115 protein-coding genes and 1 other RNA gene (1 of these 116 running past the window's edge) are annotated in these 110,985 nt (G+C 67.0%); 38 read left to right on the plus strand and 78 right to left on the minus strand.

The window, feature by feature from the left end; all coding sequences use genetic code 11:
- Nucleotides 1-334 precede the first annotated feature (334 nt).
- Entirely contained in the window at nt 335-1,024 is a 690-nt protein-coding gene (locus ITJ61_RS02780; RefSeq protein ID WP_104306812.1) for a hypothetical protein, read from the minus strand.
- An 87-nt stretch (nt 1,025-1,111) separates the two neighbouring features.
- Between ITJ61_RS02780 and ITJ61_RS02785 the strand changes: the two genes are divergently transcribed.
- Complete coding sequence (locus ITJ61_RS02785) at nt 1,112-1,318, plus strand: hypothetical protein (RefSeq protein ID WP_104241325.1); 207 nt, start codon at nt 1,112-1,114, stop codon at nt 1,316-1,318.
- Nucleotides 1,319-1,337: 19 nt separating this feature from the next.
- Here ITJ61_RS02785 and ITJ61_RS02790 read toward each other — a convergent pair whose 3' ends face one another.
- On the minus strand, nt 1,338-1,664 hold the full coding sequence (locus ITJ61_RS02790) for a hypothetical protein (RefSeq protein ID WP_104341010.1): 327 nt from the start codon (nt 1,662-1,664) through the stop codon (nt 1,338-1,340).
- Between the two features lie 68 nt (nt 1,665-1,732).
- The gene (locus ITJ61_RS02795) at nt 1,733-1,975 is read right to left on the minus strand and encodes a hypothetical protein (protein WP_104241327.1); all 243 of its coding nucleotides are present in this window, start codon (nt 1,973-1,975) and stop codon (nt 1,733-1,735) included.
- Here ITJ61_RS02795 and ITJ61_RS19675 point away from each other — a divergent pair.
- Nucleotides 1,927-2,340 carry a DUF5996 family protein gene (locus ITJ61_RS19675; RefSeq protein ID WP_219819627.1) on the plus strand — a complete coding sequence of 138 codons (414 nt, stop codon included), beginning with the start codon at nt 1,927-1,929 and terminating at the stop codon, nt 2,338-2,340. The genes ITJ61_RS02795 and ITJ61_RS19675 overlap by 49 nt on opposite strands.
- A gap of 42 nt (nt 2,341-2,382) precedes the next feature.
- On the opposite strand, the gene ITJ61_RS02805 is transcribed toward ITJ61_RS19675, so the two are convergent.
- A complete protein-coding gene (locus ITJ61_RS02805) occupies nt 2,383-2,601 on the minus strand; it encodes a DUF3263 domain-containing protein (protein WP_104241328.1) in 219 nt (72 codons plus the stop codon).
- Between the two features lie 87 nt (nt 2,602-2,688).
- Nucleotides 2,689-3,252 (minus strand): hypothetical protein, encoded by a 564-nt coding sequence (locus ITJ61_RS02810; protein ID WP_104241329.1) that lies wholly within the window; start codon nt 3,250-3,252, stop codon nt 2,689-2,691.
- 143 nt (nt 3,253-3,395) lie between these two features.
- Between ITJ61_RS02810 and ITJ61_RS02815 the strand changes: the two genes are divergently transcribed.
- Entirely contained in the window at nt 3,396-3,599 is a 204-nt protein-coding gene (locus ITJ61_RS02815) for a hypothetical protein (RefSeq protein ID WP_146080211.1), read from the plus strand.
- Nucleotides 3,600-3,689: 90 nt separating this feature from the next.
- Here ITJ61_RS02815 and ITJ61_RS02820 read toward each other — a convergent pair whose 3' ends face one another.
- Nucleotides 3,690-6,092, minus strand: a complete 2,403-nt coding sequence (locus ITJ61_RS02820; protein WP_104306817.1) for an ATP-dependent DNA ligase — start codon at nt 6,090-6,092, stop codon at nt 3,690-3,692.
- Between the two features lie 93 nt (nt 6,093-6,185).
- Here ITJ61_RS02820 and ITJ61_RS02825 point away from each other — a divergent pair, with 93 nt between their 5' ends.
- Nucleotides 6,186-7,193 carry a Ku protein gene (locus tag ITJ61_RS02825; protein WP_104241332.1) on the plus strand — a complete coding sequence of 336 codons (1,008 nt, stop codon included), beginning with the start codon at nt 6,186-6,188 and terminating at the stop codon, nt 7,191-7,193.
- Between the two features lie 106 nt (nt 7,194-7,299).
- Nucleotides 7,300-10,152 carry an ExeM/NucH family extracellular endonuclease gene (locus ITJ61_RS02830; RefSeq protein WP_194685372.1) on the plus strand — a complete coding sequence of 951 codons (2,853 nt, stop codon included), beginning with the start codon at nt 7,300-7,302 and terminating at the stop codon, nt 10,150-10,152.
- Between the two features lie 105 nt (nt 10,153-10,257).
- Here the strand turns inward: ITJ61_RS02830 and ITJ61_RS02835 are convergent, their stop codons facing one another.
- The 4 genes from ITJ61_RS02835 to zapE form a co-directional block, all read right to left on the minus strand.
- On the minus strand, nt 10,258-11,136 hold the full coding sequence (locus ITJ61_RS02835) for a hypothetical protein (protein ID WP_104306819.1): 879 nt from the start codon (nt 11,134-11,136) through the stop codon (nt 10,258-10,260).
- 112 nt (nt 11,137-11,248) lie between these two features.
- The gene (locus ITJ61_RS02840; RefSeq protein WP_104306820.1) at nt 11,249-11,749 is read right to left on the minus strand and encodes a DUF456 domain-containing protein; all 501 of its coding nucleotides are present in this window, start codon (nt 11,747-11,749) and stop codon (nt 11,249-11,251) included.
- A gap of 122 nt (nt 11,750-11,871) precedes the next feature.
- A complete protein-coding gene (locus ITJ61_RS02845) occupies nt 11,872-13,104 on the minus strand; it encodes an ammonium transporter (protein ID WP_104241336.1) in 1,233 nt (410 codons plus the stop codon).
- A gap of 205 nt (nt 13,105-13,309) precedes the next feature.
- Nucleotides 13,310-14,296, minus strand: coding sequence for a cell division protein ZapE (gene zapE, locus ITJ61_RS02850; protein ID WP_104242065.1), 987 nt, complete (start codon nt 14,294-14,296; stop codon nt 13,310-13,312).
- Between the two features lie 169 nt (nt 14,297-14,465).
- Here zapE and ITJ61_RS02855 point away from each other — a divergent pair, with 169 nt between their 5' ends.
- Nucleotides 14,466-14,909: a SufE family protein gene (locus ITJ61_RS02855; protein ID WP_104241337.1), complete on the plus strand. Its 444-nt coding sequence runs from the start codon at nt 14,466-14,468 to the stop codon at nt 14,907-14,909.
- Here ITJ61_RS02855 and ITJ61_RS02860 read toward each other — a convergent pair.
- Complete coding sequence (locus tag ITJ61_RS02860) at nt 14,906-16,087, minus strand: alpha/beta hydrolase (RefSeq protein WP_104241338.1); 1,182 nt, start codon at nt 16,085-16,087, stop codon at nt 14,906-14,908. The genes ITJ61_RS02855 and ITJ61_RS02860 overlap by 4 nt on opposite strands.
- A 104-nt stretch (nt 16,088-16,191) precedes the next feature.
- On the opposite strand from ITJ61_RS02860, the gene ITJ61_RS02865 reads away from it, so the two are divergent.
- The 4 genes from ITJ61_RS02865 to ITJ61_RS02880 all read left to right on the plus strand — a co-directional run bounded on the left by ITJ61_RS02865 (nt 16,192) and on the right by ITJ61_RS02880 (nt 21,462).
- Entirely contained in the window at nt 16,192-16,797 is a 606-nt protein-coding gene (locus ITJ61_RS02865) for a DUF3000 domain-containing protein (RefSeq protein ID WP_104241339.1), read from the plus strand.
- Nucleotides 16,787-18,013: a ribonuclease D gene (locus tag ITJ61_RS02870; protein WP_194685373.1), complete on the plus strand. Its 1,227-nt coding sequence runs from the start codon at nt 16,787-16,789 to the stop codon at nt 18,011-18,013. Before ITJ61_RS02865 ends, ITJ61_RS02870 begins: the two co-directional genes overlap by 11 nt.
- Before the next feature lie 75 nt (nt 18,014-18,088).
- Nucleotides 18,089-19,315, plus strand: a complete 1,227-nt coding sequence (locus ITJ61_RS02875) for a thiolase family protein (protein WP_258063782.1) — start codon at nt 18,089-18,091, stop codon at nt 19,313-19,315.
- Nucleotides 19,316-19,320: 5 nt separating this feature from the next.
- Complete coding sequence (locus tag ITJ61_RS02880; RefSeq protein ID WP_104241342.1) at nt 19,321-21,462, plus strand: 3-hydroxyacyl-CoA dehydrogenase NAD-binding domain-containing protein; 2,142 nt, start codon at nt 19,321-19,323, stop codon at nt 21,460-21,462.
- A gap of 77 nt (nt 21,463-21,539) precedes the next feature.
- Here ITJ61_RS02880 and ITJ61_RS02885 read toward each other — a convergent pair whose 3' ends face one another.
- From ITJ61_RS02885 to dut, 5 genes are all read right to left on the minus strand, one after another.
- Nucleotides 21,540-22,691 carry a glycerol dehydrogenase gene (locus ITJ61_RS02885; RefSeq protein ID WP_194685374.1) on the minus strand — a complete coding sequence of 384 codons (1,152 nt, stop codon included), beginning with the start codon at nt 22,689-22,691 and terminating at the stop codon, nt 21,540-21,542.
- Between the two features lie 153 nt (nt 22,692-22,844).
- Entirely contained in the window at nt 22,845-25,661 is a 2,817-nt protein-coding gene (acnA, locus tag ITJ61_RS02890) for an aconitate hydratase AcnA (RefSeq protein WP_104241344.1), read from the minus strand.
- A gap of 119 nt (nt 25,662-25,780) precedes the next feature.
- Nucleotides 25,781-26,530: a DUF3159 domain-containing protein gene (locus tag ITJ61_RS02895; protein WP_104241345.1), complete on the minus strand. Its 750-nt coding sequence runs from the start codon at nt 26,528-26,530 to the stop codon at nt 25,781-25,783.
- Nucleotides 26,527-27,282 carry a DUF3710 domain-containing protein gene (locus tag ITJ61_RS02900; protein WP_104298730.1) on the minus strand — a complete coding sequence of 252 codons (756 nt, stop codon included), beginning with the start codon at nt 27,280-27,282 and terminating at the stop codon, nt 26,527-26,529. Before ITJ61_RS02900 ends, ITJ61_RS02895 begins: the two co-directional genes overlap by 4 nt.
- Entirely contained in the window at nt 27,269-27,730 is a 462-nt protein-coding gene (gene dut, locus ITJ61_RS02905; RefSeq protein WP_201297641.1) for a dUTP diphosphatase, read from the minus strand. The genes ITJ61_RS02900 and dut overlap by 14 nt, the downstream gene beginning before the upstream one ends.
- 75 nt (nt 27,731-27,805) lie before the next feature.
- On the opposite strand from dut, the gene ITJ61_RS02910 reads away from it, so the two are divergent.
- Nucleotides 27,806-28,270: a DUF3093 domain-containing protein gene (locus ITJ61_RS02910; protein WP_104241347.1), complete on the plus strand. Its 465-nt coding sequence runs from the start codon at nt 27,806-27,808 to the stop codon at nt 28,268-28,270.
- Between the two features lie 113 nt (nt 28,271-28,383).
- Here the strand turns inward: ITJ61_RS02910 and ITJ61_RS02915 are convergent, their stop codons facing one another.
- Nucleotides 28,384-28,680 carry a DUF4193 domain-containing protein gene (locus ITJ61_RS02915; protein ID WP_104241348.1) on the minus strand — a complete coding sequence of 99 codons (297 nt, stop codon included), beginning with the start codon at nt 28,678-28,680 and terminating at the stop codon, nt 28,384-28,386.
- 214 nt (nt 28,681-28,894) lie between these two features.
- Between ITJ61_RS02915 and sepH the strand changes: the two genes are divergently transcribed.
- A complete protein-coding gene (sepH, locus tag ITJ61_RS02920; protein ID WP_194685375.1) occupies nt 28,895-29,995 on the plus strand; it encodes a septation protein SepH in 1,101 nt (366 codons plus the stop codon).
- A gap of 9 nt (nt 29,996-30,004) precedes the next feature.
- Here the strand turns inward: sepH and ITJ61_RS02925 are convergent, their stop codons facing one another.
- Nucleotides 30,005-31,153, minus strand: coding sequence for an alkaline phosphatase family protein (locus ITJ61_RS02925; protein WP_104241350.1), 1,149 nt, complete (start codon nt 31,151-31,153; stop codon nt 30,005-30,007).
- Between the two features lie 51 nt (nt 31,154-31,204).
- Here ITJ61_RS02925 and ITJ61_RS02930 point away from each other — a divergent pair, with 51 nt between their 5' ends.
- Nucleotides 31,205-33,751: a DNA gyrase/topoisomerase IV subunit A gene (locus tag ITJ61_RS02930; protein WP_228496584.1), complete on the plus strand. Its 2,547-nt coding sequence runs from the start codon at nt 31,205-31,207 to the stop codon at nt 33,749-33,751.
- An 85-nt stretch (nt 33,752-33,836) separates the two neighbouring features.
- Here ITJ61_RS02930 and ITJ61_RS02935 read toward each other — a convergent pair whose 3' ends face one another.
- Entirely contained in the window at nt 33,837-35,936 is a 2,100-nt protein-coding gene (locus tag ITJ61_RS02935) for a DNA gyrase/topoisomerase IV subunit B (protein WP_104241351.1), read from the minus strand.
- Nucleotides 35,937-36,154: 218 nt separating this feature from the next.
- On the opposite strand from ITJ61_RS02935, the gene ITJ61_RS20195 reads away from it, so the two are divergent.
- Together ITJ61_RS20195 and ITJ61_RS02945 are read left to right on the plus strand one after the other, a co-directional pair.
- The gene (locus ITJ61_RS20195; protein ID WP_219819482.1) at nt 36,155-36,835 is read left to right on the plus strand and encodes an alanine racemase C-terminal domain-containing protein; all 681 of its coding nucleotides are present in this window, start codon (nt 36,155-36,157) and stop codon (nt 36,833-36,835) included.
- Nucleotides 36,832-37,884, plus strand: coding sequence for an alanine racemase (locus ITJ61_RS02945; protein WP_194685376.1), 1,053 nt, complete (start codon nt 36,832-36,834; stop codon nt 37,882-37,884). Before ITJ61_RS20195 ends, ITJ61_RS02945 begins: the two co-directional genes overlap by 4 nt.
- Nucleotides 37,885-37,953: 69 nt before the next feature.
- On the opposite strand, the gene ITJ61_RS02950 is transcribed toward ITJ61_RS02945, so the two are convergent.
- Complete coding sequence (locus ITJ61_RS02950; RefSeq protein WP_104241353.1) at nt 37,954-38,712, minus strand: type 1 glutamine amidotransferase; 759 nt, start codon at nt 38,710-38,712, stop codon at nt 37,954-37,956.
- Nucleotides 38,709-39,992, minus strand: a complete 1,284-nt coding sequence (locus ITJ61_RS02955; RefSeq protein WP_228496586.1) for a Mur ligase family protein — start codon at nt 39,990-39,992, stop codon at nt 38,709-38,711. The genes ITJ61_RS02950 and ITJ61_RS02955 overlap by 4 nt, the downstream gene beginning before the upstream one ends.
- Before the next feature lie 228 nt (nt 39,993-40,220).
- Here ITJ61_RS02955 and ITJ61_RS02960 point away from each other — a divergent pair, with 228 nt between their 5' ends.
- Complete coding sequence (locus ITJ61_RS02960) at nt 40,221-40,460, plus strand: hypothetical protein (RefSeq protein ID WP_104241354.1); 240 nt, start codon at nt 40,221-40,223, stop codon at nt 40,458-40,460.
- An 87-nt stretch (nt 40,461-40,547) separates the two neighbouring features.
- Here the strand turns inward: ITJ61_RS02960 and ITJ61_RS02965 are convergent, their stop codons facing one another.
- The 3 genes from ITJ61_RS02965 to ITJ61_RS02975 form a co-directional block, all read right to left on the minus strand.
- On the minus strand, nt 40,548-41,954 hold the full coding sequence (locus tag ITJ61_RS02965; protein ID WP_104241355.1) for an RNA polymerase sigma factor: 1,407 nt from the start codon (nt 41,952-41,954) through the stop codon (nt 40,548-40,550).
- A gap of 131 nt (nt 41,955-42,085) precedes the next feature.
- Nucleotides 42,086-43,402 carry an MFS transporter gene (locus ITJ61_RS02970; protein WP_104241356.1) on the minus strand — a complete coding sequence of 439 codons (1,317 nt, stop codon included), beginning with the start codon at nt 43,400-43,402 and terminating at the stop codon, nt 42,086-42,088.
- A gap of 101 nt (nt 43,403-43,503) precedes the next feature.
- Nucleotides 43,504-44,418, minus strand: a complete 915-nt coding sequence (locus ITJ61_RS02975; RefSeq protein WP_104298722.1) for a proteasome assembly chaperone family protein — start codon at nt 44,416-44,418, stop codon at nt 43,504-43,506.
- Nucleotides 44,419-44,520: 102 nt separating this feature from the next.
- Here ITJ61_RS02975 and ITJ61_RS02980 point away from each other — a divergent pair, with 102 nt between their 5' ends.
- The 3 genes from ITJ61_RS02980 to sucB all read left to right on the plus strand — a co-directional run bounded on the left by ITJ61_RS02980 (nt 44,521) and on the right by sucB (nt 48,993).
- Nucleotides 44,521-45,987: a leucyl aminopeptidase gene (locus tag ITJ61_RS02980; protein WP_194685377.1), complete on the plus strand. Its 1,467-nt coding sequence runs from the start codon at nt 44,521-44,523 to the stop codon at nt 45,985-45,987.
- Nucleotides 45,988-46,078: 91 nt separating this feature from the next.
- A complete protein-coding gene (gene lpdA, locus ITJ61_RS02985; protein ID WP_228496588.1) occupies nt 46,079-47,479 on the plus strand; it encodes a dihydrolipoyl dehydrogenase in 1,401 nt (466 codons plus the stop codon).
- A gap of 32 nt (nt 47,480-47,511) precedes the next feature.
- The gene (gene sucB, locus ITJ61_RS02990; protein ID WP_194685378.1) at nt 47,512-48,993 is read left to right on the plus strand and encodes a 2-oxoglutarate dehydrogenase, E2 component, dihydrolipoamide succinyltransferase; all 1,482 of its coding nucleotides are present in this window, start codon (nt 47,512-47,514) and stop codon (nt 48,991-48,993) included.
- A gap of 5 nt (nt 48,994-48,998) precedes the next feature.
- Here the strand turns inward: sucB and ITJ61_RS02995 are convergent, their stop codons facing one another.
- A complete protein-coding gene (locus ITJ61_RS02995; protein ID WP_194685379.1) occupies nt 48,999-50,723 on the minus strand; it encodes a hypothetical protein in 1,725 nt (574 codons plus the stop codon).
- A gap of 116 nt (nt 50,724-50,839) precedes the next feature.
- Here ITJ61_RS02995 and ITJ61_RS03000 point away from each other — a divergent pair, with 116 nt between their 5' ends.
- Nucleotides 50,840-51,559 (plus strand): DUF4191 domain-containing protein, encoded by a 720-nt coding sequence (locus ITJ61_RS03000; protein WP_104298719.1) that lies wholly within the window; start codon nt 50,840-50,842, stop codon nt 51,557-51,559.
- 36 nt (nt 51,560-51,595) lie between these two features.
- Here the strand turns inward: ITJ61_RS03000 and ITJ61_RS03005 are convergent, their stop codons facing one another.
- Nucleotides 51,596-52,021 carry an RDD family protein gene (locus ITJ61_RS03005; protein ID WP_194685380.1) on the minus strand — a complete coding sequence of 142 codons (426 nt, stop codon included), beginning with the start codon at nt 52,019-52,021 and terminating at the stop codon, nt 51,596-51,598.
- A 169-nt stretch (nt 52,022-52,190) separates the two neighbouring features.
- On the opposite strand from ITJ61_RS03005, the gene glnA (ITJ61_RS03010) reads away from it, so the two are divergent.
- A complete protein-coding gene (gene glnA / locus ITJ61_RS03010; protein ID WP_068492563.1) occupies nt 52,191-53,615 on the plus strand; it encodes a type I glutamate--ammonia ligase in 1,425 nt (474 codons plus the stop codon).
- Here the strand turns inward: glnA (ITJ61_RS03010) and ITJ61_RS03015 are convergent.
- Together ITJ61_RS03015 and ITJ61_RS03020 are read right to left on the minus strand one after the other, a co-directional pair.
- On the minus strand, nt 53,603-54,799 hold the full coding sequence (locus tag ITJ61_RS03015; protein WP_323744292.1) for a site-specific integrase: 1,197 nt from the start codon (nt 54,797-54,799) through the stop codon (nt 53,603-53,605). The genes glnA (ITJ61_RS03010) and ITJ61_RS03015 overlap by 13 nt on opposite strands.
- Nucleotides 54,777-55,325, minus strand: a complete 549-nt coding sequence (locus tag ITJ61_RS03020; RefSeq protein WP_194685381.1) for a helix-turn-helix domain-containing protein — start codon at nt 55,323-55,325, stop codon at nt 54,777-54,779. The genes ITJ61_RS03015 and ITJ61_RS03020 overlap by 23 nt, the downstream gene beginning before the upstream one ends.
- Before the next feature lie 93 nt (nt 55,326-55,418).
- On the opposite strand from ITJ61_RS03020, the gene ITJ61_RS03025 reads away from it, so the two are divergent.
- The 4 genes from ITJ61_RS03025 to ITJ61_RS03040 all read left to right on the plus strand — a co-directional run bounded on the left by ITJ61_RS03025 (nt 55,419) and on the right by ITJ61_RS03040 (nt 57,711).
- Entirely contained in the window at nt 55,419-55,646 is a 228-nt protein-coding gene (locus tag ITJ61_RS03025; RefSeq protein ID WP_194685382.1) for a helix-turn-helix transcriptional regulator, read from the plus strand.
- An 82-nt stretch (nt 55,647-55,728) separates the two neighbouring features.
- Nucleotides 55,729-56,364: a hypothetical protein gene (locus tag ITJ61_RS03030; protein ID WP_194685383.1), complete on the plus strand. Its 636-nt coding sequence runs from the start codon at nt 55,729-55,731 to the stop codon at nt 56,362-56,364.
- Between the two features lie 92 nt (nt 56,365-56,456).
- The gene (locus ITJ61_RS03035; protein WP_194685384.1) at nt 56,457-56,843 is read left to right on the plus strand and encodes a helix-turn-helix domain-containing protein; all 387 of its coding nucleotides are present in this window, start codon (nt 56,457-56,459) and stop codon (nt 56,841-56,843) included.
- A 199-nt stretch (nt 56,844-57,042) separates the two neighbouring features.
- On the plus strand, nt 57,043-57,711 hold the full coding sequence (locus ITJ61_RS03040) for a hypothetical protein (RefSeq protein WP_194685385.1): 669 nt from the start codon (nt 57,043-57,045) through the stop codon (nt 57,709-57,711).
- A 522-nt stretch (nt 57,712-58,233) separates the two neighbouring features.
- Here ITJ61_RS03040 and ITJ61_RS03045 read toward each other — a convergent pair.
- Nucleotides 58,234-58,437 (minus strand): helix-turn-helix transcriptional regulator, encoded by a 204-nt coding sequence (locus ITJ61_RS03045; RefSeq protein ID WP_194685386.1) that lies wholly within the window; start codon nt 58,435-58,437, stop codon nt 58,234-58,236.
- Between the two features lie 54 nt (nt 58,438-58,491).
- On the opposite strand from ITJ61_RS03045, the gene ITJ61_RS03050 reads away from it, so the two are divergent.
- The gene (locus ITJ61_RS03050) at nt 58,492-59,004 is read left to right on the plus strand and encodes a hypothetical protein (RefSeq protein WP_194685387.1); all 513 of its coding nucleotides are present in this window, start codon (nt 58,492-58,494) and stop codon (nt 59,002-59,004) included.
- An 84-nt stretch (nt 59,005-59,088) separates the two neighbouring features.
- The gene (locus ITJ61_RS03055; protein WP_194685388.1) at nt 59,089-60,822 is read left to right on the plus strand and encodes a hypothetical protein; all 1,734 of its coding nucleotides are present in this window, start codon (nt 59,089-59,091) and stop codon (nt 60,820-60,822) included.
- A gap of 992 nt (nt 60,823-61,814) precedes the next feature.
- On the opposite strand, the gene ITJ61_RS03060 is transcribed toward ITJ61_RS03055, so the two are convergent.
- The 10 genes from ITJ61_RS03060 to ITJ61_RS03105 all read right to left on the minus strand — a co-directional run bounded on the left by ITJ61_RS03060 (nt 61,815) and on the right by ITJ61_RS03105 (nt 67,401).
- Nucleotides 61,815-62,138 carry a hypothetical protein gene (locus ITJ61_RS03060; RefSeq protein ID WP_194685389.1) on the minus strand — a complete coding sequence of 108 codons (324 nt, stop codon included), beginning with the start codon at nt 62,136-62,138 and terminating at the stop codon, nt 61,815-61,817.
- 119 nt (nt 62,139-62,257) lie between these two features.
- A complete protein-coding gene (locus tag ITJ61_RS03065; protein WP_194685390.1) occupies nt 62,258-62,758 on the minus strand; it encodes a hypothetical protein in 501 nt (166 codons plus the stop codon).
- Between the two features lie 241 nt (nt 62,759-62,999).
- The gene (locus ITJ61_RS03070) at nt 63,000-63,305 is read right to left on the minus strand and encodes a holin (RefSeq protein WP_194685391.1); all 306 of its coding nucleotides are present in this window, start codon (nt 63,303-63,305) and stop codon (nt 63,000-63,002) included.
- A 4-nt stretch (nt 63,306-63,309) separates the two neighbouring features.
- Nucleotides 63,310-63,738 (minus strand): hypothetical protein, encoded by a 429-nt coding sequence (locus tag ITJ61_RS03075; RefSeq protein ID WP_194685392.1) that lies wholly within the window; start codon nt 63,736-63,738, stop codon nt 63,310-63,312.
- The gene (locus tag ITJ61_RS03080) at nt 63,735-64,193 is read right to left on the minus strand and encodes a hypothetical protein (protein ID WP_104341266.1); all 459 of its coding nucleotides are present in this window, start codon (nt 64,191-64,193) and stop codon (nt 63,735-63,737) included. Before ITJ61_RS03080 ends, ITJ61_RS03075 begins: the two co-directional genes overlap by 4 nt.
- 5 nt (nt 64,194-64,198) lie before the next feature.
- Nucleotides 64,199-65,095 carry a glycoside hydrolase family 25 protein gene (locus ITJ61_RS03085; protein ID WP_194685393.1) on the minus strand — a complete coding sequence of 299 codons (897 nt, stop codon included), beginning with the start codon at nt 65,093-65,095 and terminating at the stop codon, nt 64,199-64,201.
- Entirely contained in the window at nt 65,095-65,829 is a 735-nt protein-coding gene (locus ITJ61_RS03090) for a M15 family metallopeptidase (RefSeq protein WP_194685394.1), read from the minus strand. Before ITJ61_RS03090 ends, ITJ61_RS03085 begins: the two co-directional genes overlap by 1 nt.
- A gap of 67 nt (nt 65,830-65,896) precedes the next feature.
- Complete coding sequence (locus tag ITJ61_RS03095) at nt 65,897-66,067, minus strand: hypothetical protein (protein WP_194685395.1); 171 nt, start codon at nt 66,065-66,067, stop codon at nt 65,897-65,899.
- Between the two features lie 9 nt (nt 66,068-66,076).
- Entirely contained in the window at nt 66,077-67,039 is a 963-nt protein-coding gene (locus ITJ61_RS03100) for a hypothetical protein (protein ID WP_194686780.1), read from the minus strand.
- Nucleotides 67,036-67,401, minus strand: a complete 366-nt coding sequence (locus tag ITJ61_RS03105; RefSeq protein WP_194685396.1) for a hypothetical protein — start codon at nt 67,399-67,401, stop codon at nt 67,036-67,038. The genes ITJ61_RS03100 and ITJ61_RS03105 overlap by 4 nt, the downstream gene beginning before the upstream one ends.
- 50 nt (nt 67,402-67,451) lie before the next feature.
- Here ITJ61_RS03105 and ITJ61_RS03110 point away from each other — a divergent pair, with 50 nt between their 5' ends.
- Nucleotides 67,452-68,369, plus strand: coding sequence for a hypothetical protein (locus ITJ61_RS03110; protein ID WP_194685397.1), 918 nt, complete (start codon nt 67,452-67,454; stop codon nt 68,367-68,369).
- Nucleotides 68,370-68,399: 30 nt separating this feature from the next.
- Here the strand turns inward: ITJ61_RS03110 and ITJ61_RS03115 are convergent, their stop codons facing one another.
- The 29 genes from ITJ61_RS03115 to ITJ61_RS19685 all read right to left on the minus strand — a co-directional run bounded on the left by ITJ61_RS03115 (nt 68,400) and on the right by ITJ61_RS19685 (nt 91,236).
- Nucleotides 68,400-69,284, minus strand: a complete 885-nt coding sequence (locus ITJ61_RS03115) for a hypothetical protein (RefSeq protein ID WP_194685398.1) — start codon at nt 69,282-69,284, stop codon at nt 68,400-68,402.
- A gap of 5 nt (nt 69,285-69,289) precedes the next feature.
- A complete protein-coding gene (locus ITJ61_RS03120) occupies nt 69,290-69,772 on the minus strand; it encodes a hypothetical protein (protein ID WP_194685399.1) in 483 nt (160 codons plus the stop codon).
- A gap of 10 nt (nt 69,773-69,782) precedes the next feature.
- Nucleotides 69,783-70,598, minus strand: a complete 816-nt coding sequence (locus ITJ61_RS03125; protein ID WP_194685400.1) for a hypothetical protein — start codon at nt 70,596-70,598, stop codon at nt 69,783-69,785.
- Nucleotides 70,595-71,227, minus strand: coding sequence for a hypothetical protein (locus ITJ61_RS03130; RefSeq protein WP_194685401.1), 633 nt, complete (start codon nt 71,225-71,227; stop codon nt 70,595-70,597). Before ITJ61_RS03130 ends, ITJ61_RS03125 begins: the two co-directional genes overlap by 4 nt.
- Entirely contained in the window at nt 71,224-71,682 is a 459-nt protein-coding gene (locus ITJ61_RS03135; protein ID WP_194685402.1) for a hypothetical protein, read from the minus strand. Before ITJ61_RS03135 ends, ITJ61_RS03130 begins: the two co-directional genes overlap by 4 nt.
- An 8-nt stretch (nt 71,683-71,690) precedes the next feature.
- Entirely contained in the window at nt 71,691-72,287 is a 597-nt protein-coding gene (locus tag ITJ61_RS03140; protein WP_194685403.1) for a hypothetical protein, read from the minus strand.
- Nucleotides 72,287-73,393 (minus strand): hypothetical protein, encoded by a 1,107-nt coding sequence (locus tag ITJ61_RS03145; protein ID WP_194685404.1) that lies wholly within the window; start codon nt 73,391-73,393, stop codon nt 72,287-72,289. The genes ITJ61_RS03140 and ITJ61_RS03145 overlap by 1 nt, the downstream gene beginning before the upstream one ends.
- A 12-nt stretch (nt 73,394-73,405) precedes the next feature.
- Nucleotides 73,406-74,227 carry a hypothetical protein gene (locus ITJ61_RS03150; protein ID WP_194685405.1) on the minus strand — a complete coding sequence of 274 codons (822 nt, stop codon included), beginning with the start codon at nt 74,225-74,227 and terminating at the stop codon, nt 73,406-73,408.
- Nucleotides 74,215-77,172, minus strand: a complete 2,958-nt coding sequence (locus ITJ61_RS03155) for a phage tail tape measure protein (protein ID WP_194685406.1) — start codon at nt 77,170-77,172, stop codon at nt 74,215-74,217. Before ITJ61_RS03155 ends, ITJ61_RS03150 begins: the two co-directional genes overlap by 13 nt.
- A gap of 18 nt (nt 77,173-77,190) precedes the next feature.
- Nucleotides 77,191-77,463, minus strand: a complete 273-nt coding sequence (locus tag ITJ61_RS03160; protein WP_194685407.1) for a hypothetical protein — start codon at nt 77,461-77,463, stop codon at nt 77,191-77,193.
- Nucleotides 77,405-78,148: a hypothetical protein gene (locus ITJ61_RS03165; protein ID WP_194685408.1), complete on the minus strand. Its 744-nt coding sequence runs from the start codon at nt 78,146-78,148 to the stop codon at nt 77,405-77,407. Before ITJ61_RS03165 ends, ITJ61_RS03160 begins: the two co-directional genes overlap by 59 nt.
- An 85-nt stretch (nt 78,149-78,233) precedes the next feature.
- Nucleotides 78,234-78,749 carry a hypothetical protein gene (locus tag ITJ61_RS03170; protein WP_194685409.1) on the minus strand — a complete coding sequence of 172 codons (516 nt, stop codon included), beginning with the start codon at nt 78,747-78,749 and terminating at the stop codon, nt 78,234-78,236.
- A 6-nt stretch (nt 78,750-78,755) separates the two neighbouring features.
- Entirely contained in the window at nt 78,756-79,043 is a 288-nt protein-coding gene (locus ITJ61_RS03175) for a hypothetical protein (RefSeq protein WP_104341280.1), read from the minus strand.
- A gap of 10 nt (nt 79,044-79,053) precedes the next feature.
- Nucleotides 79,054-79,455 carry a hypothetical protein gene (locus ITJ61_RS03180; protein WP_194685410.1) on the minus strand — a complete coding sequence of 134 codons (402 nt, stop codon included), beginning with the start codon at nt 79,453-79,455 and terminating at the stop codon, nt 79,054-79,056.
- Complete coding sequence (locus tag ITJ61_RS03185) at nt 79,452-79,856, minus strand: hypothetical protein (RefSeq protein ID WP_104341282.1); 405 nt, start codon at nt 79,854-79,856, stop codon at nt 79,452-79,454. Before ITJ61_RS03185 ends, ITJ61_RS03180 begins: the two co-directional genes overlap by 4 nt.
- Nucleotides 79,853-80,260: a DUF6093 family protein gene (locus ITJ61_RS03190; protein WP_194685411.1), complete on the minus strand. Its 408-nt coding sequence runs from the start codon at nt 80,258-80,260 to the stop codon at nt 79,853-79,855. The genes ITJ61_RS03185 and ITJ61_RS03190 overlap by 4 nt, the downstream gene beginning before the upstream one ends.
- On the minus strand, nt 80,260-80,655 hold the full coding sequence (locus tag ITJ61_RS03195) for a hypothetical protein (RefSeq protein ID WP_194685412.1): 396 nt from the start codon (nt 80,653-80,655) through the stop codon (nt 80,260-80,262). The genes ITJ61_RS03190 and ITJ61_RS03195 overlap by 1 nt, the downstream gene beginning before the upstream one ends.
- A 15-nt stretch (nt 80,656-80,670) precedes the next feature.
- Nucleotides 80,671-81,024: a hypothetical protein gene (locus ITJ61_RS03200; RefSeq protein ID WP_194685413.1), complete on the minus strand. Its 354-nt coding sequence runs from the start codon at nt 81,022-81,024 to the stop codon at nt 80,671-80,673.
- Between the two features lie 17 nt (nt 81,025-81,041).
- Nucleotides 81,042-81,995 carry a major capsid protein gene (locus ITJ61_RS03205; RefSeq protein ID WP_194685414.1) on the minus strand — a complete coding sequence of 318 codons (954 nt, stop codon included), beginning with the start codon at nt 81,993-81,995 and terminating at the stop codon, nt 81,042-81,044.
- Nucleotides 81,996-82,049: 54 nt separating this feature from the next.
- Nucleotides 82,050-82,712 (minus strand): hypothetical protein, encoded by a 663-nt coding sequence (locus tag ITJ61_RS03210; RefSeq protein WP_194685415.1) that lies wholly within the window; start codon nt 82,710-82,712, stop codon nt 82,050-82,052.
- A gap of 67 nt (nt 82,713-82,779) precedes the next feature.
- Nucleotides 82,780-84,024: a hypothetical protein gene (locus ITJ61_RS03215; RefSeq protein WP_194685416.1), complete on the minus strand. Its 1,245-nt coding sequence runs from the start codon at nt 84,022-84,024 to the stop codon at nt 82,780-82,782.
- Between the two features lie 12 nt (nt 84,025-84,036).
- Nucleotides 84,037-85,581: a phage portal protein gene (locus tag ITJ61_RS03220; RefSeq protein WP_194685417.1), complete on the minus strand. Its 1,545-nt coding sequence runs from the start codon at nt 85,579-85,581 to the stop codon at nt 84,037-84,039.
- 11 nt (nt 85,582-85,592) lie between these two features.
- Complete coding sequence (locus ITJ61_RS03225; RefSeq protein ID WP_194685418.1) at nt 85,593-87,254, minus strand: hypothetical protein; 1,662 nt, start codon at nt 87,252-87,254, stop codon at nt 85,593-85,595.
- On the minus strand, nt 87,251-87,709 hold the full coding sequence (locus ITJ61_RS03230; RefSeq protein ID WP_104341290.1) for a hypothetical protein: 459 nt from the start codon (nt 87,707-87,709) through the stop codon (nt 87,251-87,253). The genes ITJ61_RS03225 and ITJ61_RS03230 overlap by 4 nt, the downstream gene beginning before the upstream one ends.
- Before the next feature lie 744 nt (nt 87,710-88,453).
- Nucleotides 88,454-88,660, minus strand: coding sequence for a hypothetical protein (locus tag ITJ61_RS03235; RefSeq protein ID WP_194685419.1), 207 nt, complete (start codon nt 88,658-88,660; stop codon nt 88,454-88,456).
- 614 nt (nt 88,661-89,274) lie between these two features.
- Nucleotides 89,275-89,922: a hypothetical protein gene (locus ITJ61_RS03240; protein ID WP_194685420.1), complete on the minus strand. Its 648-nt coding sequence runs from the start codon at nt 89,920-89,922 to the stop codon at nt 89,275-89,277.
- Nucleotides 89,923-89,969: 47 nt separating this feature from the next.
- Nucleotides 89,970-90,461, minus strand: a complete 492-nt coding sequence (locus ITJ61_RS03245) for a hypothetical protein (RefSeq protein ID WP_194685421.1) — start codon at nt 90,459-90,461, stop codon at nt 89,970-89,972.
- Nucleotides 90,462-90,687: 226 nt separating this feature from the next.
- Nucleotides 90,688-90,852, minus strand: coding sequence for a DNA cytosine methyltransferase (locus ITJ61_RS19680; RefSeq protein WP_228496590.1), 165 nt, complete (start codon nt 90,850-90,852; stop codon nt 90,688-90,690).
- A gap of 36 nt (nt 90,853-90,888) precedes the next feature.
- Nucleotides 90,889-91,236, minus strand: coding sequence for a hypothetical protein (locus ITJ61_RS19685; RefSeq protein ID WP_228496592.1), 348 nt, complete (start codon nt 91,234-91,236; stop codon nt 90,889-90,891).
- Between the two features lie 105 nt (nt 91,237-91,341).
- On the opposite strand from ITJ61_RS19685, the gene ITJ61_RS03255 reads away from it, so the two are divergent.
- The 3 genes from ITJ61_RS03255 (at nt 91,342) to ITJ61_RS03265 (ending at nt 92,368) form a co-directional block, all read left to right on the plus strand.
- Entirely contained in the window at nt 91,342-91,545 is a 204-nt protein-coding gene (locus ITJ61_RS03255; RefSeq protein ID WP_194685422.1) for a helix-turn-helix transcriptional regulator, read from the plus strand.
- Nucleotides 91,542-91,751 (plus strand): hypothetical protein, encoded by a 210-nt coding sequence (locus tag ITJ61_RS03260; protein WP_194685423.1) that lies wholly within the window; start codon nt 91,542-91,544, stop codon nt 91,749-91,751. The genes ITJ61_RS03255 and ITJ61_RS03260 overlap by 4 nt, the downstream gene beginning before the upstream one ends.
- A gap of 290 nt (nt 91,752-92,041) precedes the next feature.
- Nucleotides 92,042-92,368, plus strand: coding sequence for a hypothetical protein (locus ITJ61_RS03265; RefSeq protein WP_104241363.1), 327 nt, complete (start codon nt 92,042-92,044; stop codon nt 92,366-92,368).
- Nucleotides 92,369-92,426: 58 nt separating this feature from the next.
- Here ITJ61_RS03265 and ITJ61_RS03270 read toward each other — a convergent pair whose 3' ends face one another.
- Nucleotides 92,427-95,444 (minus strand): bifunctional [glutamine synthetase] adenylyltransferase/[glutamine synthetase]-adenylyl-L-tyrosine phosphorylase, encoded by a 3,018-nt coding sequence (locus ITJ61_RS03270; protein ID WP_104298717.1) that lies wholly within the window; start codon nt 95,442-95,444, stop codon nt 92,427-92,429.
- 3 nt (nt 95,445-95,447) lie between these two features.
- Entirely contained in the window at nt 95,448-96,785 is a 1,338-nt protein-coding gene (gene glnA / locus ITJ61_RS03275; protein WP_104241365.1) for a type I glutamate--ammonia ligase, read from the minus strand.
- Between the two features lie 75 nt (nt 96,786-96,860).
- Here glnA (ITJ61_RS03275) and panB point away from each other — a divergent pair, with 75 nt between their 5' ends.
- On the plus strand, nt 96,861-97,688 hold the full coding sequence (panB, locus tag ITJ61_RS03280) for a 3-methyl-2-oxobutanoate hydroxymethyltransferase (RefSeq protein ID WP_228496594.1): 828 nt from the start codon (nt 96,861-96,863) through the stop codon (nt 97,686-97,688).
- A gap of 33 nt (nt 97,689-97,721) precedes the next feature.
- Here panB and ITJ61_RS03285 read toward each other — a convergent pair whose 3' ends face one another.
- Nucleotides 97,722-97,910, minus strand: coding sequence for a hypothetical protein (locus tag ITJ61_RS03285; RefSeq protein ID WP_104241367.1), 189 nt, complete (start codon nt 97,908-97,910; stop codon nt 97,722-97,724).
- 12 nt (nt 97,911-97,922) lie between these two features.
- Between ITJ61_RS03285 and map the strand changes: the two genes are divergently transcribed.
- Together map and ppgK are read left to right on the plus strand one after the other, a co-directional pair.
- Nucleotides 97,923-98,795, plus strand: a complete 873-nt coding sequence (gene map / locus ITJ61_RS03290; protein WP_194685424.1) for a type I methionyl aminopeptidase — start codon at nt 97,923-97,925, stop codon at nt 98,793-98,795.
- 40 nt (nt 98,796-98,835) lie between these two features.
- Nucleotides 98,836-99,618 (plus strand): polyphosphate--glucose phosphotransferase, encoded by a 783-nt coding sequence (ppgK, locus tag ITJ61_RS03295; protein WP_104242077.1) that lies wholly within the window; start codon nt 98,836-98,838, stop codon nt 99,616-99,618.
- A 93-nt stretch (nt 99,619-99,711) separates the two neighbouring features.
- On the opposite strand, the gene rnpB is transcribed toward ppgK, so the two are convergent.
- An RNA gene (gene rnpB / locus ITJ61_RS03300) (RNase P RNA component class A) lies at nt 99,712-100,078 on the minus strand.
- A gap of 322 nt (nt 100,079-100,400) precedes the next feature.
- Here rnpB and ITJ61_RS03305 point away from each other — a divergent pair.
- The 3 genes from ITJ61_RS03305 (at nt 100,401) to ITJ61_RS03315 (ending at nt 103,918) form a co-directional block, all read left to right on the plus strand.
- On the plus strand, nt 100,401-101,717 hold the full coding sequence (locus ITJ61_RS03305; protein ID WP_194685425.1) for an ABC transporter substrate-binding protein: 1,317 nt from the start codon (nt 100,401-100,403) through the stop codon (nt 101,715-101,717).
- Nucleotides 101,718-101,828: 111 nt separating this feature from the next.
- On the plus strand, nt 101,829-102,959 hold the full coding sequence (locus ITJ61_RS03310; protein WP_104241370.1) for a carbohydrate ABC transporter permease: 1,131 nt from the start codon (nt 101,829-101,831) through the stop codon (nt 102,957-102,959).
- Nucleotides 102,956-103,918, plus strand: coding sequence for a carbohydrate ABC transporter permease (locus ITJ61_RS03315; RefSeq protein WP_104241371.1), 963 nt, complete (start codon nt 102,956-102,958; stop codon nt 103,916-103,918). Before ITJ61_RS03310 ends, ITJ61_RS03315 begins: the two co-directional genes overlap by 4 nt.
- A 204-nt stretch (nt 103,919-104,122) precedes the next feature.
- Here the strand turns inward: ITJ61_RS03315 and ITJ61_RS03320 are convergent, their stop codons facing one another.
- The 3 genes from ITJ61_RS03320 to ITJ61_RS03330 all read right to left on the minus strand — a co-directional run bounded on the left by ITJ61_RS03320 (nt 104,123) and on the right by ITJ61_RS03330 (nt 107,081).
- Entirely contained in the window at nt 104,123-105,271 is a 1,149-nt protein-coding gene (locus tag ITJ61_RS03320) for an ABC transporter ATP-binding protein (RefSeq protein ID WP_104241372.1), read from the minus strand.
- 149 nt (nt 105,272-105,420) lie between these two features.
- Complete coding sequence (locus ITJ61_RS03325) at nt 105,421-106,155, minus strand: zinc ribbon domain-containing protein (protein ID WP_104241373.1); 735 nt, start codon at nt 106,153-106,155, stop codon at nt 105,421-105,423.
- A 101-nt stretch (nt 106,156-106,256) separates the two neighbouring features.
- Nucleotides 106,257-107,081 carry a Nif3-like dinuclear metal center hexameric protein gene (locus tag ITJ61_RS03330; protein ID WP_104298714.1) on the minus strand — a complete coding sequence of 275 codons (825 nt, stop codon included), beginning with the start codon at nt 107,079-107,081 and terminating at the stop codon, nt 106,257-106,259.
- A 174-nt stretch (nt 107,082-107,255) separates the two neighbouring features.
- Between ITJ61_RS03330 and ITJ61_RS03335 the strand changes: the two genes are divergently transcribed.
- Entirely contained in the window at nt 107,256-108,242 is a 987-nt protein-coding gene (locus ITJ61_RS03335) for a LacI family DNA-binding transcriptional regulator (protein WP_181064971.1), read from the plus strand.
- Nucleotides 108,243-108,244: 2 nt separating this feature from the next.
- On the opposite strand, the gene ITJ61_RS03340 is transcribed toward ITJ61_RS03335, so the two are convergent.
- The 3 genes in view from ITJ61_RS03340 to ITJ61_RS03350 are tightly spaced (at most 30 nt apart) and all read right to left on the minus strand, a layout consistent with a single transcriptional unit that may run on beyond the window.
- On the minus strand, nt 108,245-109,183 hold the full coding sequence (locus ITJ61_RS03340) for an aldose 1-epimerase family protein (RefSeq protein WP_194685426.1): 939 nt from the start codon (nt 109,181-109,183) through the stop codon (nt 108,245-108,247).
- Between the two features lie 30 nt (nt 109,184-109,213).
- The gene (locus ITJ61_RS03345; RefSeq protein ID WP_194685427.1) at nt 109,214-110,641 is read right to left on the minus strand and encodes a phytoene desaturase family protein; all 1,428 of its coding nucleotides are present in this window, start codon (nt 110,639-110,641) and stop codon (nt 109,214-109,216) included.
- Nucleotides 110,638-110,985 carry the 3' portion of a hypothetical protein gene (locus ITJ61_RS03350; protein WP_104241378.1) on the minus strand. Its footprint extends 180 nt past the window's final position, so only the last 348 of its 528 coding nucleotides appear in the window; its start codon lies beyond the right edge, outside the window; it ends in the stop codon at nt 110,638-110,640. The genes ITJ61_RS03345 and ITJ61_RS03350 overlap by 4 nt, the downstream gene beginning before the upstream one ends.

A 110,985-nucleotide genomic window follows, 5' to 3' on the forward strand; every position in this document is an offset into this window, starting at 1 on the left:
CCCCCCCCCCCCCCCCCGGGCAATCCTTGCACCCAGGTCAAAACGTGGCACTTGGTATGAAGTGCCGCTCAGAGAGTAAGAAATTAACCGGATTTGCGAGCAATTTAGTGGCACGTTTTCGTTTTTTGGCACATAGCTGTCGCGAAACGGTAGGCCGGAGTGTGCGCAGGGTGATGACTCGGATGTGACGACGGGATCCGCGCCCCAGCGCTGCCCGGGCCTTGTATCGCGGCAGCTCATCGGAGGCTGCGAGAGGAGGACGCGAGGATCGAGCTGTTCCTCCGCGCGCTCAACCACGCACTGCGGCAGCCTCGCCCGTGCCACCCGACGAGCGTCAGGTGAGCGCCTGGAGGATCCTCACGAGCAGCAAGACGAGCGTCACGATCGTCCCGAGCACGGACACGCTCGCTGCGGCGATACCCAGGCGGCGCCCACGACCGCGCGGCACGATCGCGAACACCGCCATGATCGACGCGGCGAGCTGGAACGGCCAGCCGAGAATGAACACCGGCGGAATGCAGCTGAAGTAGAGGCCTGTCAAGGCGAGGAAGAGCGCGGCCAGCGCGAGGCGGGTACGGTCCGGGCCGGTGTCTCGCCTGGCCGTCGCGGGTTCGCCTCTCGCTGCATCCGAGACCGGGAGGTGAGTCGGGTAGGGATTGCCGGGCCGAAGGGCTTGCAGGGTGCGGATTCGATCGGCGTCGAGGGTGCCATCACGTGCCCGCGCAGCATCGCTCATCGCGAGTGCGTCGTTCCCGTGTCCCGCTGCCTCGTGCTGCATGATCGCCCAGGCGAAGAGAGCTCGCTCCAGCGGGGTCGACCGTGTCGCCGTGTCGACGGTCCACGCGAAGGTAGTGAGGAGCGCGATGCCGATGAGCGCGATGAGGACCGCGCCGCCCGGCTCATCCGGTTTGACGACGAGGAGGACGTAGCTGGCTGCAACGCTCCCGGCCCCGAGCAGCGCGGTCACGACGATCTGCGTGCCCCAGTACCCGTTGCCCGATCGGGGGCCCGCGACTTTGGTCATGGCGCGATCCTAGGCGGCTGACGCGGAGGGGCAGCTTTGCGGCCGCGCTCACAGGCACCAGGATTCTCGTCGAGCCAAGATACGTGGATGACCTTCCCGTTGTTCGGCCTCGTGCTCGGTGCCGTGGTGCTCGCGAGCGGTGTCCTGCTCCTCACCCCGCTCGGACGACGGCGTCGAACCGTCGTGACGGTCGCGATCGTCCTGTTGGCCGCGGGAGCCCTCGCCGGCCTGGAGATCACGACGATGCTCCTCGATATCGTCTTCACCTCGGATTGGCTTCCCGATCAGAGTTAGCGCGCGACAGCGGCGAGACCTAGAACACTGGGCGGTCTGCCGTGGACACGACAACGGCTGCGACCACGGCGAGAGCGGAGACTGCGCCAGACGCAGCCCAGGTCCACCGCGGCACGGTGCGCCGTGCGGCGACCAGGACCTGCGCGAGAAGCGCGAGCGCGGCGAGGGCGGTCACCACGGTCCCGACGATCGCTGGTTCGAACACCGCGGTCTGCTCCGTGGCGACTCCGCTGGCGCCAGGCGCGGAGTACCACGTCATGCCGATCTGGCTCGCCACGACCACCAGCGCAAGCGCAGCGGTCAGCAGCAAGCCGGACGCGAGAATGATGCGCTGAACGCGGGGCATGGCCTCAGTATGCAGATCTCTGTGGTCAGCGTGCAACGGCGCGCAGGGATCGACGTGAGCGCGTTCGCTCAGGCGCCGGCGTCTGCACGAGCGTCTCCTTCACCGTCCGGGCTAGCTCTGCCTCGGACCGCGAGGAACCAGACGATTCCGATGAGGATGCCGACCAGAACCCCGATGCCCAGTCCGATGGCCCAGCTGTCCAGGATCAGTGCGAGGGTGACGCCGATGAGGAGCCCGAGGGACATGCCGACGCTCATCTGCGTTGATCCGTTCGCGCCACTCCTGTTGCTTCCGCGTTCTGCGTTGTCCATGTCGTATCCCTTCGTCGCTCTCCAAGCTATGCGCTCCTCGCCAGCGTGCCTTCGCCTGCGAGGGGGAGATTGCTCAGCCCTCTGCCGGAGACGCTGCTCACCCACGAGACGGAGGTCAGTCGCACGCATCTGGCCGCGGCGAGGGCGCGTACTACTCTTATGCGTACCCCTCACCAGCAGGCTTCGCCGAGGTGCAGGTTCCGGACGGCGCCTACTGGGACGGCGCACTCGGCGAGTTCCTCCTGCCCTACGAAGCGGTGCGTGCATCCACTGACCCGGATGCGCTTCTTCATAGCTTCTTGACCGCAACGTACAACGCTGCGGCCACGCTCGCCGACTGGGAGAGCGTCAACCAGAACGCGTAACGTCGGGCGCCAGAGCGCCGTAGCACGGGCCAGCTGAGGAGCTCAGCGGCGGGATGCCTGCCCGCGCCGCTGGTTCCAGTAGCGATAGACGAGCTCGGGATACTCGGCCATGACGTCGACGTCGGCGACCAGCAGTTCAAGCCGGGCCTCGTAGCCATCAGGGGTCAGGCCGAGCCCTCGGATCTTCTCCAGCTTCGAGACGCTGCGCTCAGGATTCGCGGTCTCGAAGTCGAGGAGCGCCCTTGCTCGTGCGGTGATCATCTCCGCAGGATAGGTGACAACATAATCAAGGCTCAAGCTCTTGATTTCCGCCACCGTTTCGTGCATGCCGGGAACCGGCATTCAGCCCTAGCCGGATACGGGACGGACGCCGACGAACTGCATCCGGTCTTCGCCGTAGAAGCATGACTGCAGCGCGAAATCGCCCTGCAACCCGATGAGCGCCTCGGTCGTCTCCCAGTGCTTCGCCGTGTGCCGCACGTCGACGACCTCGAACGTGCCTGGTTGCCCTTCGACCTCGAACTGCGTGCCGACCTCCCAGTTCAAGACGATGTCGCCCCCGCAGTTGTTGTGCGCGGCGTAGACGGCTGGTACGCCGACGGTGTTCCGGTACGAGGTCATCTCAATGAAGGCCCCGTCGCACACGTCGAGTTCCGCCTGTCCGCCTTCGACACCGAGGCGCACCGCGGGAAGCTGCACCTCAGCCGCGACGTCGTTCACAGCAGCTTTGACCTGACCGTATCCGCGTTCAACCGTCGTCGGCGCGAAGAGCGACGCCGCCAGGACCGCCGCTCCAGCGAAGATGAGGGCCGTGCCGAGCACGCCGAGAACGACATTGCCGAGTGAGCGTCGCCGGCGTCGCTGCGGCGTCGCTCGTGCGTGGGCAGGCGGCACGGGCCGGGTGCTCGTCATGGACAGCGGTCTCCTCAAGGTCGGGCGATGCCGATTCTCCACCAGCACCTTATGGTCTCCGTGTGAACGGATGCGCGACCAGCCCGGGAGGGGCCCGTCACGCACTCATCTTCGTCTCGGCTGACATGCGTACGGTCGTTGTCATGTCAGATCAGCACGCGAACCCAGAGTCCGAGAACGACGCCGCCCTCGACGAGACCAACGAGCGGCTCGAAGCCGAGTCGATCCAGGGCCTCGGCACCGGCGAACCGAACCAGGAACGACCCGACCAGCCGCCGACGCAGGTCCGCGACGACGCAGCCCAGCACCGCGACGACACGATTCCGCCCGCCGGCGTCAACGGCTGAACGGTCTCACGCAAGGCCGGGTCCGCGATGGCGGGCCCGGCCTTCGTCGTCCTCAGACCAGGTGTCGCCGGCCGGCTTCACGCTCGGAGCTCAGTCCCCCGGAGGCTCCACGTCTGCGGGTGATTTGTCCGGCCTCCATCCTCGCCAGCTCGGTTGCCGGAGCCTTCCGCCAGCGGTCCACTCCGCGAATTCGACCTCCCCGACGAACACCGGACCCACCCAGACGGCACCCTTCGCGTCTGACGCCGGTATGTCCTCGAACGGCGAGGTCCCCCTCGTCTCCAACTCGAGCTTGCCGAGCGCGCGCTCCAGCTCTCGGTCGCTGAAGCCGGTGCCGACCCGGCCGACGTAGCGAAGCCCCTCTGCCCCTGGCACCCCCAGGAGCAGCGAACCGATGGCACCCGCCCGGCGTCCACGGCCCGGCCTCCACCCGCCGACGATCACCTCCTGGGACCTGTGGTGCTTGACCTTGACCCAGCTGTCTGAGCGCCGTCCCGGCCGGTAGACGCTCTCGAGACGCTTCGCCATGATGCCCTCGAGACCGAGCTCCGCACTGCTGGATAGGGCAAGTCGGGCGTCGCCCGTGATCGCCGGTGGCACCCGCAGGCCATGCGCTTCCCGCACGACCTCATCGAGCAGGGCACGGCGCTCGACGTACGGCCGACCAAGCAGGCTCTGGGAGTCGACCTCGAGCAGGTCGAACGCGAAGTACTCGACTGGCACGGCCTTCACGCCCTGTGCCACGTCCCTCGGCGATCGCAGGCCCATCCTCGCCTGCAGCCGACCGAAGTCCGGCTGTGCCCTGCGGTCGAGCGCCACGACCTCGCCATCCACGACCACCGACCGGCCCGACGTGCTCGCCCGAAGCGCTTCGACGACCTCCGGGTAGACCGCCGTCACGTCGTTGCCGTTCCTCGTGCGCAGACGGATGTCGTCCGGCTGCACGGTGGCGACGATACGGAGTCCGTCCCACTTCATCTCGAACGCCCACTCCTCCTCGTCCTCGAAGATGCCCTTCTCGCGAGGCGTTGCGAGCATGGGCGCTATCGAGCTCCCGGCACCACCTTCCTGCCCGGGGCCGTGGAACTTCGACTTCGGCGTCTTCGTCGAAGGGCTTCCTCGCTCCATCCGGTGCAGCAGCCAGGTGTCCTTCGCGTCGCTGCTCCCCCGTGTGCGGATGAGGGCCACCCGTGTCGGCTGGCCGAGTCCGCCCGAGGCCGCACCGTGGAGCGTGACGATGACCTCCTCGCCGTCCCGCCACTTCTCGAGCTCGTAGGTGCCGGAGTCCCAGAGGTGCACCTCGCCCGCCCCGTACTCGCCGCTCGGGATCGTCCCCTCGAACGTCGCGTATTCGAGCGGGTGGTCCTCGGTCTGCACCGCGAGGTGGTTCCGCGTGGTCTCGGGGGGTATGCCCTTCGGGACTGCCCAGGACACCAGCACGCCGTCGCGCTCGAGGCGGACGTCGTAGTGGAGCCGCCGCGCGTGGTGCTCCTGGATGACGAAGCTCCGCCCGTCCGAGGGGCGTGGGGCGGCCTCGGGCACGGGCTCGGTCGTCTTCGTGGCATCGCGCATCGATCGGTAGCGCAGCAGCCTGTCCTCCTGGCCCGCCTCGGCAACGGGTGCGAGTGGATCCGCGTGTGTGCGCATCCGCTCCAGCACCTCGGCGAACTCGAGCTGCCGAAGCCTGTTGGAGGCGAGCTCTCGCCACGTGCGCGGAGCGGCGACGGTCGGACGCGCGCGCCCGCGAAGCGAGTAGGGAGCGATCGTGGTCTTCGCGGCGCTGTTCTGGCTCCAGTCCACGAGCACCTTGCCTGTTCTCAGGGCCGTTCTCATCTCGCTCACGACGAGCTCGGGGTGGTCGGCCTCCAGGGCTCTCGCGAGCTCGTGCGCGACCTGCGATACCTGCTCGGAGGTGTGGGTTCCGTCGAGGGCCGTGTACAGGTGGATGCCCTTGCTGCCGCTGGTCACCGGGACCGGGTCGAGCCCCATGTCCCTCAGGATGCGGCGCGCGAGCCGCGCAACCTCGGCGCACTCCAGGAGCCCGGCGCCCTCCCCCGGATCCAGGTCGAGCACCATCCGGTCTGGGTTCAGAGCCGCGCCGTGAGCCGAGAAGCGCCACTGCGGCACGTGGAGCTCCAGCGCCGCGACCTGGGCGAGCCACGTCAGCGTCGCGACATCACGGACGATCGGATACTCGTTCCTGTGGTCCCGGTGATCGATCCCCTCCCGCGGCACCCAGTCCGGCGCGCTCGCCTCGAGATCCTTCTGGAAGAAGACCTTCCCGGGGTGCTCTGCCGTGCCGACGCCGTCCACCCACCGCTTCCGGGTCACCGGCCGCTGCCGGATGTGCGGAAGCATGAAGGGCGCGATCTCCGCGTAGTACGAGAGCACCTCCGCTTTTGTCGTGCCCGACTCGGGGTACAGCACCTTGTCGAGGTTCGTCAGGGTCACCCGGTGCCCCTCGACCACCACCGTCTGCTGGGACGTCGCCATCGGCCCAGGATGCACCCGACTCCTGAGTCGTGGAACGGCGAATACACAGCCTCGGCCCGGTTTGCGACGTGACTGGTCGGCTGTACTGGGCGCATGAGATCCATCTGGAAAGGCTCGATCGCCTTCGGCCTCGTCAATGTGCCCGTGAAGCTGTACAGCGCCACCGAGGACCACGACGTGCACCTGCACCAGGTCCATGACAAGGATGGCGGGCGCATCCGCTACCAGCGACGTTGCGAGGTCTGCGGGAAGGTCGTCGACTTCGAGCACATCGACAAGGCCTACGCCGAGGAGGACAGGACCGTCGTGCTCACGGAGGAGGACCTGAGCTCGCTGCCGGAAGAGCGCAGTCGTGAGATCGACGTCGTCGAGTTCGTGCCGAGCAGGCAGCTCGACCCGATCATGTTCGACCGCAGCTACTTCCTCGAACCCGATTCGAAGTCGGCGAAGGCGTACGTGCTGCTGCGCAAGACACTGGAGAAGACCGACAGGACCGCCATCGTGCACTTCTCGCTGCGGCAGAAGTCGCGGCTGGGCGCGCTTCGGACCCGAGGCGACGTGCTCATGCTGCAGTCCCTGCTCTGGGACGACGAGGTGCGCGAGGCGAAGTTCCCGGCCCTCGACGAACGCGTGAGGATCTCGGCGAAAGAGCTGAAGATGTCGGCGTCGCTGGTCGACTCGTTCGCGGCCGACTTCGCGCCGGATCGCTTCACCGACGACTACCAGGAGCAGCTGCAGCAGCTCATCGACGCGAAGCTCGCGGAGGGGGACGCCCTCGACACGGCGGCGACCTTCGGCGAGTCCGAGGATTCTGAACCAGGCGGCGAGGTGATCGACCTCATGGAGGCGCTTCGCAGGAGCATCGACAAGGGGAAGACGACACCTGCGAAGAAGGGCGTCGCGAACAAGACGAGGTCGAGCGCCGGAGCTCAGGGCAGGAGCGGCAAGAAGAAGGCGGGCGCGAAGAAGAACGCTGCCAGCAAGACGACTCCGAAGAAGTCCGCTCCCGCGAAGCAGGGAAAGACCAAGGCTGCGCCGAAGGCCGATGCTTCAGCTAAGCGCACGAAGGCCGGCTCAGCGACGCGCTCGAAGGCCGGGTAGACGGGCTGCCCCGTTCACCGGGTGTTCACGTGCGCGAAGTCGCTGGGCGAGACCGTGGCGATACGGTGACCGCGACCCGTCACAGACGCACGCCCAGGAGGACACCGTGACTCGAACTTGGCAGAAGCTCCTTGCGGTGGGAACCGCGTCGACCCTTGCTGGAGGCGGCCTGCTCGTTGCCGCCGCGCCCCCGACTTTCGCGGCTCCCAGCGGCACCGAGCTCGTCATCAACGAGGCGTACGGCGGCGGTGGCAACACGGGGTCGAGCTTCTCGAACGACTTCGTCGAGCTCTACAACCCGAGCGCTTCGGCGGTGAGCATCGAAGGCTGGTCCGTCCAGTACTTCTCCGCGAGCGGCAATCTCGGCGGAGTCGCCGAACTCTCGGGCGATGTGGCGCCTGGGAGTCACTATCTCCTCGCGCTGGCAGCCGGCAGCGCCAGCACCGGCGAGCTGCCGACCCCTGATTCGAGCGGCGACATCGCCATGGGCGCGCGTGGTGGCATCGTGGTTCTCGCGAGCACGACCGACGTGATCAGCCTTCCCGGAGCGGACGGCACAGGCGCGGCTGCAGTCGTTGATCTTGTCGGCTACGGCACCGCGAGCGTCTTCGAGGGCGCAGCTCCCGCGCCGGAACTCGACAATGCCCTGAGCACGCAGCGCGCGACGGCGGGGGTCGACACCGACCAGAACTCCGCCGATTTCGTCGCCGCGGCGCCGACACCAGAGAGCTCCGCGAACGGCTCGACCACCACCCCCGAGCCCACGGCGAGCTCGACCCCGACGGTGCCGCCAAGCACGGAGCTCGCGTCGATCGCGGAGATCCAGGGCACGGGCTCGGCGTCGCCGATGGTCGACCAGACGGTGACGACCGAGGGCATCGTCACCGCGGTCTACGCGGAAGGCGGACTCGGCGGCTTCAACATCCAGACCCGAGGCGCGACCGACCCGACCGCGCACACCGCCTCGACCGGCATCTTCGTCTACGGCCCGGCAGCCGCCGCCAACGTCAGGATCGGCGATCGAGTCGCGGTCATCGGACGGGTCGCTGAGCGGTTCGAGTCGACGCAGATCAGCGCAAGCGCTGTCGAGCAGCTCGAGCGCGGGCCTGCGGACGTCGTAGAGCCCCTCTCGATCGAGTGGCCGGAGACGGACGAGGAGCGGGAGCGCTTTGAGGGAATGCTCCTCGCCCCAGCTGGCACCTACCGAGTGGCAGACAACTACGCGCTCAACCAGTACGGAGAGATCGGGCTCTCCGTCGGCGAACGTCTGCTTGTGACGCCGACGGAGGCTGGGGCACCGGGCAGCCCAGAGGCGGTCGCGCAGGCGGAGTACAACGCCGCCAACAGCGTCATCCTCGATGACGGCGCATCGACTGACTTCCTCCGTCGAGAAGGTGGCGGCCTCATCAACGCCGACATCCCGCTCCCCTACCTGAGCATCGAGTCGCCCGTCACGATCGGTGCGACAGCGAACTTCACGCAGCCAGTCGTCGTGCACTACTCCTTCGACAGCTACCGCTTCCAGCCCACATCGACGCTCACGGGCAGCAACGGCGCACCAGCCACCTTCTCCGATGCCCGCGAGCCCGCTCCCGAGCTGGTCGGCGGCAGCCTCCAGCTGGGCACGTTCAACGTGCTCAACTACTTCACGAGCCTCGGCGTGGACTTCTGCGACCCGAGTGAGAGCTACACCGATCGGGATGGCAAGCCGGTGAGCGCCAACGGATGCCTCCCGCGCGGCGCTTGGGACGAGGCGAACCTCGCGAGGCAGGAAGCGAAGATCGTGGCCGCGATCAATCAGCTCGACGCCGACATCGTCGCGCTCGAGGAGATCGAGGACTCGTCGGATTTTGGCAAGGACCGCGACGCGGCGCTCATCGATCTCGTCACGGCGCTCAACACGGCGGCAGGCTCGGAGCGATGGGCCCACGTTCCACCCCCCGCCGAGGTGCCGTCCACGGGTGACGACGTCATCCGCACGGCGTTCATCTATCAGCCGGCCTCCGTCGAGGTGAGCCACCCCTCGAGCATCCTCGACGACCCGGCCTTCGCGAACGGTCGTGCGCCCCTCGCCCAGGCGTTCTCTGACCCAGCGACGGACACGGAGTTCGTCGTCGTCGCGAATCACTTCAAGTCGAAGGGCGGTTCAGGCGACGGCGACAATGCCAACAACGACGACGCCGTCGGACCCGCAGCAGCCGTCGGCGGTTGGAACGGTGACCGAACACGGCAGGCGCAGGCCCTCGTCCGCTTCACGGAGGCACAGCGCGCGGAGCACGGCACCGATCTGGTCTTCCTGACCGGCGACTTCAACAGCTACTCCCACGAGGCCCCCATGCGCGTGCTCGCAGATGCGGGCTTCACGAACCTGGGGGATGCGCGCAACCGCGCCGCTGGAGTGCCCGGCTCACCGGGTACCGAGTATTCGTACAGCTTCGGCGGCGCTGTCGGGTCGCTCGATCACATCCTGGCGAGCAACGCAGCGGAGGACGCGGTCACGGGCGCCGACGTCTGGACGATCAACGCCTACGAGCAGGTCGGCACGGAGTACAGCCGAAACAACTACAACCGCACACAGCTCTACTCGGGCGATGTGTACCGCTCCTCCGATCACAACCCGTTCCTCATCGGACTGGACTTCGCCGAAGAGCCGTCGCCGCAGCCGACGGCGGGTCCGACGAGCACGCCGGTCCCCTCCGAGCCGCAGTCGACCCCGACTCCGACTCCGACTCCGACTCCGAGCGATGCTGGTGGGCCCGGTGCGTTCGCGACGCCCGGCGCAGGTCCCACGGCCCCAGGCGCACACGGGGACAGCTCGGACGATGGCCCAGGCGCGGAAGCCCAGCAGCTCGCGAGCACCGGGGCCGATCTCGGCGCACTCCTGGCTGTCGGCGGTGGGGCGAGCCTGCTCGCGGGAGCATTCGCGCTGCTCCTGAGGCGGCGCAGGGCACGAGCCTGATCTGACAGACGGGCGCCCGCACGGTCGGGGCTCAGCACAAGAGCCGGCCGCAGTGCAGGGATGCACTGCGGCCGGCTCTCTGATGTCCGGGCCAGCGCCCGAGCGTCAGGTGCTCGGTGTACTGCCCGATTCGGCGGTGGGCGTCGGCTCACCGGTCGGTTGCGGCTCGTTGGGACCCTCGGTCGGCTCCGGAACGGGGGGATCCGTCGGCGCCGGTGTCTCTTCGGGCTCCGTCGGGGGCGTGCTGGCACCAGGACCGTCCGGGACAGGCTGGGCCGTCAGCGCCGGCGGTACCGGCTCCGACGGGCTGGGGGCCTGGGTGGGCTCGTCGTCTCCGGAATCATCCAGTGGAGGCTCCGGCGCGTTGGGGTCCTCGCCCTGCTGGGAGTTGACGGCGGCGCTGTGGGAGCTCTGAGCGGCGGTGCCCTGGCGCACGACGGACGCGATGCCGCTCGTGCGCGCACGGTCATCGGCGGCGTCATCCAGTTCGATGAGCGCAGCATCGTAGGCCGTGAGGATGTCCGCCGATGCGAGCGTCACCTGCAGGCGATGCTCACGCCCCAGCGCGAGCGTGCTCGTGGCCATACCGCCAACTGCGTTCTGGAGCGCCGTATACGCCGTCTGCAGCGAATCTGCCTCCGACGCCGTCGCGCTGAGTGCGTCCTTGACCTGCTTGAGGGCATCCTCCAGCGCAGTCTTCTGCGCAGATCCCACCCGCTCAGCAGGCAGGCTGGCGAGCGGCTGCGCGAGCATGTGCAGGTTCACGACGTCACTCGAGTTCGCCGTCGATGCGGCTACGCTCGTCGTCTCCGGGGCAGCAACCGTGTCGATCGGCTCGGCGACCTTGGCGCCCTGACCGCTCGAGACCGTCAGCGCAGCGACCACGGCACCCACGGCGATGACGCTCATGGTCGCCGCAGCGAGCTCACCAGGGCGCTTCTTCACGAACGCCAGTACGGCGTTCGAGGTCTCCCCGTTCGACATACGGCTCCTCCGAACACGATCTGCTCTCGCGCACAGAACGCGGACAGCTCCACCCAGGGTATGGGGATCTGCGCAAAAGTCGAAGTCAGACCTGCCCGCGAGTTCAGGAAACTCAGAGCCAGACGAAATGGACGAAGATCGAGATCGCGAGAATCGTCGTAGCGACGAGCGCGCACATGAGCTCGATGACCATGCCGAGGCCCAGCGCCTTCACTGCGGTCCAACTCGAGTCGAGGGCTGCGCGGAACTCCCGAACCCTCACGTACTCCGAGGCCACGAGACCGACGGCGAAGCCGATCGGAAGCCCGAACGCCGGCAGCACGAACAGCCCGACGATGCCGACGCCGAGCCCGATGAGCACGGAGCGATTCGGGACCTGCTTCTTGCGCAGGCCACGCCCCGTGAGCACCCAGCCGATGATCATGCCCGTGATGAGCAGAACGGCGCCGATCGCGAACGCAACCCAGACGGGCCAGGAGCCGGCGAAGATCGCCCAGACGAGGAAGCCGATGACGATCGTGATGCTGCCTGGCAGCACGGGAACGATGATGCCGACGATGCCGATGATGGCGAGGACCACGGCGACGATTGCTGCGATCACAGGTGCGCTCATGCCCTCAACCGTACCGGGTTGCCGAGTCCCATCCCTTGGGGGTGCGCTCGGGGTGATGAACGAGAACGGGGGCCGTGCATCCACAGGTGTGGATGCACGGCCCCCGAAGGCCGTCCGCGTGATCAGCGGGACAGCGCGTAGCCGGTCTCGCCGTGCACGACCACGTCGACGCCGGCCACTTCGTCCTCGTGGCGCACCCGGAAGCCGATGGTCTTCTGGATGACCCAGGCCACGAGGAAGCTCACTCCGAACGAGTAGAGGAGGACACCGAGGGAAGCGATGAGCTGGACGATGAGCTGCTCGAACCCGCCACCGGTGAAGAGACCGGTGTCGAAGGCGAACAGGCCGGGCCAGATGGAGCCGACGAGGCCGCCGACGAGGTGCAGGCCCACGACGTCGAGCGAGTCGTCGAAGCCGAGCTTGAACTTCAGCTCGATCGCGAAGGCGCACAGGACACCGGACACGAGGCCGAGCAGCAGCGCCCAGCCGGGCGTCAGCACGGCGCAGGCCGGTGTGATCGCGACCAGGCCGGCGATCGCGCCCGACGCGGCACCGATCGAGGTCGCCTTGCCGTTGCGCAGCTTCTCGACGATGATCCAGCCGAGGATACCCGCGGCGGGAGCTGCGATCGTGTTGATGAAGAGCAGTCCGGGTCCCGGGAACTCGGTGCCCTCGAGGTCGCCCCACGCCGCGCCGACGTTGAAGCCGAACCAGCCGAACCAGAGGATCGCGGTTCCGAGGAGGACAAGAGGAACGTTGTGGGGCTGCGTGATGCCCTTGCCGAAGCCGACGCGCTTGCCGAGGACAAGAGCGAGGGCCAGCGCGGCCGCTCCGGCGTTGATGTGCACCGCCGTGCCACCCGCGTAGTCGATGACCTCGACACCCTCGAAGCCGAGCTGCGCGCCGAGCTGCATGATCCAGCCACCGCCCCAGACCCAGGCAGCGACGGGGAAGTACACGAACGTCGCGAAGATGCCGGCGAAGAGCATCCAGGCACCGAACTTGGCTCGGTCTGCGATGGCTCCCGAGATGAGAGCAGTGGTGATGATGGCGAAGGTGCCGCCGTACGCCGCACCGGCGGTCGCGTTGCTGTCCTGGATCAGGTTGGTGAGCGCGAAGTCGGAGAGGGGGTCTCCCGCGAACTGGAAGAAGGAATCTCCCGAGACAGCCGACATGTTGTAGCCGTAGAGGATCCAGAGCACTGCGACTAGGCCGAGGGCCCCGAACGAGAGCATCATCATGCTCACGACGCTCTTTTCCTTCACCATGCCGCCGTAGAAGAGGGCGAGTCCTGGTGTCATGAAGAGCACAAGCGCTGCGCTGATCATCAGCCAGGCGGTTCCACCGGTATCCATTGCATCCTCGCTTTCGCCACCCGTGCTGCGACCTGGAGGCCGCGTCGTCGTGACACGGAGTGGGGAGATGCAATGAGTCTGCGCAAGGCGCGTGTCAGCGATGGGGCGGGACCGTTTCCATCATGTTTCGGAGCGGCCCGGTGTGTTACGAGTCTGTGTCGCGAGCGTCATCGCGCCACCGGAGGCGTGGCACGGGACGCGCCCGTCACACGGAGGCTGTCTGCTCCTGCGCGGTCGAGGCGATGAGCCTGGAGACGCAGCGCAGGTACTTCTTGCGGTAGCCGCCGTCGATCATCCCGCCGCCGAAGATCCGGTCGAGGGCGAGCCCAGATGCCGCGATGGGGATCTGCGCGTCATAGACGCGGTCGATGAAGGCGACGAACCGGAGGGCCTCGGCCTGGTCGGTCAGCTCGTGCACATCGCTGAGGGCGAGGAGGTCGATGTCCTCGACGAGCCGGACGTACTTGGATGGATGCACGGTGGCGAGGTGCTGCACGAGGTCGTCGAAGCCGTCGTACGCGACCGACTTGCCGTCTGCGACCGCGTCTTCCACCAGCGAGCCGAGGCGCTCCGGCGGCGTGACGGCGGCGTGGCCGGACATGTCGCGGCGCCGGTAGTCGGTTCCGTCGATGCGCAGGGTGTCGAAGACGTCGGCCAGCTTCGTGATCTCGCGAAGGAAGTCCGAGGCCGCGAAGCGACCCTCGCCCAGTGCGTTCGGCGGGGTGTTGCTCGTCGCGGCGATGCTCGTACCCGAGTCGACGAGCTCACCGAGGAGTCTGGACATGACCATCGTGTCGCCCGGGTCGTCGAGCTCGAACTCGTCGATGGCGATGAGGCTGGTGCCCCGCAGCGAGCGGACCGCCTCGGCATAGCCGAGAGCGCCCACGAGCGCGGTGTACTCGATGAAGGTGCCGAAGTACTTGCGTCCTGGGTGCGCGTGCCAGATCGAGGCGAGCAGGTGCGTCTTGCCGACGCCGAAGCCGCCGTCGAGATAGATGCCGGGCTTGACGGGCGGTGCCTTCTTGAGGAAGCCGAAGAGGCCCTTGCTCCCGGACGCGGGAGCTGCCTTCACTCCGGCGAAGCGCTCCCCCGCCTCAACGGCAGCGGCCTGGGACGGGTACTCGGGATCGGGTCGGTACGTGGCGAACTTGGCGGCGTCGAACTGCCTGGGAGGCACGAGGTCCTTCACCATCTCTGCCGCCGTGACGGTCGGTGAGAGTTCGGTCAGGTGCAGCAAGCGGCCTACGCCCACGGAGTCCTCGTACTTTCCAGTGAGTAATGCCCGGTGCGGGCTCCTGCAGATCCTACCGCCAGCCGCTCAGCTGCGCGTCGTCGGGGCACCTGCCCGGTACCGTGGTGGCATGCACGACGTCACGCTTCCGGAATCCCTCGATCTGCTCCGCGAGGAGCTGCTCGAGGTATCGCCCCGCGACCGCCTCGAGCTCCTCGCCGAGATCGGTGCAGAGCTCCCCGGCGTCGACCCGGGCGACACCGCGTCGTTCGAGCGCGTCATCGAGTGTCAGTCGCCCGTCTTCTTCGACGTCTCGTTGACCCCGGAGCGGCGTGTGCGCCTGCGCATCTCCGTTCCACCCGGCGCGCCGATGACACGGGGCTTCGCGGCTGCGCTTGTCCAGGGCGTGGATGGGCAGCAACCGGAGGCTCTCCTGGGGCTTCCCGAGGATCTCCCGGGCGCCCTCGGGCTCACGGATCTGGTCTCACCGCTGCGACGAAGCGGCATGGTGGCCCTGCAGGCGCGGGCGAAGCGCCAGCTGCTCGAGCTCCTCTCGGCGGACGGACGCTCCTAGAAGGTCGCCAGCCACTCGTCCAGCGACTGCTCCCATCTCCCGCTGTCGACGTTCCAGAGCCGCGTGTGCAGGGCCCGTTCGAACTCCCGATAGGTGACGAGGTCCGGGCGCCGCCTGGCGAGCTCCCGGCTCGCATCGACCGGCACAACCGTGTCGCCACTCGAGTGGAAGAGCAGGATGGGCACCGTCAGCTCGGCGAGCCGATCGAGGATCTCCAGCTTCGAGAGCGGAATCGGCGCTTCCAGGCCGAGGAGGGGCCGGGCGAGCGGGCTGCCGATGAGCCAGATGCCGAGTGCGGTCACGAATCGAGGGAGCCGCATGGCCGATCCCTGATAACGAAGGATCGATCGCCAGCTCAACGCCGGAGACTCGAGGAAGATGCCCGCGATGAGCTCCCGGTGTCGCGCGTTGAGGGCCGCCTGCATGACCGTGCCCCCGCCCATCGACCACCCAACGAGGATGATGCGCCGAGCACCCCTGGACACGGCCCAGTCCATCGCCGACTCGACGTCGCGCCACTCCGTGGCTCCCAGACCGAACTTGCCGTCTGGCGAGGGCGGCGCCAGAGCGTCGTTGCGGTAGCTCACGACGAGCGAGTTCCAGCCTCGACCGCGGAAGAGCGGAACGGCCCGGAGGGGCTCCGTCATGACCGCACCGCGACCGTGGACGTGGATCGCCCACGAGTCGCTGGCCTGAGCCGCGGGGATGAGCCAGGCTGGCATCGCACCGAGTGGCGTCTGCACATCGACCCAGCGCCAGGGCAGGTTGAGGTCCCGAACCCACAGCTGCGGCGCGGATGCCAGGCGCACGGACCGCACCCGCTCGAGCTGCGCGCCCTGCTCCCCCCAGAAGCGCCTCGTGACGGTGCGCTCTGACTCGTCGACCACTGCACCCACGTTGGCGCGACCCGTCTCTGCCGCGAAGACGAGGCTGTAGTGCCCGGGAGCGGCCGTCTCCGGCGTGCGCGCGAGCGTGACGGTGCCCGCCTGCTTGTCGACGCCGAGCAGGCGGACCGGATCCTTGCGGCGGCGCGGCGGGGTGACGACTGCGCGCGCGACCATGGTCGAGGCGGTCGCGACGACGGCCCCGAGTCCCACGACGAGAGCGCCGAGCGAGGCTGCGGCGAATTTCGTCGCCGACGACGACGACTCGGTTGAGGCACGTTTTGCGGCACACATCACGTCGATGATGACGCAACCCGGCCGTGAACACGCCGGACGGGCGACGTTCCGACACGGCGCGCCTGATCTGCGGAGCCCAGGGCCAGGCCTATTCTCGTCGCGTGGTTGTCCCGTTGCATCGATCCGCCCCGGAGTTCGAGGCCGCCGTAGAGGCGGTCCGTGCGGCCGAGTTCCGCTCTGCCCTCACGGTGAGTGAGATCCGCCCCCCGGCGAACCTGGCCCCCGAGTCGCTCGCCCTCTCCGGAGACGTGCGGCCTACTGCTCACGCGAGCGATTCCGAGCTCGGAACCGGCAGGTTCATCCTGCTGCACGACGAGAGCGAGCCAGAAGCCTGGCGCGGCGCCTTCCGCGTCGTGTGCTTCGCCCAGGCTCCCCTCGAACCCGAGATCGGCGTCGACCCCTTCCTCGCGCCCGTTGCCTGGTCGTGGCTCATGGATGCCCTCGAGTCCAGAGGCGCGGCCTTCGAGCACCCGTCCGGCACGGCGACGACCATCAACGGTCGAGGCTTCGGCGAGCTCGAAGACCAGGGCGAGGGCGCCCAGATCGAACTCCGAGCATCCTGGACCCCACGGGAGACGGACCTCGCGGCTCACGCGGAAGCCTGGGGCGAGCTGCTCTGCCTGCTGGCGGGCATGCCCCCGGAGACCGAGGCCGACGACGGAGTCCAGGTTCTCCAGCACTTGAGGAAGGCGAAAGATGGGGCTTGATGCCGACCGTCTGAAAGCTGGCGGACTGGAGGTGATCGAGACCGAAGCGCAGTTGCAGGCGGCACTTGATCGTCTCGCCGCCGGCACGGGACCCGTAGCCGTGGATGCGGAGCGCGCATCCGGATACCGATACTCGGAGCGCGCCTACCTGGTGCAGCTCTACCGGCGAGGGAGCGGCACGCTCCTCATCGATCCCATCGCGACGGGATCGCTCGCGCGGCTGCAGGAGATCATCGGCGACGAGGAGTGGATCTTCCACGCGGCGACACAGGATCTTCCGTGCCTCCGCGAGCTCGATCTCGACCCGAGCCTCATCTTCGACACCGAGCTCGCGGCGAGGCTCCTCGGGTACGAGCGAGTCGGGCTCGGCGCCGTCATCGAGCGCCTGCTCGGCATCTCGCTCGAGAAGGCGCACTCAGCCGCCGACTGGTCGACTCGCCCACTGCCGGAAACCTGGCTCGCGTACGCTGCGCTCGACGTGGAGCTGCTCATCGACGTCAGGGACCAGCTCCACCAGGAGCTCATCGACGCCGAGAAGCTCGATGCCGCCCGCGAGGAGTTCGCGGACATCCTCACTCGCGAGCTGGGGGTCAAGAAGCCGGACCCGTGGCGTCGGATCGGCGGCATCAGCCGGCTCCGCAGCCCGAGGGCCCTCGCTGTTGCGAGGGAGCTCTGGCTCTCTCGCGACGAGGCGGCGCGCGGTACCGACACCGCCCCTGGGCGACTCTTCCCGGACCGAGCGCTCGCAGCGGTCGCGACAGCCATGCCCCGCACTCGAGGCGAGCTGGCACGCTTGAAGGAATTCACCGGACGCGCATCCCGAACCCAGCTCGACCGCTGGTGGGGTGCCGTCGAGCGCGGCCTCACGACCGAGGAGCTGCCTCCGCAGGCGCCACGGGACCCGGACCGCATGCCGCACCACCGCCAGTGGGAGCAGCGCTCCCCCGAGGCGGACCGTCGGCTCAAGCTCGCGCGCGAGTTCCTCGTCGCCCACGCTGAGACCCTCCACATGCCGGTCGAGAACCTGCTCACGCCGGAGCTGCTGCGGCGAGCCGCCTGGGTCCCTCGCCAGCCTGTCTCCGCCGACGCCGTCGCCGAGCACCTGCGCGAGCTCGGCGCACGGGCCTGGCAGACCAGCGAGGTTGCACAGGGAATCGCCTCGGCTTTTGTAGAAGCTGACCAATTGACTTCCGTGCAGAACGACGAGGATTCGTAGCTTCACACGACGCATTGGCTTCCGATCAGGCGAGCATCCATAGGATGACCGAGTCAATAGATGCTTGGAGGCAGTGTGGCCAATCGAGAAGTGTTGTTCATCGACGGCGTTCGAACCCCATTCGGACGTGCGGGCGAGAAGGGCATGTACTGGAAGACCCGTGCGGATGACCTCGCAGTCAAGGCGATCAAGGGTCTCCTCGACCGGAACCCGCAGATCCCGCACGAACGCTACGACGACGTCGCCATCGCCGCGACGACCCAGCAGGGCGACCAGGGACTGACGCTCGGCCGATCCACGGCGATCCTCGCTGGACTTCCGAACACCGTTCCCGGCCTCGCCATCGACCGCATGTGCGCTGGCGCCATGACGGCCGTCACCACCATGGGGTCCGGCATCGGCTTCGGGGCCTACGACGTCACCATCGCCGGCGGCGTCGAGCACATGGGCAGGCACCCGCTCGGCATCGGCGCAGACCCCAACCCGCGCTTCGTCGCCGAGCAGCTCGTCAGCGGTGACGCCCTGAACATGGGCAAGACCGCCGAGCGACTCCACGATCGATTCCCGCAGCTCACACGCGAACGCAGCGACCGCTACGCGATGCGCAGCCAGCAGAAGGCCGCTGCCGCCTACGAGAACGGCCAGCTGCAGCCGGACCTCATCCCCGTCGCCATCGAATCCGAAGCGGGCTGGGGCCTCGCGACCCGCGACGAGACGCTCCGACCAGAGACGAACATGGCGACGCTCTCGACGCTGAAGACCCCGTTCCGCCCGCACGGCCGAGTGACGGCCGGAAATGCCAGCGGGCTCAACGACGGGGCCACGGCCGCCATCCTGGCCTCGAGCGCCGCCGCGAAGGAGTTCGGCCTCGCCCCGAAGATGCGCATGGTGACGTTCGCGTTCGCCGGAGTGCAGCCCGAGGTCATGGGTCTCGGGCCCGTGCCCTCGACCGAGAAGGCCCTCGACCGCGCCGGCATGACGATCGACGACATCGGACTCTTCGAGCTCAACGAGGCCTTCGCCGTCCAGGTGCTGTCGTTCCTCGACCACTACGGCATCGACGACGACGACCCCTCGGTCAACCCGTACGGTGGAGCCATTGCCATCGGGCATCCCCTTGCATCCTCAGGTGTCCGCCTCATGACGCAGCTCGCGAAGCAGTTCGAGGAGCACCCGGAAGTTCGCTTCGGCCTGACCGCGATGTGCGTCGGACTCGGACAGGGCGGCACGGTCATCTGGGAGAACCCGAACTGGAACGGCAAGTCGCACGCACGCCGAGGCTTCGGCAAGAAGGGACGCTGAGCACCATGGCAACCGATCTTCGAGCACGCTACGCTCCCCTGCTCGCCATGAGCACCGACGAGGTCGTGACGCACTCGCTCGTCCGTGACGTCACGCTGCCGAGCGGCCGCACGCTGGCCCTCATCACCCTCGACAACGGCCACGACTACACGCGCCCGAACACGCTCGGACCGGAGACGCTCGCCCAACTCGGCGAGGTCCTCTCCGGCCTGCGCGCCCGCGCCTCCTCCCATGACATCCATGCGGTTGCGATCACGGGCAAGCGCTTCAACTTCGCAGCCGGAGCTGATCTCTCCAACGTGGGATCGATCCCGAGCCGAGAGGTCGCGCTCCTCCTCGCGAGGCTCGGCCATGAGGTGCTCGGCTCCCTCGGCAAGCTCGGAGTACCCAGCTTCACGTTCTACAACGGACTCGCGCTCGGAGGCGGCGTCGAGATCGGGCTCAACTCCGACTACCGCACGGTCGACGCGACCGTTCCGGCATTCGCCCTGCCCGAGACCTTCCTCGGCCTCGTTCCGGGCTGGGGAGGCGCGAGCATCCTCCCGAATCTCATCGGCATCGAGAACGCCCTCAAGGTCATCATCGAGAATCCGCTCAAGCAGAACCGGATGCTCAAGGGACCCCAGGTGGCGGAGCTCGGCATCGCCGACGCGATCTTCCCGAGCTTGAACTTCCTGGAGGACTCGCTGGCCTGGGCCGACAAGGTCATCGGCGGAGACATCGAGGTCAAGCGGCCGAACGCTCCCGGACGCCTCGAGCGCCTCGCGAAGTGGGATCTCGCGATCAGCATCGCCAGGAAGTCGCTTGAGGAGAAGCTCGGCACCGTCGCGCTCGCTCCCTACCGCGCACTCGAGCTGCTGAAGCTCGCTAAGGGCGACGACCGGGAGAAGGGCTTCGCCGCGGAGGACGAGGCCCTGGCCGACCTCATCTCCGGCGACCAGTTCGTGGCCTCGATCTACGCCTTCAACCTGGTGCAGAAGCGTGCGAAGCGCCCCGCAGGCGCCCCGGACAAGGCCCTCGCTCGCCGCATCGACAAGGTCGGCGTCATCGGTGCCGGCCTCATGGCGACACAGTTCGCGACGCTCTTCGTGCGCCGCCTGAAGGTGCCGGTCGTCATCACCGATCTCGACCAGGCTCGCGTCGACACGGGAGTCGCGGCCATCCGGCGCGAGCTCGAGAAGCTGCACGAGAAGGGGCGGATCGAGAGCGACGAGTACGGCCGACTGATCGGCCTCGTCCACGGCACGACCGACCGGAGCGAGTTCGCGGACTGCGACTGGGTCATCGAGGCGGTCTTTGAGGAGCTGGGCGTCAAGCAGCAGGTCTTTGCGGACTTCGAGAAGATCGTGGGACCCGAGACCGTTCTCGCCACGAACACCTCCTCCCTCTCGGTCGCGGAGATCGGCGCTCAGCTCGAACACCCGGAGCGCCTCGTGGGCTTCCACTTCTTCAACCCCGTCGCGCAGATGCCGCTCATCGAGGTCGTGCGGACCGACAGCACCGACGACGCGACGTTGGCGACGGCGATGGCAACCGCGAAGAACCTCAAGAAGACCGCCGTCATCACCAGGGATGCGCCAGGATTCGTCGTGAACCGCGTCCTCGCCAAGGTCCTTGGCGAGGCCATGAACGCGGTCGACACCGGCACCTCGTTCGAGACCGTCGACCACGCGCTCGACAGGATCGGTCTCCCGATGACACCGTTCGAGCTGCTCGAGCTGGTGGGGCTCAAGGTCGGCGCCCACGTGCTCGACACGCATCACAAGGCGTTCCCTGACCGGTTCTTCGAGTCAGAGAACCTCCACAGGCTGGCCGACTACGGCAAGCTGTACGACCGTGACGGCAAGGGCCGCGTGAAGGGCTTCGACAAGAAGGCCGTGCAGATCGTCGCGGGGGGCAAGACGCCGATGACCGCCGCCTCGTTCGCCGACCGCGTCGAGGTCGGCCTCGCCGACGAGATCAAGCGGATGCTCGACGAGCAGGTCGTTGCGGGGCCGGAGGACATCGATCTGTGCCTCATCCTGGGAGCTGGCTACCCGTTCCAGGCGGGAGGCATCACGCCCTACCTCGACCGGGTCGGAGCCTCCCAGAAGGCGTTCGGAGGCACCTTCCATACGCCGCCGATCCGCGGAGCCGCGTCGCACTGACCCCGTCAGCTGACAACGAAGGCGCCTCCTAACCCGGAGCTCGGGTGAGGAGGCGCCTTCGTGTCGTGGGGTCGTCGTCAGTGCTTGGCGTGGTACTTGACAGGCTCTGGGAGCCCGGCCTCGGCGCGGATACGGCGCGAGAGCCGCTCGAGCGAGGTGAGCGCGGCGATGACATCGTCGGACGTCACCGCGAACGGCATATTGTGGATCGTCTCCCCCGCCACGGTCGCGGCCTCGGCGACGAGCCGCAGCTCGTGCTTGTCGTCGGTGGACAGCCCGATCTCCGTGAGCGTCGTCGGAAGTCCGAGCTTCGTGGTGAAGACGATGAAATCGCGGATCTCCTCCGCGGGAGCCCCCTCCAGGATGAGCTGAGCGATCGATCCGATGTTGACCTTCTCGCCGTGCTGCAGGCCATGCGTCTGCGGGGCGGCTGTCAGCCCGTTGTGGATCGCGTGGGCGGCAGCGAGCCCACCTGACTCGAAGCCGAGTCCCGAGAGCAGCGTGTTCGCCTCGATGGCGCGCTCGAGAGCCGGCGTCACCACGCCGTCCTCGACGGCGTCCAGCGCGGTCGCCGCGTTCTCCCAGAGGACATCCCAGCTGAGCTTCGCGAGGGCCGTTCCGGTCTGCGTGGGCAGCCCACCCGCCATCGTGCTCGCGTTGGAGCGGCTCGTCGCACGGGCCTCGAGCCAAGTGGCCAGCGCATCACCGAAACCAGCCACGAGGAACCGTGCGGGTGCATCCGCCACGAGCTGGGAGTCGACGAGCACGAGGTCAGGGTTGCGCGGGAAGAAGCGGTACTCCTCGAACTCCCCTGCCTCCGTGTAGATGACGGCGAGCGCCGAGGTCGGCGCGTCGGTGGATGCGACTGTCGGGACGCTCACCCATCGGACACCAGCGAGGTAGCCCGCGGCCTTCGCGGCGTCGATCGTGCTACCTCCACCGACGGCGACGATCACGTCGCTGCCGCTCGCCGTGATGACCTCGACGATGCGGTCGATCTCTCCCGAGGAGGCGACGCCGTTGAAGCGCTCGCGCGGGACCTCGGCCTCTCCTCCGGTGAACGAGGTCGAGAGGCGCTCCCCGAGGAGGTCCCAGACGAAGTCGTCCGCGAGCAGCAACGGGGTGGACCCGATCTGCGCGACGAACTCCCCGAGCCGTGCAAGTGCGCCCTTGCCCTGCACATAGCGGCCTGGGCTCAGTACGGTGCGGATGGGAATCTCAGTGCTCATGCGGAACTCCTTCGTCGTGGGAAATCGCTCCAACGGTATCGACCGGAGATGCACGCGCACAGCGCCCGTACTCAGCGAGGGAGGACGCGAATCGTGTACGACGCCGAAGGGCGGAGCCTCTCGGCTCCGCCCTTCGGTTCTGCGCTGCGCCCGCTACGCCGTGGCGAGCTGGCGGAGCACGTACTGCAGGATTCCGCCGTTGCGGTAGTAGTCGGCTTCACCGGGGGTGTCGATGCGGACGACAGCATCGAACTCGATCGTCTGCTTGCCCTCGGGCGAGTCAGAGGTGGGCTCAGCGATGACGTGCACTGTCTTGGGCGTGGAGCCCTCGTTGAGCTTCTCGATGCCCTCGATCGAGATCGACTCCGTGCCATCGAGGCCGAGCGATGCCCAGCTCTCGCCTGCCGGGAACTGCAGCGGGACGACACCCATGCCGATGAGGTTCGAGCGGTGGATGCGCTCGAAGCTCTCGACGATGACGGCGCGGACGCCGAGCAGGCTCGTGCCCTTGGCAGCCCAGTCGCGAGAAGAGCCGGAGCCGTACTCCTTGCCACCGAGGACGACCAGCGGCGTGCCGGACTCCGCGTAGTTCTGCGCGGCGTCGTAGATGAACGACTGCGGGCCGTCGGGCTGCGTGAAGTCACGCGTGTAGCCGCCCTCGACGCCGTCGAGGAGCTGGTTCTTGAGGCGGATATTCGCGAACGTTCCACGGATCATGATCTCGTGGTTGCCGCGACGCGAGCCGTAGGAGTTGAAGTCCTTGCGGCCGACGCCGTGCTCCGTCAGGTACTTTCCGGCGGGGCTGTCTGCCTTGATCGATCCAGCAGGGCTGATGTGGTCGGTCGTGACCGAGTCGCCGAGCTTGGCGAGCACACGCGCGCTCTTGATGTCGGTGACCGGCGTGAGCTCCATGACCATGCCATCGAAGTACGGGGGCTTCCGGACGTACGTCGACTGGTCATCCCACTCGAACGTGGCGCCGGTGGGCGTGGGGAGCGAGCGCCAGCGCTCGTCGCCGTCGAAGACCGCGCCGTACTCGCGCGTGAACATGTCCGTGTCGATGGACGTGTCGATCGTGGACTGCACCTCGTCTGCGGTCGGCCAGATCTCGCTGAGGAAGACGTCCTTGCCGTCGGAGTCCTTGCCGAGCGCCTGCGTCTCGAAGTCGAAGTCCATCGTTCCGGCGAGCGCGTAGGCGATGACCAGCGGCGGCGAAGCCAGGTAGTTCATCTTCACGTCGGGGTTGATGCGACCCTCGAAGTTGCGGTTTCCGGAGAGGACAGCGGTGACGGCGAGGTCGTTGTCGTTGATCGCCTCGGAGATCTCCTCGTTGAGGGGACCAGAGTTGCCGATGCACGTCGTGCAGCCGTATCCGACCGTGTAGAAGCCGAGCGCCTCGAGCGAGTCGGTGAGTCCGGCCTTCTCGTAGTAGTTCGTGACGACCTTCGAGCCGGGGGCGAGCGTGGTCTTGACCCACGGCTTCGCCTTCAGGCCGCGCTCGCTCGCCTTCTTGGCGAGAAGACCCGCCGCGAGCATGACCGACGGGTTGGAGGTGTTGGTGCAGCTCGTGATGGCCGCGATGGCGACCGAGCCGTGGTCGATCGTGTAGCTCTGGCCGTCAGCACCCTGCACCTGGACCGGCTTGCGGTCGTGCGAGAAGGTCGGCGCCGTCTGCTGCTCGCGGACGTCGGAGTCCTCGGAGGTCGGCGTGAGCTTGGCGGGGTCTGACGCCGGGAAGCTGTCCTCTCCGGCGACGTCGACGAGTCCGAAGTCTTCCGCCGTGTAGTCGTTGAGGTCGGCGCCGAACTGGCCCTTGGCCTTGGACAGCTCGATGCGGTCCTGCGGGCGGCGGGGGCCGGCGATCGACGGGACGACGGTCGAGAGGTCGAGCTCGAGGTACTCCGAGTAGGAGAGCTCCTTGCTCGGGTCGTGCCAGAGGTGCTGCTCCTTGGCGTACGCCTCGACGAGCTTGACCTGCTCCTCGCTGCGGCCCGTGAGGCGCAGGTAGCTGAGGGTCTCGTCGTCGATCGGGAACATGGCGGCCGTCGAGCCGAACTCGGGGCTCATGTTGCCGATCGTGGCGCGGTTGGCGAGCGGCACTGCGCCGACACCTTCGCCGTAGAACTCGACGAACTTGCCGACGACGCCGTGCTTGCGCAGGAGGTCGGTGATCGTGAGGACGACGTCGGTCGCGGTGACGCCCATGGGGATCTGGCCCTTGAGCTTGAAGCCGACGACCTTCGGGATGAGCATCGACACGGGCTGGCCGAGCATGGCCGCCTCTGCCTCGATGCCGCCGACGCCCCAGCCGAGCACGCCGAGTCCGTTGACCATCGTGGTGTGGGAGTCGGTGCCGACGAGGGTGTCCGGGTAGGCCTGCAGCACGCCGCCCACCTCGCGGACGAAGGTGACGCGCGCCAGGTACTCGATGTTGACCTGGTGGACGATGCCCGTTCCCGGGGGGACGACCTTGAAGTCCTCGAAGGCGGTCTGGCCCCAGCGGAGGAACTGGTAGCGCTCGCCGTTGCGCTGGTACTCGATCTCGACGTTGCGCTCGAGCGCGTCGGCCTGACCGAAGAGGTCGGCGATGACCGAGTGGTCGATGACGAGCTCAGCGGGAGCGAGCGGGTTGACCTTCTCGGGGTCACCGCCCAGCTGGGTCACGGCCTCGCGCATGGTGGCGAGGTCGACGATGCAGGGAACACCGGTGAAGTCCTGGAGGACGACACGCGCTGGCGAGAACTGGATCTCGGTGTCCGGGTCTGCCGAAGGCACCCACGAACCGAGCTTCTGGATCTGCTCTGCGGTCACATTCGCGCCGTCTTCGGTGCGGAGGAGGTTCTCGAGGAGAACCTTGAGGCTGAAGGGGAGTTTCTCGAACCCCTCAACCTTGTCGATGCGGAAGATCTCGTACTCGGTGCCGTCGACACTGAGCGTGTCTTTGGCTCCGAAGCTGTTGACTGCGGTCACGTCTCGGCTCCTTCTTTGCAACTCTGGGTGCGCGGCCCGCGCCCAGCAATCATCTCGCGTCTCGCCGTGGCTTGCCTCGAAGGTGATCCTGAGTTGATCGAGACGCTTTTATCTTGACATCAAGATACTTTACCTGGTTCACTCTGCTCTCCCGACCGGGACGCACTCAGGAGCGCCCGGACGAAGAGCACCGTCACGACCAGGACGACGGCATACATGGGGGTGCCCATGAGCAGCCGGGCGAGGCCGAGCGCCTCGACGTTGCCGGCGAAGTAGAGCGGCAGCTGCACGACGAGTCGAAGCGCGAAGAAGCCGACCCACACGAGCGTGATGACGGACATCCACCGCAGCATCGCGCGGTCCTGGCGCCAGCTCGACCCCTGCCCGGTGATGAGCCCCGTGACCAGCCCGATGACGGGCCAGCGGACGAGGACCGAGACGAGCAGAGCCGCACCGTAGGCGGCGTTGGTGTAGAACCCGACGAGGTAGAAGTTCTCGCCCCTGCCCGTCGTCATCGCGAGGATGCCGGAGATCAGGAGCGCGACGAGGCCCGAGATCGCGGGGACGACGGGCTCCTTCTGCACTGCGCGGACCACGATGAAGAGGAGGCCGAGGACCGCCGGCGCGAGGACGGCGATCCACAGCTCGGTGCCGAGGGTGAACAGCACGAGGAACACGATGCCAGGAAGCAGTGTCTCGACCAGGCCGCGAACACCGCCCATGGCAGCCAGGAGCGACGCGCCGGAGATGCCGCCCTCCGTGAGCCTGCCGAGCGACGACGACTTCGCGGCGTCTTCCAGCTTGCGCCTGTTGGGCGCGTCGGCGGAGGGCTCTGCCTGCTCGGGCCGTTCGTCCTCGGGCAGCGTCATGCCTGCTCTGCCTCCCCGGATGCGGCGTCCTCGGTTGCCGTCTTCGACGTCGGGTCGGCCATGGCCTTCGGGACGACGAGCGTCAGGAGCTCACGTGGCGGCAGCGGGGCATCGCCGCGGACGACGACGACACTCCTGAACAGCTCGACGAGCTCGACGCGGGTGGCCTCGTCGCGCAATGCCTTGCCCGTCAGGACGCCTCGGAGGAACCAGCGAGGACCATCGACGCCGAAGAAGCGCGCGGACCTGGTCTGGTTCGACGCAGCACCCTTGATGACGACCGGAATCTTCGTGTCGAGGACGGGGCCGAGGATGCCCTCCACCTCTTCCGCCGTTCCGCCCTGCTTGCGGACCTGCTCGGCGAGCTGGGCCATGATCGAGTGCCAGAGGCCGGTGGACCGTGGCGCTGCGAACGCCTGGATCTGCATGGTCGACTCCTTGTAGTCGAGGGCGACGGCAACGAGTCGCTTCGTCTTCTCCTCGACCTCGAGCCGGAGACCGAGCCCTTCGCGAGCCGGGATGCGCAGCGCGCCCAGGTCCACGTAGCGCTTCGCGGGGCTCGCCTCGGAGATGTCGAACGGCCCGCGGGTCTCGCGATCGTCAGGCGCGGACTTCGCGTCCATGTCCTCGTCGTCTTCGAGGTCAACCGCGTCGTCGAGTTCTTCCTCGTCGATGCCGTCATCGTCGACGGTGAGCTTGTCGGCCTTCTCAGGCTTCTCTTCTTCCTTCTTGAGGAAATCAAACAGTCCCATTGGGTGCCTCCTGGTCAGACGAATAGCCGGTGGAGCCGAAGCCGCCCTCTCCACGCTGCGAGGCGGAGAGCTGCTCGGTCTGGATGAAACGCACTGGCGCGAGCTGCATGACCACGAGCTGCGCGATCCGGTCGCCTGCCGCGATGGCGTAGCTCTCGGACGAATCGGTGTTGAGCATGATCACCTTCACCTCACCCCGGTAGCCGGAGTCGATGGTGCCAGGCGCGTTGACGAGCGTTATGCCGTGCTTCGCCGCCAGCCCCGAGCGCGGCATCACGAAGCCGACGGTTCCCGCCGGAAGCTCGAGTCGAACTCCCGTGCCCACGACGGCGCGCTGGCCGGGGGCGAGAGTGACGGATTCGGTCGCGATCAGGTCGGCCCCGGCGTCGCCTGGCTGGGCGAACGTGGGGAGGACGCCCGAGACGGGCACATCTATGGCAATGCTCACCGTACGAGCCTAGCCGAGGCGTGACCGGATCGTGATCTGACAGCGGCGCACGACAAAGCGTGATGCAATATCTCCATGCCTGTCTTCCACGAGCGCTTGTGGCCAGCCGCGTGGGTGTACGCCGTCGGCTTCCTCATGGTGCCCGCCGTCATCCTCGTGTTCACGCCGATCAACTTCTGGATCGGTGCGGCCATCGCAGTGACTCTCTACGCCGCGTTCCTCACGCTCGTCCTCGCCTACTCGCCCATCATCGAGGTCACGGCGACCCAGGTCCGAGTCGCGGGCGCCCACGTGCCGCTGAGCTTCACCGGGCAGTGCCTCCCCCACACGACCCGTGAGCGTGCTCGTCTCGCCGCGGGCCCCCAGCTGGACCTGCGTGCCTGGCTGTGCATCCGCGGCTGGATCCCGACCTCGCTCACGATCGAGATCACCGACGACGCGGACCCGGTCCCCTACTGGCTCATCTCGACGCGTCGGCCCACCGAGCTCGCGGCTGCCATCACCGAGGCTCGGGCTGTGAACAGGCGTCAGACGAGCTGATGCAGCGGGACGCGCCCGTCGCGCGACTCTGGGCCGCGTTCCCCTGTCTCACCGACAGACGACCGAAGCCGCATCCGTGAGGATGCGGCTTCGGTCGTGTGCTCTGCCTTCGATCAGGCGGTTGCGCAGTCGTGGCAGATCGGCCCGAGGGCCGAGCTCTTCTCGAGCTGCGAGCGGTGCTTGACGAGGAAGCACTCGACGCAGGTGAACTCGTCGGCCTGCGGCGGGATCACCACGGTCTCGAGTTCAACGTCTGCGAGGTCTGCTGCAGAGAGGTCGAAGCTGCCGGGGTTGTCCGCATCTTCGGCGTCAACGCTGCCGGAGAGACGATCCGGCACTCGCTCCTTCAGCGCCTCGATGGACTCTGCGTCATCGTCGGTCTTGCGAGGTGCGTCGTAGTCGGTCGCCATACCTATCCAAATCTCTTCAATGGGGGGGAACTCCCCCAGGCGCGGCAATTGTGCACGACTCAGGGGTGAAACTCAAACCGAAGTGAGCAGTGTTCGCGCGGAGCGAGATCGAATACTCGCCTGAGTTGGACGGCGCGCCCCGGGGCTCCCCGATTCCGCCCTCGTCACGTGTGATGCTGTGGCGCAGGAATCGGCAACGCCAAGGAGTACGAGCATGCATGAGCTCAGATTCATCGACCTGGATGAAGGTGCCCTCGTCGTGTCCGGAGATGACGGCCAGCGCTTCCGCGTCGTGATCGACGAAGCGCTCCGCGACGCGCTGCGCCCGCGCATCTCCACTCGCGTCGACGCGCCGAAGGTGCCTCCGCGGGCCATCCAGCAGCTCATCCGCGCCGGGAAGACGATCGACGAGGTCATCGAGCTCACTGGGGCAGCCCGTGAGGACGTGGTCCGCTTCGAGGGACCGGTTCGCGCCGAGCGCGACTACCTCGTGCGCCAGGCGCGCGCGGTCACCGTCCGGCTGAAGACCGACACCGACCCCCTCGGCCAGGACGGCACGAGCTTCGGCGAGGTCATCGACGACCGCCTCGAGGCGTCCTCGGCGGCCGCGGTGATTTGGGATGCCTGGAAGGACGACGAAGAGGGCTGGAGAATCGGCCTGTCGTTCGCCGTGGACGAGATCTCGCGAGAAGCGCTGTGGGGCTTCGAGCCGAAGACGCAGGCGCTCACCCCTCTGAACCCGACGGCGACGATGCTCTCGCAGCAGGGCGAGCCCGCGTCGCTCGGCAGCCCCCGGCTCCGCGCCGTCATGGAGTCCCCGCAGCGTGAAGCCTCACCGGCACCCTCCGTGGAGCCGGTGAGCAAGGAGCCGGTCTCGTGGATCGGTGCCGCGGCGTCACGGCTCGAGCGAGCGACCGAGCAGCAGCACCACGAGACGGCGGATCTCCTCGAGGCCCTCCGGCGACGTCGCGGGGAGCGCGTCCCGCAGTCCTTCGAGGACGACGCCGAGGACGGCGATGATCAGGACTCAGGGCGCGAGAGCGACAATGCTCACTCGACAGCGTCCGAGCAGACGCCCGTCAAGCTCTTCACTCCCCGAGTTCGGGACGAGGACAGCTTCGAGACGGAGACCATCGAGCCGAGCGATCTCGGCTCAGGTGGTGTGCGGGCAGTCGACGTCCCGCTCGACGGACTCGATGACCCCAAGCACGAGGCGCACGAACCCGCACCGTCGAAGCACTCGTCGAAGCGCACCGGGCGCGCCGCGATGCCGAGCTGGGACGAGATCGTCTTCGGGACCCGCAGCGACGAGTAGCGACGCGTCTCAGCGCGTGAAGGCCCCCGCGCGGATGAGTGGGACGATCGTCTCTTCCGGAGTGATCGATCCATGCTGGCCGACGACGAGCCTTGCACCTGACTGCATCGAAGCGGCGTAGAACGTGACTCCCTTCGTCGCCGCGACGACGACATCGCCGATTCGCTCTGCAGCGACGGGGTCGACATTCGGTCCGTACCACCCGTCGGAGACCGCCTCCTGCCGCGTGACGATCGTGGCGCGCGCACCCTGGGATGCGATCCACCTGTCGCGCAGGTCTCCCGCCGCGTCCGCCGGCGCTCCCGGCTCGAGGTAGAGGTGGCGAAGCCGTGGCTCGCCCGCCATGGCGAGCACGCCGTCGAAGAGCGGGTCGTCGTCGTCGACATCGATCTGGCGATGCCTGGGGATGTCGATCATGCCGTGGTCGGCAGTGACGAGGATGCCGGTGCCGGCATCCACTCCCCTGGCGAGTCCGTCGAAGGCCGCGTCGAGCTCCTCCAGGCGTGCCAGCCAGGCGTCCGACTCCCAGCCATGGGCGTGCCCCGCCTGGTCGAGCTCCGCGTTGTACAGGTAGATGAGCGCGCGAGGGTGGTCGTCGAGTGCCCGCAGCGTGACCTCGACCCGCTCCTGCATCGTGCCGCCCTCAAGGTAGAGGGCACCACGGAGGGAGGCGTGCGTGAGGCCGGAGTCGCGGTACTGCGGCATGCCCACGACGATGCTCTGCACCTCGGAGCCCCCGTCACGCAGCTCCTCGAAGATCGTGCGGCGCAGCTGCCAGGTTGCGGGGTCCATCCCGTCCCCCCAGCCCGAGAGCTGGTTGCGGATGACCCCAGCAGCCCGGTCGAAGAGGGAGTAGCCGAGCAGCCCGTGCTCACCAGCTCGAGTCGCCGTCGTGAGCGAGGTGATCCCCGCGACGGTGGTCGACGGGAACGAGAAGGCGGTGTCCTTCTTGCGCCAGTCCGCCGTGAGGCGCCTGGCGTGCCCCGTGCGGGCGCGGAGCATCGAGGCTCCGAGCCCGTCGACGAGCATGACCACGACCGAGCGGGTCTCCGGCAGCCCGAGGGACCCGGTCTCACCCCGCAGAGAAGCGAGCGAATTCGGCAACACGTCGGAGAGCGTCGGGCGACCGCTCGCCGCGCTGAATAGCATGGACGACATCCGTCCCAGTCTCCCACAGGGGCGCCGAGCACGACCCTCCCGACAGGTGACATGAGTACAACACGCAACGACGACTCCGCTTCGATGAGCGAGCAGCGCATCGAGGACATCGACGTCTCGACAGAGATGCAGTCCTCTTTCCTCGAGTACGCGTACTCGGTCATCTACGCGAGAGCGCTCCCGGATGCGCGCGACGGCCTGAAGCCGGTCCAGCGGCGCATCCTCTACCAGATGGCCGAGATGGGGCTCCGACCCGACCGGGGGCACGTGAAGTCGGCGCGCGTCGTGGGCGAGGTCATGGGACGCCTCCACCCCCACGGCGACACCGCCATCTACGATGCGCTCGTGCGCATGGCCCAGGGCTTCGTGCAGCGCGTGCCGACGATCGATGGGCACGGCAACTTCGGGTCGCTCGATGACGGCCCGGCAGCCCCGCGCTACACGGAGGCTCGCCTCGATGCAGCCGCTCTGGCGCTCACCGCGGAGCTCGACGAGGACGTCGTCGACTTCGTGCCGAACTACGACAACTCGACCACGCAGCCCGAAGTGCTTCCTGCTGCCTGGCCGCATCTCCTCGTCAACGGAGCGAGTGGCATCGCGGTGGGCATGGCCACGAACATGGCGCCGCACAACCTCGGAGAGGTGATCGCGGGGGCGCTGCACCTGCTCGAGAACCCCGGTGCGACGCTCGAGGAGATCATGCAGTTCATCCCGGGCCCGGACCTGCCGTCCGGCGCGCGGATCACCGGCCTCGACGGCATCAGGGATGCGTACGCGGGAGGTCGCGGATCGTTCCGGACGCGTGCCACAGCGAGCGTGGAACGGGTGACGGCCCGCAAGTCGGGCATCGTCGTGACCGAGCTCCCCTACATGGTCGGACCCGAGAAGGTCATCGAGAAGATCAAGGACGGCGTCCAGGCGAAGAAGCTCGCCGGCATCAGCGACGTCGCCGACCTCACCGACCGCAAGCACGGCCTGCGCCTCGTCATCGAGATCAAGACCGGATTCGACCCAGACGCCGTGCTCGAGCAGCTGTACCGGCACACGCCCCTCGAGGACATGTTCCACATCAACAACGTGGCGCTGGTCAACGGGGGTCCGCAGACGCTCGGGCTCATCGAGCTGCTCCGCGTGTACCTCGACCACCGCATCCAGGTGGTGCGCAGGCGAAGCGCGTTCCGGCTCGCGCGGAGGCTCGAGCGCCTGCACCTCGTCGAGGGCCTCCTCGTCGCGATCCTCGACATCGACGAGGTCATCCAGATCATCCGGTCGAGCGACGACGCCTCGGCGGCCGGCGAGCGGCTGCGCATCGTCTTCGATCTCTCGGAACTGCAGTCGGACTACATCCTGGAGCTGCGCCTGCGCCGCCTCACGAAGTTCTCGCGCATCGAGCTCGAGTCGGAGCGCGATCAGCTCAAGCAGGAGATCGCCGAGCTCGAGCGTCTGCTCGGCGACGAGAAGCTGCTGCGCGCGCGGGTCGGCACCGAGCTTCAGGAGACCAGCGATCGCTTCGCGACGCCGCGACGCACGCTGCTCACCGAGGGCCAGGGCACCCCGCCGAAGCGTGGCAAGGCGATCGAGACCACGCAGCTGCAGCTCGCGGACTCGCCCACCCAGGTGCTGCTCTCCACCACGGGGCGGCTCCTCAGGGTCGACACGGCTGACGCGGATGCGCGCCTCCAGCAGCCGTCGAGGCGCAGCAAGCACGACGCTGTGCGCTCCCACGTCACCACGACGGTCCAGGGCGAGCTCGGCGCCGTCACGAACCTCGGGCGGCTGATCCGCGTGCCCGTCGTGGCCCTCCCCTCCAGCCCCCAGGGGTCGGTGCTGCTCTCGGCCGGAGTCAAGGCACACGACTTCATCGGGCTCACGAGCCCCAAGGAGCAGGTCGTCGCGCTTGTGCCCATCGACCAGGAGACGCCGATCGCGCTCGGGACGAAGCTGGGCGTCGTCAAGCGGGTGACGGGCATCGACTTCGGCAAGAACCGAGAGCTCGAGATCATGACGCTCAAGGCCGGGGACGAGGTCGTCGGGGCCGCCCTCGCGTCCGACGAGGATGAGCTGGTCTTCGTGACGGATGACGCGCAGCTGCTGCGCTTCTCGGGGAAGCTCGTTCGTCCGCAGGGCCGTTCCGCGGCCGGCATGGCCGGCATGAAGGTCTCCGACGGCGCCGTGGTCCTCGCGTTCTCCGTCGTCGCGGCGGCCAACGTCGAGATCTGCGAGGTCGCGAGCGTCGCGCGCAACGAGGACGCCCTCGAGGGCACCGACTCGGGCACGGCGAAGGTGTCCAGCCTCAGCGAGTTCCCGGCGAAGGGGCGCGCGACCGGCGGGGTCCGGGCCCAGCGGCTCCTGCGCGGGGAGCGACGCCTCAGCGCCGCCTGGGTCGGCCCGGGCGCCCCGTTCGGCAACGCGCGTGATGGTGCCATCCGCGCCCTCCCGACGGGCGGCGCGAAGCGCGACGCGTCTGGCACGCCACTCGACCAGGTCGTCGACCTCATCGGACGCGGCATCGGAGACCCGACACCACTCGCCGACGCCGACGCCGCCGCCGACGCGTCGTCAGCCGAGAGCAGCCCTGAGACACCGGCGACAGACTGAGCTGCTGCGCGCAGCATGCCAGAGGCCGGCCCCCGATCGGGAGCCGGCCTCTGGCGTCCGGCGTCCTGGCCGCCGAGTTGTGCAGCTAGACGTCGATGTCCGCCCGAGCCACGTGCTCGGATCCTTCGATGATGAACTCCTTGCGAGGCGCGACCTCGCTGCCCATGAGCAGATCGAACACGCGCTCGGCGTTGTGCGCGTCCGCGTTCGTGACGCGCCTGAGCAGGCGCGCGCTCGGGTCCATGGTCGTGTTCCAGAGCTGGTCCTCATCCATCTCGCCGAGGCCCTTGTAGCGCTGGATCGGATCCTGGTACCGCTTCCCCTGCTTCTCGAGCTTCGAGAGCAGCGTGTGCAGTTCCTTCTCGGAGTAGGTGTAGACGGTCTCGTTGGGCTTCCTGCCCGCATGCATGATGACCACCCTGTGCAGGGGCGGCACGGCCGCGAAGACACGACCCGCGTCGAGCATGGGCCTCATGTAGCGGAAGAAGAGCGTGAGCAGCAGCGTCCTGATGTGCGCGCCGTCGACGTCGGCGTCGCTCATCAGGATGACCTTGCCGTAGCGAGCCTGGCCGATGTCGAAGCTGCGCCCCGACCCTGCGCCGACGACCTGGATGATCGACGCGCACTCCGAGTTGGAGAGCATGTCGGAGACCGAGGCCTTCTGCACGTTGAGGATCTTGCCGCGGATGGGGAGGAGCGCCTGGAACTCCGAGTTCCTCGCCGGCTTCGCGGTGCCGAGCGCGGAGTCACCCTCGACGATGAAGAGCTCGCTCTGCGCCACATCGTTCGATCGGCAGTCGACGAGCTTGGTCGGCAGCGAGGAGCTCTCGAGTGCGTTCTTGCGTCGCTGCGTCTCCTTGTGGGCGCGAGCGGAGAGGCGCGACTTCATCTCCTGCACGACCTTGTCGAGCAGGAGGTTGGCCTCGGCCTTGTCCTGGCGCTTGGTCGACGAGAACTTCTCGGTCAGGCCTGCCGTCACGGCCTTCTGGACGATCGCCCTGGCCGCTGGCGTTCCCAGGACCTCCTTCGTCTGCCCCTCGAACTGGGGCTCCGGGATGCGGACCGTCACGACGGCGGTGAGGCCCGCCAGGACGTCGTCCTTGTCGAGCTTGTCGTTGCCGACCTTGAGGCGTCGGGCATTCTTCTCGACCTCTGCCCGGAAGAAACGGAGCATCCCCTGCTCGAACCCGGCGAGGTGAGAGCCGCCCTTGGGCGTCGAGATGATGTTCACGAAGCTCTTCACGGTCGTCTCGTAGCCGGTGCCCCAGCGCAACGCGAGATCGACGTGCATCGTGCGCGCGACTTCCTTCGTCACGAGCTGGAGGCCCTCGTCGTCGAGCACCGGGATGGTCTCCGTGAATTCCCCGCTCCCCTCGATGCGCCAGGTGTCCGTCGTCGGAGCGTCCGGTGCCAGGAAGTCGGCGAACTCCGTGATCCCGCCGTCGAAGCGGAACTGCTGCGTCGTGGGCGCGACCGACTCGTCACGGGCATCCTCGATGACCATCTCGAGGCCTGGTACCAGGAACGCCGTCTGCCTCGCGCGCTCGGCGAGGTCGTTGGTCTGGAAGCTCGCCTCGCGGATGAACACCTGCGGGTCAGCCCAATAGCGAACCCGTGTGCCGGTGACGCCGCGCTTCGCTTTGCCCACGACGCGGAGCTCGCTCGTATCCGTGAAGGGGACGAAGTTCGATGTCGGGCTGGGCCCGCCGGCACCATCCTCGAAGATGCCTGGCTCGCCGCGCCGGAAGCTCATCGCGTAGGTCTTCCCGCCCCGGTCGACCTCGACGTCGAGGCGCGCGGAGAGCGCGTTCACCACCGAGGCACCGACACCGTGGAGGCCTCCCGCCGACCCGTAGTTGCTTGCGCCGAACTTGCCACCCGCGTGGAGCTTGGTGAAGACGACCTCGACGCCGCTGAGACCGGTCTTCGGCTCGATGTCGACGGGGACGCCTCGCCCGTCGTCATCGACGCTGACGGATCCATCGCTGTGCAGCTGGACTCGGATGCGTGAGCCGTGACCGGCAAGGGCCTCGTCGACCGAGTTGTCGATGATCTCCCACAGGCAGTGCATGAGGCCACGCGAGTCGGTCGAGCCGATGTACATGCCCGGCCGCTTCCGGACCGCATCGAGCCCGTCGAGCACCGAGAGGTGTCTGGCTGAGTATGCGTCTCCGGAATTCGCCACCGAGGTCCTCGTCCTTCTTCTGCGTCATCGTGCCTGTGATCTCGGCCAACCGCGTTCAGCGGCAGGCCACCTTCGAGCGTAGACCGGATGCGGGCTTTCTCGCGGCTCCCACACCACAGCGCCCACACGCGCGCCTCAGCGGGCCACCGAACCGCCGGTGCTAGCCTGACCACGCCAGCGACGACCAGAGAGGGCACAACGTGCAGACTCCCGAGCCGGTGCGCAGACGCATCCACATCGACCTCCGCGCGATCCGCGAGAACTCGACCCGACTCCTCGGTTCGGAGACGGCCAGCTACGCCGACCTGCGCGCAGACGCCTACGGCCATGGCGCTCTCCGCGTCGCAGAAGCACTCGACAGCGAGGGATACGACGGCTTCATCGTCTCCCCTGGGCTCGAGCGCGCCTCCCTGTCGCATCTGAGCACGAAGCTGCTCGACGCGGACTCCGTGAACTCCGACAGGATCACGGGCGGCTCCCTGTTCGGGCTCACGGATCGCGCCTACCGGCCCGCGATGCGCGTGAGCGCCGAGATCCTGGCCGTGAAGGATGTCGGAGCCGGCGAGGGCGTGTCCTACGGGTACAGCTACGTCACGACGGAAGCGACGCAGCTCGCACTCGTCGGCGTCGGCTACGCCCACGGGGTTGTCCGCCGTGCCTCGAACACCGCATCCGTGCTCATCGGCGGGAAGACGCGCACCATCGTCGGCGCCATCTCGATGGACCAGTTCTCCGTCGACCTGCTCGGCGCAGAAGCGCAGCCGGGCGAGCTGGCGACCCTCTTCGGCGACCCGGCCGTCGGCGAGCCGAGCATCCTCGACTGGCAGCATGCGACCGGCCTGCGAGCTGCGGCCATCGCGAGCCGGATGAGTCCCCGATTCGAACGGAGCTACACATGAGCCGCGCAACGGCGCACGTCGATCTCGAGGCCATCAGCCACAACATCAGCGCCCTGAAGGAGCTTGCCTCCGGCTCGCAGTTCATGCTTGCCGTCAAGTCGAACGCCTATGGGCACGGCCTGCACGAGGTCGTGCGCACGGGGCTGGAGGCTGGGGTCTCCTCCTTCGGCGTTCTGGAGTCGACCGCGGGGATCGATCTCCGCGCTGCAGGCGTGGAGGTACCCCTCTTCGCCTGGATGCATGGCCAGGACACCGACTTCGCGGCCGCGGCAGAAGCGCGAGTCGACCTCGGCGTGCAGACGTTCTGGCAGCTGGAGGCGATTGCGGCGAGCGACGCGGCGCGCACACCACGAGTGCACCTCAAGATCGACACCGGCCTGCACCGCGGGGGCGCCGACCAGCCGCGCTGGGCCGAGTTCGTCACGGAGGCCCTCAGGCTGCAGTCGCTCGGCAAGCTCGAGGTCGTCGCCGCGTGGAGCCATCTCTCTGACACCTCGCACAGTGCCGACCTCGCATCGACGGCCCTGTTCGAGGCCGCCGTCGACGAGGCCAGAAGCCTCGGCGCGGAGTTCGAGCTCCTCCATCTCGGAGCGAGCGCGGCCGTCATCGATCTGCCCGAGGCGCACTTCGACCTCGTGAGGGTCGGCATCGCCGCCTACGGCATCTCGCCGTTCGGCGATCGAAGTGCGGCGGACCTCGGGCTGAGGCCGGCCATGCAGCTGCGAGCCCCGGTCCTGGATGCACGCCACGGCCTGGCGAGCATCGCCGTGGGCTTCGGCGACGGTATCCAGTCCGACCCCGACTCAGGCGCCTACGTGGTTGTCGACGGGCACGTCGCACCGGTCGTCGAGGTGGGCGTCGACGAGACGGTTGTCGCGCTCCCGAGCGATGCTGATGGCATTTCGGCGGGCGCACCGTGCATCGTCTTCGGCGACGGCTCGCAGGGAGAGGCGACCGCGGAGCAGTGGGCGGTGTGGGGCGACACCGTCGGCGACGAGATCGTGACGGGACTCACCTCCCGCGTCCCGCGGAGTTTCAGCCGCCGCTGAGCGACGCGCTGGCGTGCGCTGAAGCACGCCAGCGCCCCACTCAGACGGTCAGACCGTCAGACCTCTGGGTCAGACTGCTGGAGCGGAGACGCCGATCCTCCGCATCAACGCGTGGCGTGCGTTCTGCGACCAGCCGTCGAGTCGTTCCAGTTCCGCTCCGCCGTCTCCGAGCGTGCGGTCAGCATCGTGACGATGCACGGCCTGCTGCAGGAGCTGGTCTGCCAGCGTGGGGTTCAAGGCGAGGATGGGGCCGTGCAGGTGCGTCCCGATCGCGCCCAGGCGCTGCACGCCCTCGGCTCCGCTGTTCTCCGCAGCTGAGCCGCCGTTGCCGAAGCCACGGACAACCTCGCCGAGCGGCTCCGACCCCGCGTCGAGGGAGGTGACGGCATTGTGGTTCGCGAACCCCGCGAGGAGTCCACCCGGGGTGCGCACGACCGTCTCCGCGACGCTCTGCGCCGGCTCCCGGACAGCTCTGGAGGCGAAGACGCCGAGACCGGTGAGCTCGCCGTCATCGTGGGTGATGCTCGATCCGAGCAGCTCCCACCCTCCGCCGATCGCGAGCAGCGGCAGGCCAGCCGCGACGAGGTCGCGGAGCTGCTCAGCGTGCTGCAGCGCGTCCGCCTGCACCGTCTGCACGGCAGCAAGAGGGCCGGAGCCGACGTGCAGCAGGTCGATGTCGCCGGGCAGCGAGGCCGCCCCCCGTCCGACGTTCACGACTTCGACATCGAAGCCGCGCACCCGCGCACGCTTCGCGAGCACCGTGACGTTGCCGACATCTCCGTTGATCCCGAGCTCCACCGGGTAGAGGTGAGCGATTCGCAGCTTCATGAGTTGACCTTCCCCTCGATACCCGATTGCCCGAGTCGGCGGCGAATCGACATCATCTGCTCGTAGTTGACGATCATGGTCTTCATGCCGCGGCTGGGCTTGGGCAGCGCCAGGAACTTCTCGAGCGCCTCCCCGAGGCTGGGCTCCACGAGACCGACTGGAATGTCGCCGTAGCCGAGCCTCGTCGCGATCTGCCAGGCCTTCGTGCCGGAGACAACGTCGACGTGCTCGAGGCGGCTGAGATCGGCACCGAAGATCCAGGACGGGTCGGGGGTTCCCTCGTCGACGGAGACGAACACCTGCTCAGGAGCCTCCTCGAGCGCATCGAGGTTCATCTGCAGGCTCGGCGGGTTCTTCATCATGATGATCTCGATGTCCTCCCCGCGGACGCTCATCACCTCACCACGCCCGTACACGGTCTGCGACTCGCCGAGCGCCTCCGCGACAAGCGCGGGAACGAAGGAATCGCCGAGGATGCGCTGAGCAGTCGCCGCTGCACCAGCAGCATCGAGCGCGTAGTGCAGGCCACGCGCGGGGAGACGGATCTCCAGCTCCTCGTCGCCGATCCGCAGCGTCGCATCGCGCCCCTGCAGTGCCACGACCTGCACGGCGCGCTCGCCTGCGGCGACCTCGACGCTCGCGGCTGAGATGTCATCGAAGTTCGAGAGACCATTCGGGGACTGCTCGATGAGCTCAGGGGCGACCCCGAACCAGGTCACCGGTGCATCCAGCGAGACGGGAAGTCCGCGAAGCGATGCGTCATCGGCGTTCAGGACGCTGAAGTCGCCGCACGCGGCCGCGATGGTCCTGAGGAACTCAGTGACCCGAGACGGGTCGTAGAAGCGGTTCAGCTGATCGACCTGCACGTTGAGGAGCAGCACCCCGCGTGGATGCAGGTGCGGGAGGAGGCGGGGCCCGTAGGCCTCGTCGACCTCGAGGACAGCGATGTCCGCTCGCAGGTTGCCGTTGACGTCGACATCCGGGAGCATCGACGACGCGATGCCCTGCGGGAGGTTGCCGCCGGAGGAGTTCGTGAACACCCTGAGCCCGTGCCGCCGAAGCATGCGGGTCAGGAAGTGCGTCGTCGTCGACTTGCCGTTCGACCCGGAGACGAAGATGACGCCGAGCGGGAGCTTCGCCACGGCCGTCTCGAGGAAGTCCGGGGAGATGGCGAGCGCCACTCTGCCGGGGACTGCTGAGCCGCCTCCGCGGAGACGCATCGCTCCGCGCGCGCTCCGTCCGAGACCGACGGCGATCATCCGCCGCAGCTTGCCACCCATGCACACTCCTCATCCTGCGCAACCACGTGCGCGTCAGCGTCTGCGGCGAGAATCCCCCGGCTCGCCGACCGCGGCCAGTATCTCACGCGCCCACGACGGACCCCGGGTCGTCACGCGGGTGAAACACTGCTACGCGCAGGGCGAACCTGACCGCCGAAAGCACACGGGAATCCGGTGCCCGTGCTCTAATTGTCCTGATCGGCAGATCACTGAAGCTTTGGAGGCATCATGACGGAAAGCACAACGGCCCTGCGCACCGACTCGGCGCCAATTGCCGCAACAGACCGTTGCGACGCGTGTGGAGCTCAGGCCTACGTCCGCGTCCAGCTGAGCGCCGGCGAACTCCTCTTCTGCGCGCACCACGCGACGCGCCACGAAGAGAAGCTCCGCAAGCAGGCGGTCGCCTGGCACGACGAGACCTCGCGCCTGCACGGCGAGAAGGCTGCGGCTGGTCAGCCGGCGGAGTAGCCGCCACCGAGACACCACCGCGGTTCGACCGCGTACGACGAAGGCCCGGATGCAAGCATCCGGGCCTTCGTCGTACTGGATTCGTGCCTACTCGAGGTAGTCGCGCAGCGACTGCGAGCGTGACGGGTGACGCAGCTTCGCCATCGTCTTCGACTCGATCTGGCGGATACGCTCGCGGGTCACGCCGAACGTGTCGCCGATCTGGTCAAGCGTCTTCGGCATGCCGTCTCCGAGGCCGAAGCGCATGCGGATGACGCCAGCTTCGCGCTCTGCAAGCGAGTCGAGCAGCGACTCGAGCTGACGCTGCAGCATCGTGAAGCTCACTGCGTCGGCTGGAACGACAGCCTCGGTGTCCTCGATGAGGTCACCGAACTCGCTGTCGCCGTCTTCACCAAGCGGGGTGTGGAGCGAGATCGGCTCGCGACCGTACTTCTGCACCTCGACGACCTTCTCGGGCGTCATGTCGAGCTCCTTGGCGAGCTCCTCAGGCGTGGGCTCGCGACCGAGGTCCTGCAGCATCTGGCGCTGCACGCGAGCCAGCTTGTTGATGACCTCGACCATGTGCACCGGGATGCGGATCGTGCGCGCCTGGTCGGCCATTGCGCGCGTGATCGCCTGACGGATCCACCAGGTGGCGTACGTCGAGAACTTGAAGCCCTTCGTGTAGTCGAACTTCTCGACTGCACGGATGAGGCCCATGTTTCCCTCCTGGATCAGATCCAGGAACTGCATGCCGCGACCCGTGTACCGCTTGGCGAGGCTCACGACCAGTCGGAGGTTGGCGCCGAGGAGGTGGCTCTTCGCGCGATCGCCGTCACGAGAGACCCACTTGAGCTCGCGAACGAGCTGCTTGTCGAGCTCGCCCTCCTGCTCCTTGAGCTTCTCGGCGGCGAACAGGCCCGCCTCGATGCGCATGGCGAGGTCGACCTCTTCGGCCGCGTTCAGCAGTGCGACCTTTCCGATCTGCTTCAGGTAGTCCTTGACGGGGTCGGCCGTCGCGCCGGTGATCGCAGCGGAGTAGACCGGGGTCTCTTCCTCGTCGTCACTCGGCGTGAGCACGATGGCACCCTTGACGCGCGCCTTCTCGGAGTCGGCCTTCGCGTCCTTCGGGTCGGCCGGCTTGACCGAGTCGTCGTCGGAGTCGACGGCATCGGACGCATCCGCGTCGACATCGACCTCTTCGATCTCGCCTTCTTCGACGCCGTCTTCCGGCTCGTCGCCTTCAGCCTTCTTCTTCGTCGCCGCCCGCTTGCGGGGCGCAGCCTTGGCTGGCGCGCCCTCCGAGGCAGTCGCTGCCTTGCGCTTCGCAGGTGCGCGCTTCGCGGCAGGCTTCTTGGTGCCCGCTGCTTCGTCAGCTGCGCTCTCGGTCTCGACAGCGGCACTCGATTCGGCGCTCGCCTTCTTGACCGGCGCTGCGCGCTTGCGCGCTGGCGCCTTCTTGATGTCCTCGGTTGCTTCTGCAGTAGCCGTGGTAGCTCCCGTGCGTGTCGCCATGTTCAGACCCCTCTCGTCACGGTGCGGGCATAAGGAAGGCCCTTGTCAAGTCTGCGCAGAGGCAGACCCGCAGGGTCCATCCGTTGATTATGGCACGGTTTCGGGAGAAACCTTGGATTCACGCGTGACATTCACATCCCACGCCTGCCCGACCCGAACCATCTCCTGCCTATTGCAACCCAGAGCGGGTCGATGATTATTCCCTCATCGCGCGCCATGCGGCCCCTCGTGCGTCGTCTGCTGAGCAGCAGGCCGCTCAGCCCGATGAGCATGATGCCGGGGATCACCCAGAACGCGAGCTTGTACTGCTGCCAGTCCACTGCTCCCGCCACGCCGATGCCGAGCCCGTCCAGCGAGATGCCGATCAGGAACATGGTCGTGAAGCTCGCGACGAAACCCCCGACGTTCACGATGCCGGACGCCGATCCGAGGCTCGAAGCGGGGTTGAAGGTGCGAGCGTAGTCGAAGCCGATCGCCGAGCCCGAGCCGCCGATGCCCATCACGACCAGGAGCACGATCAGGAGCCAGAGCGGCGGCAGGCCGGGCCACAGGAGCATCGCCACCCAGACGCCCAGGATGAGCAGGGCGCAGATCAGCACGAGGTTGGAACGCCGGAGCGGGTATCGCCCCGTGAGCACCCCGAGGAATGGGCCGAGGACCATTCCCGCGAGCACGATCACGGGGAGCAGCGACGAGGCAAGGGCCGGCTCCAGCCCCATGCCCTGCGTCATGAGCGGGAACCCCCACAGCAGGCCGAAGACCGTTCCAGGGAACTGCGTCGTGAAGTGCGCCCAGAATCCGAGCCTCGTCCCCGGGCGGCGCGCGGCCTGGGCGACTTTCCCCATGACGCCACGGACGCTGATCGCCTCGCCGGCTCTGCGCAGCTCCGGGCTGTCCCGCAGGAACACCGCGACCGCGACCGAGGTGATCAGTGCGAGGCTTGCGACGGAGAGGAACGCCGGCGTCCAGGACGTGGACCGCAGCAGGAAGCCGAACGGGACAGCAGAGAGCACCTGTCCCAGCTGGCCGAGGTTGCCGTACCACTGCACGAAGACCGGCACCCGCCGCGGCGGGAACCACGCGGCGATGATCCGGAGCCCTGAGACGAAGGTCGTCGCGTCCCCGGCACCGACGAGCATCCGGCCCATGACCGCGACACCGAGTTCCGGCGCAAGCGCCACGATCAGCTGCCCTCCGGACATGAGCAGCGCCCCGACGAGGATGAGCCTCGACGGCCCGAATCGGTCGAGCAGCATGCCGACCGGAATCTGCAGGGCGGCATAGACCGCCAGCTGCGCGACGGCCAGCGTCGACAGCGCAGCGGCCCCGACCTCGAAACGCTCGCTGGCGAGCACGCCGGCGACCCCGAGTGACGATCGCTGCGTGACGGCGACCATGTAGGCGATCGCCGTGATGGCGAACATCGCGGGAGCAAGGCGGCGGTTCATCTGAACTATTGTCTCGCGTCCCGCCACCGGGACACGCCACACGGCGCGGACGAGAAGGCCGTCACACCGAAACGGTCACCGGGACGAACCCGGGCAGGACCTCAGGCGTCGTCGTCGCGGCCAAGCGCCAGATAGCGCTCGATCTCCGCGGCGAGCTGGTCTGCAGAGGGCAGCTCGCCGGCCGCGTCCTCGAAGTCGTTGGTCACCGCGAGATTCTGCAGGTAGGCGTCGTGCTGCGTCTCGAGGGCGTGGATGAGCTTCTGCCCATCCGGATTGGACTCGAGCTCGGCATCGACGCCAGCGCGGAACGTGCGATCCCGCTCACGCAACGCCTCGGTGGCGATCATGCGACCGGTCGCGCTTCCCAGGGCGGACAGCGCCGCGACCGCGCCCGCCGGCACCGAGGAGTCGGCGACGTAGTGCGGAATCAGCATCGCGAGGCTCAGAACGGGATGGCCGAGCTCCTCAGCCCGAACCTGGAAGTACTGCATGACGTGAGCCGGCGCCTCGGTCGTCGGGTTCCACACCGAGAGGGAATCCACGAGCTCCTCGCGATTGCCGGTCGCGGCGATGCGAATGGGACGCGTGTGGGGAACCGGCATGGGCACGGCGTGCACCCAGGTCGTCGAGGAGACCTCGAGCGCGTCGACAGCATCCACGAGTGCCTCGCTGAACAGCCGCCACCGGTAGTCCGGTTCGAAGCCAGAGAGGAACAGGAACTCCTGGCCGAGCTCGTCGGCGACGAGCCTGAGGTCGAGACGAGGTGACGACACGGACTTCACTCGACCATTCGAGACGGACACGATCGGGCGCCGCGCGCGGTAGTCGTAGAGCTCGTCGACATCGAACTCCGCGACGATCCGGGCGTCCTCGTCGAGACCGATGATCTCGTCGGAGACCTGCGCCGCCACGGCTCCGGCGTCGTGACCGCCACGCAGCGCGACGATGAGGGGCAGGCCTGCAGGGACGTCATGCCATGCGGCAGCCACTCGGAAGATGCGCTCAGTCTCGCTCATAGCTCCAATGCTAGGTCGGAAGGCTGACGTTGGTACGGGCGTTCGCGCTTGGCGCACGAGACGGCAGGCGTGGCTCCACGCGCTCGCAATATGCTGGCCTGCATGACGCTTGCCACCCTGGAACTCGCCGAATCCGCTCCCGATGCACAGCTGCTGGTGCTCCCCGTGATCCGACTGGAGGAATCGCTCACCGTCTCGGCTCCCGCCGGGCTGCCGGATCTCGAGCCGTATCTCGCGGCCACGGGCTTCCTCGGCAAGAGCGGCGAGACGCAGAAGATCGCCATCCCGGTCGAGGGCGGCGTCCGGGCGGCCATCGCCCTCGGTCTCGGCGACGCGAGCGACGAGGAGCAGGCGAGGCGAGCAGGAGGTGCCCTGGCTCGCGCGGTCGCCACCTCGGCCATCTCCATCGATGTCGACGCCCTCGACCCCGCGATCCGCGAGGCAGTCCTCCTCGGCGCCGTCCTTGCCAGCTACCGCTTCACGCCTTACAAGTCCGAGGAAGATGACACCGCGCTGGCGACGATCAGTGTCGTGACTGCCGATGAGGCTCGCGCATCCGCCGAGATCGCCAGGGTGAGCGCCATCGCGTCATCCGTCGCTCTGGTCCAGGATGCCGTCAACACGCCACCGAACGACCTCCCTCCCGCCGCCCTCGCCGATATCGCGGTGCGGGTCGCAGAGTCGAAGGGCATCGAGTCCCGGGTCTGGGACGCCGAGCAGCTGCGTGATGGGGGCTTCGGCGGCCTGACGGCCGTCGGACAGGGCTCCTCGCGCGGCCCACGTCTCGTCCGTCTCGACTACCGGCCGGAGGGCGCGCAGCTGCACGTCGCGCTCGTCGGGAAGGGCATCACCTTCGACACGGGCGGACTCTCGCTCAAGCCAGCCGGCTCCATGGTCGGCATGAAGTTCGACATGGCCGGAGCGGCGACGATCGTCGGCGTTCTCCAGGCAGCGGTCGAGCTCGACATCAAGGTCGCCATCACGGGCTGGCTCTGCATCGCCGAGAACATGCCTTCGAGCACGGCCACACGCCCCGACGACGTCGTGACGATCTACGGCGGCAAGACCGTCGAGATCACCAACACCGACGCAGAGGGCCGCATCGTCATGGCCGACGGCATCGCCGCAGCCAGCGAAGAGCACCCCGACCTCATCATCGACATCGCGACGCTGACCGGCGCCCAGATCGTCGCCCTCGGCGACCGCACCACCGCGGTCATGGGCAACGACGACGCCTGGATCAGCAGCGTCATCGAGGCATCGCGCTCGATCGGCGAGCCCTCCTGGGCGATGCCCATCCCGGAGGAGGTCGGCGAAACGCTCAAGTCCCCCGTGGCTGACCTCGCCAACATGCGCTCCGGCAACCGCTCGGCCGGCATGCTCGTCGCGGCCGCGTTCCTCGAGCGCTTCGTCGGAGAACGAGCCGACGGCGAAGGCACCATCCCCTGGGTGCACCTCGACATCGCGGGCCCCTCGAACAACACCTCGGCCGCCTACGGCTACGTCCCCAAGGGCGCCACCGGCGTCATGGTGCGAACGCTCATCGCACTGCTCGAGTCCCGTTCCTGAGCTGGTTATTCCTGCCAGTTCGACGCGTGTAGGCTTCCCTGAGGGGTAATTTCGCCGCGCGTGGCGACCACAAACCGGCCGCCGCTTCTCTATGAATTCCATTGAGGGAGTTTTCCGGGTGTCAGAACACAATTTCGACCTCGTCGTCCTTGGCGGAGGAAGTGCGGGATACGCCGCAGCTATCCGCGCCGTTCAGCTGGGCTCAACCGTCGCTCTGGTTGAGAAGGACAAGCTCGGAGGCACCTGCCTCCACCGTGGCTGCGTGCCTACCAAGGCCATGCTCCACGCGGCAGAGCTTGCCGACAACGCACACGAGGCATCATCGGTCGGCGTGCTCACCGAGTTCCAGGGCGTCGACATCGTGAAGGTCAACGCCTTCCGCGAGGGAATCGTCGCCAGCAAGTTCAAGGGCCTCCAGGGCCTCCTGAAGGCCAAGGGCGTCACCGTCTTCCAGGGAGAGGGCAAGCTCGTCTCCCCTACGACCGTCCAGGTCGGGGACGACACGCTCACGGGCAAGAACGTCGTCCTCGCAACCGGGTCCTTCTCGCGTTCGCTGCCGGGCCTCGAGATCTCGGGCAACGTCATCACGAGCGAGCAGGCGCTCGAGCTCGAGTGGCTCCCGAACCGCGTCGTCATCCTCGGCGGCGGCGTCATCGGCCTGGAGTTCGCCAGCGTCTGGCGCTCGTTCGGCGTCGAGGTCACGATCGTCGAGGGCCTCAAGCACCTCGCTCCCGCTGAAGAGGAGTCCGTCTCCAAGCAGCTCGAGCGCGCCTACAAGAAGCGTGGCATCGACTTCAAGCTCGGCGTCCGCTTCAAGGGCGTCACGCAGGACGAGTACGGCGTGCACGTCGAGCTCGAGTCGGGCGACGTGCTCGACGCCGACCTGCTCCTCGTCGCGGTCGGTCGCGGCCCCGTGACCGACGGCATCGGCCTCGAAGAGGTCGGCGTCACGACGGACCGCGGCTTCGTGCCCGTCGACGAGACGCTGCAGACCAACGTCCCCGGCGTCTACGCCATCGGCGACATCGTTCCCGGCCTTCAGCTCGCGCACCGCAGCTACCAGCACGGCATCTTCGTCGCCGAGCAGATCGCCGGCCTCAACCCCGTGCAGGTCGAGGACATCAACATCCCGAAGATCACGTACTCCGACCCGGAGATCGCATCCGTCGGCTACTCCGAGGCGAAGGCGAAGGAGAAGTTCGGCGACGACGCCATCTCCACGGCCGAGTACAACCTCGCGGGCAACGCGAAGAGCTCGATCCTCGGCACAAGCGGCACCGTCAAGCTCGTGCGCGTCAACGACGGCCCGATCGTCGGTGTCCACATGATCGGCGGCCGCGTCGGCGAGCTCGTGAGCGAAGCTCAGCTCATCGTCAACTGGGAGGCCTACCCAGAGGACGTCGCGCACCTCATCCACGCCCACCCGACGCAGGGTGAGACGATCGGCGAGGCAGCGCGTCTGCTCGCCGGAGTCCCGCTGCACGCCCTCTGACCAGCCAGAACCACTCAAGGAGAACCCACATCATGAGCGAAGACGTAACGCTCCCGGCACTCGGCGAGAGTGTCACCGAAGGAACCGTCACCCGCTGGCTGAAGAGCGTCGGCGACACCGTCGAGGTCGACGAGCCACTGCTCGAGGTCTCGACGGACAAGGTCGACACCGAGATCCCGTCGCCCATCGCCGGCGTCCTCGAGGAGATCCTCGTTGGCGAAGACGAGACCGTCGAGGTCGGCGCAGTGCTCGCTCGCCTCGGCGACGGCTCCGGCGCGTCGTCCTCCGACGACAGCGCTCCTGCGGCCGAAGAGGCTCAGGCCGAGCCCGAGGTCGAGGAAGCAGCCGAGTCGACCTCGCAGCCCGCCGCGGCTCCCGAGGCCGAAGAGGCCCCTGCAGACAAGGAAGACGAGGGCTACGCAGAGCCGGCTCCCGAGAAGGAGACGACGTCTGAGGCTCCCGCCAAGCAGGCCGCGACCCCTGCCGCGCAGACGGCGCCGCAGTCCGCTTCCGCTCCGAAGCCGCCGGCGCAGCCCAAGCAGCCTTCGCAGCCCAAGCAGGCTGGTGAGACGGCGCAGGCCGCCTCGAGCTCCGACCCCCGCTACGTCACGCCGCTCGTTCGCAAGCTCGCGGCAGACGCTGGCGTCGACCTCTCGAAGGTCCAGGGCACCGGAGTCGGCGGGCGCATCCGCAAGGAAGACGTCGTCGCCTTCGCTGAGTCGAGCAAGTCCGCAGCTCCGGCAGCGGCAGCCTCGGCCGGCACCCCCGGCGAGCCCACTCCGTTCGAGGTCTCCGAGCTGCGTGGCACGACGGCGAAGATGTCGCGTCTCCGCAAGGTCGTCGCCGAGCGCGCTGTCGCTTCGATGAACTCGACGGCCCAGCTCACGACGGTCGTCGAGGTCGACGTGACTCGCATCGCGCAGCTGCGTGACCGCGTCAAGGGCGACTTCCACGCGAAGACGGGCAACAAGCTCTCGTTCCTGCCGTTCTTCACCCTCGCGGCGGCAGAAGCGCTCCAGAGCTTCCCGATCATCAACTCCACGGTCGACGGAGACTCCATCGTCTACCCGGAGTCCGAGAACATCGCCATGGCGGTCGACACCGAGCGCGGCCTGCTCACGCCGGTCATCAAGAAGGCATCGCAGTTCGACATCGCCGGCCTCGCAGGCCAGATCGCTGACCTCGCCGAGCGCACGCGTGACAACAAGCTGCTCCCGGACGAGCTTGCCGGCGGAACGTTCACGGTCACGAACACGGGCTCGCGCGGCGCGCTGTTCGACACGCCCGTCGTCTTCCTCCCGCAGAGCGCGATCCTCGGGACCGGGATCGTCGCGAAGCGTCCGGCTGTCGTGAAGACGGCAGACGGCCAGGAGTCCATCGCGATTCGCTCACTGGTCTTCCTCGCGCTGAGCTACGACCACCGCATCATCGACGGTGCCGACGCGGCTCGCTTCCTCTCGCAGGTGAAGAACCGCCTCGAAGAGGGCGCGTTCGAAGGACAGCTCGGACTCTAGAGCCGTCACCGAGGAGCTGCCGCTCCTCGGACATCCCGCAGACGCCAGCCGGCCTCCCCACGAGCAATCGTGAGGGAGGCCGGTGGTGTCTCTGCGGCCTGGATCGCGTCCGCCGACCACAGATCCACCACGACGAGGTCGCCGTAGCGATCCCTGAGTGTCGCCGCTGTCAGTCCCGCGAGCTGGTCTGCTGCGCCCCCACCGCGGGCGAGGTCCGCGTGCAGGCCCGGCGCGTCACTCTGGTACACCTCCTCGAGACAACCGGCGGTCTCTCTGGCAAGGCACTCGGCCCGCCGCTCGACCAGGGCCAGCACGGCGACGGTCGGATCGTCCGCCATGGCGCGTGCGCGCCAGTCAGGGGCTCCAGCTGAGTCGGCGACGGGCATCGTCTCGTTCACCGGCGGGTTCCCGGAGCTCGGAGGGCCCGACTCAGCGGTGTGTGCGGGCCCGGCATCGCTCGCTCGCACGCTCGGAGCCGGATCCTCTCCCCCACCAGGTACCTCACCGAGCAGCCCCAGCGCCGCAGCGCAGATGCACAGGACCACTGCGGCAGCTGCCGCGATGCGAAAAGGCAGCCTGATGGTGCCCAGCGTGCGGCGCAGGAAACCCGGCTGCCGACGCGCCCGCTGCCGCCTCCTGCTCCGCCCACCGCGAGACGCCCGCTGATCGGGAGCCTCGGGGCGATCTCGACGCGTGGCTTCCCCTCGGGCCCGCAGGGAGTGCCCGAGGCGGACGTCTCTGCCTGCAGCGCCTGCCTCGGCGAAGTCCCCGTCTGCGTCGTCGTCGCCGTCGAGCAGCGAACTGGTCAAGCGGCGCGTGTCGGCAACCGCAGGATCGAAGTCATCGTGCCCGCCGGTAGCCGGAGCCACGTGCGGCAGCGTCGACTCGTGCGCCAGCAAGGCCCGACGTGGAGAGCGCTCTCCCGCAGCCGGGTCCTGGATATCACTGGCATCGTGCCAGGCGAAGAGCGCGTCGAGCAGGCGCTCGGGCAGCTCAGCATCCACATCACCGCTCAAGCACCTGTCGAGTTCGCGCTCGAGTGCCGCCGGCAACTCGAGCTCGGTCGGCAGCTGCGCGAGGACCAGATCGGCGAAGCCCTCGAAGGCCTTCCAGTCGCGGACGATGCCGGGCTGCAGCCGGTCGTCGAACCCCTCGAGGCGTGACAGCGTGTCCCATCTCTTGACGACGGGTCGCCCCTGAGCGGTGAGCCGAACGTCCTCGAGGCCCAAGCCGCCGAGAGCGAGGCCCGCTCGGTGAAGCTCGGCGAGCGTCTCGGCGAGCGGAGCGAGGATCGTCACGATCTCACCGGTCGCGAGAGGGTATGGCCGGTCGAGCAGCTCCCCCACGCTGGATCCGATCGTCGCTTCGAGTACCGCCACGGCCTCTCGGCGATCCGTCAGACCAATGTCGAGCAGCACGGGGATGCTCGGGGCGCTGACCTCGTCGAAGACCTCGCAGAGCTCGGTGAGCGTCGGTCCCCCGCTCGCCTCGACCTCCACGACAAGCTCAACCGTGCCGTCGAGAGCTGCGGCAGGAAGCTGCGGTTGCGAGACGTCTGCTGCCCCGGAGAGCCATTCCTCCTCATCCGGTGCCGCCTGCTCCCTCGACACCGCCAGGAGGCGATGCCAGGCGCCGGTATCGTCGAGCACCTCGACGACCCGCCAGCCCACGACGTCGAAGTACTCGGGGCGGTCGAGGCGGTCGGTTCCCGGCAGATTTCTGGCTCGCACAACGGGAGTCTGACGGTCCCCACACCAGCGGAGTGCACCAGCTTCATCGTCTGTGGAGAAGTCGTCACGAGTCCGAATGTGAATACGGGGTGGAGTGCCGGTATTCTGGATGCACTATGGCGAACTCTCCACAAGCCAGCGCAGCAGCGGAAAAAGAACCAGGTCGCTTCAAGCAGATCTGGCAAGTCCTCAAGATGACGGTCAAGTACGACAAGACCGCACCTTGGATCATGGCCGCTGCCGTGCTCGTCCCCCTGATCATCGCAGCGCTCGTGAGCATCTTCCTGCCTGGATCGAACGCGCTCATCTGGATCCTCACGATGATCCTCGGCCTCATGGTCGGCGTGCTCCTCTTCATGTTCACGCTGAACTGGCGCGCCGAGCGGGTGGCCTTCGGGCAACTCGAAGGGCGCGCCGGTGCAACCGGCCAGGTGCTCACCAGCGCCATGCGCGGAACCTGGCAGACCAGCGAGATGCCGGTCGCCTTCAACGCGAAGACGCAGGATGCGGTCTACCGTGCGATCGGCAAGCCCGGCGTTGTCATCCTCACCGAGGGCAGCAAGTCCGGCACCAAGCGACTGCTCGACGACGAGCGCCGCAAGACCGCGCGAATCCTGCCGAACGTGCCCATCCACCACTTCCACGTGGGGACGGGCGCCGACGACGTGAAGCTCGTCAAGGTCCGCAAGACCCTCAACAAGCTCCCGAAGAAGCTCACCAAGCCGGAGATCGTCGCCGTGACGAGCCGACTCAAGGCGCTCGGCAGCAACGCGCTTCCGATCCCCAAGGGCATTGACCCGATGCGGATGCGCTCGTCGCGTTCGCAGATGCGCTGATCCGCAGCATCCCCGCCAGAGACTCGCCCTGTCGCTCTACACGAGCCGCAGGGCGAGTTTTGTCATGATGTCGTGGCCGCCGCGCTGGTCGCTGTCCCAGACGAGCATGGGCAGCACGAGCGTCACGAGGAGCTGGCGGATGAGGGGACGCACGTAGCCGGGGGCTGAGCCATCGAGTCTGGTCACGCGCATCCGGAACAGCAGGTGTCCCGCCGAACCCCCGAAGAGCATGATGCCCACGGAGCTCATGGAGAAGAAGAGGAGCAGGATCGCGATCGACTCGTAGTCGAAGAAGAGGAACGCGACGCCGGCAGCGAGGGCGTAGTCCACGACGAGGGCGGGGATGCGTCGACGCATGGGGCCTATCGAGCCTCGCCCTTCCTCGGGGTAGCCGAGGCGGTAGCCCGGGTAGCGGTTGTTCTCCGGGCGTGCGAACTCCGGACTGCTTGACTGTGCGGGCATCCGGACAGCTTACCTTCGCCATCCGAGCCTCCTCGGTGCCCGATCCCCCCTGCATATCACGCTCTGCGTAACGTGCACGAAACATAACAGTGACCAAGGGGCAACAGCGAGTGGTTAGCTTGTGACAGGACCCCGTCCGCCAACACCTTCGACACGACCCGGAGAAGCCATGTTCAAAGAACCGTCTGAAGTCCTCGCCTATATCGCCGATAACGATGTCAAGTTCCTCGACATCCGCTTCACCGACCTCCCGGGTGTGCAGCAGCACTTCAACATCCCCGCGTCGACCGTCGACGAGGAGTTCTTCTCCGTCGGCCAGCTCTTCGACGGCTCCTCGATCCGCGGTTTCGCGTCGATCCACGAGTCGGACATGCAGCTCATCCCCGACGTGACGACCGCGTACCTCGACCCGTTCCGTGACGCCAAGACCCTGATCATGGTCTTCGACATCTACAACCCGCGCACCGGTGAGATCTACCACCGCGACCCGCGCCAGGTCGCGAAGAAGGCTGTCGACTACCTGTCCTCGACGGGCATCGCCGACACGGCGTTCTTCGCTCCCGAGGCCGAGTTCTACATCTTCGACGACGTGCGCTACTCCGTGACGTCGAACCAGAGCTTCTACTCGGTCGACTCCGAAGAGGGCGCCTGGAACTCCGGCCGCGAAGAAGAGGGCGGCAACCTCGGCAACAAGACGCCGTTCAAGGGTGGCTACTTCCCCGTCTCCCCCGTCGACAAGACGGCAGACCTGCGCGACGACATCACGCTCAAGCTCATCGAGGCTGGTTTCATCCTCGAGCGCTCGCACCACGAGGTGGGCACCGGCGGGCAGCAGGAGATCAACTACCGCTTCGACACGATGGTCAGCGCGGCAGATGACATCCTGAAGTTCAAGTACATCGTCAAGAACACCGCCGAGCAGTGGGGCAAGTCGGCCACGTTCATGCCGAAGCCGCTCTACAACGACAACGGCTCGGGCATGCACACGCACCAGTCGCTCTGGAAGGACGGCGAGCCGCTCTTCTACGACGAGGCCGGCTACGGTTCGCTCTCCGACACGGCTCGCTGGTACATCGGCGGTCTGCTTGCGCACGCCAACTCGCTCGCGGCGTTCACCAACCCGACGACGAACTCCTACCACCGCCTGGTGAAGGGCTTCGAGGCTCCCATCAACCTGGTCTACTCGGCAGGAAACCGCTCGGCTGCGATCCGCATTCCGATCACGGGCTCCAACCCGAAGGCGAAGCGCATCGAGTTCCGCGCACCGGACGCCTCGGCCAACCCGTACCTCGCGTTCGCGGCCCAGCTCATGGCCGGCCTCGACGGTATCCAGAACCGCATCGAGCCGCACGAGCCCGTCGACAAGGACCTCTACGAGCTTCCCCCGGAAGAGGCGAAGAGCATCCCGCAGCTCGCCACCTCGCTGCCTGAGGCGCTCGCAGCTCTCGAGGCTGACCACGAGTACCTCACCAAGGGCAACGTCTTCACGCCGGAGCTCATCGAGAACTGGATCAACTACAAGACGGTCAACGAAGTGCAGCCGCTCGCGCAGCGCCCGCACCCGTACGAGTTCGAGCTCTACTACGGGGTGTAGCTAGACACCAACGATTCCGGGCCTTGTGTCCGCAGCGTGTCCGCACGAGCAGTGAACGCCTTCGCGATCGCCGCTCGTGCGGACTCGTCTGTGTCCGGCCAAAGGTGGCCATAGGTGTCGAGCGTCGTCTTCGCGGACGAGTGCCGCAGGCGGGCCTGGACGACCTTCACGCTGAGCCCCTCATGGATGAGGAGGCTCGCGAAGTAGTGCCGCAGATCGTGGATGCGGAAGCCGTCCGGCAGCCCTTGCACGTTGCCGCGCACGCGCCTGAATTCCTCCTCGATGCGGTACGGCGAGACGGTGCGGCCGAACGCGCCGACGACGAGCGTCTCGCTCCCCCACTTCTGCGGGACTCGGTTCAACTCGAGCGCGAGCTCGGCGGGGATCGGGATCGCGTTCTTCGACTCGTCGGTCTTGAGCGGTTCCGCCGGCCACTGAATCGCGGGCGTGATGATGCCTCGCATGAAGTCGACGTCAGAGACGCGCAGCGCCGCGATCTCCCTGACTCGCAGGCCGGCGAACGCGCCGAGCAGAATCACGCCACGCATGTGCTCTGGCATCGCGTCGTGGAGTGCCCACACCTGGGCCGTAGATGCCACGTAGGGCCGCTGCTTGCCCGCTGGTGGCGATGTTCTACGGCTCGTGGGGGTCTTGGTCAGGAGTCCGTCGTGCACGGCGTCTGTGAGGATCTGGGCGAGTCGGGAGTGGATGGCGTAGATGGTCGAATCGGCCAACCCCTCAGCCTTGAGCTCCACCATCCACGATCGCACTTCGGACGGTCGGATGCTCGTGAGCTTGCGCGGCCCGAACTTCGCGACGATGCGCTTGCAATGGGTCTTCGCCTGCTTGACCGTCGACGCTCGCTTCGAGGCGTAGCCCTCGAGCCAGACCGTGCACCACTCTGAGACGGTCGTCTTGGCCCTCTGAGGGTCCATGTAGGTGCCGGTGACCTTGGCGGCCGTGATCTCGTCTATCCACGCCTGGGCGCTGTTCTCCGGGTCCTCAGGTTTGTCTTTGTACTTGAAGTGCCGGACGTGCTCCTTGCCGTCGTCGTCGCGGTAGCGTGCGCGCCAGACGACGGTGCCGGTCTTCGCTGAGACGCCCTTGCCGTCCTCGTCGAGGATCGGGTTGCCGTCGGCGTCTTTCAGCGGGCGCCGGATCTCATGCTTCTTGATGCTCGCCACGGGCACTCTCCTGAACGATGCGCCTGAAGGTGTGCGCAGTGGTCTTGCCGGAAACCATCTCGTGCCAGATCTGGTCTGGATCGTCAGCCCATTTCGCGTGTGCGTCCGCGACGACCCGACTGGCCGGCACGCCGATTTCTTCGACCACCTGATCGCGGTGCGCGCGCTTGTCGACCTCGGTCAGAGCATCAGCCTTGATGGCGAGATCGTAGCGAGCCATGTCGTAGGCCGCGATGGCCGCCTCAAGTTCCTCTCGTGCGTCGGCCAGACCCCGGATCTCATTGCCGACTGTCACACGCTTCGGGGATTCGAGCAGCGGCGAGCTGTTCGGGAAGAGGTTCAGCAGGTCTTCGAGGTCTGCAGCTTCGGCGAGCCGTAGGGGACGCTCGCCTTTCTCGATGGCCCAGACGGTGGCCTGTGACCACTTCCATCCCCGCTTCTGCATCATCGCGGCGAGCTCCTTCTGAGATAGCTCACCGCGGAGGCGGAGGAGGTTACGGCCGATTTGCTCGTCTGTTGCTGACACAGTTGACAGCGTATTGGATTTGCCAGTTGTCCTCAACAAGCTTTCATGGTTCACTAGCCGTGCTAGTCAATTCCCACTAGGAAAGAGAGTGACATGTCTGAGACTGTCAAGCCTGTCGAGTCCACTGCCGGAACCCTTGCCGCCACCGCGCTGCTGACCCTTTCGGAGGTCGCGGAAGCGCTACGCAAGAGCGAGAAGCAGCTGCGCTGGATGATCCACCAGGGCACCGCCCCGAAGTCCGCGCTCATCGGCGGACGCCGCATGTTCCGTGCCACGGACGTCGAGGCGTTCATCGTCGCCGCATTCGAGGACGCGTCGTGACCACGAGGAAAGCCCCCGGTGCTGTTAGCGCAGCAGCCGGGGGCCAAGTAAGCAATCCAGCACCCTCCCGAGGAGCGGAATCATGACACAGCATAGCCCAGCCATTCCCTCGAGCGCCATCCACGTCGACGAGCTCGCGACCTTCACGCCCTCATTCCGGATGCCCCACGAGCGCCTCTCGCGCAACGAGTTCGCGTACGACGAGCGAACCGGGAAGTTTGAGCTCGACGAGTTCGCCATCTGGATCATGCTCGAGAGCCGCGAGGTCATCGCCAGACCTCTCACAGCGGACCCGAGAGGGTGGCAGAAGGCCCTGCGCATCGCAGAGCGCGTGTGCGCCGGTGAGACGTTCTGCGAGGGGTTCACTGGATGGGGTGAGCGGATCATCCGAGGGCAGGCGGCCCTCTCCACAACGCTGCAGACATCGCGGGATGCGTTCAAGTGCGAACGCCCCGGATGCATCCACGCCGGCGAATGGCAGATGCTCGCCCCGCACGAGGACCCCAAGGACGCCTGCGTCTGCGAGGCCACCAGCACGCCGCTGATGGCCGAGTGCTGCGTCAACGTGTCCCACGAGCCGGGGCGCGGATGGGTCGTCAACACGGAGGCGCTGTGCTTCGTGACGCCGAAGGAAGCTCGGCAGTTCGCGACGGCACTGCAGGAGGCCGGCCAGATCGCGGCCGTGCGCAACCGTGAGGCCGCTCGTGCATCCGGCTAGCTCGTGGGCACTCATAGCCTGCGTGGCGCTCACCATCGCTCTGCTGCTCGCGGTTTGGCAGCGCATCACCATCACCATCGAGAGGACCACCGATGAGCCTGAGCGCTCGCAGATGGGCGCAACCGCTCTTCATGAGGCCCGATCCGGACACGGGGCAGTTGGTCAAGATGAGCACGACGGAGAAAGCCGTGCTGCTTCTGCTGGCGGAGTACGAGCATCAAGAGCACGGCTACGCCTACCCAGGGCTGGCAAAGATCGCGCGCGAGACGTGTGCGGGCCGGTCAACGGTGATCGAAGCGATATCGACTCTCGAAGCGTGCGGGTACATCCGAGTGGAGCGTCAGCGGGTGGGGAGCAGGAATCTACCCAACCACTACTACTTGCCGCACGTCTCGTTCGAGCTCCGAGAGACGGACGAGCGGTGGATGGACGCGGAGCGACGGGGCATGCACGGATCGCATCTGAGGCTTGCCGGGTAGTCCGGATGCGGGACCACCGACCACAGGTGGGTGGTCCCGGCACCGGACTAGGGGGTCCGGGAGGTGGACCAGGTGGTCCAGGAGTCGGACTACTAGGTAGTCCGGGAGCCGGACCCAACCAGTGAACAACACCAATGAGAGACCAATGAATGACCAGCCCCACCGCTTCGCGGCGTGGACGTGAAATGAGAAGGATTCGATGATGAACGAGGCAAGAACCATGAACATGGAACAGACGGCGATCGAGGGACTCGAGCCTGATGCGGAGATATTCGTGTGCACCCGACCCGGGTGCGCACTACAGGGTGAGGCTGACCCCACCGGAGCCGAGAACCACTTCTGCGACGCACCACAGACCGAGGCGCTCAGACTCGCGGACGTCGTCGTCTACTACTCGACGCAGGCCGGCGACTGGGTCGTCCACGTTGGGGATCCTAAAGACGAGTTCCCGGATCTCGAGAAGGCTGATCAGTTCGCCGAAGCTCTCCGGGAAGCGGGACAGATGTGTCGAGCGCTCCGCTCGTCGGACACTCGCGGTCGCATGGCGTCGGCAGGCACTCACGGGCCTGTTGATCAGAAGGCTCCCGCTTCGGACCTCGAGCCCGGAATGCGAGTCTGGGCGTGCAAGCGCCCGGGGTGCGTCAATCGAGGTGTGCCCGATCCGTTCGGTGTCGACAACCATGTGTGCGATGGTCGTCAGACCTCGGAAATGAAGGCAGCTGGTGTGTCCGTAGTCTTCGAGTCGGCGACTTGGGCCGTTGTCCTCCCTGAGTCCGTGTCGCACGAAAGCATCGACGTGCTGCTCACGGCGGTAGGGCATGCGAACGACGTCATCCGCGAGATCATCGCGGCGGCCTCAGGCTCCTAGAGCACGCACGGAGAGCCCAGCACTCGTGCGTGCTGGGCTCTCCGTGCGTCTGTCGGGACGAGATCCTCCTCAGTTCGGGCGGGAGCCAAACCTGTTGGTTTGCGATCTCTTCTGACTCTCGAGCCGGTCGACGTATTCACCCCACTCGTGCACCACTGTCAGCGGCGTGGCTTTGACGGACGGCGGGCCACCTGATCACTGCCGTTGCGTTGCGCGGCGAGTTTTCGCACCGTGAGCCCCGGCACGCGTCCACACAGCTGTGCGGGTGAGAGATATTCGGGGGCGCCCCCTCTAGCGAATGGCACGCTGCGGTTTACGGTCGTTCCCTGTAGCGGTCAGCGCGAGTTGTCTTCGTGGAATCGAGCCACTCCACGTACTCAGACCAGACGTAGAGAACCACGCGCGCGTTCGCTTTGCGGAAGGGCGGGCCTCCCCCACGGGATCGCTGGGTTGCAAGCGACGCGATCGTCAACCCGGGGACGCGTTCGCACAGCTCCTGCGGCGAGAGAAACTCGGGCGTCGTCATGAGTTCTGCTCGACGATCCATGCCTCAATATCGGTCAGCCGATACCGCACGAGCCGGCCGACTTTCGTCGCCTTCGGCCCGCGGCGGCCACCGTCCTTGTCATCGAGGTACTTCCAGTTACGGAGCGTGCTCGACTGCATATTGAGGAGTCTGGCTGCCTGCGCAGTCGTGAGGAGCTCGTCGTCAACCAGTCGCGTCATGTCCCGATCTTGCCTCATGTACCACTGTCGGGGGCCCGTGGCACACTCCCCCGCATGAACGAACCAGCCGTGCAGGTCACCGCCAAAGTCGCCCTCGAGTCGCTGGCGTTACGGTGTGAGGCGGTCCGCGAGCGGGTGGACTCGAAGTGGACGAAACGCATCGTCTGCTGGCGCCCGCTGGCGACGAGGCCCGTCGATGGCATTTCGTGGCTCCTGTGGGGCGAGACACCTCCGCTGCGTGACGTCGACGGCGAGCTCGTGCCGACGCCGGCCACTGTTGACGGCGACACCTACGAGCCGATCCTGTTCGAACCGCTCGCAGTGTTCGACGCGTGGCTCGAGATGCTGCAATGGGTCACCGCGGGTGACGTGCGCGCCGAGGTGCGGCGCGCGCTCGAGGGCGGGACCATGAGCAAGAAGGAGTGGGCGATCTCCCACAGCAACGCGCAGATCCGCGGCACCGTCATTCTCGAGGGCGACGCCCTCGCCGCGCAGAGCCTCGCGTCTGAGCTCTCGGTCGCGCTGCTCTGCATGGATCAGCGGGCCACGAGGAAGAAAGTGTGGTGAGTTCTGCATGACGTGGCTGTCTTCCCAGTCGCGTGGTCGCATCAGTAGTCTGGCTCCATCCCCCGGCTCTCTCATCGGAGACATATGAAGAAACTTCTGGCTTTCCTTTGCGCTTGCACCGCGGTGCTGCTCTTTGCGACAACTGCAGCCGCCGCCCCTGGAGTCTTGGCGAACGAGTACAACGAGTTTGACGTCGGGCCGGAACTCTTGAGCGCCGAGATCGTAACGCCGACGACAGTAGGAGGCGGTGACACCGTCCGCATCAACTGGAGTGTGCGCAGCACCCGTGACATCGCATACAGCGCAGTGGACCTCGCGAACGGCACGGTCTTCTCTCCGGAAACCAGGAAAATCCTCGGACACTACGACATGGAGATTACGGGGCGCGAAGGGGACATCGTTTTCGGCACCACGTCCTTTTCCCCCAACGGACCGGAGTGGGCGCCTGGTGAATGGCGCGTGCAAGGCCTGGGCTTCTTCGACGAGTTGGGCGTGCACGGGGGTGCGGACGAGGCATACAGCCCAGTTATCCAAGCTCTTCCGAAGCTCCAAATCGACGTGGGCACAGACGGCGACCAAGAAGCACCAGAGCTCATCGACCTGCAAGTGGACGCACCGGCAGAGGTACGTCAGAGCGACGTCATTTGGTTCAACTGGACGATGCGCGAGTCCAGCCGCGTCAAGTCTCTGCTGCTGACTATCACCGGCCCGGATGGCCGGTCGTACACGGCTGAGGGCTTCGACATGCTGACTGCGACCAGGGAAGGCGATCGTGTCTCGGGAGCACTGCACCTCACAGTGAACAACTTCACGTGGGCGCTCGGCGAGTATCGAGTTACCCAGCTCACCACATGGGACGAACACGAGAACCGACTCATCCAGGCCACGCCAGCTGACAACGCCGCACTGGCCTCCGCCGCGGCGTTCACGGTTGTCGATTCCGGAGGACCAGACGTCACGGCTCCAGAACTGCTCTCAGCAGGATTCGAGCAGTCCACGGTTCGCATGGGTGACGAACCGGATATCAACTGGACCATCCGGGATGAGAGCGACATGGACGATGTCAGGTTCTACCTCAAAAACTACCGGGGGACGATCTACACCATGCGTGGGGACGGTGGCGACCGACTGGGCGAAGTTCTTACCGGCGCGTCCGGAGCATGGCTGACCGTCACCCCCTACGAAGAGGACATACCCAAGTGGGGAGGAGGTGTCTACGAAGTTGTGGGCGCCGAGCTCGTCGACGACTACGGCAATGTGACCACACTGACGTCCGACCATCCGATCATCTCAGGCCTGCCAGACATGACCGTCCTGCCCCGCGACGCCCCAATCCCGTCCCGAACGCCCTCCCCGACCATCACCGCCACCCCCTCGCCAACAGCAACCGAGACCCCGACAGCAAGCTCCACACCGACAGAGACACCAACGGGTGTTCCTTCGCCGACGACGCCGGACCCCACCGGTTCGGCCGCACCGTCCCCCACGGAGACCGCAGTCTCGACAGCGTCACCGACAGTCACCGACTCCCCCACGAGCACGATCACCGCATCACCGACTCCGACCGGGACGACAAGCGCACCGCTTCCCCCCATACCAGCCTCTTCGACCGCTACCGCTGAAAGCGACCCATCTGCACCTTCCATGTCAGCCGCATCAGCCCCCGCGGGACACCCCACCCCACCACACAGCGAACAACCTCACGCGCTTGCATCCACCGGGACAGACACGCTTGCCCCCCTGGGCCTCCTCACGAGCTCGCTGCTCGCCCTCGGCGTCACGCTTCTCCTCGCTCGAAAGCGCACGGCCAAACCGTAGCGCCGGCCAAGCCAAAACTCAGCTCAACGACGAAACCGCCCCCTCCCGCGAAGCGTCGTCCCGGGTGTCCGGGATGGCTCCCGCTCGAGGGGGCGGCCGCAGCGAGATCTCCAGAGCTCTAGTCTTTCGGTCATGGACGAAGCAGACAGATTCCGAAGTGCGATCGAAGTCTCCACGCAGGTCATTCCGACCCTGATACTGGCGACAGCGTTTCTACCATCTTGGCGCGCCTCATTGGTTCGGCCCACCGATCCGATCGAAGCTGAGATCTACAACAGGCGCCGAGGACCGGGATCCGAGGCCCGACGCCGCACGTTCGTCTACGTCCTCGCGTCGTTCGTAGTGCTGTGGAACATGGCTGGACTATTCGAGCCCGAAGCGATCGGTTCCGTCGAGTTATCTACGGTCGCAAATCTCGTGTGCATTTTCAGCCTCCTGCTCACCCTCGCTGAAGAGGCATACCGCCATGCTCGTTCAGGACGAGAAGCCACCTCGCGTGGGGGTCGCATAGAACCACCCGAGTGCGACCCCGCGAATCAGGCGCGGTAGGCGTTCGGGGCACCTCGATTGTGGAACAGCGCGTACATGCCGAGCGGGGCGAGGGCTCCGGAGACGAATGTGGACCCCACGGCGATGCCGTCGCCAACGCGCTGCGCAGCGAGGTCACCTCAGGTGAGCACCTGTGACACACCACCGGGCTCGGCGAATTAACCCGCGAACGCTAGCGCGCCTGTGTGGATAACTCCAGTCGATGCGGCCTTTTGCATGGCAACCATGAATGGGTCTAACTCCGCCTGCTCGATGGTGAGCCGTTCTGCGAGCGCTTCGCAGGCCGATAGTCAACAGGCGAGGCCGAGGTGAACCGCCTCAACGCGGAGCACTGTCGAGCCACCGCCCAACGCGACGGCGAGGCCGGGAGTCTCTACGACCTTCGGCACGACACCGACGGGTGGCGACTCGTGCTCATCTGGGAAGAGTGACAGTGTCGATTGCTACTCGTCGCCGCGCATCAACGTGTTGTCGATCTCCGTCCCCTCGGCGATCGCGACGGCGTCGACGCCGAGCTGGCTGGCCAAAGCCGACGTCGTCGCCGCCCCAGCCTTCGCTACAGCCTGCACGAGTAAGGCAGGGGTAATGTTCGGCACGTCCAGGGCCTCCTTGGCGAGGCGGACCACCTCCTGAGTAGCCGCGGTCTGCTCCAAGGCCCCCGTGACGTGCTTCACCGCAGCGACATGGATCGCGAGCGCGTACCGCTCAGCAGTTGCAGCCACTTTCTTCGCAGCTTCGTAGATGCCTTCTGGTGTGGGATCAGTCATGAGCTCATGATCACACGTCATGGGCGAACACGAAACCGCCCCCTTTCCGCGAAAGGGGCGGTGTTAATCTCTTGGCATGCGAATGGCCATCTTTTGGGGAACTATCGCCATCGTCGGCGCTATTTTCGCTGTGGAGGTGGACCTTCCGGCGCTTCGCCTACTGGCCTCTGGAATGACTCTGTGGGGTCTGGGTGGACTGTGGTGGGTGGCGACGGCTCCACATACTGAACCACGACCTCCTGCGGAGCGATGACGGAGTAGACCGTCGAGAGGTCACCCGCGACGTTGAGCGCTCCCAGAAGAAAAGCGAGCACGGCCCCCGCTCCTACCGCGTACGGATGATTTTTGACTCGCTGGATGACGGCGGATATGCCGGGTATCTTGCTTGCCTCAGCCTCAATCCGCTCAATGATGTACTCAGTCGAGAACTTGCTCTCAGCGCGGGCCTCGATGGCCCAGAGAGCGAGATGCGCCAGGCGGCGTTGCTGATCGAGGGTCAGTTGCACGCTGGTCCAAACGTCCTCACTGTCCGAGTCCCGCTTGTACGACCCGGAGACCACGGGACTCGTTGTCCCGCAGAATGCACAAGGCAAGGCTGAATCGACGAAGTCCATCGTCATGGTGCTTGGCAAGCGAACCAAGCCGTTGACGTGGATTCCGTGCTTGGCGCACTCAACTAGCAGCATGGAGGTAATCATGCAGTACATGCGGGGACCCCGCATTCTTGGTCGTCGTGCTGAGCGCAACCACACCCTCGATGTGCTTTTGGGCGGCACGACGAAACACGCCCCTCCCGCGCAGCGTCACCCTGGGTGTCCAGGGTCGCTACAGCGAGAGGGGCGGAGTCGTTGGCGCAGAAGGTCAGCGGCCGGCCGTGAAGTCGGCGTTACCGATGGACGTGCCGACGGACAGGATCGTCGCGACTCCGGTGACGGAGGCGACGGCGAGCCAGTTGATGCCTTCCACGCTAACAGCGGGGATCAGCTCGGCGCCGGTCGACACGGTGAGCGTGGCGACGAACGCCTGAGCAGCGGTCTTGATGGCTCGTTCGCCGGTGCCGCGCCAGAACGAGACCGACCAGAGTGCGGACGGCTTCTGCTCGGCGGCGAGCTTCGTGGTGCGCTCGACGTGCTCGCCGTGCGTCTCGGGTTCAGAGATGAGGGACATGAGGTTACTCCTTCAGGTGTCGCACCCATGAGGGCGGGATGGTGTCGCCGACGAGGTCTATCTCCGACGTCGTCAGCTCGAGCTCGGGCGAGGCGGGGAGCATCGCGGCGAGAGTAGTGAAGATGCGCTGGAAGATCTGCGACTTGCGCTTGTCGCGGTCCTCGAGGCGTTTGATCTTCCGGTCCTGGTGGCCGGAGTGGGTCTCAAGCTCTTCCACGCGGGCGGTGAGCTTCGAGATCTTCTCCTCGTCGAGGGTCATCTGCGCGGCGAGGCGGTCGTCGATGCGCTTGTCGAGCGCTGCCTTCGCGTCAGCGGTCGTCTTGCCGCGCGTCCCGAGGAACGTGACGAGCACGCCGAGGAACCCGAGCAGGCCGACGGCGATGGTGATGAACCCTTGCCCGTCGATGGTGACGCCGCTGGCCTCTGCGATCATGCGTCCCCCTCGTCGTGGCGGTCCTTGATCTCCTCGCCGAGGATCGACAGGCGGATCAGGGGTGGGATCATGCCGAGGCAGAGGATGAAGACGATGAAGAGGGCTTCAGGTTCCGGGTTCGTGCGGAACACGACGATGGTCGCCGCATACCCGCCGAGGAGCATCAGAATCACGAGCTTGCAGGCAATCTCCACCCGCCAGAGCGCTGGGAAGAGCACCCCGAAGAAGCAGACGAGCCCGGCCGCTGCGAGCAGGGCGCCGAGGAAGTCCACGGCCTCGTTCGTGAACAGCTTGTGCAGGATCGGGCTCCCGAACACGAGCGCCCAGATGCCGGCCAGGATCGCGATGAAGTCGTAGAGCGGCAACCACACCCGCTTGATGGATGCGTACTTCAGCTCCTCGGGCGGGATCGCGTCTGGGTGCCAGATGCTCGCCCGCGCGAGACGGCGCCACATGACGGTCAGGCCGCGAGTCGCTTGCCGAGTTCGTCGGCGATCTGTTTCGCGGATGCGCCCGGGGCGACATCCTTGAGCGCGGACTCGACGACGGGGCGGATCGCGCCGGCGACGGCCTCACCGAGGGCCTTCTCGTCGACGTTGTCGTTCTTCGCCACTTGGCGGAGGAGAGTGATGATCGCTTCGAGGTTGTTCTGGACGGCGTCGCGCGCCGGGAACGGGTAGCCCTTCGCGTTGGGGAGCGAGCCGGAAGCGAGGGCGTTGAGGTTCGCGCGGTCCTGGTCTGTGAACATGTCGTCTTCCTCCCAGAAGATTCGTGGTGCGTGGTTGAGGTCGATGAGGCCGGGGAAGCCCGGGTGGCTTCCCCGTTCGGTGAACTGATGAGCGACGGCATTCGGCCAGGGCCCCGTGTTGACGTGCCCTCCGGCGGGAACGCCGAAGTGCGCAACCCACAGTTGGATTCCGGCGTCGACGAGCGGACGCCAGTCGTGGTTGCGCGCCCCCTCGCCCTGGGCGACGTTCGAGTTCATGTACGCCAGGAGCGGCACCTTGGGGAGCGCCTTATGGACGATGCCGAACCACTCCATTGCCGCGGCCGGCGACCACGTGGCGTAGCCGTCGATCGCTTCGAGGTCGAGAGCGATGAACGCTCGGGTGTCGGCGCGGAGGTTGGCGAGGAAGTAGTGCGCGTCGGCTGCCACCGGCCCCTGGCCGTTCATCCAGTAGACGCCGATGGGTTTGCCCTGTTCGGCGAAGCCCGCGGCGTGCTGGTGGTAGCGGGAGTCGGTGTACCTGTCGCCGGTGTTGGAGCCGCCTGCTTTGAGGACGACGAAGTCGACCGCGGCGGCGGCCTTCGCGTAGTCGACCTGCGGTTGGTGGAATGAGATGTCGATGCCGAGCATCAGGTTCCCTTCGTGAGTCGGCGGGCGAGTTCGTCCGCGACTGCTCGCGGTAGGAGCGGCGTGAGGGCGTTGGAGAGCGACGCGGACACCTCGGCGAGGTTCACGCCGGGGCGGGTGGCAACCTGCCGGAGGAGCGTGATGACGGCTTCGAGGTTGTTCTGCACAGCGTCGCGCGCCGGGAACGGATAGCCATTCGCGAGAGGCCGCGCGCCGGTCGTCAGCGCGTACAGGGTGGCGCGGTCCTGGTCCGTGAACCCGTCGTCCTGGATCATCCCGCCGAGCTTGCCGCGGGCGATGTACTCCGTGGCCTGCTTCGCCGAGACGTTGACACCTAGGTAATCGAAGTGCCATGGCTCCCCGAAATCCTTGCCCGTCCACACCCACCCGAAGAGAGGTGCAGTCTTCGCGGCCCACGCGTGCTCTTCCGTGAAGGACACGTTGAGGTTGCCGCCGAAGTCGACGGCGAGGCCCCACCCGTGATTCGAGGTGCCAGGCACGGCCGCGACTGTCCACCCGGGGCGCTTGTTGACGAACCGGTCGTAGTAGAAGTTCTGCCGGTCAAGGTTGCGCATCCCCTCGGCAGCGTCCGGGCGATAGCCGAACTCCTTCTCGAAGTAGAACGCGAACGCGTCCAGCGCGCCGGCAGCTTCCGCACGCAAGAGAACTCCGAGCGCCTCGCCGTCAGCGTTGCGACTATCCCCGTTCGGGAAGCCGATGTTCTTGGCGAACGCCATGTGTGCCTCCTAGAGACGCGAAAGGCCCCACACGGTGAGTGCAGGGCCGAGAGTGTGGGAAGTGGAGTCAGGGCAGGTCGGCGGGGTCTCCGCCGCCGTCGAGGAACGTCTGCTTGAGCGCAGCCATCTGGGCGGGGATCGCGGCGAGGTTCGCTCGCCGCTCCTGCTCCGTGAGGACGTCCACGCGCAGGCTCTCGAGGTGCCCGTCGTCGAGGTCTTTCAGATCTTCGGGTGTCACGGTCGCTCCTTAGGCGGGTCCGGGCGTGCCCGGGTAGGTGGAAGCCCACGTGATGGGCGTTGCGGGGAAGTTCTTGAACTCCCGCAGGCGCGTCGTCGAGGAGACGGTGCGGAGCATCCAGAACGGGCCGTACGCGTCGACCCGGATGCCAGCACCTCCCGCGACGGCACCGCCCGCCTGCGCGAACACCATGCCCGGGTAGACGATGCCCGTGCGGAACCCCTCGGGGAAGTCCACACGCACGTCCAACTTCTGTCCTGCGGTGATGGCGAACATCAGGTCGTCGAAACCGGGGTACACGACGCCGTTGATGCGCCGCACGAGCAGCCGACCGGACGTGACGAAGCTCGGGTTCGTGGCGATGTGTGTTGCGAACGCGGTGGTGGTGATGTTGCGCCACCCCGTGTCCCCCTCGGACACTCGCCATCCGGTGTTGCCGGTGCCTGTGGCTTTCACCCACTGCAACGCGCCTGCCGTGTTCGCGGTGTCCGTGTACCGCTGCCCGACCGTGCCGACGACGACTCCCTCTGGGGAGCCGGTGCCGGGCGGCAGGTCGATGCCGCCACCCGAGGGGGTGCGGAACACGCCGTCGCCGTGCAGCACCGTCGAGGCGGAGGCTATGCCCGTGCCGAGCCTCGCCGAGGGGAATACGCCCGACGTGGTGTCTGCCGCGGAGTGCACATGGGAGGCGTTCGCCTTGGCGGCGATCGCGGCGGCCTGGGCCGTGCTGACGGGCTTCTGCGCGTCCCTGGTGTTGTCGACGTTGCCGAGCCCCACGAGCGTCGCGTTGAGCCCCACGAGGGACGCTGCGTCGTGTGTGTGGCCGACTGGGGACGCGCCGACGTCGCCTGGCGTGAGCACGACGTCGCCCGTCTTGTCGTTGACGGACTTCACGGCGCCACCGCCGAAGGGCTGAGTCATGCTCGCCGTGTACTGCGGCTGCTGCTGGACCTCGGCCTTGTACTCGGTCACGGGGTGCCTTCCTTGGTGACGTCGTCCCGGATGCGGAACTTGCCTTCGATCCAGGTCGTGGGCTCCGTGTCGTCGGTCCGTGTCGCCTCGGCGTCGTACGAGCCGGTGACGCTCTCGGCCGCCCCGAGGAGCTCGCGCGTCTGAGCACCCGTCAGGGTGATCTCGAGGACACCCTCGGCGAGCCGCTCAGTGCCGACCTGAGCGGCGACGACCTTCGTCCCGGCCTTCCACCAGCACCGCCAATCGGTCCACTCCGAGAGGTCCACCGCGGTGCCCTCGCTGGTTGTGACGGGGATGCTGATCGGGTCGACGCGGTCACCCGCGAGGAGCGTGACGGTTTCGGATACGACGGCGCGAGCCATGAGGCCTCCAGAAGAGAGATTCAAACAGTTGCGCCCGTAGAAACGACGCTGTGAACGGACACCCGGCCTCTGCCCAGCTACTGTTTAGCGCAACGGGCGAGGGAGTGGCGATGGCAAAAGGACAGCATCAGAACAAGGAATGGAACCGAGAGGCAACAAAGGAGGAAACCCTTGAGTACCTCGTCCGTGCCACGTCGCGTTTATCGCGCCACCTCACAGCTCATTTCGACGGCGACTTCGCTGCGATCGACGATGTCGCAGCCATACTCCGGACGCTTTGCGGAGACGGGCTCATCAAGCGCGCTATCGATTGCTTGGAGTTGACGGACCCGAGCCTGTTGATCTCCAAACCCCCCGAGCTCAGCAAAGGTACTCACATCAGCATCGGTAATTTCCCGTGCTCGGAGACCTACGCGAAGCCGAGTCGGCCGGAACACCAGGCACCTCGGCCGTCGACGCTCTTGACGTGGCTGCAGTCTCCAGCCGCGTACATCACCGAGACCTCGAAGCGAGGCGGCAAGGAGCACACAAGCCAGCGCATGCGCCCATGGTCAGGCCTGATTGCCGACATCAGTAATACCTGGGGCTCACACGCGAGCCCACTCATTCCGCCATGGATGGACACGAGCCAAGTCATCGGAGTTCAGGAGCTCGACCTCCCCGGTTACGTGATCGAGCGGGCGGCCGTGGCCGTCGAGGTGTCCCTGACCCTGCTCATGCAAGAGGTTGACCTCCCGGAGATGGCCCCGGCCCCTCGCCTCGGACCCACGAGACCCGCACACGTCGATTGGCTCGACATACGACGCGTCGATAAAGAAAGGCTCCACATCGATCTCATCGCAGGAACAGACGACGGAGTTCCTGATGGCCTCTACAAGCTCATCCGCGTCGAATATGGCACCCATAGCGTCGGGTTCGATCTTCTAAGGATCGACGACGTGGATATGCTGCGGGGCTTCTACACCTAAGAGCGCTCGGGCCAGACCCGCCGACATGCCTCACGCCACCTTGGTCAGCGGGTCCGTCCAGGTGTCGGCGTTGTACTTCCCACCAACCGTCTGGAATCGACGCACGAAGTCGGCCTTGATGGCGGCCAGTACCGTTGCAAACGGTCGCCCAGTCGCGGTGAGGTTCTCGACGTACGTGAGCTTGTGGTCGATGCTCGGCACGACGTTGAGCGTGTCGACATCACGGGGGCCCATGAGTACGAGGGTGTTGCTCGCGGTCCACCCGGACGGCATCGGTCCCTTCGCGGCGACGACCACAACGACGTAGTTGCCGATCTTCTCGACGCTCGCCCCTACGAAACGTGAGCTGTCGGTCGGGAAGCCCCAGGCGTTCGTCCCGGCCGTGCCGGCAGCGTTGAGGATGTTCGACAGGGCGAACGTGGATCGCAGCGCAGCAACGGGCAAGCCGACACTGGATCCGGCCTTGGCCGGTCGCGTGATGTTGAGGATGCTCGCGATGAGGAACGTGTCTCCGGCCGCAGCGCGCGCAGTGACGTAGTCCCGACGCGGTGTTCCGAGTCCGACCGAGTAGTTCGGGTAGGACGACGTCGTGCCGCCGCTCTGCGCGAAGCCAGCGTGCAGACCGCCCTTCGCGGTCCGCTCGACGAACGCCTGCGTGGAACTCGACGGGATGTTGTTCGTGACGCCGAACCCACCAGAGGGCTGCCCGAGGGTCGCGACGACCCATTCCTCGGCGGGGTCAGCGAACGACTCTCCGGTCGAGGGAACGCCCGTCTTGCCCGAAGCAGCGTGACCGGGCTCGAAGAGGGCCACTACGCCGGGGGTTCCCTTGGGAGGGAGGAACGAGACAGGTGGTGGCGACGGGACGGACTCGGTGGTGTCGAACGGGAGAATCAGCGAACCGTAACTTGGCATGACGTTCAGCCCTTCTTGGGGTAGGCGACGAGTGATATCTGCACGCGCGGGTCGGTGCCACCCACGAACGTGAGACGCGAGGTGACATGCTCGCCGAGGTCGATGAGGAGGCGTGTCGGGAAGTGCTTGATCGTGACCTTCCAGGTGCCCGGGCCGGTGATCTCGGGGAACCAGGCAGCCTTGCCGCCGATCACGTCAGTGTCGAGGTTGAGGTCGGAGACCGTGAACCAGCGCACCTTCGTGTACTGCCATCCGGCTCCCGCACCGCCCTGGTCCCACGGTGCCCCGGTGTTTGCCTGGCAGTACATCAGTGCGGGCTTCATGGACATGCTGGTCGGGTTGCCGTGGACTGCCCTCACGGACAGCACGAACGTCACTTCGGTGTAGTCCGAGAAGTCCACCCAGTTCGCGGGCTGCGCGAGCGAGATCACTGCGGCCGCGCCGGCTGAGCGGGGGCGCACTCCCTCCCCCTCCGCGATCAGGATCATTGCGCCTGTGCTAGTTGAGAACGTCACCGACGGTCACCTCCATGCGGGTCAGGACGAAGCCGCCGATCTGGCCGGGCAGCGGCGTGGAGGCGGAGAATCCGTAGTTTTGTCCTCCGGCGAAGGAGTCCTCGGGAGTGCCGACCTGGGGTGCGTAGTTGGACCAGCCTGCGCCGAGGCCGCGCAGGTCGAACGAGCGCCCACCGATCTGGAGGTGGCCGTAGCTCCCGAAGGTCGCGGGATGAGGCTGCGCCGGCGTGCTCTTCTCCGAGCGGAATGAGAACGCGATGTACGTGTTGTCGAACTTCTGCTCGTTGAAGCCGGGGAAGTACGTCGCGCCCGGGACGTCGACGTACGTGCCCTGGTTGGTCTGGATCTCCCACTGTCGGCGAGTGTCGTCGAAGTGCACCTTGGGGTAGGCGCGGCGTGTGTCGTCCCATGCCTGCATGTCCATGTGTGCGCCGAAACCAGCGACCGCGCCCGCGGTCTCGCCCATGAGTGAGAACCGCCCCGAGAGCGTGAACCACGTTCCCTCTTGGAAGCGGTCGTGGTTCAAGTACATGGCCGCGCCTGAGTTGCGGGACCCGTACCCGTCAGCGGCGGCTCCACGTCCCGTGACGATGAGGCCCTTCGGGTAGCCGCCGATGGAGAGCGGGTTTCGCGGCCACACGTTTTCGTAGTGCTGTCGGACGAGCGGGAAGCCCGTGGTGTGGTCGTACTGGAAGAGCAGTCGGCCGCGGCGCACGAGGACACCGCCGTCCTCGGCCAGGATGTCCTCGGGGATGCGAGTCGTGCCACCACCCCCGAGGGGCTTCACGTTGATGCTCATGCGTCTTGGCTCACTTCCCAGGCGCGAATGCCCGTGCTGGATTCGGGGTCTGGCCGCAGCCAGAGGATGGTCTTGCCCGGGTACGGGAAGGGCAGGTCGGGGCCGCCGTAGAGCCCAATCGTGTTCACCAGGGCCCACTTGGCGATGACTGTGGGCATCCCATCGGCACCGACCCCAAACCAGGTGTCGTTTCCTGCCCAGGTGCGCATTTGGAAGCCGCCGTCGGGGCCGGGAGTGAAGTACGGCATGCCGGCGCTGTTGAGCATCCGCATTCCCGAGGGCGCGAGGTTGCCGGCAGCGTTGAAGCGAACGAACGTCTTGGTGTTGTTCGTGGTCTTGAACACGAACCGGTAGTCGGTTTCCTCGTCCTGCGGCCCGTAGAGCTTGGACTCGGTCAGGATCCCGGCCGATTCGACCCTGTCGGTGACCTGCGCGGTGGCGATGTTGCCGACCATGCCGACGATTACATCGCCGAGCTCGGCGGAATTGGCCAGCGCTTCGCCGATGGCGGGCTTTACGCGCGCGTCGACGGACCGCCGGAACATGGTGTCGGACTGCATCAGGCTCGTTGCCGACGGGTCGTCCATCGCTCGAGCTTCGCCGAGGTCTTCCCAGACAACTTCGCTCATGCTTTTCGTCTCCTGATTCGTGCTGGTGTGACTCCGGTGTTGACCCAGACGCCGCCGACAGCGACGAGCGCGCCGGGGTCAACAGCCGAGTAGGCCGTGGCGTTGAGCGGGCCGGGTATGTCGAGGAGGGTGGAAAGCGCGCCTCCGGCGGCAGGGACGTGTAGCGGCCAGTCGATGACCGCGTACCCTTCGAGGCGGTCGCTGGTCTTGCTGAACCACTCCGCGCGCAGCGTGAAGTGCGTCGCGGGCCTGAGCAGCGTGGTGCGGGCGAGCTCCACCTGAAAGCCGCCCGTGGTCGGGTTGATGTCGTCGTTCTCGACGACCACCGGCCCGAGGACCAACGTCCCGTCAGGGCCCATCGCGGCGCTGTTACTCGGGCTGAAGATGAGTCGCAGTCGATGCGAGGTGAGGTCGCCGAGCCCGAAATCGCGCACTCGGCCATTGATGACTGGCATGTGGCCTCCTAGGCTCCGGGGTCGACAGGGCCGCCGCCGCCGCCGCCGTCGAGACGATCGAGGCGGTTCTCGAGCGCGGTGATTTTGAGGTTCTGGATCCGGTTCGTGTTGTCGAGCGCCGTGATGAGCTCGGCGAGTCCCGCCATGCCGCCGACCGTGGACTGCAACGCGCCGAGCGCCCCTTCGAGGCTCCCGAGCCCGGACTGCAGGCCGGACACGTTGGACTGCAGCGCGGCGATCTGCCCGGCGTGTACGTTCTTCTCGCCATTCAGGTACGAGATGGACGCGTCTTGGCCGGCGTTCTTCGCGGCGTGCTCCGAGAGGGTGATCGCGTGCGACGCGCCGAGCACGTCGAGGTAGTCGAGCGTCGCCTTGTGCACGGCCGCGATCCCCGCAGCCGAGGTCACGGCGCCGTCGTAGACGTAGCTGATCCCGAAGCCACCCGATGGGAGCTCGCCGACGTAGCCGACGTCGACGCCGTCCTCGTCGTAGATCCGAATGCGCTGACCGGGTCCGAAGCTGATGCGCGTGATGCCCGCCTGCTCGAGGCGAGTGATTCGTCGGTCGAGCTTCGAGAACGCGGTTCCCTCGATGTCGTGGCGCATCAGATCTCCAACGTGTCGAGCGTGATGAGCTCCGACCCGACCCGGTGCTGCCACCCCGTGACGTAGCGGGTGTGCGTCCCCGCGGGGAAGGTGCGCGGCTTCGCCTTGTGGAGCGTGACCCGCACGCCCGGAATCCGCTCGCCCGCCGACACGTCCCCGTCCGACTGCGCGGCGAGCGAGAGGGTGCGGCGTGGTCGCTTCCGTGAGTTCGCGATCGACTGCGCGTGCTGGTTCAGAACGGCCTGGTCGTCGATGTCGCCCATGCGTTCGATCTCGTCCAACCACGGCCCCGTGTAGGCGGGGTCGATGGCGGAGGCCTTCGCGAAGAGCGTGTCCTGGTTCTTCCCGCCGCCGAGCACCACGACACCCGTGACCTGGTTGATGGCCTCGAGGTCCATGTTCACGTCGAGCGCTCCTGACAGGGGCGAGTCGATGTCGAAGTCGTATTCGGGGGCCTGGAGTCGGGGTGTGCCGAGGCGGCGCTCCCAGAACCAGGACCCGCCGACGACCCCATCCCGCCACTGCGGTCGGAAGTGGAGGTCTGACCCGTTGGGCAGGTCCTCGAGCTCCTTCATGATCTGCTCGATGCTCTTGCCGGCGTACCACTCGTGCGTGCGGCGCACCGTGCCCGGACTCACCCATGAGTCCTCGAAGTCGTTCACGGGCAGGGTGAAGCGCGGTGAGGAGCCGACGAGGCCCTTCTCGAGCGTCACGAGCTGCCCGCCGCGCTCGTCGAGGTCGTAGATTCCGTACGTGGAGTCCTTGAACGCGTCGATGCCGGACGGGAGGCGCTTGGAGAGCCAGATGCGGAACGCGTGCGAGCGCACCTCGATGGTCTCCGCAGCCTCGTTTGTGCGGTGCCCGGTGATGGTGCCCGCGAACGTGATGCGCCCGTCGTAGTCGACGATGATCGATCGCGTCCACGGCTGGAACATCACTTCCGTGTCGGCCCAGTACAGGTCGAGCCCGTCCTCGCCGAGCGAGAACGTGTGCGTGCCGCGCCCGATGGTCTTGCACGAGTCCTGCTCGGACCCGCTCAGCGGCGTCACCTCGACGCAGTTCGAGCCCGGGTTGGTGTCGCCGATGAAATACCGATACTCCGGCATGCGCACCTCCCTTCAGTGGGCTTCGTCGAACTCGATGACCGCCGAGGCCGTGCCCGAGATGGGTTCCACCTGGAAGCTGCAGATCTGGTCGCGAGGCACGAACCAAGACGTGCCGGAGTGGCGCGCCTGCCAGACGATGACCCCGTCCGCGTAGACGCGGCCCTTCGCCATGTCGATGCGGTGCGACTTCCCCGAAGCGAGCGCAGCCTTGATCCGCAAGTAACCGAGTTCGGCGCCGGCGGAGTTCTTCAACCGCAGCCCGTACCCGCCGGGCATCGCCGTCGTCGCGGTGACGGTGATGATCGGCCAGGCGTGCAACGTGCCACGGTTCGCGACGGCGACCGCCGTGCCCGAAGTGGCCGTCTGCTTCTCGTGCTGCCCGTACCGGATGGAGTCCGGCAGGAGCAGGTCGAGTTCGACGTCCGCCTTGGGGGCGTAGCCGCGCGGCGTGAAGCTGACCGCTTCGAGCACCGCCGGCGCCCACAGGGTGCCGTCCGACTTCTGCACCTGCAGGCGGCATTTGTCGCCCTCAGCAAGGAACCCCAACACGGTGCGCTCGAGCTGGTCGAGCTCCCAGTCGGTGCGCTCCTCAGCCACGGCTCGGATGCTCACGGTCTGCGCGTCGCGGCGTCGACGCCCGAGGAGGGTGCCGTGCCGTTCCACCTGGCGGACGGCCTCACCGGACAGGGACTTCTCTCCCCACCCGGTGAACCCCTTCGCCTTGATGCCGAGCCCGTACTTGCTGCCCCCGTGGCGGATGCCCGTGAAGAACGTCAGCACGGCCTCGTCGGCTTCGCGGACGAGGTGCACGAGGTAGTCGTCTACGCCGGCCACGTCGCCTCCTCCCTGATCCATCTGCGGACGAGCCGCTCGAGGCGGCTGTCGTCCGACGATGCGCCGGTGAAGCTCACGCTGCGGTTGTCCTGGCGCGCATCCGTGACCGATGAGGACTGCGCGAACGACGGAGACGAGTAGGACACGTTCGACTGCGACGCGACCTGCCCCCACCCGCCATACGGGTCCCCGCCCAGCGCGAGGCCCTGGAAGGCTCCCCGCTGGATGAGTTCACGCATCTTGTAGACGGCTGCCTGCCCGCCGAGCTTGTCAACGTCGCCGGCCGTGAGGACGTGCTCACCAGGGGCGAGCATGAACGGCATCGAGTCGACACCCTTCGGCCCCGGACCTTCGATGGCACCACCCATGGCGCGGCCGGTTGGTGCACCCTGGTTGTTGCGGATCTCCTGCGTGCCGGAGGCCGTGTTCGTGTAGATCGTGATGACGTGACCGCTGTTGTCCTGGACGAACTTCGTGATCTTGCCCTGAGCGCCATCTGTATTGACGCTGACCTCGGTGTAGACGTTCCCGGGCACCGTGCCGAGCGCGAGGACGTAATTGCCGACACGTATCCGAGCGGCATCAGCGTTCTCGACGATCTCGGTCGCGACCTGGTCCGGGATGCCGACGAGCTGGTCCGCGTAGGCGCGAGCCTGCTCCTCGGAGAGTCCCATCTGCAGGCCGAGGTCGTAGACCTGATCCCACCCGGACTGCAGGGCGGCCTGCATCTGCTCCGCGCTGCCCGTGGTGTTCCACAGGTCCGCGGCGTAGTCACGAGTCGCCTGCCCGACGTCCATGAGCGACTGCATGGCGTTGCGCCCGCCCTCCGCTTGGAGGTTGAGTTTGCCCGTCATGCCGTCGACGAGAGTTTCCCCCTCGTCGAGCTGCTCGTTGAAGTCCTCGAGCCCTTCCCGCGCCTGGTCGACGGCGTCGAAGTAGTCCATCTCCGCGCCGAGCGAGTCGTAGAGGATGCTGTTGTAGTTCGACAGCTCCTCAGCGAGGCCAGCGATCGCGCCGGACGCGTCCTCGGCTTGCGCTGCCTGCCCGGAGAGGGCTTCCGAGTAGTCGTCGACGACGGGCGTGCTCTGCTCAGTCGCGAATCGGGCCAGCTGCTGCTGCCCGGCGAGCGTCTCGAGGTCGCCGATCACGACGCCCTGCGCGTTCGCCTGCTCGAGCAGGGCGTCACGGTACGCGGGCATCTCACCCAGGAGGGTGGTCAGCTGCTCCGTGCTGCCGTCCGTCTCGTCCGCGAGGATCTTGAACTTCTCGGCCGCGACGAGCGGGTCGAGGTCGGCGAGCGCCTCCCCCATCTCCTCGAGTCTGCTCTTTGCGTCCCAGAACCCGGTGTCGAAGAACTCCCCGAACTTCCAGGGCTCGTCAGCCTGCGCGCGAATGTCGGTGAGCAGCTGCGGGAGGTCCGCGAGCTGCTTCATGCCCTGCTCGTCGAGGTAGCCCTCGAAGAGCTTCTGATCGGCCTTCGCGACGGTCTGGAACAGGGTGGCCGCGTCGGTCGCGCCCTTGAGCTTGTTCTCTGCCTCCTCTGTGGAGAGTGAGAGTGCCCGTGACGCGGCCTCCAGGCCGGCCACGGCGGCTGCTGCGGCCACGACGGCCACGGCTACCGGGTTGCTCAGCGCGGCGACGACAGCGGCGCGTGTGGCCGCTGCGGTGATGCCGAGCGAGATGAGTGCGGCTTGTGTGGCGGCGACCTGCGGGATGATGACCAGCGCGGATCCGCCGATGAGGAGGATGCCGCCGGCCAGCGCGGTGGCCGTGAGGAACGCGCCTTGCATGGCCGGGTCCGCGTCGCCGATCGCGTTGACCATCTCGACCGCCGACTGCACGACCTCGCGGAGTGGTCCCTGCGCGCTGGCGCCGATGCGGATCATCGCGGTTTCCCACGCTCCGCCGAGCTCCTCGACGTCGCCGCCGAGGTTGTCGAGGCGCGCGGAGGCGACCAGAGCGGCGTAGCCGGAATCGTCGACTTTCGCGATCCAGTCGTTGATGTCGTCTTCGCCTTCGGCGTAGAGGACGTTCGCGGCGCGGATCGCGTCCTGCCCGAAGATGATCGCCATGGCGGCGTCACGAGCGGCCGGAGTAAGCCCCTTCATTCGAGTCTCGAGCTGTCCGGCCAAGCCCGCCATACCGATGAACTCGCCGTTGGCGTCGCGCGTTTGGATGCCGAGCTCGGTGAGTTTGTCGGCGGCCTCGCCCGTCGGGTTCGTGAGGCGCATCAGCATCGTGCGGAACGAGGTGCCAGCGTCGGAGCCGATGAGGCCCGCGTTGGCGAACGCGGTCTGCGAGCCGACCGTCTCCTCGACGGAGAGGCCCATCTGGGAGGCGACGAGGCCGGACTGGTTGAGTGCCTGGCCGAGGTCGGAGACGCCGCCCTGTGCCTTCCCAGCACCAGCTGCGAGGAGGTCGGCGACGTGCGTGGCCTGGTCTCCTGCGAGCTTGAACTGCGAGAGCGTCGTGGCGGTCTGCTCGGCCGCGTCGGCCACGGACAGTTCGCCAGCTGCGGCGAGGTCGAGGGCGCCCGTGAGGGCGCCACCGAGGATGTTCGACGTGGAGAGGCCCGCCTTGCCGAGCTCCTCGATGCCCGCTGCGGCTTCGGTGGCGGTGAAGACCGTCGACTGGCCCGCCTCGAGCGCAGCGTCACGGAGAATGCCCATCTGCTCGACGGGCGCCATCGTCGCGGACTGCACGGACGACATCGACGATTCGAACTTCGAGGACGTCATGACCGCGGAGAGCGCGAACGCCGTCATGGCGGCGCCGGCGACGGTCATCTGCGTGCCGACGTGCTGCATCGCCTGCTCTTGCGACATGAGCCGGTCGCCGAGCGCCGCCTGTGCCGCCTCGAGGTCTTCCGTGGCCTGCGCCGACTGCTTCGCCTTCGCGAGGTAGTCGGCGTTGTTCATTCCGAGGGTGACGAGAACGCTCTTCACGGCACCCCCTGTGTTGAGTTATCTGGGGACCTTGGTCACCTCGTAGATGAGGCCCGCGCGAGCGAACCGCTTGGCGTCCTCATCGAGGCTCTTGAGCGAGCCCGTGGTGAGTTCACGCTCGAAGTCGGCTCTCGCGAGCTCGATCGCCTTCACGGCGTAGTTGGTGCGCGTGCTGACCTGCCACTCGAACGCGCCGTAGCCGTTCTGCGGGTCGCCCTCTGGGTCGACCTCATCAGCGAACAGATGACCTCGTGGGGACGTCTGCGCCTGCTTGTCGCGGGCGGCGTGCATGAGATCCAGATCCTCGCGCGAGAACTCCGGTTCGCCGGCTTCGGGCGCCCACCCCCAGAGGATGCGGGGTGAGCGGCCGAGCTCGATGGCGAGGAGGACGTCGCGGAACAGGCGAGGGTCTGCGTCTAGCCTTTTTTGCCGCGGTGTACCCGCCCGAGTAGACGATCTCGTTGATGGTGAACTGGGCGATGACGAGCGCGGACAGGTCGCCGTAGCCGATGTTCGCGAACACGTTCTGCCACACCTCGGGGGTGGGCTGCTCGGTTTCCTCGCCGTCGACCTCGAGTGCGGAGAGCTCGAGCGCAGCCTTCGTCGTGGCGTACGCGTCGACACCGTAGCGGTGGTCCAGGACGGACCAGAGCGACTTGTCCTCGGAGAGCGGGTTGCGTGCCTTGACTGCCTGCCACTGGTGCGGGGGCAGTTCGACAACGCGGATGACGGCAAACTCGTCACGGATGGACTCGAGGAACTCCTCGAGCTCGTGCTTCGCCTCGGTGTACGCCTGCAGAGGGAAGCGGGGGTCGCCGTCGTACCCCTCCTGCGTGCTGAGCGCGTACTCCTCCTGCGCCTTCAGCATCTTGTCGGTGCGGCGCTTCTGCTCGCCGAGGAGCTCTCGGTTGAAGCGGACGTCGATGTCCTGGTATTCGCGGGTCGCGGTGCTGGCCTTGCTGCTGAGCTTGCTCATGAGTCTGATCTCCCATCAGTTCCCATCGGAGTGGTGCTCGGGGCGGGCGGATGGGATACGCCCGCCCCGAGGATCTGGTGCCGCGCTACGCGGTCAGCGCGACCTGGTCCTTGAGGACCGGCTGCTGGTAGCCGTACGTGACGACCTTCGTGCGCACGGAGTTCGTGTGCGGGGACTTGACCTTGCTCTTGACCTCGACGTTGTGGAAGTCCCACTTGTCGGTGGCGCTGATGGCCTGGTTGTGCGGCACGGCGTCGCGGACGGCGATGATGAACTCGGTGTCCTCGATGAGCAGCGGGTCCGCGACTGCCGCGGCGCTGCCGTAGACGATCGTCGACACGAGCGTGTCCGTCGCGAGGCCTCGCTCTTCGCGCTTCTGCGGGAACGTGAGGCGGTCGTCGGGGAGCATCTCGTAGCCGGGTGTGTAGACGAACCCGTCCGGCACGTGGCTGTACGTGATGTCGACGGCGCCGGCGGCGTTCATTTCCGCGATCGTGGCCTTGCCGGTCGGCGAGAGGACAGCGCTGCGCGGGATGGCGAGGATGAGGAGGTTCCCGAGGCCCTTGACGGACTTCTCGGGAGGGGTGAGGGTGATGGCCATGCGGCGCTACCTTTCGGTTTCGGGCCGCACGGGCGGCTCATCTTCGGACTCAGCGGGCGCTTCGTCCTCGGTCTGGGTGGGGGCGGGGAGTTCCTCGCCGAGCGTCGCGGCGCGCGCGAGCTCCTCGACGGTCGGGCCCTCGGTGATGGACTCACGTCGGGTGGACGGCGCGGCGTGCTTGCCCGCGTCGCCCTCGTAGGGCTTGAAGAACTGCGGGAGGTCTTCCAGGTACGAGGCCGGGACCTCGATCGGGCGGCCTTCCGGGCCTTCGGCGAGTGCGATGTCCTGGCTCATGGCTGGGCTCCTAGGTCGGTTCGGACGTGAACTTGTAGAGGACGAGCGCCACCCAGTCGGAGGGCTTCTCGTCGTCGATGGGGTACGTGTCGGTGGCGCCGCGCTCGATGGGCGAGCAGTCGCGGCCTTCCACGGAGAGGGCGACGCCGAACTGCATCGGCGGCGGGCGGAGGCGCTTGTCGACCTCCTCGGCAATGAGCAGCACAGCGTCGAGCGACTGGCCGACGCACTTCACGGCGTAGACGAGCTGCTCGGCGGCGTACGGCCCCGTCTGGCGTGTCTGCTCGTCGTCGGTACTCCCGGGCAGCACGAGCGCGTACGGCGGCTCCTTGCGGGTGCGGCCGACGTCGACCTTGTCGGCGAGGTTGCCGGTGCGGAGGAGGGCGACGAACGCGTCGAGCTCACCGATCATGCGAGGACGCTCGCCAGCGCCTGGTGCCCGGCGATCTCGATGCCGCGCTCGAAGTCAGCCGTGTTCGCCTCGAGCGCGGACGCGCCCTGGCCGAAGGGTGAGTTGTTGCGTGAGCCGTACTCGATGAGGTTGCCGAGCGCGCCCTGCGTGCGGGCCTTGTCGGGGCCGATCTCCCACCGGATGGACTTGGCGAGCTCCACCGTCTCGTAGCCGATGGAGAACGGGTAGGCGCGTGCCGATCCGCCGCCGAGGTCAGCGAGGGCGAGCGACTTCCAGTCGTCCTTCACGTGACGGGCGGTGACGGTGCCGGCGGTCTTGACGTTCTTCTTCAGCTCACCTTCCAGGTTGCCGAAGCTCGCGACGAGGCGCTGCACGTCGGAGTAGTCGAAGGATGGACTCACGCGAGCTTCACCCCCTCGAGGAGGAAGCGCCGCGAGGACGCCGCCGACTTCGCGACCGGACCGATGATGCGGAACGTCTCCCCCACGAGCGCCGCGTTCTGCGACGTCGCGATCTCGACGACCATCCCCGACTCGACGCGCTCTGTGTCCCTCATGGGGAGCTTGAGCGTGTACTGCAGGGTCTGGATGAGGCGGCCAGCGTTGTCCTTGAGCTCCACCTGCGTGGCGGACTCCTTAAGCTCGCACGGCCACGGCTCGGCGTTGATGGGCGTGAGCACGGTGTCGTGCTTGAGCGTCGCCGGGTTCGGTTTCTCGCTCAGCGTCTCGACGTTGATCGTGCACGTGTCGAGGAACGTCGCTTCCGTCACCGCCTGGGCTTGGGCGAGGAGTGATGGTGTCAGCATCAGAGCTCCAACTGCATGGAGTAGACGCCCTGGCTGGTGCCCGCGATCGGGCGCGGCTGGAAACGGGCGAGGTCCTCGTCGGAGATGAAGATCTTCCCGCTCGCCAGGGAGGGGTCGACTTCGGACGAGAACTCGTCCGTGCCGAACCTCCGCAGGCCGCCGGCGTTGCGCACCTTCCGCTCCACCGCGTTCACGAGCGCGTCGCGGACGACGTTCTCGCGAACGTGGCGGGGGTTCTCGGGAGGGAGCGCCTTGCGGGCTTCGAGGTCCGGGACGGCGTCGAGGAGCTTCTCGACGGCCTGGTCGATCCACTGCGGGATCACCCGGACCTCGTCCGCGGTGAGAGGCCGCTCGATGACGCCACGGATCGAGTTGACGTTGATCGGTGCTTGCATGAGCGGCCTCCCCTGCTACGCGGCTGGCGTCGTCGGGGGCGTCTCGGCGGGGGTCTCCGCCTCGACGATCTCCGTCTTGCCCGTGTCGAGGTTGTGCTTGACGCGCACCGTCGACCCGTCCGGGCGGACCGCGTCGTAGTGTTCGATGCGGTGCTCGGACTCCGGCGCCTCCGTGACGGAGGGCTTCTCGACGGGGAGCACAGCGTTCTGCGTCCCCGCGGCGATCGCTTCCTCGCTCGGTGGGAGCGGCGTCACCGACGTCGCGATCTCTGTCGGATCGGTCGTGTCGGCTGGGCCGTCTCCCGGCTCCGTGACGGAGGGCTTCGTGGTGTCGTCGTCGAGGGTCGTGGTCTTGGCGCGAGTTGCCATGTCTAGATCTCCTTGTCTCAGGCCGTGAGCACGCCAGTGAGGCGCGCTGCTGCCTTGCCGCCGAAGACAGCGAGGCCGCAGTAGAACTCGAGGCGGTGGCGGTAGACGGGCTTCTCCTGCAGCTGCCCGAGGTCCTCGACCTCGATGCCGCCGTTGGTGAGGCCCGTGACGCCCTGGTCCCCCTCGTCCTCGCCGAACTTGACGGCGTAGATCGAGCTGGCGGTGGTGGCGGTGCCCTGCGTCTCGTTGCCGAGGATTGCAGCGCCCGCGGCGGTGTTGCCCGGGTCGAGGACGGGGATGCCGTTCCACATGAGCACGCGCTTGCCGGTGATGTCCTCGCGGACCGTCTCGACCCCGCCGAGGCGACGTCCGGCAGAGCGGATCTTGGCGTGGACGGCGCGCTTCGCGTAGATGGCGCCGTTGGTGCCGTCTAGGCCGTTGACCTGCGCGACGAGCCCGTCGAGCAGGTCGAAGAAGTCCTGCGCGTCCGAGGCGCCGTTGCCGACGATGGGCGCACCGTTGGTGCCCGCGGAGAGCACCTGGGAGCCGGTGAGGCGCTTCCGGAGGCCGTCGAAGCCCTTCGGCTCAACGGCGACATCTCCGTTGAAGAACGACTCCTGGAACTTGTAGGAGGCGGCCTTGATCTTCATGCCGAGCTGCACGGCACGCTGGTCGTTGAGGTTTCCGCGGGTCTTGACGATGAAGCGGTCAACGTCGGCGTCGCCACCGAGGATGACCAGGCTCTCAGTGAGCTGGTTCACCGTGCCGGTGGACTCGACGTAGGCCTCGTTCACCGAGCGGAACGCGACGCCGGGGAGGGTCGCTTCCTGGTTGTAGGCGTACGCGTTGCCCTCGATGGGCATGAGGGGCAGTCGGTCGAGGACGGACGATTCCTGCACGAACGTCTCGATGACGCCGCGCTGGAGGTCGTTCTCGCTGAGGACGGCCGCCTGTGGGAGGGTCACAGCCATGGCTGCTGTTCCTTTCGGGAGTGGTTGTGTACCGCCACGGCTGTGACGGAGGGGTTACTTGCTGGCAGCGATAGCAGCCGCAATGCGACTGCGTCCCGGCTGCACGTTGGTTGCACCTCCGCCGGACCCGACGGAGCCGATGCCCGCGGTGCGGGAGTCGGTGACGGTGTCCTTCACGAGGTACGGCTTGGACTTGGCGAGGGCTTCGAGGAGCGCCTTCGCGGCGGCCCCGTCGACCTCGTCGGCGTCGGAGACGGAGAGTCCCGCGATCTGCTCAGCAGTGAGGAAGGCTCCGACGTCGTTCGGGTCGTTGAACCCGAGGACTGCGGCCTGCGTGCGCAGCTCGTTCGAGCGGAGCTTGTTGTGCAGTCGCTCGTTCGCAGCGTCGTTCGCTTCCTTCGTGGCCTGCTCGCGGATCTTGTCGGCGCTCTTGTCCTGGTTGGCCTGGACGAGTGCTTTCAGGTCGTCCGCGCTGAGCCCGAGGGAGGTGAAGGCCTTGAGTTCGCTCTGGGCGGCGTTGCGCTCGCCCTTCATCCGCTCGATGGCCTGCTTGCCGGCGTCGCCGAGACCGTCAGCGCCTTGCGCGCCGTCGCCCCCGCCTACTCCTGCGGCTCCTGCCTGCTGACCGCTGCCGTCTCCGGCGTCGGTCATGTAGCGGATGCCCATGACGTCGAACTTGCTGCGGAACCCGATGACGGGCGTGAAGTGCTTGCGCATTTCGCTTCTCCTTCGTGTGACGCCTTGCGCGTCGGTGAACCCGGCCCGGCCTTGCGCCGGCGGGAAGTCAGATGAGGCCGAGGAGGCGCGCGAGGTCGCGCACCTGGTCGGTTTGGCGGTCGAGGGTGCGGACCATCAGCTCGAGGTCCATGCGCACGCGCTCGCGCTGGTCTGTCGTGAGGCGCACGGCGCCGGTCGACGAGAAAGGGTTACGTCCGGCCTTCACGGCCTCCCAGTTGAGGTAGGCGACGTGCAGCCGTCGCTCGGCGGCGGTCTGCGTTCCCGGGTTCAGTGGGTCGCGCTTGCCGGTGCGGATCGCTTCCCGGTAGGACTGCGTCGCGCCCTTGCGGGTGCCACCGCGGCCCATCGTCCCGGCCATGAGGCCGCCGAACTCGGAGAGACCGTCGTTGCCGCGGATGCTGCCGCCCGGGACCTGACCGGCGGGGAGGATGTAGCCCTCGTCGGTGAGCATCCTGATGGCGTCGTCGCGGGACGTCGCGAGCTTGTTGATGTCGTCGACCGTCATGCGCGTGGGTGTGCCGTAGCGGCGCGCCTGGCGGCTCTTGCCGTCCGAGAGGCCCCGGTTGCGGACGTTCACCACCCGGTAGATGTCGCCGCCGTCACGGATCGCCTGAGCGTCCGCCTTGCCGAAGATCTTGTCCTGCTCGGCCTTCGTGAGGGACTTGAACGCTTCGTAGGGGTCGGTGCGCAGCTCGGCCATGGACTCGCGAGCGGGGATGTGCTCACAGTCGCAGCCACCGTGCCGCTGGAAGCCCTGGTTCCACCTGTACCAGCGGCCCGCGAGGATGATGCAGTCCTTGCAGGACGGCAGGTTCAGCATGCGCACGTACCCGATCTGCGGGGTGCTCGTGACCGTGGTCGTCGACATGCCGGACGCGGCGCCCGTGAGCTCGTTCGCCGTCAGCCGCTCGAGCCACGACCCGGCCTGCGTGAGCGCCGAGGCGACGTCGACGCCGGCCCCAACGAGCTGCTTCGCGCCAACGACCGAGGTTCGGGTGACGCGGTCGAGCTCGATGCCCTCGCTGGTCCATCCGACGAACGCGAACGGGTCAGCGAAGCCGACGGGGTTGCCGAGGTCGAGCTCGTCGCCCATGCCGAGCAGATGCTCCTGCGCGGATATGGACGCGGCGAGCTGGCCCGCCATGATCGCGTCACCGACGTCGAGGCCGATGCGCGACCAGGAGAGGTCGAAGTCGTCCGTCATGCCCCGCCAGAGGCGACGCACGGCCTTGACCGTCTTGACCTTGATCTGCTGCTGCTCCTGGTAGTGGACGATCGCGGACTCGAGCACGACGCCCCCGATCTACACGGCCGGTTCGAGCTCGTCCTCGTCCACCTCGGCGGGAGGTGGTGTGCCGACGCCGCGGAACTCGCGAGCGACGCGCGTGAGGTTCGAGCTCAGCGCTTCCGCGTCCATCTGCTGCATCCACCGCTCGACCTTCTGCGAGGTCGCGCCGGGGATCATCTCGAACGCCGCCTGGTGCGGGAAGTCGACCGCGATGAGCTTCGTGAGCGCGTCGACGATCTGCGAGAACGAACGCGCTTCCGTGTCGGCCCACTGGCACTCCGCGGAGGGGTCCCACTCGTGGTCCTCGCCGCGTGCCTTCCACGCGAGCTTCGCGACCTGCTCGTTGCCTTCTCCGGCGGAGAGCTTGATCTCCTCGAGCAGCGACGCGAACGTCGATTCCGCCCCCGCGAGGGCGTCCCCGGAGAGGTTCGCCATGCGAGAGAGCAGGTACTGCGGCGGGATCTGGCCGGTGGCGAAGAAGTTGACGAGGAAGTTCTCGTGCACCTTGATGTAGTTGCCGAGGTCCGACTCCGGCAGGTCCCACACCCTCGTTCCTTCACCAGGGAAGGCGAGGATACGGTCGACGCCTGCCTTGCCGGGGCTGTGGATGATCGGGATGGGCTGCCCGTTGGCGTCGAGCAGCGGCTGACCGTCCGTGTTCGTCCGGTAGACGATGTTTCCCTCGGCGTCGAGCACGCGCGGGTCGAAGCCCGACACGGCGCGCTGACGGAACGCGGAGAACTGCATGGCGAGGAGCGTGTTGAACCGCACCGTGTTCAGCGCGTCCTGCTGCGGGATCATGTGGTCGAGGCCCGACCACGGCTCGCCGTTGTCCTTGACCTTGTAGTCGTAGAGCGCGAACGGCACTTCCCCCATGGGGTGCGTGCTCTCGAAGACCTTCTCCCAGCCGCCGCCGAACGCCGACGAGACGCCGCCCCGCTCGAAACGGATCATCTTCTGGTCGTCGTAGACGATGCCGATCGTCTTCGTGCGGCTCATGCCGTTGGGGAGGATGAACGCGTTGGCCTGACCCGTCGCGAGGTCGTCCACCTGGTAGACCTTCGCCGCCCACAGCGGGGTGAGCGGGTCGTCGGGGTCCATCTCGATGTGCACGAGCTCGAAGGACTCGTAGCGGACGATGGGCTGCTTCGGGTTCTTCTTGTTCGGCCACACCGACGCGATGCCTCGGCCGTGCCGCATCAGGGACGCGTAGACGTGCGACTGGCGCACGTCCCACTTGTTCGCCTGGAACACGTCCCGCCAGATCGTCTTGTCGATCTCGCCAATCTCGCCGGCTTTCGGCTTCTTGTCCTTGGTGTCGAGCCCCGCGCGGATGCCGTCCATGCGGAGGCGCTGCACGGGGGCGCTCGACCAGAGGTCCAGCCAGTTCGCGATCGACATGTCGCGCAGCTGCTCGTACTCCTTGTTGACGCCGTTCGGCGCGAACGGCAGCTCCTGAATGCCGCGCACGTACCGCTCGCGCTTCTGCACCGTGGGGCGCCGGAAGTTGATCTTCTGCTCCGCGTAGTGAAGGCGCTGCTGCGCAAGGGTGGCGTCCACTGCGCCTCCTCTCAGTTGAAGCCGAACGCCACCGTGGAGACCTTCGAGGACTGCGCCTTGCCCAGGCCGGCCGCGATCGAATCGCAGGCGGCCGCGTGGGCGAGGACTCCAGACATCAGGAGGTCGATCTTCTGGTGGTCCTCGGGCTTGCCGATGATGAATGTCTCGCCCGCTCGGGCGCGCACGACCGCGTTGGACACGTTCGTGCGCATCTCCGAGCAGCCGTCGTGAGTGAAGGCCGAGTCGACCTCGAGGACGTCGTCGCGGAAGCGCACCAGCTCGGCGTGCATCCGCTTGATGCCGTTCGTCGGCCACTCGATGACGCGCTTCTCGCCGTACTTCTGCGCCCACGCGGCGATGTCGGTCTGCCACAGGTAGGGGTCGAAGTAGCCGCGGGTCACGTCGTACGTGCGGAAGATGTGCTCGACCGCGGCGCGGACCTCCTCGCGAGGGATGCGCCCGCCCCACTCCTCCGGCTTCCACAGCGCGAGACGCGTGACGTCACCGGCCGTGTACGTGGGAGTGAACTGGTGCTGGCCCAGCGTCTCGAGGCGGATGCCCGTCCAGTCGTTCGCGTCCGAGCCGTCGAAGCCGAGCGCGACCTTGGTGCGCGGCCGCACCTCGACGGGTGAGCGCTTGCCGTCCCACGGCTGCATGTCGGGGAAGAACTTGCCCTTGCCTCGGACCATGCGGTTCCCGAAGAACCGCTCGGCCTGGCCGGGATCGCGTTTCGCGAGCGCCGCCGAGAGCGCTTCGATGCCGTCGACGCTCACCCAGGGCGAGTCGCGGTACACGTAGCGGAAGATCTCGATGCGGTCCTCGGGGATGGAGAAGTCGAGGTCGCGCGGCGGCTCGTCCCAGTAGATGAAGACGTCCTCGCTGGCTTCCTCGATGAGCTTCTGCGCCGCCGAGTTCTCGGACGGGTCAGGGGCGTTCGTCGTGGCGAGGGTCCGCCCGTTCATGCCCGTCGCGTTGCGGTCCTGCGTGTCCGCGACGTTCTGCATGCCGTTCGACTCAAGCCACAGGCCGAACTCGTCCTGCAGCGCGAAGTGGATCGGCTGGCCGAGCTTCGAGGAGGCCTTCGACGTGACAGCGTCGATGCGGTCGCGCTTGCCACCCAGCGAGGAGCCCTGGATGCGCACGAAGTCGTCGCGCACCAGAAGCAGTCTCGAGAGCGGCTCGGCGGCGATCATCTCCGTCAGCGGGCCGTAGACGTTGTCGACCTGGTCGACGGTCAGCGCCGTCAGGTGGATCAGCGGGGACGGGTGTCGGCCACCCATGGGCTCACCGACCTCGTACGCGTACTCCCAGCCGCAGGGGCAACCCCAGTCGGCGCAGCGGTACGCGTCGCCCTTCTTCGCCCAGCCGATGAACTGCGTCGGGCCGACCGCTTCGGCGGACGTGAGGCCGGCGGACCAGGGGCCCTTGCCGGACTTCTGCGGGCCGATGATGAGGCTCTTGCGGTAGACGAACGCCTGCGCGCCGAGCGGGCGCCCGTCGACCGACTGCGCGCCCTCGCGGATGCGGTAGTGGTTCGCGGTGCACCAATATTGCCAGCGCGTTTGCCCGAAAGGCTCGCCGCGCTGCCACCCATCCGGGATCGAAACGTGCTGAAAGAGCCACGAATCGAGGAGGTGTCCCAGCGTGGGGAACGGGATGACGAGATCGTTCAAGACGCCACCACCCCGAAGTTCCTCCGGCGCTCACCGCCTGCCGACTCGACGCGCTTCTCTTCGCGCTTGACCGCGGTTTCGTCGACGCCGAGAACCCACCCGTTGAGGCGGAGCCCGTGCGGCGTCATGCCCAGCTGCTCGGCGAGCTTCAACGCGTTCTGCGCGACCGTGCCGGACGAGTCACCGGCCTCCATCCGCACCAACATGCGGCAGTAGTTGCCGACGAACATCAGCCGCCAGGACTCCTTCGACCACTGCGCGGCCTGCGGAGTGCGCCACAACCAGCGCCACATCTCGGCCTCGCGGTCGGTCTTCGTTGGGAGCGGGAAGCGCGGGATCTTGCCCTTGAACCCACCCGAGGGGAGGGTGATGAGCTGCGTCCCGCGCTTCTCCGACTTCGCCGAAGTGGGGTCCTGCGGGGGGCCTGAGTTCGATCTAGCACCACCAGCTGGCATGCCCTCACCCGCCCTTCATCGACCCTTTGAACCCTCTGGACGGTTTTTTCCTCTCCCCGGCGGTCCTGAAGCCGGGGTCGGAAAGGGGGTCTCCCCCACCCCCTGAGCGCCTCTGTGACGGGTCAGGATGGTCGAGTCGAGGGTGAGTGTCGTCTGGGTGTGTCCTGGCTCACCTGTGGGCCTTGTGGCCTGCCTCTGCTCGGTTGCAGTGCCTGTGCTCTGGCCCGGTGTGCTGTCTGCGGTCGTCGGTGTGGCCGAGGTCCCAGTCGTCGTGCTTGGTCACTGGGTGCTGGCACTTGGCACAGGGGAACGTCTCGCCGGCTTCGAGCCTCGCTTGGTAGTGGGCTCGGCGCTTGGTGTGTGCGTGGTCGTAACCGCGTTGGCTTGGCCTGCCTCGTTGCTGCTCGTGCTCTCGTGCGTGGGTGGGGCACCACCGTGTCTGGGTGAGCTCGGGGCAGGGGAAGTGAGAGCAGACGCGCCAGGGCATAGCCTCTCCTCATCTGACCAGCGAGACGAATGAGGCGACCGTGGACCTGACCTGCATCTATTGCCAGAGCACCGAGCGACCGAGGATGCTGAGCTTCGAGCAGCGCGAGGACACGCATCACGGACATCAGCAGGGAGTGTCGAGGGTGAAGCGCTTCGCCCCTGAGCTAACGGTCCAATGCCTCTCATGCCGGAAGCCGTACACCGTGTACCCGCCTGCGGGTTGGGAGCCGACCGCTGAGGACCTGGTGCTCTGACCTACAGCCCGAGCCGCTCGTTGAGCTCAGCTGCCTGCTCTTCGGTGAGCACGACGGTGACGGTGAAGCTGAGGCGGGCGCCGATCATGTTCGTGTAGCTGAGCCCGTTGAGGGCCTGCTCATCGCTGATGCCGGTGACCTCGCGGGCGAAGTCGCCGAGGGTCTTGGCGTTGTCGGCGCTGGCGGTGGTCTGGATGCTGGCGGTCACGGTGTGCTCCTTCGGTGGGGGTGGTGTGTTGCGGGCGCGCAGGTGCACCTCGGCTCGAGTACGGGGCTGCCGATTGTGGGTGTCCTTCGCCGTGTGGGCGGCGTTGACGCGCCCGCAAGTGTGGGGTGAGGTGGGGCCGCTGACTCCCCCGAGCCAGCGGCCCTCGCCCTCTGCTCGTCTGCGACACGACGCTGAGCTTGCGTCCCGCGGCCGTCCCGTCCTGCCCGGTCTCACGCGGGGGCGGGTGCACTGTCCGGATACGACGAAACCCCGGTGCGCGATGCGCTGCCGGGGCTTCTGAAACTGTGTCGATCTTTACCTAACAGGGTGAAGACATACCCGTGTCAAGTCGATCGGAAGAATTTCTTTGGATCTCGCGGAGCTTCCACTTCGTCATGGGGTTCGCGAGGGTCTTCGTCCTCCGCCAGAGAAGCAGGTGCTCCTCCTCGACCTCCATGCGGCGACCAACGAAGCGCACCTGCATGCCGTCGCGGCGCCACGTCCGCAACGAACGAACCGACCTATTCACGCGGCGTGCTGCTGCACGCGTCGTGAGATAGGTCGGCTCGGAACTCATGGGATCGATTATCCCAGATGGGGCCGCAATTGGCCCTCTATGAAGTGAGCGCGGCAAGGACCGTACCCAGAACGGCTGCCGCCACCATGAGCGCGGGGTACGCGTAGGGAACCCGAACGAAGAACGACAATCGTGAGCCCTTGTCCGCGTCGGATACCGCAATGTTCTTGAGGGAATTGATGACATGCACGTTCGGTTCCTCAGAAGTCAGAACGGAGATCCGCGCCTCGGACCCCTTCTTGATGAGTTGAGGTGCGAGTTCAAGTGCATAACCAGACCCATGACTCGCTCCTCCGCCCTTGATCGCGAACCCCCCTCGACTTGCTGAGTCCAACCAGATCACGGTGATCTGCGCAATTCCGAACATGAATGCGACAGGCTTGCCCGCGTCGAAGTCGAGAGTCTCGATGTCGACCCGGCTGCGGGACCATATGCGCAACTCGACTAGATGTGGATCCGGCAAGGTCAACCCCGAGAACGAAACCTCAAGCCCCGGAATGTTGCCATTCTGGACGACGAGCGACTTCACGGATAGTTCGTACCGCAATTCCTTCTTCGGGTTGCTCTTGAAGTAGCCAGCGATGAGAAAAACCAAACTCACGACAGTGGCTACTGCACCGACCCCACCAATCCAGGCGAGTATCGTGATGAAGTGCGGCTCTGACATCTTCTCAAGAAGGTTCACGGGAGAACTCTAGACTGACGAGACACCCCTTGGGCCATGTCCACCACTCAAACTCCTTCGATGAGGTTGATGATGTCGGGGGTGAGCTTGCGGAGTCCGAGCCCGCCCTTGAACGGGATCGGTTCGGTGAGAGGGCGCGGGTTCGCGAGCACGAGGTGGACAGGAAGTTGGTCGGCGAGACCGCTGGCGTGCTCAAACCCCGTCTCAGCCCATGGCGTCTCACAGCAGCCAAGATGCCAGCGGTTGTCTCGGTCCCAATAGCCAATCGCGCCGTGCACGTCGACGAGATCCACGACACCAACGATCGCGCCGCCCAGCACTGGCTCACCGCCTAGCCACGCGCCGATCAGACCGTCGATGTCGTGATCCAGGAGGAGTCGTTCCTGAGCGTCCGTCAGCGCTGCGGTCTTGCCGAGCGCCGCGTGGATGGCGATGGGCCCGCGGTAGTCGCCGGCGAGCTTCCGCGACCGGTTCTCGACGTCCTTCCCGCCGTGGAGGATCGCCCACGCCCAGGGCTGACGGACCGTGAGGACGCGCATCAGAGTTCCTCCTTCGTGAGGCGGCGGGCGAGGACGAGCGCCGACGATCGGACGCCGCGGCCCTGGTCAGCGTCGTGCTCGGCTTGGCTCAGCTCGGCGAGAGCGAACGTGCGCACGGCGACGAGCACGGGGTTCGTGGGGTGTGCACACTCGAGAACTTCGCGGGCGGCCTGCACGAGCTGCAGGTCGGTTGTCTGGGGTATGGTGTGTCCTTTCGTTGGTGCGGTCAGGCCGCGAGGGTGAGTGATTCGGCGACAGCAGCGAACAGGTCGCGCGCTGCTGGCGGGGTGACGGCGTTGCCGGACTGCTTGACCTGCTCGCGCTTGTTGCCGAGCAGCTGGTAGTCGGCGGTGAACGCCATGCCGCGCTTGATCTCGTCGGGCTCGAGCATCCGGAACTCGCAGTCGTCGACGTCGAGCGACGGGACCTATGCGCGAATCAGCGACTGATGGCCCGCGGTGGTGAGTGTGCGCAGTGGCTCGACGACGGGGGTCGTCATCTCGGCACCACCCGAGTTGTTGCGCATGACGAGGCCGTGGTGGTTGCCGTCCGCGTTCACCGTGTCGATGGGTGACGTTGCGTGCTTGGCGACGCCATGGTTGCGGAGTGGCACGAGCAGCCCGGTCTCCTTCCTCGTGGTCTGCGTGCGGAGCGCATCGGCGGCGCTCGCCGCTTCCTGGCCGGCTCGCCCAGTGACCGGGATCAGGAGCGAGGCGTGTGGGCCACCGGCGACGAGCAACGGCCGGGTGCCACTCGTGGTGCTCGAGCGGGTCACGCCGGGCAGACCCTCTTTCGCTCGATGCGAGGAGCAAGGGGAGCCGAACACAGATCTAAGGGTCAGCGGCAGTGAATCTGCAACCAATCGCTGCATGATCGGTGCATGCCTGGACTCCCCGACGACCCACTACTGACGACCGAACAGGCCGCCGAGATGCTCGCGATTCGCCCCGACCTGCTGCGCGAGTGGAAGTACCTCGATCTGCGTGACGGCGGCGATCGCGGCCCGCAAGCGATCAAGCTGGGACGGCTTGTCCGCTACCGACTCAGTGAGCTAGAGGCGTGGATCGGTAGGCACAACCCGTGAGCGACCCCAACTTCCTGACGCCGCAGCAGCTGTGTGATCGCATTCCGGGGCTGACCGTCGCCGCGCTGGCCAAGCAACGATCGCGCGGCGGCGGTCCCCCGTTCCGGAAGGCGAACGCTCGTGTCGTGCTCTACGAGTGGCGCGAGTACCTCGACTGGCTCGACACCACAAAGGCCACCCGCACCGACCGCTACGGCGAAAGTTGAGCCCGTGTGTCCGCGCGGTGTCCGCAGCAGTCCCGTTTCGGCACTCTCACAGCCCATCTCTGCCTACACCTACTCACCCGGAATGGCGGGGCAGACAAGCAGAGCCCATCACATCCGTCACCCCTCTAGGCCTTCGAGCTCTACTACGGCGTCTAACTCGTCGCGGTAGCTCCACGCCCGGCCCGTCTCGCAAGCTGCGAGGCGGGCCGGGCGTTTTGCGCGTGGCGATGTGCACGCCGGCACCTCCGTGCCGTCCAGGTAGGTGCTGGACGGCATGGCAGGCTGGGTGGATGGATGAAGCAGAACTCCACGAGCAGGCTCTGGCCGCGATCGACCACCACAAGCGGCTCGCCGCGAGCATCCACGCCGCGGCCGTCCGTCGGCTCTCGTCCGAACCGCAGAGCGAGGACTGGCATCGGCACAACGCGGACGTCGACAGTGCCATCGACGAGCTCCTCGCCCACGAGTTCACGACGCCGAAGTCCGCGTTGCAGGCGCTCGCCTCGCACGAGGCCCAGCACGCCGTCGGCATCGGCAGGCAGTCCGGCCTCGACGCGGTCCTGATCGCCGACAGCCTCGAGCGCGCCATCATCGAGCAGCAGTCCGCGCAGTCCTAGGTCCTAGGCTCTCAATCCTCGTGCCTCGTCCGCGTCTGACGGAGCATGGAGCGGGCGGTTATTCGCCGTAGAAGAGTCGCTCGAACACGCGACGAGCGCGGCGGGTCTCGCCGAGGTAGTCGTCCTCGAGATGTGGGCCCGAGCCCGGCGAATAGCCCAGCGCACGTGCGACTGCATCGAGCGTCGGACCGTCCTGGGGCAGCAGGTCGGACTGCTTGTTCGTCGCCAGGTACAGCGCCGAGCGCACCCGCGAGGCCAGCAGCCAGGCGTCGCGCAGCTGATTGGCGTCGGTCGGCGTCAGCAGTTCCTCGTCCTGCGCAGCGTCGATGGTGCCGAGCGTCGAGGTCGTCCGAAGGGATGTGCGGTGCGTCGCGTGCTGCAGCTGCAGGGTCTGGGCGAGCCACTCGACGTCGCTCAGCGAGCCGCGCCCGAGCTTGAGGTGTCGCGTCGGGTCCGCTCCCTGCGGCAGCCGCTCGTTCTCCACCCTCGCCTTGATGCGCCGCACCTCGCGAAGGCCGTCCTCGGACAGCTCCTTGCCGTACCGGACCTCGTCGACGAGGTCCATGAACCGGTCACGCACGTTGGCATCCCCGACGACGTCGTGGGCACGCAGCAGCGCCTGGGTCTCCCAGCCGAGCGACCAGCGGGCGTAGTAGCTGCGGTAGGCGGACAGCGACCGGACGAGGGGCCCGGACTTGCCCTCAGGGCGGAGCCCCGCATCCAGGTCGATCGGCATGCGCGGGTCGGCCGTGAACTCCACGATCCGGTGCACGAGCGACAGCGCTCGCCGACTCGCCAGGTCGGGGTTCTCGAAGTCGCCCTTCTCGAAGACGTAGAGGACGTCGAGATCCGAGCCGAAGCCGAGCTCGCGACCGCCGTAGCGGCCCATGGCGATGATCGCGAACGGCGGGTACTCGACCTTGTCGATACGTCGGACCGCGTCGTACGCACCCTGGAGCGTCGCCGTCGCGATGTCGGAGAGACCGGCTCCCGTCTGCTTGATGTCGATGAGGCTGAGGAGGCCGCCGATCGCCAGGCGCAGTACCTCGCGTCGACGGAACGTGCGAAGGGCCCTCCGAAGGGCAACCTCGTCGTCGTGGCGGCGGATCGTGGTGGCGACCTCGTCGAGCAGCGCGGTGAGGGTGCGGGGCTTCAGCTGGGCGTCGTCGTCCAGCCACTTCACCGCCTCCGGGTAGAGCTCGAAGAACTCTGCTGCGAACTTCGAGCCGGAGAGCAGCTGCGTGAGCCGCTTGGCCGCCGCCGAGCTGTCGCGCAGGAGCCTCAGGTACCACGCGGTGTCGCCGAGCCGCTCCGAGAGCTTCCTGAAGGCGAGGAATCCGCTGTCGGGGTCGCTGCCCTGCGAGAACCAGTCGATGAGCACCGGCAGCAGCGTGCGCTGCATGATCGCTCTGCGGGACACCCCCTTCACGAGCGCAGTGATGTGCGCGAGCGCGCCCCGCGGGTCGAGGAAGCCGATGGCGCGCAGGCGAGCCTCCGCCTGGTCCGAGCTCAGCGCGAACCCCTCCGTGGGCAGCGCCGCGACCGCGGAGAGCAGTGGGCGATAGAAGACCTTCTCGTGCAGACCGCGGACACGGAGCTTCACCCGCTGCCACTCGTCGGTGAGCTCGCGTGAGTTCGCGAAGCTCGCCGAGCGAGCCAGGACGGCACGTTCGATGTCGCTCGTCGGCATGAGGTGCGTGCGCCGCAGGGCACGCAGCTGGATCCGGTGCTCGAGCAGGCGAAGGAACTCGTAGTCGGAGGAGAACTGATTCGCGTCGTCGCGCCCGATGTAGCCGCCCTCGCTGAGCGCCTCGAGCGCCGCGAGCGTCGACCGTTCCCTCACGGTCTCGTCATGCTGACCATGCACGAGCTGAAGGAGCTGGACGGTGAACTCGATATCGCGGAGCCCGCCAGGTCCGAGCTTGATCTGCAGATCGACTTCCTCTGCAGGGATATGCTCGGTCACGCGCTCGCGCATCGCCCGTACCTGGTCGACGAAGTCCGCGCGGCTGGCGCTCGCCCAGATCAGCGGCTCGACGCGGCGCTCGAATTCCTCTCCGAGCCTCAGGTCGCCCGCCATGGCCCTGGACTTGATGAGTGCCTGGAACTCCCAGTTCTTCGCCCACCGCTCGTAGTAGCGCGCGTACGAGTCGATCGTGCGCACGAGCGCACCGTCCTTGCCCTCCGGCCTGAGGTTTGCATCCACCTCCCAGAGCGCTGGCTCGATGTCCGTCGAGTCGATGACGCGCATCGTGAGGCTGGCGAGCCTCGTGCCGATCTCGACGGCCTTCGGGACAGCGACGCGCTCCGGATCGGAAGATTCCGCGACGAACATGATGTCGACGTCGCTGATGTAGTTGAGCTCCTCGGCGCCGGCCTTGCCCATGCCGATCACCGAGAGGCGAACGCACTCGACGTCCTCGGCTGGGAAGCGTCCGAATCCGCTCGGCGGCGCCTGGGTCTCTGCACGGGCGACCATGATGGCGGCATCCAGCGTCTCTCCCGCGAGGTCGGCAAGAGCACGACTCACCTCGCGGACGCACCCGCGCTGGTCGTCCTGGGCCAGGTCGAAGGCGGTGATGCGGGCCAGTTCGGTGCGGTAGCGGATGCGGAGGGATCGAATCGCCTCAGAGCCCGTGATCTGCGCGACAGCCATGCCGAATCCGCCGTCGGCGTCCGCCTGGTCGGCGTCGACGCCGACACTCGCCGCCATCCGGCGCTGCAGCTCGGCACGGGTCGGCAGCTCGGACTCGCCGGACTGCACGACCTCCATCGTGCGCGGGTGGCGCAGGAAGAACTCGGCCAGGCCTGTCGACGCCCCGAGCAGACGGACGACGGTCTTCGCGTTGGGTCGCTCCGCGAACAGCGAGTCGACGGCACTCGGGTGCTGCCGCGCGAGATACACGAGCCACTGGAGCGCCTGGTCCGGATCGGCGACGCGCTCGTCGACGACGGAGAACACGTCGTCTGCACGCACCCCGGTCAGCTCGGCGAGCTCCACAAGGCGCGGCTCGGCTTCGCTGGGCGCAGCGAAACCCGCCCTCGCGAGGCGCGTCCGCAGACCGTCAGAGCGCACGGCTTACAAGGAGTGCAGGTTCGAGGCGAGCTCGAACGGCGTCACCTGAGCGCGGTACTGCTTCCATTCCGCACGCTTGTTCGCGAGGAAGTAGGCGAAGACCTGCTCTCCGAGCGTCTCGGCGACGAGCTCCGAGTTCTCCATGATGGCGATGGCCTCGTTGAGGCTCGACGGCAGCGGGTCGAAGCCGAGCACGCTGCGCTCACGCGGCGACATCTCCCAGATGTCTCCCTCGATCTCGGCCGGGAGCTCGTACTCCTCCGACACGCCCTTGAGGCCGGCCGAGAGCAGGACCGCATACGCGAGGTACGGGTTGGCCGCAGAGTCGATGCCGCGGTACTCGACCCGAGCCGAGCCGCCCTTGTTGGGCTTGTAGGTCGGGATGCGCACGAGCGCAGAGCTGTTGTTGTGGCCCCAGCACGCGTAGCTCGGGGCCTCGTCTCCGCCCCAGATGCGCTTGTAGGAGTTGACGAACTGGTTCGTCACAGCCGTGATCTCCGGCGCGTGCTTGAGGAGACCCGCGACGAAGTGCCTGCCGATCTTCGACAACTGGTACTCGGCGCCCGGCTCGTGGAACACGTTCGTGTCGCCCTCGAAGAGCGAGACGTGCGTGTGCATGCCGCTGCCAGGGTGCTGCCACATCGGCTTGGGCATGAACGTGGCGTACACGCCCTGCTCGATGGCGACTTCCTTGACCACGGTGCGGAACGTCATGACGTTGTCGGCCGTGTTGAGCGCATCCGAGAACCTGAGGTCGATCTCGTTCTGGCCTGGGCCAGCCTCGTGGTGGCTGTACTCGACCGAGATGCCCAGGTCTTCCAGGATGCGCACTGCGCGACGACGGAAGTCGTGAGCGGTTCCGCCTGGCACGTTGTCGAAGTAGCCAGCGTTGTCTGCCGGCACCGGCTCGCCGCTGAGTGCCTCGTCGGACTTCAGCAGGTAGAACTCGATCTCGGGGTGCACGTAGAAGGTGAAGCCCTGCGCCGACGCCACGTCCAGCGCGCGGCGAAGCACGCGTCGCGGGTCGGTGACCGAGGGCTGCCCGTCCGGAGTGGAGATGTCGCAGAACATCCGAGCGGTCGGGTCGATCTCACCGCGCCACGGGAGCATCTGGAACGTCGACGGATCCGGGTGCAGGAGCATGTCGGCCTCAGACCGCCTCGTGAACCCCTCGACGGCTGAGCCGTCGAGTCCGATGCCCTCGTTGAAGGCACCCTCCACCTCCGCCGGTGCGATTGCCACGGACTTCAGTGTTCCGAGAACATCCGTAAACCACAGGCGGATGAACTTGATCCCGCGCTCCTCGATCTGGCGGAGTACGAAGTCCTGCTGCTTGTCCACTCGGGCTCCAATTCTTGTTGTGCGCCTCCCCCTAGGCTACTGGGCCTGAGGCCGCCCCGCCGTATGATGGCCTGCATGTCTCAGGCCAGTGCACCGAAGCGAGTCCGAATTCGACACTTTCAGACGGCCAAGGCCGCCGGCGAGCGCATCACCGCGCTCACGAGCTACGACGCCATGACCGCTGCGGTGTTTGACGAGGCAGGCATCGACGTGCTCCTCGTCGGAGATTCCGCGGCCACCACGGTGCTCGGTGAGACCTCGACACTGCCCGTCACGGTCGACGAGCTGATTCCCATGGCACGCTCCGTCGCACGCGGCGTGTCGCGAGCCCTCGTCGTCGCAGATCTTCCGTTCGGCAGCTACGAGCGCGGACCCGAGCAGGCTCTGGACACCGCGGTCAGGTTCATGAAGGAGGCCGGCGTGCAGGCCGTGAAGCTCGAGGGCGGCGTGCGTTCGCAGGCCACCATCAAGCGCATCGTCGAGGCCGGGATCCCCGTGATGGCCCACATCGGCTACACCCCGCAGAGCGAGCACGGCCTCGGCGGGCACGTCGTGCAGGGCCGAGGCGACGCGGCGGAGCGAGTTCGAGCGGACGCTCGTGCCGTGCAGGAGGCCGGCGCGTTCAGCGTGGTCCTCGAGATGGTCCCAGCCGTCCTGGCCGCGGAGATCACGCGGGAGCTCGTCATCCCGACCATCGGCATCGGCGCCGGTGCCGAGTGCGACGGCCAGATCCTCGTGTGGACCGACGCGATGGGCCTCGGCACCGGTCGCATGCCGCGCTTCGTGCGCAAGTACGCCGACCTGCGCGGCATCCTCCTCGACGCCGCATCGAGCTACCGCGACGAGGTCAAGTCAGGCGCGTTCCCCTCGGAAGCGGAGAGCTTCGAGGACCAGTCCGGCTAGGGCCGCCTCGAGAACGAGGAGGGACGCCGAAGGTCAGCGGTCCTCTTCGGCCTCTTCCTCAGCCCAGGCCTTCGCGCGCTCCTGAAGCTTCTCAGGGGCGCGCTTCGCCTCTGCCTCGGATGCGAACGGGCCGACGAGCTCGGAGCCGAGGGACTGCCGTCCGACCTCGACCTCGCCCGTGCGCGAGTTGTACCAGAATTCCTGTGCATGCGTATCGGTCATAGGCTCAAGCGTATGCCGAAAGACCCGAATACAGGACTCCTCATCCCCGGCCGCAGCGCCCCGGCCAGATCCGTCCCAGCCGCCATCACCCGCCCGCCGTACGTCGGCAAGCAGGCGCCGGACACGTGGACGGGCGGGGACGTCTACACGCCGGAGGAGATCGCCCGGATCGAACGGGCATCCGCCATCGCCGCCGATGCCCTCGACCACCTCGAGCAGTTCGCCGTCCGAGGCGTCACCACCGATGAGCTCGACAGCATCGCGCACGACTTCGTGACCGCGCGAGGCGCCTATCCGTCGACGCTCGGCTACCGCGGGTTCCCGAAATCGAGCTGCACCTCGCTCAACGAGGTGATCTGCCACGGGATCCCAGACGACACGGTGCTCGAATCCGGGGACATCCTCAACGTCGACATCACCGCCTACTTCGAGGGCATGCACGGAGACACGAACCGCATGTACCTCGTCGGCGACGTCACCGACGAGTCGCGGCTGCTCGTAGAGCGCACGCACGAGGCCATGATGCGCGGCATAGCCGCAGCCAAGCCCGGACGGCAGGTCAACGTCATCGGGCGCGTCATCGAGAAGTACGCCAGCAGGTTCGGCTACGGGGTCGTGCGCGACTACACGGGCCACGGTGTCGGTGGAGCCTTCCACTCCGGCCTGATCATCCCGCACTACGACTCCGCGCAGCACACCACGGTCATCGAAGAGGGAATGGTCTTCACCGTCGAGCCGATGCTCACGCTCGGAACCTCGGACTGGCGCCTCTGGGATGACGGCTGGACCGTCGTGACCGCCGATGGCTCTCGGTGCGCCCAGTGGGAGCACACCGTCGTCGTCACCTCAGACGGCCCGCGGATCCTCACCGTGCCATCGAGCTGACGGCGCGAACGGGCACCCCGCTCCCGATATGCTCACACGCATGGGCAAGAGCAGAGCCACCAAGGCCATCGGCATCGACATCGGCGGCACCGGCATCAAGGGGGCACTCGTCGACCTCCGCACGGGCGAGCTGCTCTCCAAGCGGCGCAAGGTGCCGACGCCGGTCGGCGGCGACCCGCGCGAGGTCATCGACGCGACCATGGAGATCGTCCGCAAGATCTGGGACAAGGACCTCGACGGCGACACGGACGTCCCGGTGGGCATCAGCGTTCCCGCGATCGTCAAGCACGGGGTGACGCGCTCCGCGGCCAACATCTCGCCGCGCTGGATCGACTTTGCCGCCAGGGCGGCCTTCTCCGAGGCTGTCGGGCGCGAAGTGGCGCTCGCCAACGATGCCGACGCGGCCGGCATCGCGGAGGTGCGCTTCGGCGTCGCGCACGGGCGACTCGACAGCGTCATCATGACGACGCTCGGAACCGGGATCGGGACGGCCATGTTCTACGGAGGGCACCTGTTCCCGAACTCCGAGCTCGGGCATATCAGCATCGGCGACCACAGCGACTACGAGAAGTTCGCCTCGTCGAAGGTGCGCGAGCGCGATGAGCTGTCGTTCTCGGAATGGGGTTCGCGACTCACTCCCTATTACCGTCAGCTCGAGGCGCTCTTCTCCCCCGATGTCTTCATCGTCTCGGGCGGCATCTCCAAGCAGGCAGACGAGTTCCTGCACTACATCGACGTCGAGACCCCCATCGTCGTCGCCGAGTTCATGAACAACGCTGGCATCGTCGGCTCAGCGTGCCTCGCAGCCGAGCACTGGGTCTGATCCCCGACCCTCGACACGCGCTGAACCGAACGAACGGGCGAGGCCGGGCCGGAAGCCAGAACAGCTTCAAGCCCGGCACCGCGACCAAGAGAGTGAGCAGGCCGACCGATACGCCGGGTTCTGTCCCGATGTGAATCGGGGGCGGCCATCTCTCTCGCGCACACGTTGCCGCGTGCATCTAGCGGCCTACCCGGGGACTCGGCGAGCAGCGTCGTCATCCCCTGTATGGCCTTGCTCCGGACGAGGTTTACCTTGCGGCGCCTGTCACCAGGCGCCCGGTGGGCTCTTACCCCACCCTTTCACCCTTACCCCTGCATCCCGAAGGACGCGGCGGGGCGGTCTGCTTTCTGTGGCACTGTCTCGCGGGTTTCCCCGGGTGGGCGTTACCCACCGTCCTGCTCTGCGGAGCCCGGACGTTCCTCGGCATGGCTTCCCATGACGCGACCGCCTGGTCGACCTGCTCACGCACCATCGTAGTGCCTGGAGAACGCTCCGGAAATTGTCCAGACAACCTGACCCAGCGTGAGCGAATGATGCTTCCATGAGCAGGGGTCAGAGCGAGGAACGTGCCATATTCACCGCAGCTGGACATCCCTTCATAACGACTTAGTGAACGGCGTGGATCAACTGAGGAGTTCGTGTACGCTCCAAAAGCGCACGGCATTTCCACACGCAGCTCTCAGGAATGTCGTAGCCGAACCGACGAGCTCTTGCAGCAAATCTGGGCAATGACTGCCCGGAACGGCGGTTCGCTCGCAGTCAAGGACTTAAGGAGGAGTTCAATGACAACATCCACGAAGCGACGTGCCGCAACATCGGTTGCCGCACTCGCAGTCGCCGGTCTCGCCCTGACCGCCTGTTCCGGTGGCCCCGGCGTGCAGGACAGCTCGGGCGGCCCAAGCGACAACAAGGTCACGATCTACGGCACGATCGTCGACGCCGAAGCCGAGCTCCTCGAGGAATCGTGGGCCGGCTGGGCGGAAGAGAACGGCATCGAGATCGTCTACGAAGGCTCCAAGGAGTTCGAGACGCAGATCTCCGTTCGAGCCCAGGGCGGTACCCCGCCGGACATCGCAATCTTCCCGCAGCCCGGCCTCATGGGCGACCTCGCCAGTGGCGGCCTGCTCACGGAGGCACCGGAAGGCGTCGTCAGCAACCTCGAGCAGTACTGGTCGGAAGACTGGAAGACGTACTCCTCGTTCGACGGCACGGTCTACGGGGCGCCACTCATGGCGAACCTCAAGGGCTTCGTCTGGTACTCGCCGAAGTTCTTCAAGGACAACGGATACGAAGTGCCGAAGACGTGGGAAGAGCTCATCACGCTCACCGGCGAGATCCAGGCCAAGACCGGAACCGCGCCCTGGTGCGCCGGCTTCGGCTCAGACGCCGCAACCGGCTGGCCGGGCACCGACTGGATCGAAGACCTGGTCATCCGCCAGCAGGGACCAGAGGTCTACGACCAGTGGGTCGCGAACGAGATTCCCTTCACCGACCCGCGCATCCAGGCCGCGTTCGATGAAGCAGGCAAGATCCTCACGAACCCCGACTACGTCAACGCAGGCTTCGGCGACGTGCGCTCCATCAACTCGACCGCATTCGGCGACCCAGCCGCGAAGCTCGTCGACGGCACGTGCGCGCTGCACCACCAGGCTTCCTTCTACGACGGCTTCATCACCGAAGCGGGCGGCACTGTCGGTGAGGACGGCGACGTCTGGGCCTTCATGACCCCGCCCGTCGAGGGCAAGGAACTCGCCGTCACGGGCGGCGGCGAGATCGTGGGATCGTTCAACGCGGACGAGGACACGGTCAAGGTCCAGGAGTACCTCTCCAGCCCTGAGTGGGCGAACAGCCGCGTCTCCCTCGGAGGCGTGATCAGCGCGAACACGGGTCTCGACCCGGCAAGCGCGTCCAGCCCCATCCTGCAGGAGTCCATCGCGATCCTCCAGGACCCGGCGACGACCTTCCGCTTCGACGGATCTGACCTCATGCCCTCGGCAGTGGGAGCAGGAACGTTCTGGAAGGGCATCATCGACTGGATCAACGGCACGGACGTCAACACCGTGACCACCCAGATCGAATCAGGCTGGCCCTCCAGCTAAGCACCGTGTTGTGGAGCACTCGGCGTCGCGCCGGGTGCTCCACACGCATTCCACCGCACGGACGACGACGTCCCCCGCGCACGTGCTTGTCTGCCACCCTGGAAGGTCACAATGGCAAGTTTCTTCACGTGGCTGGCCCAACTGCCGCCACTCCTGCAAGTCCCGATCGTCATCATCGCGTTCCTCGCGGTGGTTGCGCTCATCGTCTACTTCGTCGAGCTCGCCCCTCGACCCGGCAAGAAATACACGATCCTGCGGCTCGTCGTCTGCATCGCAGTCCCAGTCGCACTCGTGTTCATCCTCGGCACCTACACCTGGGCGGCAATCGTCGCCATCCTGCTCGGTGCGCTGCTCTTCTGGTTCGACCAGCGGTCGCGTGAAGGCGCCGGCTACCTGATCGGCCTCATCGGCTTCCTCGCACCTGCGCTGATCCTGGTGATCATCGGACTCATCGTCCCGAGCATCCAGACCACCGGCCAGGCGTTCACGAACAAGTCAGGCGACTTCGTCGGCCTCGAGAACTTCATCTGGATCTTCACGCAGCCAAGCGGAATCCGGACCGTCCTCAACACGATCATCTGGGTCGTCGTGACGCCGATCCTGTCGACGGTCGCGGGCCTCGCCTACGCCGTGTTCATCGACAAGTCGCGTGGTGAGAAGTTCCTGAAGGCGCTCGTCTTCATGCCCATGGCGATCTCGTTCGTGGGCGCGTCCATCATCTTCCGGTTCATGTACACGGCACGACCAGCCGATCAGGACCAGATCGGCCTCCTCAACCAGATCATCGTCTGGTTCGGCGGGCAGCCATACGACTTCCTCGCCGAGTCGCCACTGAACACGTTCTTCCTCATCATCGTGCTCATCTGGGTGCAGACCGGTTTCGCCATGGTCGTGCTCTCGGCCGCCATCAAGGGCGTTCCGATGGACCAGATCGAAGCCGCGTCACTCGACGGTGCCAACCCGTGGCAGCGATTCATCAACGTCACGGTCCCCGGCATCCGTTCCTCGCTCGTCGTCGTCGTCACGACGATCTCCATCGCCTCGCTCAAGGTCTTCGACATCGTTCGCACGATGACCGCGGGCGCGAACGACACGAGCGTCATCGCGAACGAGATGTACACGCAGTTCAAGACCTTCGAGACCGGACGATCGGCCGCCTTCGCGGTCGTGCTGTTCATCCTCGTGCTGCCGATCATCATCTACAACGCGAACCAGATGAAGAAGCAGAGGGAGATCCGATGAGCGCCATCGTTCCAGTCGAACTGCCCGTCGACACGAAGACGGCGGAACAGCTCGCACGAGGCGAGAAGAGCACAAGCGGCAAGGTGAAGAAGAACCTCACCAGCCGCTGGGCCACCATCGCTGCGATCACGATCGCCGTGGTGTGGACCATCCCGACCTTCGGGCTCTTCGTCTCCTCGTTCCGGCCCAAGGCGGAGGTCGTCAGCACCGGCTGGTGGACGATCTTCCAGAACTGGGGCCTGACCTTCGACAACTACGTCGAGGTGCTCGCCTCCGGCAATACGCAGCTCACGATGGCGCAGGCGTTCCTGAACTCCATCGTCATCGCGCTCCCCGCGACGGTCATCCCGCTCGCGATCGCGCTGCTCGCCGCGTACGCGTTCGCGTGGATGGACTTCAAGGGCAAGAACTGGCTGTTCATCCTCGTCTTCGCCCTCCAGGTCGTGCCGATCCAGATGGCACTCGTGCCGCTGCTGCAGCTCTTCGCCCGGGGTGAGATCTTCGGTGTCCCCGTGATCGCCGCGTTCGGAGCAGATGCTGGCTTCGCACAGGTGTGGATCGCTCACTCGATCTTCGCCATGCCGCTCGCCATCTTCCTGCTGCACAACTTCATCTCGGAGATCCCGCGTGAGGTCATCGAGGCAGCTCGCGTCGACGGTGCGAGCCACGGCCAGATCTTCTTCCGCATCATCGTGCCGCTGACGCTGCCCGCCGTGGCCTCGTTCGGCATCTTCCAGTTCCTCTGGGTCTGGAACGATCTGCTGGTCGCGCTCGTCTTCGCGGACGGTGCGGTGGCCCCCATGACGAAGCTGCTTGCCGAGATCACGGGTTCGCGTGGTCAGGAATGGCCGCTCCTCACGGCTGGTGCGTTCCTCTCCATCCTCGTGCCCCTCATCGTGTTCTTCTCGCTGCAGCGCTACTTCGTCCGCGGCCTGCTGGCAGGATCCACGAAGGGCTAGTCCCGTCGGCGCCTCGGGCGCTCGCATCACACGACTGAGGGGGAGCCAGCCGGCTCCCCCTCAGTCGTGCGCTGACGCAGCAGTTCGTGGTGCCCGCTCCCTCGCTCCCCTCCCCCATACCGACGCACCTCCTCGGTCGCACAGCAGAACGCCCTCCCCAGATCTGTGATCTGGGGAGGGCGTTCGCCGCTCTGGAGAAGCGTGCTAGTTGGCGGCTCCGCTCGCGAGAGCGTCGTTCGCCTCCTGCAGGCGGATGGCCTCCGTGAGCGCACCGCTGATGCGCTGCTCGGTCTCCGGGTCGAAGATGTGGATGTGGTCGTTGTCCGTGGTGACGTAGATCGTCTCGCCCACCTCAGGGTGGCTGCGGCCGTCGACGCGAGCGACGATGTCCGTGCGCGTTCCGTCGATGATCGAGTGGCCGTAGAGGTAGCCCTCAGCGCCCAGCTCCTCGACGAGGTCGACCTCGACCTTGAGGCCCGGCTTCTCCTCGCGCGAGATGATGATGTCGTCGGGGCGGACTCCGACCGTGGCGGTACCGGACTTGAGCTTTGCCAGCGTGGCGCGCTCGAGCGGGATGACGTCGGTTCCGAAGCGCACGCCCTCTGAGGTGAGGTCGGCACCGAAGATGTTCATCGACGGGCTGCCGATGAAGCCGGCGACGAAGACGTTCTTCGGCTTCGCGTAGAGCTCGCGCGGCGTTCCGACCTGCTGGAGGACCCCGTCCTTGAGGACCGCGATGCGGTCACCCATTGTGAGGGCCTCGGTCTGGTCGTGCGTGACGTAGACCGTGGTGACGCCGAGGCGGCGGGTGAGGCTCGCGATCTGCGTACGCGTCTGCACACGGAGCTTCGCGTCGAGGTTGGAGAGCGGCTCATCCATGAGGAAGACCTGGGGGCTGCGCACGATGGCGCGACCCATGGCGACACGCTGACGCTGACCACCGGAGAGCGCCTTCGGCTTGCGGTCGAGGTACGGCTCGAGGTCGAGGATCTTGGCGGCCTCGAGGACACGCTTGGCGCGCTCTTCCTTGTTGATGCCAGCGATCTTGAGCGCGAAGCCCATGTTCTCGCCGACCGTCATGTGCGGGTAGAGCGCGTAGCTCTGGAACACCATGGCGATATCGCGGTCCTTGGGCGGGAGGTGCGTGACGTCGCGGTCGCCGATCAGGATGCGGCCGTGATTCACCTCTTCGAGCCCTGCCAGCATGCGCAGCGATGTCGACTTGCCGCAGCCGGATGGTCCGACGAGGACGAGGAACTCTCCGTCGTCGATCTCGAGATCCAGGCTGTCGACCGCGGGACGAGCGCCCTCGGTGTAGACGCGCGAGGCGCTTTCAAAGGTCACAGTTGCCATAGGAGTACTCCCTCATTACCGGCAGGTACGTGCCGGACGATCCGTAGTAATAGGTGAGGAGCAACGATGCGTTTCACTTCAAGCGACGCCGTCGGCGCTCCGCCACTGAGTATGTCAGAACTCAGCGGCGGGCGCTCGACTTTCTCAGATCAGAGCGCGGACTTCTCCGTGCGGACCAGGACGGCGCCAGAGTCCGGGCAGATCACGACGTCATCCGGCGCGGCGCGGCGGATCTTCTCGAGCTCGGGCCGGTCGAGAGCCACGTTGGTTCCGGTCGTGATGTTGCCGATGAGCTCGGCCGCGCCGACGCCGTAGCGCTCACGCTGCTTCTCGTACAGCGCGACGAGGTCAGCCGGCAGGCTCGCGAGGACGCTCGCCCGCTGCTCGGAGAGGACACGGTACTCGCCCTTGAGGTTGTCGCGAGCGGCGTCGCGCAGCACCGTGAGCTCCCGCGCGCGGTCTTCGACGCTTCGCTGCGATTCGAGCGCGCCCTCGTGCGCCGCGGTCTGCTCCTCCACGCGCTGCATGACCACGAGCTCGCCGTCCTCGAGGATCGTGCGGCGCCGCTGGAGCACCTCGATCTCGCGCTGCAGCGCCTCGATGTCCTTCCGGCTCGACGCACCCTGCAGCCGGTCGTTGTCGCGCTTCAGACGCGCCTCGACAGTCTCCACATCCGACTCGATCTTCTTGAGTTCGCTGCGCGAGTCCTCGAGCTGACCGAGCAGCTGCACGACCTCAGCGCGGTGCTTCGTCCGCTCCTCGTCGAGGGCGTTCAGGTGGTGCTGCTCTGGCAGGTTCTTCGCGACGTGCTGCACACGGCGGCGCTTGGTGTCGACCTCGGCCAGGTCGAGCAGACGGCGCTGGTCTGCTTCGCTGGCCTTCATGCCTGGCCCCGGTTCATGTCTTGGTTGTCGTTCATAGTTCCCTCATTCTGTCGTGAAGTCGTGTGCCGCCCGCGCAGGGCGCGCACGTGGCCCGCCGCGCACTACTGGGGAATGGCGAACTCCCACGGGTCGGTGCGGAGCTCGGACACCTCGACGTCGAGTTGCGGGAATTCCGCGCGCAGCTCACGAGCAGCATGGTCGAGCCACAGCCACTCGCTCGCCCAGTGCGAGGTGTCGATGAGTGCGGGCCCCCGACCGCGTGCGAGTGTCTGCTCGAGCGACTCCGAGGCCGGGTGGTGGCGAAGATCGCTCGTGATGTAGACGTCGGCCCCGACGACCTTCGGGTCCTCGAGCAGCGAGTCGCCGGCTCCGCCGCACAGCGCGACGGTCTCGACGAGGCGGTCGAAGGAGCCCGCTGCTCGGATCCCCGTCGCGGTTGCCGGCAGTATGCCCGCGAGAGCCCGTGCGAGCGCCCCGAGCGTCATGGGCTGCGGGAGGACGCCGACGCGTCCGAGGCCGCGGTCGGGGTTGTCTGCGGACGGCACGATCGGCGTGACCTGTTCGAGCCGGAGCGCAGCGGCGAGTGCCGCCGACGTGCCGGTCTCCACGACGTCGGCGTTCGTGTGCGCTGCGAGAAGCGCGCAGTCCGCGCGGATGAGCTGCGCGAGGAGCGAGCCCTTCGCGCTCGACTCCGCCACGGTCGTGACGCCGCGCAGAAGCAGCGGATGATGCACGAGCAGGAGGTCGGCGGATGTGTCGACGGCTTCACTCACGGTCAGCTGGGCGGCATCGACTGCGAGGAGGATGCGGCCCACCTCAGCGTCGAGCGCGCCGGAGACGAGACCGACCGAGTCCCAGGACTCCGCTCCTGACGAGGGCCAGTTCCGCTCTCCGAAAATGAGCACGTCGCGCAGTCGGGTCACCATGGGGCGATTCTACCGGCGGTGCTGCCGTCGGGTACCGCACTTTCCGCGTAGTGTTAGCACTCCGAAGCTCCCTCCCCCGGAGCCCTTCTCCCAGAGTTTCCCCCAGGAGACCTCTTGTCAGAGCAACAGCGTCGTGCTGTCCCAAATCCCGCAAAGCGTCCAACGATTCGCGACGTGGCGGCGGTTGCCGGCGTGTCCAAGTCGCTCGTCTCGCTCGTGTACAGCGATCCGGAGAAGGTCAGCGAGGCGCGGAAGAGCCGTGTGCTCGCAGCCGCCGAAGAGCTGGGGTTCCGACCGAATCTGCTCGCGAGGTCGCTGGCGACCAACATGAGCGACTTCATCGGGATTCTCGTGGCAGACCCGATCAACCCCGTGTTCGCGGAGATCATCGACGCGGCGAGCCTGGAGTTCGACCGGGCCGGTCGGCGCGGGCTGATGACAACCGCCGTGCTGCCAGAGTCGGGGACCGTGCGCCAGCTCGACGAGGGCACGATCGCGACGCTCAGCGATCTGCGGCCGAGGAGCGTCCTCATCGCCGGCTCCCTTCCTGATGCCGCCTCGCTCGGTGCTCTCGCGGAGGATCGTCCCGTCGTCGTGGCATCCGGCCTTGCCGAAGGGCTGCCGAACGCGGGCTGCGTGCGAACCGACGACCGCAAGGGCCTCGCGCTCCTGGTCGAGCACCTGACCTCCCTCGGCCACCGCGACATCGCGCATCTCGGAGGGCTTGCCGCCGCCGGCCGCAGCCGGGCGGAAGCCTACGAGGAAGCGATGACGGCGCACGGACTCTCCGGACACGTGCAGGTCCAGGAGAGCGACTTCACCGAGCTCGGAGGCTACGTCGCGGCGACGAGCCTGCTGTCCCGTGCGACCCAGCCGACCGCGATCATCGCACCAAACGACCTTGCCGCCCTCGGCGTACAACGTGCACTCGAGGAGCGCGGCCTGACGACGGACGACGTGGCGCTCACAGGCTACGACAACTCGTTCCTCGCATCCATCGCCGGTGTCTCGCTCACCTCCGTCGACCCGCACAACGGGGTCATCGGACGAGAAGCCGCGAGGTGGCTCATCGAGGCCGAGGCGGGCAACGAATCGCTGCCGCAGGAACTGCTCGTCGAACCGCGGCTCGTCGTCCGCCGTTCTTCGGGCAAGGGCGTCTGAGCTCAGCTCTCGTCTGCCGGCGAGAAGCGAACTCCCCACGAACCGCTCCAGACCTGCGCGACGTCGAGCTCGATGAGGTCGACGCCCGAATTGAGGGCGTCCGGTGGTGACGTCATCGGCTCCGCGGCGAACGCAAGACCAGTGCCTCCGTGGTGCTCTTCGGGGCGGGGGAAGTTGGCGGGCGTGTAGAGCTGGAGGTGCCGGAAGTCGGCGTCGCCCCAGAGCTCGAGGCGAGCCCCGGCCGCGGACTCGACGCTCAGCAGCGTGCGGTCACCGGAAGGGCGGACGCGGAAGGCGTAGTTGAGGTCGAGATCGCCCACCCTGCGACCCGCACGAAGGTCGAACGTTCCTCCCGACACGACGGGCTCGGTTCCGACCGGGAGCAGTCGATCATCGAGCAGCACGCGCTCGACGAGGTCGGCGCTGACGACGAGATCGGCGATCGGCTCCTCTCCGACGCGGAAGTACGGGTGAGCTCCGACCGCGAAGAGCGCCTTCTGCGTGCCGAGATTGGCGACCGTGTGCGTGACGACGAGACCGTCGTCGACGGCCTCGTACCGCACCGTGTGGCGGAGCGTGAAGGGCCAGCCGTGCTGCGGGAACACCGTCGCGGAGAGTTCGAGGCCCGAGCCTGTCTCTCCGACGACCGCGTACTCCGTGTTGCGCAGAAGACCATGCGAGGCATTGCCCTTGCTTGGCTCCGTGATGTCGAGCTGCTGCGTCTTCCCGTCGTGCGCCCATCGGCCATCCCTGACCCTGTTCGGCCAGGGGAACAGCGTCAGGCCAGCGCCGAAGGGTGGGAGGACATCGTCGCCGAAGTCCTCGACGAGCTGCACGCCGCCGACCTCGAGGGAACGGAGCACCGCAGCGACCCGGCCGACCTTGACGCGGACTCGTCCGCTCACAACCTCGTGCTGGGGACCGGTGACTGGTGGATGCATGCGTCCACCGTAGCGGGACGCGCCGACGGCTCAGTCGCGGCGTGCCCAATCGCGCAGCACGGCGCGTGCAGCGTGCAGACCCGGCATGCCGTGGACCCCGCCCCCGGGCGGCGTCGACGACGAGCACACGTAGAGTCCCCGTCGTCCGGCGCGGTAGGGATGCAGCGAGGGCGCCGGCCGGAACAGCTGCTGCGTGCCCGCCATCGAACCGCCGCCGATGTCACCGCCGACCAGGTTCGGGTTCCACGCTTCGAGCGCGCTCGGCGACCACTCTCGACGTTCGAGGACCACGTCTGCGAATCCTGGCGCGAAGCGTTCGATCTGTGCTTCGAGGGCTGGGCGCACGTCGAGCGCTGTCCCGTTCGGGACGTGCGCGTACGACCAGAGGACCTGCCTGCCATCGTGTGTCCTGCTCGCGTCCGCAGCGGATTGCTGCGTGACCATGACAAACGGCTTCTCCGGCATGCGCCCGCGGTTGATGTCGCGTTCGGCCTCGATGATCTGCCGGAACTCCCCGCCGACGTGCACGGTGCCGGCGGACGCGACCCGCGCGTCCTCCCACGGCACGGGCCCGTCGAGCAGGTAGTCGATCTTGTGCACGCCAGCCCCATACTTCCATCGTGCGAGGTGAGCGGCATAGCGCGACTCCAGCTGCTCGGGGGCGATGCGGAGGATCTGCTTCGGCGTGAGGTCGAGGAGGACGGCGTCAGCCCGCGGGAGGTCGCGGAGGTCGGTGACCTCTGCGTTGGTCTCGATCCGGCCGCCGTTGGCGAGCAGCACCCTGGCGAGCGCATCCGTGATGCTCGCCGAGCCGCCCTTCGCCACGGGCCACCCGGTGCTGTGGCCGAGGGCGCCGAAGGCGATGCCGAACGCCGATGTCAGCGGTCGGGTGAGCGGCAGCGTCGCGTGCGCCGAGGAGCCGGCGAGGAGTGCCTTGGCCGCGCCGCTTCGGAAGACGAGGTTCGCGAGCGTCGCCGCCGGCAGGGCCCCCAAGACCCCGAGTCGCACCATGTCGACGGGATGCGGGGGAATTCGCAGGAGCGGACCCATCGCGTTCTCCACCGTCTCGAAGGGATGGTGCGAGAAGTGCTCGTGCAGGCGTCGCCAGTTGGGGCCGTCGACACCGAGCTCCTGGACCGTGCGTTCGATGTCCCTGTGCAGCATCGCCGCGCGGCCGCCTGGCAGCGGGTGCGCCATCGGGATCTCGGGCTGCACCCACTCGAGCCCGTTCTGCTCGAGCTCAAGCTCGCGAAACGCCGGGCTCGCGACGCCGAAGGGATGCGCCGCAGCCCCGAGGTCGCTCACGAAACCGGGCCCGAACAGCTCGGCGGACCTCGCCGCTCCTCCGATCTGGGGGTCCCGCTCGTACACGGTGACCTCGACGCCGCGCCTCGCAAGGAGCGCTGCAGCTGTGAGTCCGTTCGGACCCGCCCCGACGACAACCGCTCGGCGGCTCACCGCCCTGCGCCCGCCCGTGGGTCCTGCTCGAGGAATCGTTCCTCGACGGAGTCGCGGCTGATGCTCTGGATGAGCTCGATCTGGGTGTGCGCACGGGCTTCGAGTTCCTGCAAGCCGGAGAGCACGAGTCGCGGGTCCCGGGGCTGCACTGCGATGAGCGCCTCCCACATGGAGAGCTTGGCGCGCACCATGCCGGTGAGGGTGTCGAGTTCGAGCTGCGTGCTCGGGCGCTGCCTGAGGCGCAGGATGTTCACCGGGTTGAATGTGCCGGCCACGCGCGCCGCGTTCGTGAGCCAGAGCTTCAGGAACGACTCGCGGTAGCCGAGCTGATCGATGAGCGACGC

This window comes from Pseudoclavibacter sp. VKM Ac-2888 (genome assembly GCF_015351285.1).
In the GTDB taxonomy this organism is placed as follows: domain Bacteria; phylum Actinomycetota; class Actinomycetes; order Actinomycetales; family Microbacteriaceae; genus Pseudoclavibacter.

Bases quoted from the DNA above. Each gene is read 5' to 3' on its own strand.
- ITJ61_RS02780 (WP_104306812.1), bottom strand. From the start codon at position 1,024: ATGACCAAAGTCGCGGGCCCCCGATCGGGCAACGGGTACTGGGGCACG.
- ITJ61_RS02785 (WP_104241325.1), top strand. From the start codon at position 1,112: ATGACCTTCCCGTTGTTCGGCCTCGTGCTCGGTGCCGTGGTGCTCGCG.
- ITJ61_RS02790 (WP_104341010.1), bottom strand. From the start codon at position 1,664: ATGCCCCGCGTTCAGCGCATCATTCTCGCGTCCGGCTTGCTGCTGACC.
- ITJ61_RS02795 (WP_104241327.1), bottom strand. From the start codon at position 1,975: ATGGACAACGCAGAACGCGGAAGCAACAGGAGTGGCGCGAACGGATCA.
- ITJ61_RS02805 (WP_104241328.1), bottom strand. From the start codon at position 2,601: ATGATCACCGCACGAGCAAGGGCGCTCCTCGACTTCGAGACCGCGAAT.
- ITJ61_RS02810 (WP_104241329.1), bottom strand. From the start codon at position 3,252: ATGACGAGCACCCGGCCCGTGCCGCCTGCCCACGCACGAGCGACGCCG.
- ITJ61_RS02815 (WP_146080211.1), top strand. From the start codon at position 3,396: ATGTCAGATCAGCACGCGAACCCAGAGTCCGAGAACGACGCCGCCCTC.
- ITJ61_RS02820 (WP_104306817.1), bottom strand. From the start codon at position 6,092: ATGGCGACGTCCCAGCAGACGGTGGTGGTCGAGGGGCACCGGGTGACC.
- ITJ61_RS02825 (WP_104241332.1), top strand. From the start codon at position 6,186: ATGAGATCCATCTGGAAAGGCTCGATCGCCTTCGGCCTCGTCAATGTG.
- ITJ61_RS02835 (WP_104306819.1), bottom strand. From the start codon at position 11,136: ATGTCGAACGGGGAGACCTCGAACGCCGTACTGGCGTTCGTGAAGAAG.
- ITJ61_RS02840 (WP_104306820.1), bottom strand. From the start codon at position 11,749: ATGAGCGCACCTGTGATCGCAGCAATCGTCGCCGTGGTCCTCGCCATC.
- ITJ61_RS02845 (WP_104241336.1), bottom strand. From the start codon at position 13,104: ATGGATACCGGTGGAACCGCCTGGCTGATGATCAGCGCAGCGCTTGTG.
- zapE (WP_104242065.1), bottom strand. From the start codon at position 14,296: ATGGTGAAGGACCTCGTGCCTCCCAGGCAGTTCGACGCCGCCAAGTTC.
- ITJ61_RS02855 (WP_104241337.1), top strand. From the start codon at position 14,466: ATGCACGACGTCACGCTTCCGGAATCCCTCGATCTGCTCCGCGAGGAG.
- ITJ61_RS02860 (WP_104241338.1), bottom strand. From the start codon at position 16,087: ATGTGTGCCGCAAAACGTGCCTCAACCGAGTCGTCGTCGTCGGCGACG.
- ITJ61_RS02870 (WP_194685373.1), top strand. From the start codon at position 16,787: ATGGGGCTTGATGCCGACCGTCTGAAAGCTGGCGGACTGGAGGTGATC.
- ITJ61_RS02880 (WP_104241342.1), top strand. From the start codon at position 19,321: ATGGCAACCGATCTTCGAGCACGCTACGCTCCCCTGCTCGCCATGAGC.
- ITJ61_RS02885 (WP_194685374.1), bottom strand. From the start codon at position 22,691: ATGAGCACTGAGATTCCCATCCGCACCGTACTGAGCCCAGGCCGCTAT.
- ITJ61_RS02895 (WP_104241345.1), bottom strand. From the start codon at position 26,530: ATGACGCTGCCCGAGGACGAACGGCCCGAGCAGGCAGAGCCCTCCGCC.
- ITJ61_RS02900 (WP_104298730.1), bottom strand. From the start codon at position 27,282: ATGGGACTGTTTGATTTCCTCAAGAAGGAAGAAGAGAAGCCTGAGAAG.
- ITJ61_RS02910 (WP_104241347.1), top strand. From the start codon at position 27,806: ATGCCTGTCTTCCACGAGCGCTTGTGGCCAGCCGCGTGGGTGTACGCC.
- ITJ61_RS02915 (WP_104241348.1), bottom strand. From the start codon at position 28,680: ATGGCGACCGACTACGACGCACCTCGCAAGACCGACGATGACGCAGAG.
- sepH (WP_194685375.1), top strand. From the start codon at position 28,895: ATGCATGAGCTCAGATTCATCGACCTGGATGAAGGTGCCCTCGTCGTG.
- ITJ61_RS02925 (WP_104241350.1), bottom strand. From the start codon at position 31,153: ATGTCGTCCATGCTATTCAGCGCGGCGAGCGGTCGCCCGACGCTCTCC.
- ITJ61_RS02930 (WP_228496584.1), top strand. From the start codon at position 31,205: ATGAGTACAACACGCAACGACGACTCCGCTTCGATGAGCGAGCAGCGC.
- ITJ61_RS02945 (WP_194685376.1), top strand. From the start codon at position 36,832: ATGAGCCGCGCAACGGCGCACGTCGATCTCGAGGCCATCAGCCACAAC.
- ITJ61_RS02950 (WP_104241353.1), bottom strand. From the start codon at position 38,712: ATGAAGCTGCGAATCGCTCACCTCTACCCGGTGGAGCTCGGGATCAAC.
- ITJ61_RS02955 (WP_228496586.1), bottom strand. From the start codon at position 39,992: ATGGGTGGCAAGCTGCGGCGGATGATCGCCGTCGGTCTCGGACGGAGC.
- ITJ61_RS02960 (WP_104241354.1), top strand. From the start codon at position 40,221: ATGACGGAAAGCACAACGGCCCTGCGCACCGACTCGGCGCCAATTGCC.
- ITJ61_RS02965 (WP_104241355.1), bottom strand. From the start codon at position 41,954: ATGGCGACACGCACGGGAGCTACCACGGCTACTGCAGAAGCAACCGAG.
- ITJ61_RS02970 (WP_104241356.1), bottom strand. From the start codon at position 43,402: ATGAACCGCCGCCTTGCTCCCGCGATGTTCGCCATCACGGCGATCGCC.
- ITJ61_RS02975 (WP_104298722.1), bottom strand. From the start codon at position 44,418: ATGAGCGAGACTGAGCGCATCTTCCGAGTGGCTGCCGCATGGCATGAC.
- ITJ61_RS02980 (WP_194685377.1), top strand. From the start codon at position 44,521: ATGACGCTTGCCACCCTGGAACTCGCCGAATCCGCTCCCGATGCACAG.
- lpdA (WP_228496588.1), top strand. From the start codon at position 46,079: ATGAATTCCATTGAGGGAGTTTTCCGGGTGTCAGAACACAATTTCGAC.
- sucB (WP_194685378.1), top strand. From the start codon at position 47,512: ATGAGCGAAGACGTAACGCTCCCGGCACTCGGCGAGAGTGTCACCGAA.
- ITJ61_RS03000 (WP_104298719.1), top strand. From the start codon at position 50,840: ATGGCGAACTCTCCACAAGCCAGCGCAGCAGCGGAAAAAGAACCAGGT.
- ITJ61_RS03005 (WP_194685380.1), bottom strand. From the start codon at position 52,021: ATGCCCGCACAGTCAAGCAGTCCGGAGTTCGCACGCCCGGAGAACAAC.
- glnA (WP_068492563.1), top strand. From the start codon at position 52,191: ATGTTCAAAGAACCGTCTGAAGTCCTCGCCTATATCGCCGATAACGAT.
- ITJ61_RS03025 (WP_194685382.1), top strand. From the start codon at position 55,419: ATGTCTGAGACTGTCAAGCCTGTCGAGTCCACTGCCGGAACCCTTGCC.
- ITJ61_RS03030 (WP_194685383.1), top strand. From the start codon at position 55,729: ATGACACAGCATAGCCCAGCCATTCCCTCGAGCGCCATCCACGTCGAC.
- ITJ61_RS03035 (WP_194685384.1), top strand. From the start codon at position 56,457: ATGAGCCTGAGCGCTCGCAGATGGGCGCAACCGCTCTTCATGAGGCCC.
- ITJ61_RS03040 (WP_194685385.1), top strand. From the start codon at position 57,043: ATGATGAACGAGGCAAGAACCATGAACATGGAACAGACGGCGATCGAG.
- ITJ61_RS03045 (WP_194685386.1), bottom strand. From the start codon at position 58,437: ATGACGCGACTGGTTGACGACGAGCTCCTCACGACTGCGCAGGCAGCC.
- ITJ61_RS03050 (WP_194685387.1), top strand. From the start codon at position 58,492: ATGAACGAACCAGCCGTGCAGGTCACCGCCAAAGTCGCCCTCGAGTCG.
- ITJ61_RS03055 (WP_194685388.1), top strand. From the start codon at position 59,089: ATGAAGAAACTTCTGGCTTTCCTTTGCGCTTGCACCGCGGTGCTGCTC.
- ITJ61_RS03060 (WP_194685389.1), bottom strand. From the start codon at position 62,138: ATGACTGATCCCACACCAGAAGGCATCTACGAAGCTGCGAAGAAAGTG.
- ITJ61_RS03065 (WP_194685390.1), bottom strand. From the start codon at position 62,758: ATGACGATGGACTTCGTCGATTCAGCCTTGCCTTGTGCATTCTGCGGG.
- ITJ61_RS03070 (WP_194685391.1), bottom strand. From the start codon at position 63,305: ATGTCCCTCATCTCTGAACCCGAGACGCACGGCGAGCACGTCGAGCGC.
- ITJ61_RS03075 (WP_194685392.1), bottom strand. From the start codon at position 63,738: ATGATCGCAGAGGCCAGCGGCGTCACCATCGACGGGCAAGGGTTCATC.
- ITJ61_RS03080 (WP_104341266.1), bottom strand. From the start codon at position 64,193: ATGTGGCGCCGTCTCGCGCGGGCGAGCATCTGGCACCCAGACGCGATC.
- ITJ61_RS03085 (WP_194685393.1), bottom strand. From the start codon at position 65,095: ATGCTCGGCATCGACATCTCATTCCACCAACCGCAGGTCGACTACGCG.
- ITJ61_RS03090 (WP_194685394.1), bottom strand. From the start codon at position 65,829: ATGGCGTTCGCCAAGAACATCGGCTTCCCGAACGGGGATAGTCGCAAC.
- ITJ61_RS03105 (WP_194685396.1), bottom strand. From the start codon at position 67,401: ATGGCTCGCGCCGTCGTATCCGAAACCGTCACGCTCCTCGCGGGTGAC.
- ITJ61_RS03115 (WP_194685398.1), bottom strand. From the start codon at position 69,284: ATGCCAAGTTACGGTTCGCTGATTCTCCCGTTCGACACCACCGAGTCC.
- ITJ61_RS03120 (WP_194685399.1), bottom strand. From the start codon at position 69,772: ATGATCCTGATCGCGGAGGGGGAGGGAGTGCGCCCCCGCTCAGCCGGC.
- ITJ61_RS03125 (WP_194685400.1), bottom strand. From the start codon at position 70,598: ATGAGCATCAACGTGAAGCCCCTCGGGGGTGGTGGCACGACTCGCATC.
- ITJ61_RS03130 (WP_194685401.1), bottom strand. From the start codon at position 71,227: ATGAGCGAAGTTGTCTGGGAAGACCTCGGCGAAGCTCGAGCGATGGAC.
- ITJ61_RS03135 (WP_194685402.1), bottom strand. From the start codon at position 71,682: ATGCCAGTCATCAATGGCCGAGTGCGCGATTTCGGGCTCGGCGACCTC.
- ITJ61_RS03140 (WP_194685403.1), bottom strand. From the start codon at position 72,287: ATGCGCCACGACATCGAGGGAACCGCGTTCTCGAAGCTCGACCGACGA.
- ITJ61_RS03145 (WP_194685404.1), bottom strand. From the start codon at position 73,393: ATGCCGGAGTATCGGTATTTCATCGGCGACACCAACCCGGGCTCGAAC.
- ITJ61_RS03160 (WP_194685407.1), bottom strand. From the start codon at position 77,463: ATGCACGCCGCCCGCGACAAGCAGGCGCAGACGTCCCCACGAGGTCAT.
- ITJ61_RS03165 (WP_194685408.1), bottom strand. From the start codon at position 78,148: ATGAGCAAGCTCAGCAGCAAGGCCAGCACCGCGACCCGCGAATACCAG.
- ITJ61_RS03170 (WP_194685409.1), bottom strand. From the start codon at position 78,749: ATGGCCATCACCCTCACCCCTCCCGAGAAGTCCGTCAAGGGCCTCGGG.
- ITJ61_RS03175 (WP_104341280.1), bottom strand. From the start codon at position 79,043: ATGAGCCAGGACATCGCACTCGCCGAAGGCCCGGAAGGCCGCCCGATC.
- ITJ61_RS03180 (WP_194685410.1), bottom strand. From the start codon at position 79,455: ATGATCGGTGAGCTCGACGCGTTCGTCGCCCTCCTCCGCACCGGCAAC.
- ITJ61_RS03190 (WP_194685411.1), bottom strand. From the start codon at position 80,260: ATGCTGACACCATCACTCCTCGCCCAAGCCCAGGCGGTGACGGAAGCG.
- ITJ61_RS03195 (WP_194685412.1), bottom strand. From the start codon at position 80,655: ATGCAAGCACCGATCAACGTCAACTCGATCCGTGGCGTCATCGAGCGG.
- ITJ61_RS03200 (WP_194685413.1), bottom strand. From the start codon at position 81,024: ATGGCAACTCGCGCCAAGACCACGACCCTCGACGACGACACCACGAAG.
- ITJ61_RS03205 (WP_194685414.1), bottom strand. From the start codon at position 81,995: ATGGCTGTGACCCTCCCACAGGCGGCCGTCCTCAGCGAGAACGACCTC.
- ITJ61_RS03210 (WP_194685415.1), bottom strand. From the start codon at position 82,712: ATGCGCAAGCACTTCACGCCCGTCATCGGGTTCCGCAGCAAGTTCGAC.
- ITJ61_RS03230 (WP_104341290.1), bottom strand. From the start codon at position 87,709: ATGCCAGCTGGTGGTGCTAGATCGAACTCAGGCCCCCCGCAGGACCCC.
- ITJ61_RS03245 (WP_194685421.1), bottom strand. From the start codon at position 90,461: ATGCGCGTCCTCACGGTCCGTCAGCCCTGGGCGTGGGCGATCCTCCAC.
- ITJ61_RS19680 (WP_228496590.1), bottom strand. From the start codon at position 90,852: ATGCTCGAGCCCGACGAGATCAAGCGCGGCATGGCGTTCACCGCCGAC.
- ITJ61_RS03255 (WP_194685422.1), top strand. From the start codon at position 91,342: ATGCCTGGACTCCCCGACGACCCACTACTGACGACCGAACAGGCCGCC.
- ITJ61_RS03265 (WP_104241363.1), top strand. From the start codon at position 92,042: ATGGATGAAGCAGAACTCCACGAGCAGGCTCTGGCCGCGATCGACCAC.
- panB (WP_228496594.1), top strand. From the start codon at position 96,861: ATGTCTCAGGCCAGTGCACCGAAGCGAGTCCGAATTCGACACTTTCAG.
- ITJ61_RS03285 (WP_104241367.1), bottom strand. From the start codon at position 97,910: ATGACCGATACGCATGCACAGGAATTCTGGTACAACTCGCGCACGGGC.
- map (WP_194685424.1), top strand. From the start codon at position 97,923: ATGCCGAAAGACCCGAATACAGGACTCCTCATCCCCGGCCGCAGCGCC.
- ppgK (WP_104242077.1), top strand. From the start codon at position 98,836: ATGGGCAAGAGCAGAGCCACCAAGGCCATCGGCATCGACATCGGCGGC.
- ITJ61_RS03305 (WP_194685425.1), top strand. From the start codon at position 100,401: ATGACAACATCCACGAAGCGACGTGCCGCAACATCGGTTGCCGCACTC.
- ITJ61_RS03310 (WP_104241370.1), top strand. From the start codon at position 101,829: ATGGCAAGTTTCTTCACGTGGCTGGCCCAACTGCCGCCACTCCTGCAA.
- ITJ61_RS03315 (WP_104241371.1), top strand. From the start codon at position 102,956: ATGAGCGCCATCGTTCCAGTCGAACTGCCCGTCGACACGAAGACGGCG.
- ITJ61_RS03320 (WP_104241372.1), bottom strand. From the start codon at position 105,271: ATGGCAACTGTGACCTTTGAAAGCGCCTCGCGCGTCTACACCGAGGGC.
- ITJ61_RS03325 (WP_104241373.1), bottom strand. From the start codon at position 106,155: ATGAAGGCCAGCGAAGCAGACCAGCGCCGTCTGCTCGACCTGGCCGAG.
- ITJ61_RS03330 (WP_104298714.1), bottom strand. From the start codon at position 107,081: ATGGTGACCCGACTGCGCGACGTGCTCATTTTCGGAGAGCGGAACTGG.
- ITJ61_RS03340 (WP_194685426.1), bottom strand. From the start codon at position 109,183: ATGCATCCACCAGTCACCGGTCCCCAGCACGAGGTTGTGAGCGGACGA.